The sequence below is a fragment of the Rhodococcus oryzae genome (assembly GCF_005049235.1).
Classification (GTDB): domain Bacteria; phylum Actinomycetota; class Actinomycetes; order Mycobacteriales; family Mycobacteriaceae; genus Rhodococcus_G; species Rhodococcus_G oryzae.
Genome location: NZ_SUMD01000006.1, coordinates 115344 through 227680, shown reverse-complemented (window position 1 = coordinate 227680; position 112337 = coordinate 115344). Strand labels below are relative to the sequence as shown.

The 112337-nt window shown below is 69.3% G+C and carries 108 protein-coding genes and 2 tRNA genes (2 of these 110 cut by a window edge); 53 read left to right on the top strand and 57 right to left on the bottom strand.

Going from position 1 to position 112337, the window contains the following annotated elements; translation table 11 throughout:
* Positions 1–251 carry the 3' end of a PE-PPE domain-containing protein gene (locus FCG67_RS14695; protein WP_136910481.1) on the top strand. Its footprint begins 622 nt before the window's first position, so the window shows 251 of its 873 coding nt (coding positions 623–873); its start codon lies beyond the left edge, outside the window; it ends in the stop codon at positions 249–251.
* A gap of 35 nt (positions 252–286) precedes the next feature.
* Here FCG67_RS14695 and FCG67_RS14690 read toward each other — a convergent pair whose 3' ends face one another.
* Positions 287–541 carry a hypothetical protein gene (locus FCG67_RS14690; RefSeq protein ID WP_136910480.1) on the bottom strand — a complete coding sequence of 85 codons (255 nt, stop codon included), beginning with the start codon at positions 539–541 and terminating at the stop codon, positions 287–289.
* Positions 542–692: 151 nt separating this feature from the next.
* On the opposite strand from FCG67_RS14690, the gene FCG67_RS14685 reads away from it, so the two are divergent.
* Complete coding sequence (locus FCG67_RS14685) at positions 693–1115, top strand: hypothetical protein (protein ID WP_246045082.1); 423 nt, start codon at positions 693–695, stop codon at positions 1113–1115.
* A gap of 36 nt (positions 1116–1151) precedes the next feature.
* On the opposite strand, the gene FCG67_RS14680 is transcribed toward FCG67_RS14685, so the two are convergent.
* From FCG67_RS14680 to FCG67_RS14670, 3 genes are read right to left on the bottom strand one after another with little or no spacing between them, the layout of a single operon-like run.
* Positions 1152–1586: an SgcJ/EcaC family oxidoreductase gene (locus tag FCG67_RS14680; protein WP_246045081.1), complete on the bottom strand. Its 435-nt coding sequence runs from the start codon at positions 1584–1586 to the stop codon at positions 1152–1154.
* 42 nt (positions 1587–1628) lie between these two features.
* Positions 1629–2351 (bottom strand): SDR family NAD(P)-dependent oxidoreductase, encoded by a 723-nt coding sequence (locus FCG67_RS14675; RefSeq protein ID WP_136910478.1) that lies wholly within the window; start codon positions 2349–2351, stop codon positions 1629–1631.
* Complete coding sequence (locus tag FCG67_RS14670) at positions 2348–2980, bottom strand: SgcJ/EcaC family oxidoreductase (RefSeq protein ID WP_211243211.1); 633 nt, start codon at positions 2978–2980, stop codon at positions 2348–2350. Before FCG67_RS14670 ends, FCG67_RS14675 begins: the two co-directional genes overlap by 4 nt.
* Before the next feature lie 157 nt (positions 2981–3137).
* Between FCG67_RS14670 and FCG67_RS14665 the strand changes: the two genes are divergently transcribed.
* Together FCG67_RS14665 and FCG67_RS25015 are read left to right on the top strand one after the other, a co-directional pair.
* Positions 3138–3542 (top strand): MarR family winged helix-turn-helix transcriptional regulator, encoded by a 405-nt coding sequence (locus FCG67_RS14665; RefSeq protein WP_246045080.1) that lies wholly within the window; start codon positions 3138–3140, stop codon positions 3540–3542.
* Between the two features lie 90 nt (positions 3543–3632).
* Entirely contained in the window at positions 3633–3791 is a 159-nt protein-coding gene (locus tag FCG67_RS25015) for a hypothetical protein (protein WP_169310533.1), read from the top strand.
* Between the two features lie 113 nt (positions 3792–3904).
* On the opposite strand, the gene FCG67_RS14660 is transcribed toward FCG67_RS25015, so the two are convergent.
* The 5 genes from FCG67_RS14660 to FCG67_RS14635 all read right to left on the bottom strand — a co-directional run bounded on the left by FCG67_RS14660 (position 3905) and on the right by FCG67_RS14635 (position 10258).
* Positions 3905–4795: an RNA polymerase sigma-70 factor gene (locus FCG67_RS14660; RefSeq protein ID WP_136910476.1), complete on the bottom strand. Its 891-nt coding sequence runs from the start codon at positions 4793–4795 to the stop codon at positions 3905–3907.
* A gap of 152 nt (positions 4796–4947) precedes the next feature.
* Positions 4948–6246 carry an alpha/beta fold hydrolase gene (locus FCG67_RS25190; RefSeq protein WP_246045078.1) on the bottom strand — a complete coding sequence of 433 codons (1299 nt, stop codon included), beginning with the start codon at positions 6244–6246 and terminating at the stop codon, positions 4948–4950.
* Between the two features lie 189 nt (positions 6247–6435).
* Positions 6436–7611 (bottom strand): NAD(P)/FAD-dependent oxidoreductase, encoded by a 1176-nt coding sequence (locus tag FCG67_RS14645; RefSeq protein WP_136910475.1) that lies wholly within the window; start codon positions 7609–7611, stop codon positions 6436–6438.
* 192 nt (positions 7612–7803) lie between these two features.
* Positions 7804–9501, bottom strand: coding sequence for an alkaline phosphatase D family protein (locus tag FCG67_RS14640; protein WP_136910474.1), 1698 nt, complete (start codon positions 9499–9501; stop codon positions 7804–7806).
* A 232-nt stretch (positions 9502–9733) separates the two neighbouring features.
* Positions 9734–10258, bottom strand: coding sequence for a hypothetical protein (locus tag FCG67_RS14635; protein ID WP_136910473.1), 525 nt, complete (start codon positions 10256–10258; stop codon positions 9734–9736).
* A 274-nt stretch (positions 10259–10532) separates the two neighbouring features.
* On the opposite strand from FCG67_RS14635, the gene FCG67_RS14630 reads away from it, so the two are divergent.
* A complete protein-coding gene (locus tag FCG67_RS14630) occupies positions 10533–11510 on the top strand; it encodes a pseudouridine synthase (RefSeq protein ID WP_136910472.1) in 978 nt (325 codons plus the stop codon).
* Positions 11511–11518: 8 nt separating this feature from the next.
* On the opposite strand, the gene FCG67_RS14625 is transcribed toward FCG67_RS14630, so the two are convergent.
* From FCG67_RS14625 to FCG67_RS14615, 4 genes are all read right to left on the bottom strand, one after another.
* The gene (locus FCG67_RS14625) at positions 11519–12451 is read right to left on the bottom strand and encodes a glycoside hydrolase family protein (protein ID WP_136910471.1); all 933 of its coding nucleotides are present in this window, start codon (positions 12449–12451) and stop codon (positions 11519–11521) included.
* Positions 12452–13299: 848 nt separating this feature from the next.
* Entirely contained in the window at positions 13300–13452 is a 153-nt protein-coding gene (locus FCG67_RS25010; protein WP_169310532.1) for a hypothetical protein, read from the bottom strand.
* Positions 13453–13510: 58 nt separating this feature from the next.
* Complete coding sequence (locus tag FCG67_RS14620) at positions 13511–14104, bottom strand: SDR family NAD(P)-dependent oxidoreductase (protein WP_136910470.1); 594 nt, start codon at positions 14102–14104, stop codon at positions 13511–13513.
* A gap of 63 nt (positions 14105–14167) precedes the next feature.
* Positions 14168–15001: an alpha/beta fold hydrolase gene (locus FCG67_RS14615; protein ID WP_136910469.1), complete on the bottom strand. Its 834-nt coding sequence runs from the start codon at positions 14999–15001 to the stop codon at positions 14168–14170.
* Positions 15002–15277: 276 nt separating this feature from the next.
* Here FCG67_RS14615 and FCG67_RS14610 point away from each other — a divergent pair, with 276 nt between their 5' ends.
* From FCG67_RS14610 to FCG67_RS14600, 3 genes are read left to right on the top strand one after another with little or no spacing between them, the layout of a single operon-like run.
* Positions 15278–15871 (top strand): TetR/AcrR family transcriptional regulator, encoded by a 594-nt coding sequence (locus FCG67_RS14610; RefSeq protein WP_136910468.1) that lies wholly within the window; start codon positions 15278–15280, stop codon positions 15869–15871.
* A 16-nt stretch (positions 15872–15887) separates the two neighbouring features.
* Positions 15888–16880 carry an NADP-dependent oxidoreductase gene (locus FCG67_RS14605; RefSeq protein ID WP_136910467.1) on the top strand — a complete coding sequence of 331 codons (993 nt, stop codon included), beginning with the start codon at positions 15888–15890 and terminating at the stop codon, positions 16878–16880.
* Positions 16877–17737, top strand: a complete 861-nt coding sequence (locus FCG67_RS14600; protein WP_136910466.1) for an alpha/beta fold hydrolase — start codon at positions 16877–16879, stop codon at positions 17735–17737. The genes FCG67_RS14605 and FCG67_RS14600 overlap by 4 nt, the downstream gene beginning before the upstream one ends.
* Positions 17738–18232: 495 nt before the next feature.
* On the opposite strand, the gene ychF is transcribed toward FCG67_RS14600, so the two are convergent.
* The 3 genes from ychF to FCG67_RS14580 all read right to left on the bottom strand — a co-directional run bounded on the left by ychF (position 18233) and on the right by FCG67_RS14580 (position 20897).
* On the bottom strand, positions 18233–19312 hold the full coding sequence (gene ychF / locus FCG67_RS14590) for a redox-regulated ATPase YchF (RefSeq protein ID WP_136910465.1): 1080 nt from the start codon (positions 19310–19312) through the stop codon (positions 18233–18235).
* A gap of 62 nt (positions 19313–19374) precedes the next feature.
* A complete protein-coding gene (locus FCG67_RS14585) occupies positions 19375–19800 on the bottom strand; it encodes a CD225/dispanin family protein (protein WP_136910464.1) in 426 nt (141 codons plus the stop codon).
* Between the two features lie 470 nt (positions 19801–20270).
* The gene (locus FCG67_RS14580) at positions 20271–20897 is read right to left on the bottom strand and encodes a class I SAM-dependent methyltransferase (protein ID WP_136910463.1); all 627 of its coding nucleotides are present in this window, start codon (positions 20895–20897) and stop codon (positions 20271–20273) included.
* A 108-nt stretch (positions 20898–21005) separates the two neighbouring features.
* On the opposite strand from FCG67_RS14580, the gene FCG67_RS14575 reads away from it, so the two are divergent.
* On the top strand, positions 21006–21572 hold the full coding sequence (locus tag FCG67_RS14575) for a LysM peptidoglycan-binding domain-containing protein (protein WP_077042527.1): 567 nt from the start codon (positions 21006–21008) through the stop codon (positions 21570–21572).
* A 136-nt stretch (positions 21573–21708) separates the two neighbouring features.
* A complete protein-coding gene (locus tag FCG67_RS14570; RefSeq protein WP_136910462.1) occupies positions 21709–23298 on the top strand; it encodes an FMN-binding glutamate synthase family protein in 1590 nt (529 codons plus the stop codon).
* A gap of 22 nt (positions 23299–23320) precedes the next feature.
* On the opposite strand, the gene FCG67_RS14565 is transcribed toward FCG67_RS14570, so the two are convergent.
* The 4 genes from FCG67_RS14565 to FCG67_RS14550 form a co-directional block, all read right to left on the bottom strand.
* Entirely contained in the window at positions 23321–24706 is a 1386-nt protein-coding gene (locus FCG67_RS14565; RefSeq protein ID WP_136910461.1) for a lipase family protein, read from the bottom strand.
* Positions 24706–25992, bottom strand: a complete 1287-nt coding sequence (locus tag FCG67_RS14560) for a hypothetical protein (protein WP_211243209.1) — start codon at positions 25990–25992, stop codon at positions 24706–24708. The genes FCG67_RS14565 and FCG67_RS14560 overlap by 1 nt, the downstream gene beginning before the upstream one ends.
* A 102-nt stretch (positions 25993–26094) precedes the next feature.
* The gene (locus tag FCG67_RS14555; protein WP_136910460.1) at positions 26095–26382 is read right to left on the bottom strand and encodes a transcriptional regulator; all 288 of its coding nucleotides are present in this window, start codon (positions 26380–26382) and stop codon (positions 26095–26097) included.
* Positions 26382–26939 carry a hypothetical protein gene (locus FCG67_RS14550; RefSeq protein WP_136910459.1) on the bottom strand — a complete coding sequence of 186 codons (558 nt, stop codon included), beginning with the start codon at positions 26937–26939 and terminating at the stop codon, positions 26382–26384. The genes FCG67_RS14555 and FCG67_RS14550 overlap by 1 nt, the downstream gene beginning before the upstream one ends.
* Positions 26940–27077: 138 nt before the next feature.
* On the opposite strand from FCG67_RS14550, the gene FCG67_RS14545 reads away from it, so the two are divergent.
* The 4 genes from FCG67_RS14545 to FCG67_RS14530 all read left to right on the top strand — a co-directional run bounded on the left by FCG67_RS14545 (position 27078) and on the right by FCG67_RS14530 (position 32808).
* Positions 27078–29468 (top strand): cellulase family glycosylhydrolase, encoded by a 2391-nt coding sequence (locus FCG67_RS14545; protein WP_136910458.1) that lies wholly within the window; start codon positions 27078–27080, stop codon positions 29466–29468.
* A gap of 126 nt (positions 29469–29594) precedes the next feature.
* A complete protein-coding gene (locus FCG67_RS14540) occupies positions 29595–31082 on the top strand; it encodes a DNA-3-methyladenine glycosylase 2 family protein (protein ID WP_246045077.1) in 1488 nt (495 codons plus the stop codon).
* Positions 31079–31582 (top strand): methylated-DNA--[protein]-cysteine S-methyltransferase, encoded by a 504-nt coding sequence (locus tag FCG67_RS14535; RefSeq protein WP_136910456.1) that lies wholly within the window; start codon positions 31079–31081, stop codon positions 31580–31582. Before FCG67_RS14540 ends, FCG67_RS14535 begins: the two co-directional genes overlap by 4 nt.
* Positions 31583–31689: 107 nt before the next feature.
* Positions 31690–32808, top strand: a complete 1119-nt coding sequence (locus FCG67_RS14530) for an AI-2E family transporter (protein ID WP_211243217.1) — start codon at positions 31690–31692, stop codon at positions 32806–32808.
* A gap of 20 nt (positions 32809–32828) precedes the next feature.
* Here the strand turns inward: FCG67_RS14530 and FCG67_RS14525 are convergent, their stop codons facing one another.
* Both FCG67_RS14525 and FCG67_RS14520 read right to left on the bottom strand, forming a co-directional pair.
* On the bottom strand, positions 32829–35810 hold the full coding sequence (locus tag FCG67_RS14525; RefSeq protein WP_136910454.1) for an AAA family ATPase: 2982 nt from the start codon (positions 35808–35810) through the stop codon (positions 32829–32831).
* The gene (locus FCG67_RS14520; protein WP_136910453.1) at positions 35807–36988 is read right to left on the bottom strand and encodes an exonuclease SbcCD subunit D; all 1182 of its coding nucleotides are present in this window, start codon (positions 36986–36988) and stop codon (positions 35807–35809) included. Before FCG67_RS14520 ends, FCG67_RS14525 begins: the two co-directional genes overlap by 4 nt.
* Positions 36989–37107: 119 nt before the next feature.
* Between FCG67_RS14520 and FCG67_RS14515 the strand changes: the two genes are divergently transcribed.
* Entirely contained in the window at positions 37108–38277 is a 1170-nt protein-coding gene (locus FCG67_RS14515) for a DNA recombination protein RmuC (protein ID WP_136910452.1), read from the top strand.
* 89 nt (positions 38278–38366) lie between these two features.
* Positions 38367–39137 carry a DUF6542 domain-containing protein gene (locus FCG67_RS14510; RefSeq protein ID WP_246045076.1) on the top strand — a complete coding sequence of 257 codons (771 nt, stop codon included), beginning with the start codon at positions 38367–38369 and terminating at the stop codon, positions 39135–39137.
* A gap of 51 nt (positions 39138–39188) precedes the next feature.
* Here FCG67_RS14510 and FCG67_RS14505 read toward each other — a convergent pair whose 3' ends face one another.
* Positions 39189–40220: a 4-hydroxy-3-methylbut-2-enyl diphosphate reductase gene (locus tag FCG67_RS14505; protein WP_136910451.1), complete on the bottom strand. Its 1032-nt coding sequence runs from the start codon at positions 40218–40220 to the stop codon at positions 39189–39191.
* Positions 40221–40315: 95 nt separating this feature from the next.
* On the opposite strand from FCG67_RS14505, the gene FCG67_RS14500 reads away from it, so the two are divergent.
* The 3 genes from FCG67_RS14500 to FCG67_RS14490 are packed head-to-tail and all read left to right on the top strand — an operon-like array spanning position 40316 to position 42431.
* On the top strand, positions 40316–40942 hold the full coding sequence (locus tag FCG67_RS14500; protein WP_136910450.1) for a lipid droplet-associated protein: 627 nt from the start codon (positions 40316–40318) through the stop codon (positions 40940–40942).
* Entirely contained in the window at positions 40939–42213 is a 1275-nt protein-coding gene (gene xseA / locus FCG67_RS14495; RefSeq protein ID WP_136910449.1) for an exodeoxyribonuclease VII large subunit, read from the top strand. Before FCG67_RS14500 ends, xseA begins: the two co-directional genes overlap by 4 nt.
* The gene (locus FCG67_RS14490; RefSeq protein ID WP_037176321.1) at positions 42210–42431 is read left to right on the top strand and encodes an exodeoxyribonuclease VII small subunit; all 222 of its coding nucleotides are present in this window, start codon (positions 42210–42212) and stop codon (positions 42429–42431) included. Before xseA ends, FCG67_RS14490 begins: the two co-directional genes overlap by 4 nt.
* Positions 42432–42444: 13 nt before the next feature.
* Here the strand turns inward: FCG67_RS14490 and FCG67_RS14485 are convergent, their stop codons facing one another.
* Entirely contained in the window at positions 42445–44064 is a 1620-nt protein-coding gene (locus FCG67_RS14485; RefSeq protein WP_136910448.1) for an amidohydrolase, read from the bottom strand.
* A gap of 198 nt (positions 44065–44262) precedes the next feature.
* Between FCG67_RS14485 and FCG67_RS14480 the strand changes: the two genes are divergently transcribed.
* Positions 44263–44610, top strand: coding sequence for a hypothetical protein (locus FCG67_RS14480; protein WP_136910447.1), 348 nt, complete (start codon positions 44263–44265; stop codon positions 44608–44610).
* Positions 44603–45244 carry a Dabb family protein gene (locus FCG67_RS14475; protein ID WP_136910446.1) on the top strand — a complete coding sequence of 214 codons (642 nt, stop codon included), beginning with the start codon at positions 44603–44605 and terminating at the stop codon, positions 45242–45244. Before FCG67_RS14480 ends, FCG67_RS14475 begins: the two co-directional genes overlap by 8 nt.
* A gap of 22 nt (positions 45245–45266) precedes the next feature.
* Here the strand turns inward: FCG67_RS14475 and FCG67_RS14470 are convergent, their stop codons facing one another.
* Positions 45267–45836: a DUF4245 domain-containing protein gene (locus tag FCG67_RS14470; protein ID WP_136910445.1), complete on the bottom strand. Its 570-nt coding sequence runs from the start codon at positions 45834–45836 to the stop codon at positions 45267–45269.
* A 100-nt stretch (positions 45837–45936) separates the two neighbouring features.
* On the opposite strand from FCG67_RS14470, the gene FCG67_RS14465 reads away from it, so the two are divergent.
* The 3 genes from FCG67_RS14465 (at position 45937) to FCG67_RS14455 (ending at position 49865) form a co-directional block, all read left to right on the top strand.
* Entirely contained in the window at positions 45937–47214 is a 1278-nt protein-coding gene (locus FCG67_RS14465) for a hypothetical protein (RefSeq protein ID WP_211243207.1), read from the top strand.
* Between the two features lie 116 nt (positions 47215–47330).
* Positions 47331–48371, top strand: a complete 1041-nt coding sequence (glpX, locus tag FCG67_RS14460) for a class II fructose-bisphosphatase (RefSeq protein WP_097212364.1) — start codon at positions 47331–47333, stop codon at positions 48369–48371.
* Between the two features lie 90 nt (positions 48372–48461).
* A complete protein-coding gene (locus tag FCG67_RS14455; protein WP_136910444.1) occupies positions 48462–49865 on the top strand; it encodes a class II fumarate hydratase in 1404 nt (467 codons plus the stop codon).
* A gap of 3 nt (positions 49866–49868) precedes the next feature.
* On the opposite strand, the gene FCG67_RS14450 is transcribed toward FCG67_RS14455, so the two are convergent.
* The gene (locus tag FCG67_RS14450; RefSeq protein WP_136910443.1) at positions 49869–50405 is read right to left on the bottom strand and encodes an ester cyclase; all 537 of its coding nucleotides are present in this window, start codon (positions 50403–50405) and stop codon (positions 49869–49871) included.
* 30 nt (positions 50406–50435) lie between these two features.
* Positions 50436–51089 (bottom strand): L,D-transpeptidase family protein, encoded by a 654-nt coding sequence (locus FCG67_RS14445; RefSeq protein WP_169310531.1) that lies wholly within the window; start codon positions 51087–51089, stop codon positions 50436–50438.
* A 94-nt stretch (positions 51090–51183) separates the two neighbouring features.
* Between FCG67_RS14445 and FCG67_RS14440 the strand changes: the two genes are divergently transcribed.
* Entirely contained in the window at positions 51184–51669 is a 486-nt protein-coding gene (locus FCG67_RS14440) for a limonene-1,2-epoxide hydrolase family protein (protein WP_136910442.1), read from the top strand.
* 41 nt (positions 51670–51710) lie between these two features.
* Here the strand turns inward: FCG67_RS14440 and FCG67_RS14435 are convergent, their stop codons facing one another.
* Complete coding sequence (locus FCG67_RS14435) at positions 51711–52289, bottom strand: hypothetical protein (protein ID WP_136910441.1); 579 nt, start codon at positions 52287–52289, stop codon at positions 51711–51713.
* On the bottom strand, positions 52286–54175 hold the full coding sequence (locus tag FCG67_RS14430; protein ID WP_246045075.1) for a DEAD/DEAH box helicase: 1890 nt from the start codon (positions 54173–54175) through the stop codon (positions 52286–52288). The genes FCG67_RS14435 and FCG67_RS14430 overlap by 4 nt, the downstream gene beginning before the upstream one ends.
* A gap of 168 nt (positions 54176–54343) precedes the next feature.
* Between FCG67_RS14430 and FCG67_RS25575 the strand changes: the two genes are divergently transcribed.
* On the top strand, positions 54344–54466 hold the full coding sequence (locus tag FCG67_RS25575; protein ID WP_269589428.1) for a hypothetical protein: 123 nt from the start codon (positions 54344–54346) through the stop codon (positions 54464–54466).
* Positions 54467–54510: 44 nt separating this feature from the next.
* On the opposite strand, the gene phoH2 is transcribed toward FCG67_RS25575, so the two are convergent.
* The 3 genes from phoH2 to FCG67_RS14415 all read right to left on the bottom strand — a co-directional run bounded on the left by phoH2 (position 54511) and on the right by FCG67_RS14415 (position 58738).
* Positions 54511–55890, bottom strand: coding sequence for an RNA 5'-3' helicase PhoH2 (gene phoH2, locus FCG67_RS14425; RefSeq protein WP_136910440.1), 1380 nt, complete (start codon positions 55888–55890; stop codon positions 54511–54513).
* Between the two features lie 250 nt (positions 55891–56140).
* On the bottom strand, positions 56141–57454 hold the full coding sequence (glyA, locus tag FCG67_RS14420; RefSeq protein WP_097212358.1) for a serine hydroxymethyltransferase: 1314 nt from the start codon (positions 57452–57454) through the stop codon (positions 56141–56143).
* Positions 57455–57511: 57 nt separating this feature from the next.
* Positions 57512–58738 carry a DUF885 domain-containing protein gene (locus tag FCG67_RS14415; RefSeq protein WP_136910439.1) on the bottom strand — a complete coding sequence of 409 codons (1227 nt, stop codon included), beginning with the start codon at positions 58736–58738 and terminating at the stop codon, positions 57512–57514.
* A gap of 102 nt (positions 58739–58840) precedes the next feature.
* Between FCG67_RS14415 and coaA the strand changes: the two genes are divergently transcribed.
* Positions 58841–59773 carry a type I pantothenate kinase gene (gene coaA, locus FCG67_RS14410; RefSeq protein ID WP_072749537.1) on the top strand — a complete coding sequence of 311 codons (933 nt, stop codon included), beginning with the start codon at positions 58841–58843 and terminating at the stop codon, positions 59771–59773.
* A 69-nt stretch (positions 59774–59842) separates the two neighbouring features.
* On the opposite strand, the gene FCG67_RS14405 is transcribed toward coaA, so the two are convergent.
* Positions 59843–60610 (bottom strand): isoprenyl transferase, encoded by a 768-nt coding sequence (locus FCG67_RS14405; RefSeq protein WP_136910438.1) that lies wholly within the window; start codon positions 60608–60610, stop codon positions 59843–59845.
* A gap of 166 nt (positions 60611–60776) precedes the next feature.
* Between FCG67_RS14405 and trhA the strand changes: the two genes are divergently transcribed.
* From trhA to FCG67_RS14385, 5 genes are all read left to right on the top strand, one after another.
* On the top strand, positions 60777–61442 hold the full coding sequence (gene trhA / locus FCG67_RS14400; protein WP_136910437.1) for a PAQR family membrane homeostasis protein TrhA: 666 nt from the start codon (positions 60777–60779) through the stop codon (positions 61440–61442).
* 150 nt (positions 61443–61592) lie between these two features.
* A complete protein-coding gene (locus FCG67_RS14395; RefSeq protein ID WP_136910436.1) occupies positions 61593–63068 on the top strand; it encodes a wax ester/triacylglycerol synthase domain-containing protein in 1476 nt (491 codons plus the stop codon).
* Positions 63069–63254: 186 nt separating this feature from the next.
* Positions 63255–63380: a hypothetical protein gene (locus FCG67_RS25570; RefSeq protein ID WP_281282338.1), complete on the top strand. Its 126-nt coding sequence runs from the start codon at positions 63255–63257 to the stop codon at positions 63378–63380.
* 336 nt (positions 63381–63716) lie between these two features.
* Entirely contained in the window at positions 63717–64766 is a 1050-nt protein-coding gene (locus FCG67_RS14390) for an alpha/beta hydrolase (RefSeq protein WP_246045074.1), read from the top strand.
* A 24-nt stretch (positions 64767–64790) separates the two neighbouring features.
* Entirely contained in the window at positions 64791–65771 is a 981-nt protein-coding gene (locus FCG67_RS14385) for an alpha/beta hydrolase (protein ID WP_246045073.1), read from the top strand.
* A 30-nt stretch (positions 65772–65801) separates the two neighbouring features.
* Here the strand turns inward: FCG67_RS14385 and FCG67_RS14380 are convergent, their stop codons facing one another.
* From FCG67_RS14380 to mca, 3 genes are read right to left on the bottom strand one after another with little or no spacing between them, the layout of a single operon-like run.
* Entirely contained in the window at positions 65802–67829 is a 2028-nt protein-coding gene (locus FCG67_RS14380; protein ID WP_136910434.1) for a thioredoxin domain-containing protein, read from the bottom strand.
* Between the two features lie 10 nt (positions 67830–67839).
* On the bottom strand, positions 67840–68130 hold the full coding sequence (locus FCG67_RS14375) for a hypothetical protein (RefSeq protein WP_136910433.1): 291 nt from the start codon (positions 68128–68130) through the stop codon (positions 67840–67842).
* Complete coding sequence (gene mca, locus FCG67_RS14370; protein WP_136910432.1) at positions 68127–69023, bottom strand: mycothiol conjugate amidase Mca; 897 nt, start codon at positions 69021–69023, stop codon at positions 68127–68129. The genes FCG67_RS14375 and mca overlap by 4 nt, the downstream gene beginning before the upstream one ends.
* 196 nt (positions 69024–69219) lie before the next feature.
* On the opposite strand from mca, the gene FCG67_RS14365 reads away from it, so the two are divergent.
* Positions 69220–69645 carry a DUF4307 domain-containing protein gene (locus FCG67_RS14365; protein WP_077042556.1) on the top strand — a complete coding sequence of 142 codons (426 nt, stop codon included), beginning with the start codon at positions 69220–69222 and terminating at the stop codon, positions 69643–69645.
* Positions 69646–69921: 276 nt separating this feature from the next.
* Entirely contained in the window at positions 69922–70416 is a 495-nt protein-coding gene (gene greA / locus FCG67_RS14360; protein ID WP_077042557.1) for a transcription elongation factor GreA, read from the top strand.
* A gap of 78 nt (positions 70417–70494) precedes the next feature.
* Here the strand turns inward: greA and FCG67_RS14355 are convergent, their stop codons facing one another.
* Positions 70495–71817, bottom strand: a complete 1323-nt coding sequence (locus tag FCG67_RS14355; RefSeq protein WP_136910431.1) for a C40 family peptidase — start codon at positions 71815–71817, stop codon at positions 70495–70497.
* A gap of 306 nt (positions 71818–72123) precedes the next feature.
* On the opposite strand from FCG67_RS14355, the gene FCG67_RS14350 reads away from it, so the two are divergent.
* The 3 genes from FCG67_RS14350 to FCG67_RS14340 all read left to right on the top strand — a co-directional run bounded on the left by FCG67_RS14350 (position 72124) and on the right by FCG67_RS14340 (position 73925).
* Entirely contained in the window at positions 72124–72366 is a 243-nt protein-coding gene (locus FCG67_RS14350; protein WP_136910430.1) for a hypothetical protein, read from the top strand.
* Positions 72363–73151, top strand: a complete 789-nt coding sequence (locus FCG67_RS14345; RefSeq protein WP_246045072.1) for an FAD:protein FMN transferase — start codon at positions 72363–72365, stop codon at positions 73149–73151. The genes FCG67_RS14350 and FCG67_RS14345 overlap by 4 nt, the downstream gene beginning before the upstream one ends.
* A gap of 66 nt (positions 73152–73217) precedes the next feature.
* Positions 73218–73925 (top strand): DM13 domain-containing protein, encoded by a 708-nt coding sequence (locus FCG67_RS14340; protein WP_136910429.1) that lies wholly within the window; start codon positions 73218–73220, stop codon positions 73923–73925.
* Between the two features lie 68 nt (positions 73926–73993).
* On the opposite strand, the gene ilvA is transcribed toward FCG67_RS14340, so the two are convergent.
* The 4 genes from ilvA to FCG67_RS14320 all read right to left on the bottom strand — a co-directional run bounded on the left by ilvA (position 73994) and on the right by FCG67_RS14320 (position 78445).
* The gene (ilvA, locus tag FCG67_RS14335; RefSeq protein ID WP_246045096.1) at positions 73994–75157 is read right to left on the bottom strand and encodes a threonine ammonia-lyase; all 1164 of its coding nucleotides are present in this window, start codon (positions 75155–75157) and stop codon (positions 73994–73996) included.
* Between the two features lie 141 nt (positions 75158–75298).
* Positions 75299–76456 carry a cystathionine gamma-synthase gene (locus FCG67_RS14330; RefSeq protein ID WP_136910428.1) on the bottom strand — a complete coding sequence of 386 codons (1158 nt, stop codon included), beginning with the start codon at positions 76454–76456 and terminating at the stop codon, positions 75299–75301.
* Between the two features lie 21 nt (positions 76457–76477).
* Positions 76478–77020 carry a hypothetical protein gene (locus tag FCG67_RS14325; protein WP_136910427.1) on the bottom strand — a complete coding sequence of 181 codons (543 nt, stop codon included), beginning with the start codon at positions 77018–77020 and terminating at the stop codon, positions 76478–76480.
* Positions 77021–77062: 42 nt separating this feature from the next.
* Complete coding sequence (locus FCG67_RS14320) at positions 77063–78445, bottom strand: cystathionine beta-synthase (RefSeq protein WP_097212340.1); 1383 nt, start codon at positions 78443–78445, stop codon at positions 77063–77065.
* A 171-nt stretch (positions 78446–78616) separates the two neighbouring features.
* Here FCG67_RS14320 and FCG67_RS14315 point away from each other — a divergent pair, with 171 nt between their 5' ends.
* Positions 78617–79675, top strand: coding sequence for an SGNH/GDSL hydrolase family protein (locus tag FCG67_RS14315; protein WP_136910426.1), 1059 nt, complete (start codon positions 78617–78619; stop codon positions 79673–79675).
* 64 nt (positions 79676–79739) lie between these two features.
* Entirely contained in the window at positions 79740–80957 is a 1218-nt protein-coding gene (locus FCG67_RS14310; protein ID WP_136910425.1) for an acetyl-CoA C-acetyltransferase, read from the top strand.
* A 76-nt stretch (positions 80958–81033) separates the two neighbouring features.
* On the opposite strand, the gene FCG67_RS14305 is transcribed toward FCG67_RS14310, so the two are convergent.
* Positions 81034–81903 carry a DUF559 domain-containing protein gene (locus tag FCG67_RS14305; RefSeq protein WP_136910424.1) on the bottom strand — a complete coding sequence of 290 codons (870 nt, stop codon included), beginning with the start codon at positions 81901–81903 and terminating at the stop codon, positions 81034–81036.
* A gap of 157 nt (positions 81904–82060) precedes the next feature.
* Positions 82061–82912, bottom strand: coding sequence for a Bax inhibitor-1/YccA family protein (locus FCG67_RS14300; RefSeq protein ID WP_136910423.1), 852 nt, complete (start codon positions 82910–82912; stop codon positions 82061–82063).
* Positions 82913–83159: 247 nt separating this feature from the next.
* Here FCG67_RS14300 and FCG67_RS14295 point away from each other — a divergent pair, with 247 nt between their 5' ends.
* A complete protein-coding gene (locus FCG67_RS14295; protein ID WP_136910422.1) occupies positions 83160–83501 on the top strand; it encodes a hypothetical protein in 342 nt (113 codons plus the stop codon).
* Positions 83502–83513: 12 nt separating this feature from the next.
* Here FCG67_RS14295 and FCG67_RS14290 read toward each other — a convergent pair whose 3' ends face one another.
* Positions 83514–84650 (bottom strand): class I SAM-dependent methyltransferase, encoded by a 1137-nt coding sequence (locus tag FCG67_RS14290; protein WP_136910421.1) that lies wholly within the window; start codon positions 84648–84650, stop codon positions 83514–83516.
* A gap of 173 nt (positions 84651–84823) precedes the next feature.
* Here FCG67_RS14290 and FCG67_RS14285 point away from each other — a divergent pair, with 173 nt between their 5' ends.
* Positions 84824–86236 carry a WS/DGAT/MGAT family O-acyltransferase gene (locus FCG67_RS14285; protein WP_136910420.1) on the top strand — a complete coding sequence of 471 codons (1413 nt, stop codon included), beginning with the start codon at positions 84824–84826 and terminating at the stop codon, positions 86234–86236.
* An 88-nt stretch (positions 86237–86324) separates the two neighbouring features.
* On the opposite strand, the gene FCG67_RS14280 is transcribed toward FCG67_RS14285, so the two are convergent.
* Positions 86325–87038: a M23 family metallopeptidase gene (locus tag FCG67_RS14280; RefSeq protein WP_246045071.1), complete on the bottom strand. Its 714-nt coding sequence runs from the start codon at positions 87036–87038 to the stop codon at positions 86325–86327.
* Positions 87039–87564: 526 nt separating this feature from the next.
* Here FCG67_RS14280 and FCG67_RS14275 point away from each other — a divergent pair.
* From FCG67_RS14275 to FCG67_RS14265, 3 genes are all read left to right on the top strand, one after another.
* On the top strand, positions 87565–88953 hold the full coding sequence (locus tag FCG67_RS14275; RefSeq protein WP_211243205.1) for a wax ester/triacylglycerol synthase domain-containing protein: 1389 nt from the start codon (positions 87565–87567) through the stop codon (positions 88951–88953).
* 113 nt (positions 88954–89066) lie between these two features.
* Positions 89067–89333: a hypothetical protein gene (locus FCG67_RS14270; RefSeq protein WP_136910418.1), complete on the top strand. Its 267-nt coding sequence runs from the start codon at positions 89067–89069 to the stop codon at positions 89331–89333.
* A gap of 348 nt (positions 89334–89681) precedes the next feature.
* Complete coding sequence (locus tag FCG67_RS14265; protein ID WP_136910417.1) at positions 89682–90053, top strand: hypothetical protein; 372 nt, start codon at positions 89682–89684, stop codon at positions 90051–90053.
* Between the two features lie 10 nt (positions 90054–90063).
* On the opposite strand, the gene FCG67_RS14260 is transcribed toward FCG67_RS14265, so the two are convergent.
* A complete protein-coding gene (locus tag FCG67_RS14260) occupies positions 90064–91485 on the bottom strand; it encodes a DUF1254 domain-containing protein (RefSeq protein WP_211243204.1) in 1422 nt (473 codons plus the stop codon).
* A 300-nt stretch (positions 91486–91785) separates the two neighbouring features.
* On the opposite strand from FCG67_RS14260, the gene FCG67_RS14255 reads away from it, so the two are divergent.
* The gene (locus FCG67_RS14255; protein ID WP_136910416.1) at positions 91786–91974 is read left to right on the top strand and encodes a hypothetical protein; all 189 of its coding nucleotides are present in this window, start codon (positions 91786–91788) and stop codon (positions 91972–91974) included.
* A gap of 414 nt (positions 91975–92388) precedes the next feature.
* Here the strand turns inward: FCG67_RS14255 and FCG67_RS14250 are convergent, their stop codons facing one another.
* The 8 genes from FCG67_RS14250 to FCG67_RS14210 all read right to left on the bottom strand — a co-directional run bounded on the left by FCG67_RS14250 (position 92389) and on the right by FCG67_RS14210 (position 99683).
* Positions 92389–93495: a chymotrypsin family serine protease gene (locus tag FCG67_RS14250; protein WP_136910415.1), complete on the bottom strand. Its 1107-nt coding sequence runs from the start codon at positions 93493–93495 to the stop codon at positions 92389–92391.
* A gap of 438 nt (positions 93496–93933) precedes the next feature.
* Positions 93934–94007, bottom strand: a tRNA-Leu gene (locus FCG67_RS14240).
* 147 nt (positions 94008–94154) lie between these two features.
* Positions 94155–94958: a M23 family metallopeptidase gene (locus FCG67_RS14235; protein ID WP_425467843.1), complete on the bottom strand. Its 804-nt coding sequence runs from the start codon at positions 94956–94958 to the stop codon at positions 94155–94157.
* 382 nt (positions 94959–95340) lie between these two features.
* Entirely contained in the window at positions 95341–96285 is a 945-nt protein-coding gene (locus FCG67_RS14230; protein WP_097212330.1) for a Ppx/GppA phosphatase family protein, read from the bottom strand.
* Positions 96282–96839: a DUF501 domain-containing protein gene (locus FCG67_RS14225; protein WP_136910414.1), complete on the bottom strand. Its 558-nt coding sequence runs from the start codon at positions 96837–96839 to the stop codon at positions 96282–96284. The genes FCG67_RS14230 and FCG67_RS14225 overlap by 4 nt, the downstream gene beginning before the upstream one ends.
* Positions 96836–97573: a septum formation initiator family protein gene (locus FCG67_RS14220; RefSeq protein WP_136910413.1), complete on the bottom strand. Its 738-nt coding sequence runs from the start codon at positions 97571–97573 to the stop codon at positions 96836–96838. Before FCG67_RS14220 ends, FCG67_RS14225 begins: the two co-directional genes overlap by 4 nt.
* 22 nt (positions 97574–97595) lie before the next feature.
* On the bottom strand, positions 97596–98891 hold the full coding sequence (gene eno, locus FCG67_RS14215; protein WP_136910412.1) for a phosphopyruvate hydratase: 1296 nt from the start codon (positions 98889–98891) through the stop codon (positions 97596–97598).
* A 102-nt stretch (positions 98892–98993) separates the two neighbouring features.
* Positions 98994–99683 carry a lytic transglycosylase domain-containing protein gene (locus FCG67_RS14210; RefSeq protein WP_425467842.1) on the bottom strand — a complete coding sequence of 230 codons (690 nt, stop codon included), beginning with the start codon at positions 99681–99683 and terminating at the stop codon, positions 98994–98996.
* Positions 99684–99896: 213 nt separating this feature from the next.
* Between FCG67_RS14210 and efeU the strand changes: the two genes are divergently transcribed.
* From efeU to efeB, 3 genes are read left to right on the top strand one after another with little or no spacing between them, the layout of a single operon-like run.
* Positions 99897–100799, top strand: coding sequence for an iron uptake transporter permease EfeU (efeU, locus tag FCG67_RS25375; protein WP_246045069.1), 903 nt, complete (start codon positions 99897–99899; stop codon positions 100797–100799).
* Between the two features lie 11 nt (positions 100800–100810).
* Complete coding sequence (gene efeO, locus FCG67_RS25370) at positions 100811–101944, top strand: iron uptake system protein EfeO (RefSeq protein ID WP_246045068.1); 1134 nt, start codon at positions 100811–100813, stop codon at positions 101942–101944.
* Positions 101925–103232 carry an iron uptake transporter deferrochelatase/peroxidase subunit gene (gene efeB, locus FCG67_RS14200; protein WP_136910409.1) on the top strand — a complete coding sequence of 436 codons (1308 nt, stop codon included), beginning with the start codon at positions 101925–101927 and terminating at the stop codon, positions 103230–103232. The genes efeO and efeB overlap by 20 nt, the downstream gene beginning before the upstream one ends.
* A gap of 19 nt (positions 103233–103251) precedes the next feature.
* Here the strand turns inward: efeB and FCG67_RS14195 are convergent, their stop codons facing one another.
* From FCG67_RS14195 to FCG67_RS14185, 3 genes are all read right to left on the bottom strand, one after another.
* Positions 103252–103920, bottom strand: coding sequence for a nucleoside triphosphate pyrophosphohydrolase (locus FCG67_RS14195; protein WP_246045067.1), 669 nt, complete (start codon positions 103918–103920; stop codon positions 103252–103254).
* A 4-nt stretch (positions 103921–103924) separates the two neighbouring features.
* Entirely contained in the window at positions 103925–107590 is a 3666-nt protein-coding gene (gene mfd, locus FCG67_RS14190) for a transcription-repair coupling factor (protein ID WP_136910597.1), read from the bottom strand.
* 147 nt (positions 107591–107737) lie between these two features.
* The gene (locus tag FCG67_RS14185; RefSeq protein WP_136910408.1) at positions 107738–108379 is read right to left on the bottom strand and encodes a TetR/AcrR family transcriptional regulator; all 642 of its coding nucleotides are present in this window, start codon (positions 108377–108379) and stop codon (positions 107738–107740) included.
* Between the two features lie 139 nt (positions 108380–108518).
* Here FCG67_RS14185 and FCG67_RS14180 point away from each other — a divergent pair.
* The 5 genes from FCG67_RS14180 to FCG67_RS14160 all read left to right on the top strand — a co-directional run.
* A tRNA-Gln gene (locus tag FCG67_RS14180) sits at positions 108519–108589 on the top strand.
* A 58-nt stretch (positions 108590–108647) separates the two neighbouring features.
* Entirely contained in the window at positions 108648–110123 is a 1476-nt protein-coding gene (gene glmU / locus FCG67_RS14175; protein ID WP_136910407.1) for a bifunctional UDP-N-acetylglucosamine diphosphorylase/glucosamine-1-phosphate N-acetyltransferase GlmU, read from the top strand.
* Positions 110120–111103, top strand: coding sequence for a ribose-phosphate diphosphokinase (locus FCG67_RS14170; RefSeq protein WP_077042583.1), 984 nt, complete (start codon positions 110120–110122; stop codon positions 111101–111103). Before glmU ends, FCG67_RS14170 begins: the two co-directional genes overlap by 4 nt.
* A gap of 71 nt (positions 111104–111174) precedes the next feature.
* Positions 111175–111816: a DUF2461 domain-containing protein gene (locus FCG67_RS14165; RefSeq protein ID WP_136910406.1), complete on the top strand. Its 642-nt coding sequence runs from the start codon at positions 111175–111177 to the stop codon at positions 111814–111816.
* A gap of 41 nt (positions 111817–111857) precedes the next feature.
* Positions 111858–112337 carry the beginning of a serine hydrolase domain-containing protein gene (locus tag FCG67_RS14160; RefSeq protein WP_136910405.1) on the top strand. Its footprint extends 750 nt past the window's final position, so the window shows 480 of its 1230 coding nt (coding positions 1–480); it begins with the start codon at positions 111858–111860; the stop codon falls past the right edge of the window.

Sequence of the window (112337 nt, the reverse complement as noted above, 5' to 3'; positions counted from 1 at the left end):
TCCGGCAGTGGCGCACGGACCTGCGGCGACTGCGCACCGCCGCGGTGGAGGTGCTCGGCTACCTGCCCGCACGCCTGACCTGGGGCCGCGTGCGGATGAGCAATCCGCGAGGCGGTCGGCACGTCGCATACGCCACCGAACCACTCGACGCGGGTGGGCTGACCGGGTGCCAGGTGTTGGCGCAGTGGATCCAGGTGCAGGCGACGTTCGGGGCTCGACATACGCCTCGGACGCTGACCCGGGCCGCCTGACCACGACGAGCGCTCGCCGCGGTCGAGGATCCGGCTCAGGCGGGCTCGGGCGCGAGATCGTCGGCGTCGGGGAACCGCATCTGCAGCCTGGCGATCATTCGGTGTACCTCGTACATGCGCCGATCCAGCGCCCCTGCCCTGACGAGTAGTTCGGCATGACGGGTGAGGTTGCCGTCGCTTCGGGCGTGGACCGCGTCCGCCTCGGCCGATTCGATGCCTGACGCCAGGTCGTCGACCTCCCGACGGAGCATGGCCAGGAACATCCGAGCCTGCGCTTGTTGCATCGGCATCGATCGGGACCTCCCTCGTGCTGGCGGCCCACTCCGGCCTTACGGCAGTGTCTCCGGACACTCCGGCCCCGTCAACATGCGGACCGTCCAGTACGCGCGCGTTACGGTGGGTGTTCAGGGTCGGGTCCTCTAGCGTTGCAGGAGTTCTGTTGTGAAGCTCGCTCGCAAGCTCGGAATGTGTGCCATCTCCGTCGCCGCGTTGGGGTTGTCGACCGCGGGGACTGCCGTGGCCGCTCCGGTGACCGTTCCGTTTCAGGTGAACCCGGCCCCATACGGGAATCCCAACGGGAGTTTCGACGCTCCCGCGCCTCGGTGCGCGGCGGTGGTCGGCGCTCAGCCCGGAGCTGTGGTGATCACCGGCGGGAATCCCGGAGGCTGGGGCTGCCCGCTCACCTCGCAGGTGCAGTGGATGAACCTGTCGACTGGCGCGACCGGCACCACCCACCTGTCGGACGGGTTGAACGGGATCCCGGCAGCGGCAACGGTGAACACCGGGATCGGGCAGGTCGTCGCCGTCGTCAATCCGGTGGCCGGGATCGTCACTCCGGGCTTCGCCACGTTCTACGTGCCGTGACGGTCGCCGGTGCAGATCCCGCTGCGATTCCGGCCGTCAGTACGCGGCCGGCCGGGTGGCGGGCTGGAACTTGAAAGACACCGCCTCCATCAGCGGCTTGTGCTGGGTCTTCTGCACGGCCGCGATACGCCACTGGCCATCGACGTCACGGATGACGGTGTAGGTCGCGAGCTTTCCCAGCTTCTTCGGTTCGCCCTTCGAGGCTTCGCCGCGGGTCACGACGACAGCTGTATCGTTGCCGTAGCAGCGGATTTCCAGGATATCGACGATGAGACGGGTGCCCTTCAGGAAGCTGTCGAACAGCGCCTGATGGGCCCGGCCGATCTCTTCGCCGCCGTGGTAGACGGTGCCGACATAGGTCACATCGGTGGCATCGGCGGTGAAGCAGGCGCCATAAGCGGCCCCGTCGCCACGGTTCCAGACTTCCTGGCTGAGCTCGATCAGCGCACGGATGGCGGTGGCATCAGTCATGTTCATCGTGTGGCCCTTTCAATCGTTGGCGCGGAGTAGATTTCAGGTCGAGGCAAGGAACGACAACGCAGTGCGCCGAGGCAGCAGCCGCAGCGCGGCGGTGAACAGGCGGTTGGCACGACTGGTGAGCACGACCGGACCGGCGCTGTCGGACAGGGCTTTCCGGGCACTCTGCACCACCTGCTGCGGCGACTGGATCAGCCAGGACGGCACGTCAGCGGCCGCCTGCGAGGAGGTGGCGGTGACGCCCGGACACACGGCCAGAACCTGGACGCCACGTGGCTTCTGTTCGTGCCACAGCGCTTCGGAGAACGTGGTGACGAAGGCCTTCGAGGCACTGTAGACGCTCATGCCAGGTTTCGGTGTGAGCCCGAGCGTGGAGGACACGTTCACCAGCGCACTGCCGGGAACGGCTGCGGCGAGGAAAGCATGCGCCAGCACCACCACGGCCCGGCAGTTGAGATCCAGTGCGGTGAGCGCGGATTCGAGCGGAAGGTCGGCGAAGTCGCCATGCGCGGCAGCACCGGCATTGTTCACCAGCAGTGAGTATCCGCCGCCGCGAATCATCTCCGCCGTGACACGGAGACCGTCCTCGGTCGCGAGGTCCGCGACGAGGTATTGGTGCCCGTCACCGAGTTCGACGATCAGCGCTTCGAGCGTCTCGCCGCCCCGCGCCACGGCCGTCACCGAGTAACCCGCTGCCGCGAGAGATTTCGCGAAGGCTCGGCCGATGCCCGCGCTCGCGCCGGTCACCAGCGCCTTCATCGCTCCGCCTGCGGCTTGGTCTCCGAGTCGAGGAGGTAGGAGATCCGTTCCATCGCCCGCTGTCGCTGAGTGTTGTGGAAGCTGGCAATCCGCCACTGTCCGTCCTGTTCGCGAACCAGCGTGTAGGTCTGGGTCTTGGACAGCTCGGCCGGACGGTCGTTCTCATAGCGGTCGCCACGGCTGGTGACGATGGCCACGTTGCCGCCATAGAAGCGGGCGCCGAGATAGGAGTCCGCAAGCTTGGTGTCCTTCAGGAATCCGGTGAACAGAGCGCGATGCGCCGCGGTCAGATCGCTGCGCCCCTGGTAGTGGGTGCCGATGAAGGTGGTGTAGCTCGCGTTCTCGGTGAATACCGCGCCGTAGGCGTCGGCATCATTGCGGCCCCATGCCTCGGTCATCGCACTCAAGGTCGCGCACACCCCCCGCAGGTCGGCGTCTGAACCGCCGTCGGGGGTGACCGTCGTGCACTCGGCGACGCCGGTGTTTCGGACCTCGGAGGTCTGGTTCAGCCACAGGTAGCCGCCGGCGGCGGTCATTCCGAGCGCGAGGGTGGTCGCGCCGAGCACCCGAACAATGGTGCGGCGGCGCGACTTGCCCGATGTGGTCGGTTTCGTATCGACAACAGTCATAGCAGGAGCCCTCCGTGTTATTCTCTGCTTAGAAGATTTCTCTTCCCTGGCGATGTTTCTTCGTTGAGGAAGAGATTACGAGAGAGGGTCACCCTTGTCAACACCTCGGCACGCAAGCGATCCGAGCGCCATCTTCCGTCGGTACCTGAGTTCTGTTGTGCTGCACGCCCAAGCGGGCGCGAAGGCCGTCGACCTGGGCGCGACCGACCTGTACGCGCTGAACATCCTCGAACTGAACGGCGCCATGACGCCCGGCGAACTCGGCGCGCGCACAGGCCTGACCACCGGACCCACAACCCGGCTCATCGACCGCCTCGAACAGGCGGGCTACGTGCGCCGGGCCGCCGACCCCGGCGACCGACGCAAGGTCATCGTCGAACCGATCGACTCACCCGCCGACCTCGACAAGGTGCTGACCCCGGCCCGGCGCAGGATCGGCGACATCATCGCGAGTTACACCCCGCAACAGCGCGAACTACTCTTCGACTACTTCGCCCGCGCGTCCGAGGCATTCCAGCAATCGGTCGACGAAATCGCCGAACACGACCGGAGCGCCGATTGACCCCATCGCCCACTACGGCCGCGACGCACCTGGCATGGATCCGCTCCGACAGGGCCACACCGGGTCAAATCAGGCCAATGCCCCATCACCATGGACACCGACGACAACCCCATCGACGTCGGACGCACCACTCGCCTCATCCCCCGCAAACTCCGCCGCGCCCTCAATGCCCGCGACTGCGGCTGGCACTTCCCCGGCTGCGGACGACCCGCCGCCTGGACCGAAGGCCAACTCCCCTTCGCCACCTAAAGCACTAACACCGGGCACCGCCCGACACCACCCGAAAACGGTAGGCGTCGGCGCGGTGCCCTGCGCCGTGACCGAGATGACCCACGCCCGATCGGCCCCGCGGGACGGGACCGTCATCCGAGAGTGTCGGTCCCGATATACAACCCCTTGAGCTTGTTCGGATTGATCTGGAAGCGAAGGTTCTGGATGCGGCCATCGACGATGTCGTAGGTGAAGGCAGCACCCGGGTTGCCACCTATGCCGGCGAGCGCGCCGAGTTCACCATTGATATGGGCGGATTCGAGCGTGAAGCCCGCCGAGACGGGTTTGGCAAGCACGCCGAGGATCCAACGGGCCACATGGTCAGGGCCGTGCAACGGACGGCGCGCCGCAGTCACCACGCCGCCACCGTCGGACCACGCGGTGACATCGGGCGCGAGCAGGTCCATCAACGCTTTGAGATCACCACCCGAGCAGGCGGCCATGAACTGCTCGGTGACGTGCGCCCGCTCGGCCTTGTCGGTATCGAAGCGCGGGCGGCGGGACTGCACGTGCCCCTTGGCTCGGTGCGCGATCTGACGGACCGTGGCCTCGGGCCTGTCGAGGGTGTCGGCGATCTCGGCGTGCGAGTAGCCGAAGACCTCGCGCAGGAGGAACACTGCGCGTTCGACGGGGCTCAGGGTTTCCAGCACAACCAACATCGCGGTGGAGACGGTGTCGGCCAATTCGGTGCCCTCTGCGACGTTCGGCGAGGTCAGCAGTGGCTCGGGAAGCCAAGGGCCGATGTAGGTTTCGCGAGTAGCCTTGGCGGAGGTGAGTCGGTTCAAGGACAGGTTGGTGACCGTGCGGACCAGATAGGACTTGGGGTGGATGACCGTCGACTGATCGGTGTCGTTCCACTTCAACCAGGTGTCCTGCAGGACGTCCTCCGCATCTGTGACGGTGCCGAGCATCCGGTAGGCAGTCGAGAACAGCAGCCGCCGGTGCTCGATGAAGGGATCTCGAACAGCCACAGTGTCATCCATCAACTCTTGGACCTTCCCGAAGACTCAGGCCGTACAAGTCAGGTGCCACACACGGCGCGGCAAGGTCGTGCGTCGGGTGCCCGGCCTGGATCTGAGCAGCCCGGCAAGAACCTACCGGCCCGCCTCGATGGCGCGGCAGGCACGGTAGCCCTTCAGTCTGTGGCGGCGGCGGTGAACCGTTCGCGGACAAAGGCTCCGGTTTCGAGGGTGTCGACGATTGCGGAGGCATAGTCACCGATGGTGATTCGGCTTTCGCCGTTCTCGTTGGCCAGAGGTGTGTCGCGGGCCTCGACCAGGTAGGCGCCGGTCTTGTCGCCGGGGACCAGGTAGACCGGGGGCGGGCTGGCGTAGGACCACTCGACCGGGGTTTCGGAGGAACGGAAGATCCGCAGGGCCTCGGACTGGTCGAGCGCGGTTTCCAGGTATTGCGCAGGAAAGTCTGGGGATTCAACGAAGGGCCGGCCCGACTCCGATTGGAGGCTTCCTCCACCGCCCAGGAAGATCACGCGGTTCACACCGGCAGATGGCAGCGCCTCGAGCAGGGCCTCGGCCGCGCGCGGCACCAGACGGTCAGAGCCCTTGACCGACACAACTACTGCGTCGTGGCCGGTGACAGCGGCTTTGATCGAGTCCGGGTCGGTGACGTCGATGTTGCCGCTGCCCAGCGGGGTGATGTCATGGCCGCGTGCAGCGGCCTCACGTGCCACAGCGCCGCCGAGGTTGCCGGTGGCCCCGATGATCGCGACCTTCATGCGGGTATACCTTTCGAGGAATTCGGCGATGAGTGGTGCGATCTCTGGGAGGTTCTCCTCCAGCGCGAAATGCCCGGTGTCGAAGATGTGCAGTTGTGCGTGTGGCAGATCGCGCAGGTAGGCACGGGCACCCGTCTCCGTGAAGAAGGCGTCACCTCGGCCCCAGATGATCAGCGTCGGCGGCTGGTATTCCCGCAGCCACGCCTGCCACTCCGGGTAGAGAGTGACGTTGTTCTTGTAGTCCAACGCCAGAGCGCGCTGGGCGTCCTTGCGCCCGGGGAGATCGAGGAAATGCTGGTCGAGGGTCCATCCGTCGGGGGCGATCAGTTCGGGCCTGGTGGTGCCGCCCTCGTACTGGCTGCGGGTGACCGGCAGGGTGAACAGGCCGTCGAACGCCTCGGCGGGCGCGGCGATGGTGTCCAGTGCCAGCGGGGACAGTCCTTCTTCATACGCGTTGGCATTCTGCACGATCAGTCCGGCAATCGCCCCCGGGTTGCGCGTTGCCAAGCGCAACCCGATCGGGCCGCCGAAGTCGAAGGTGTACAAGACGAACCGGTGCAACCCCAGCTTCGCGACAAACCCCTCGACCAGCTCGGCGAGGTGCTCGAAGGAATAGACGAAATCGGCGGGCGCTTCGGTGTGGCCGAATCCCGGGTAGTCGGGTGCGATCAGCCGGTAGCGCGAGCCGAGCGCGTCCATGAGCCGACTGAATTGATGTGAGGCTGTGGGGAAGCCGTGCAGCAACAGCAGCGGAAGCCCGTCACTGGGACCGGGTTTCGCGGTAGAAGATCCGAACGTCATCGACGTCGACATATCCGTGAGTGATCCGGGGGATCTCCATGTCCGATGCCTCTTTCATTGCTTCGATATCGATTGGGAGTGGTGGCGTCATGCGGTCGCGCGAGTGGCTTTGCCGCCCTTGGACAGCTGGACCGACATCGTCATCTTCGTGCTCATCCTGAAGGTCGGCACCGGGCTGCTGCTGACCGCCTCCTTGTACATCACCGCGGCACGACCCGCCAGGTGGAACCGTCCCGCGGTGTCATTGGCCTTGGTGAACTGGATGACCGCATCCTTGCGTCCGAGGCTGACCGGCTGATGGACATAGCCGAACCGGAACGGCTTCGCCTTCTTGCCGCGCAGTTCCCGCGCGATGGTGTCGGCGGTGTGGGCGGCGGTCGGCAGGCCGGACTGGCAGGTGCCGTGGATCTGGCCCCAGGCCTGGCGCACCGCGGCGGCATCGCCGATGGCGTGGATGTTCGGGTGCGACACCGAATGCAGGGTCGAGTCGACGACGATCAGCCCGCGTGCGTCGGTTTCGATGCCCGCCTGGGCGGCTAGAGGAGAGACCCGGACACCGGTGGTCCACAGGATCAGGTCCGTGGGAACCACGTCACCGTTGGCCAGCTCGACCGCGTCCGGAAGCACCTTGGTGACGGCCTGACCAATCTCGCGCGCCACACCGAGCCGGTCCAGTGTCCTGTTCAGGTAGGCCCGCGCCTTGTCGCCCATCATCGCGCCAGGCTCGCTGCCGCTGACCAGGGTGACCGTCAATCCCGGGTGGTTCTCGGCGATCTCGGCCGCGGCCTCGATGCCGGTCAGGCCGCCGCCGCAGACCGCGACGTTGCCGCCATCGGCTTCGACCACCGCGAGCCGCTCGGAGAAACGGTGCGCGGCGCGCGGATCGTTCAAGGTCCAGGCGTGGTCGGCGGCGCCGGGCACAGTGTCGGTGTCGGTGCTGCTGCCGAGCGCATAGACGAGGGTGTCGTAGTGCATGGCCGTGGTGCAGTCGACGAGGACCTGCCTGCCGGCCGTGTCGATGGACGTGGCCCAGCCCTGGACGAATTCGACGCCGGTGCCTGCCAACAGTTCGGGAATCCGATGGTCGGCCAGTTCCTGGCCCGCCGCGATCTGGTGCATCCGCAGCCGCTCGGTGAACCGGGCGGATGGGTTAACCAGGGTGATGGCGACATCGAGCTTGCGAGTCCGCCTCGCCAACCGCACTGCGGCCAGCATGCCGGTGTAGCCGGCGCCGAGGACGACGATCCGATGCGGGTTGTTCATGGCGTTGCTCCCATAGTCGGCGTCACCGGTACGGGGTTCGTTGGTTGGTGACGTCCATGGGACAAGCAACGACAGCGAAACGTGACACCCCGCCGATGTGATCCATACCACATCAGCGGTCACATCGGCTCGACCCGGTCGGCTACGGGGTCGCCTGCGAGTGAACAGCCGGCCGGGCACCGCCGAGGGATATCACACGGTCTCGATCACCGACTGCCCGGCCGGGGTGCGCAGCGCCTTCGTCGTCTCCACGCCCGAGTTCGGGTTCAGCTTGTCCACCGTCCGGAACTGGAAGCGCGCCTCGCTCGCGTCGACCTCGAGGACGCCGTACCCGTGACTGACCATGTCGGCGTGCTTGACGTGCGGGTTCTTGTCCCGCCGGTTGACCTCCTCAGCGCGCGCCCCGCCGGTGTTGTCGCTGCTGCTGGTGTAGCCGCCGTCCGCTGTGTTGGCGGAGGTGACGGACGGGACGACGAACTCGACACCCGCGCGCCGGGTGCCAGGCGCGTTGGCCTGGGCACCGCTCGGCGTGCCAGGCGCGAACCCGGTGTCCCACAGCTCGCCTGCCCAGCCGTCGTGGTCGTCGCCGGTGACCAGGACCAGGTTGTCCACCGACTGGGCCGCGGTCGACAGGATCTCCGCTCGCTCGGCGCCGTAGCCGTCCCAGGTGTCCATGTAGGCCCGGGTGCCGTTGTCCGCCACCACCATGCCCATCATCATGTTGGCGTTCGCCACCACCTTCCAGTGGGCGTCCGACCTGGTCATGCCGTCGAGCAGCCATTGCTTCTGCGCCGCGCCCAGCATGGTCCGGCCCGCCGCGTCGGCCTCGGCGCACACGATGTGGTCAAGGGAGTCGCCGCAGGCCTGCCGGTCCCGGTACTGCCGGGTATCGGGCGCGAACAGTTCCACCGTCTTGCCCACCCGCAACGAGCGGTACGTGCGCGTCGGGTCGTTGGCGAAACGGGGAACCGGCATGTGCTCGAACCACGACTGCCACGCCCACTGCTTCTTCTGCTGGAACCCGACCGCGCCCTCGATGGGTGAGATCACCGGGAACGTCCAGCCGTCCTTGCTGTAGTTGTTGCGGAACTCGTGGTCGTCCCAGATCGGGATGAACGCGTGCTGGCTGTGCATCTGCCGCAGGTTCGCGTCGGTGCGGTACTGGCGGTACTTGTCCCGCATGGCGTCGATGGTCTGCGGGAACGGGTTGGTCGTGACGCCCCGGACGCCCGGCTTGGTGAACTCGTACACGTAGTCACCGAGGCACACGACGAAGTCGAGGTCCTCCTCGGCGAGATGCCGGTGCGCCGCGTAGTAGCCCTCCTCGAAGCCCTGGCAGGTGAACCAGCCGATGCGGACCGGCTCGTTGGAATCGGCTGGCCGCAGCGTCCGGAACCGACCGACCGGCGACTCGCCCCCGTTACCCCGGAACTGGTAGTAGTAGGTCTCCCCCGGAGCCAGTCCGTTTATATCGAAATGCACTGTGCCGTCGGCATCTTCACGTACCTGAACCCGTTCGGCGAGTACCGGGCTCGACAGGTCCTCCCGCCTCGAGACGACCAACGCCAATTCACCGCCCGCGCCGCTGCTACCGGCACTGCCGCTGGCACTGCCACCGACGCTGCCGCCGCCGAGACTGCCGGTCTCGAGGCTGCCCGTACCCCCCGCCGCGCCGACGCGCGTCCACAACGTCGCGCCGTCGGTGCGCGGCACCCCGGCCATGACCCCGTTGCCGAACTCGGGGTTGCGTATCAGTCCAGCTCCGGCATCGGGGGCCTGGCGGAGGACGGGAGTGGCGTTCGCCGCGGCGGGCAGCAGGGTCGCGCCGCCGAGCACGGACAGGCCGGCCAGGAAGGCGCGGCGGGAAACGTTGGTGGGCGGAAAAGCCACAAGCCACCTCAGGTGCGGTAGGGACAAAGTTCGTGACGACCCTAGACGTGAACGATCTGTTCTGCGGTTGTTTCCCTTCTATTCACCAACCGGCCAGGTCCAATCCGTCGGAGAGGGGTACGGGTAACCACCCACGAACGACAGAACCCGCAGGTCTCTCGGAACGTATCGTTCCGAGAGACCTGCGGGTTCTAGGCCGAAAAGGCCGTCGAGATGGCGGTATGACGTCGCGCTACGACCCGAACAGATTGTCGAGCGAACCGGTCGCGCCCGTACCAGGCAAGTCGGGACCGTCCGGCCCCGCCGCGGGCACGGATACAGCGATCGGCTGCGCCGGGTACTCGGCGACGGGAATCGTTCCCCACTCGCCACTCGCGGGAGGCGTTCCCGACGGCAGACCGATGTCGCGGGCGTCCTGGCAGCGCCACTGAATGTCGTACGCGCCATCAGCGAGGCGGGTTCCGACAACCTTCACACCGCCCTGGACCTCGGCGTACTCGTACAGGCGAAAGGTCTTGGTCCCACCCGGCTCCACATAGTCGAATCCGCTGTAGCTGCCCGTTCCATGACGTGGATAGGCGCTGCACCCCAAGGTGATCGGAAGTCGGTTGTCGATGGTGACATACACCGTGTGCCCGCTCACGGCCACCGTCGCGGTGACGTCATCGGGGGCGGCAGCACTGGCGGGAGGAGCCGTAAGCAATGCGACAGGGATCAGAGCGGTGGCGAGCAGGGATCGCGAGACGATCGGCTTCATGGTGACCTTCCTGTTTCAGCGAATCCCGACCTTGCATCACAAAACCAACCGGTCGGGTTCTGGGTCGGGCCGATGCTACACAGTTGATCTACATCTGACCGAGGATTCTCTTCCTTCCTTCCACTGCGACGACGAACGGGCGGTTTCCGGGATACGTACTCGACGTTTGTCCCGGAAACCGCCCGTTCTGCAGTGGCTTTTCTGTCATGCGCCTGTTCGCGCGCGCCTGACCTCGCGAAACCCCCGCGGCACGTCCGCGTCAACAGTCGGTGGGATGATGATGCTCGTGCCGATGCCCTCCCCGCTACCCGTCAAGAACGGGGTCGGACCGACGCGGCTGCGCGTCCCGACGTCCGGGCCGTGGGCGACGGTCGCCGAGTACGTCATCGCGAGGTTCGACCACCTGGACGCGGACGACCTGCACCGACGGTTCGACGCCGGCGAGATCGTGGGCACCGACGGCAGTCCGATCGGTCGCGGCACGGCGCTGGGCGCGCACCCGTTCGTCTGGTACTACCGCGACCTGCCGGCGGAGAACCCGGTGCCGTTCCACGAGGAGATCCTGCACGTCGACGACCACCTCGTCGTGATCGACAAGCCGCACTTCCTCCCGACCACCCCGAGCGGGCGCTACCTGCGCGAGTCGGCGCTCGTCCGATTGCGCGTCCGCCTCGACAACCCGGATCTGGCGCCGATCCATCGACTCGACCGCGGGACCGCAGGCCTGGTGATGTTCTCGGCCCGTCCCGCGACGCGCGGCGCATACCAGTCGCTGTTCGAGAAGCGGCTGGTCACGAAGGTCTACGAGGCGGTGTCGGCGCGACCGCACGGGTGGGACCCGCACGCACCGACGCTTGCCGGTCGCGCCGTTCCCGTCACCTACCGCAACCACATCGAGGCTCGGCGCGGCGAGTTGCGGGCCGTCGTCGACGACTCACGCGAGCCCAACGCCGAGACGGCGGTCGAGGTCCGTGACACCGGCGTCAGCTCCTCCGGACGTGCTGTGCTGCACACGGTCCTGCGTCCGCACACCGGGCGGATGCACCAGTTGCGGATCCATCTGGCAGCGCTCGGCGTCGGGATCCTGGGCGACCGCTTGTACCCCGACCTGCTGCCCGAGGCGCCGGACGATCATTGCCTCCCACTCCAATTGCTCGCGCGGGAACTGGAATTCACCGATCCGCTGTCGGGGATGCCGCGGCGGTTCGTCACCCGCCGGACGTTGGGCGAGGCGCCCATGTCGGAGCACTGAGCGGGCCGTTACGCAGGCTCTCTCATCACGCCGACATGGCGCACCGCCCCGGAAAGGCCTGGAAGCTCTTGCACGGGCGACCAGGTGTTCAGCCCATCCGTACTGTCGGAATAGAGATACTTTCCTTCGGTATAGGCGTCGAGATATATCCGCCAGTTGCCGTTCGGCAACTGAACCACGGCCGGACCCTCCACCAGCGAGCCCCAATTTCCAGGCGGGACAAATGAATAGGGCCCCGTCACCGACGGCGCGACCGCATGCTCGACGACCTTCTTCGTCTCGTTCTTGGTGAACGCGTGGTACGTCGAACCCACCTTGACCACGGTGGTGTCGATGTGGTCCGCGCCGATCCCGTCGAGCGGAGTGGGCGGGCCCCAGATTCGGAGCGACGGATCCAGCGCGGTCATCAGATACGGCACGAATCCGCCGCCGGTCGACATCGACAGGATGACGCTGACGCGGTCGCCGTCCACGAACCATTCGGGTGCCCAGGCCTTCGTGGTGAACGGCGACAGCGACGGTCCGTCGCTGAACCCGGCCGACCCCGAGGAGCCCGGCGGGCTCGCCGAGCCCGTTCCGTCTCCCGTGCCCGGCAGGAACGCGCAGCAGAACGGGACCGGCCAGGCCCCCAGGAACGTCCAGTTGATGCGGTCGCTGCTGCGCGCGAAGCCGATGTTCGCCCCGTCGACCGTCGTGTAGGTGAGGTAGTACAACCCGTCCGTGTGCCGGAAGATGCTCGGGTCACGCACCACCCCTGACGGAGGCCGATACGCCGACAGTCGGAGGGGCTGGAATTGAGTGGCGTCCCCCGACTCGTAGACATCCAGGTCGCGGTCGCTGGTGTTGCTGAACGCCACCATCGTGTATCGCCAGGCGGGCGGTGCGGCGCCACTGCTCCCCGGGGCCGCGACCAGCAAGCCCGCGACTGCGAGCAGCACCATCGATATGGCGGAAAAGCCGTTTCGTTTGGTCGGCATCACCGGTGCAGTATCTCTGGCAGCAGGCGCACAATGCGTAGCTTTGGCCGCAGGCGCAGCTGATCGTTACCGACTTCGGTGTGGTGACGCTATACGCGCCTCGACAACCCGGATCTGACGCCGATCCGCCGACTCGACCGCACAACCGCCGGCCTGGTGATGTCTCGGCGCTCACTACCTGTCGGACGTTGGCCGAGGGGCCCGCGTCGGGGCACTGACAGAGGATCGTCGCGACGGCGAGAAGCGCCGAGTCCCGTGGCATTGCTCGGCGCCCACAAGATATGTGTAGCGTCATACGAATCATCAAGTGCCACAGATGAACCCGAATCCGCCTCCGCGTTCGCGCCACCACGCTACGGTGTCCGCAGAAATCGCCCTCCCGGCAGACGAATCGGAAGCGTCGCCGGGCGTCACAGAATTGAGAGGGATCAACCGTGCCTCGTGTCTCGAATCGTCGTATCGCATCCACCATCGCGGCCACTGCCCCGGTGGCCGCAGGCCTTGTCACCGGGGCCGGTACCGCCTCCGCAGCCGACACGTCCTCTGACGGGTCGCTCGCTGATGGGTTCGTCTGCGGCAGGGTCATGGTGGACCCGCGACCGCCCATGACCTGCGACGTGTTCGGTCATACATTCGAACTCCCGCTGTGGCTGTCGTAGGACGAGTGGGAGCGGGACCGACGACGAACGGGCGGTCACCAGGACACGCACTCGGCGTTAGTCCCGGTAACCGCCCGTTCGGGGCGTCTAGACGTTGAAGCGGAATTCGATCCTGGGCGTTTGCAAGAGTTGACACCAGTGGAGAAGACGCCTCTACCTGCATATATGACCGTTGGAAACGTTGGCCAGACCAAGCCTCGACGGGTTCTGCTGCGGACGGACGCGGGACTCGGCGCGACTGCCGCCCGTCAGCACGTCCGTCAGGATCGCCTCGTACGCCTTCGTCGGGCCGACGTGAAGCTCCACGGCGGTCTTCTCGGTGATGCCAATCCGCGAGAAGGGGCATCGCGGATCACGGCCGGCTTCACCGTGTCGGGGACATCGGGGTCATCAATCGCGATACGCAGCAGCTCCTTTGCAGCTTGTCGCAGGCCATCTCCAAACGGATGCGAGCCTTCTCTTTGACCTGCGGGGCGCGGTCGACAGCCGCCACGACCTTCTCGGGATCGCCCGCGAGTCTCTGCATGCGACCCAGCAGTTTGCGGTTGCCCGCCAGGTGCGATGCGTACAGCTCACGATGCGCCGGGCTCAGCTGCTCGGTCATGCGGTCGTAGTCCTCGAGAACGTCACCCCACATGTCGGTGCGCGTGGGTCCGGGCTCGATGAGTGACACCGGGATCCGCCACGGGCGCAGCTCCATCCGGAGGGCATCAGCCAGTGACTCGAGGGCGTACTTCGATGCGCTGTAGGCACCGGTGCCCGGCAGGGTGATCAAGCCGCTGACCGAGGAAATGAACACCACCCGGCCGCGAGCCTCCCGCAACTGGGGAAGCACGGCCTGGACCACCGCGATCTGGGACGTGACGTTGACGTCCAACTGCCGAGTCAGGTCATCGAGCGACGTCGCCTCGACGGGGCCCTGCACGATGATTCGCCAGGCCGATCCCTCGGCTGGCACCGGTCACCAGTACAGCTGGCATGTGATTGCTCCAAGCTCGCGTGATGGGTTGGTCATGAAAGGTCAGCCGGCCAGGAAGGCAAGGACCTCAGGAACGAACTCCTGGTGGTGCTGGAAGACGCCGCCGTGGCCTGAGTTGGGGTAGACGATCAGCCTGGCGTCAGGGAGGCGTCGGGCCATGTCGGCGGAGTGCTCGCTGGCGACCATCAGGTCGTGATCGCCGTTGGCGACCAGGACGGGGACCTTGATGGTCGCCAAGTCGTCGGGGGCGTGCAGCCCGCCGGACGTGATCGCACGCAGTTGAGCGAGGCCCGCTTGTCGCGAGATGGGCCGGTCGAGGTCCTGAGTACGTTCGGCGAGGCGAGCGAAGTACTCCTTCGCTGCCCTCTTTCCCTCGGCATTGCGCGGGAAGAAGAGGAAGTGACGCGGGTCCTTCCGGGTCGCGAGGGCCTTGGCGTACGCACCGCCCACGATGAACGGCATCTTCCAGATGCCGCCGCCACCCCGTGGCCCGGTGCCGGCGAGCACCATCCGGCGTACCAGGTCGGGCGCTTGCAGCGCGATCATCTGCGCGACTGCTCCACCGAGCGAGAAGCCGAAGAGGTCGACTTGCTCGTAGCCGAGCGCACTGATGAACGCGATCGCATCGGCGCCCATGTGTTCCAGGTTGTTGGGGACGCTGGAGCCGGTCGCACCCACGCCGCGGTTGTCGAAGGCGATCACGTGATGCTGCGCCGCGATGCCGTCGATGACCCGTGGGTCCCAGTCGTCCAGGACGGCGGTGAAGTGATGGAGGAAGACCACTGGCACACCGGAGGTGTCTCCGAGCTCGCGGTACGCGAACGGAGTGCCGTCGATCGCGATGGTCTTGGTCGGGGTGTCTCGCCAGGTCGTCATGGCAGCTTCTTTCGTTGGTGGTGGATCAGGAATTGGGGATCGGGCGTGCGTCGAGGCGTGCGAGGACGTCGAGGATCGCTGGCGAATCTGGCGTCCAGACTCGGTCCGAGGAGGCCCCGCAACGCCGAGACAGGGCGCCACACCCTGGGGCGGATGACGCGTGCGGGTCGCTGAGTGAGGGCATCGAGGCTCCTGGGTCAGAGATTGAAGTATGGTCATACTAGTATGACCATACTGCTATGCTGGCACAAGTACGACGACGAAAGGGATCTGTCGATGGCCAGATACGCACCGGAGCACAAGGACGCGACGCGACGCCGAATGATCGAAACCTCCGGGGTTCGATTCAAGCGCGACGGCTTCGACGGGGCCGGCATCTCCGCGCTGGTAGCTGACGCGGGGCTGACCAATGGCGCCTTCTACGGACACTTCGCGTCGAAGGATGACCTGATCGCCACCGTCGTCTCCGAGCAGCTCGCCGTCCAGGTCGCGCGGGTCGATGCCCTGCCCCCCGGCCTCGCCTCGGTGGAGACCTTCGTCCGCGAATACCTCTCCCCAGGGCACCGCGACGACCCAGGAAACGGCTGCCCCTCGGCAGCTTTGCTCGACGAGATCACCCGCCAAGACCATTCGACCCGGCAGGCCTACACCGACGGTGCACGGGCGCTCATCGACGCGATCGCGCGACACCTCGCTGTCGGCGATTCCGGGGGCGCCCGGGACCGCGCGATCGGGCTCTTCACGCTCCTGGTCTCGTCGCTCCAGCTCGCCCGTGCCGTCACCGATCCGGAGCTGTCCGATCAGATCCTCACTTCCGCATACCAGAACGCGATGCGGATCGCCGACAACTCCACCCCAAGTCCTTCATGAGCACGCAGGAGACCGAATGAAAGCCTTCACTGTCAGCCGCTACGGTCCCGACGCACTTCAGCTGAGCGACGTACCGGTCCCCTCCGTCGGCGCACACGACGTGCTCGTCGACGTCCGAGCGGCCAGCATCAACCCATTGGACAAGATGGTCCGCAACGGAGAGTTCAAGCAGCTCCTGAAGTACAAGCGACCGTTCGTCTTGGGTCACGACGTCTCCGGCGTCATCACCCAGGTCGGTGCCGACGTACGCAACTTCAAGGTGGGTGACGAGGTGTACTCCCGGCCGCGTGACCTGCGGATCGGGACCTTCGCCGAGTTCATCGCCATCGATACCGACGACGTGGCTCTGAAGCCACGTTCCCTGTCGTTCGAGGAAGCCGGCGCCGTCCCCCTCGTGGCGCTGGCCGCCTGGCAATCCCTCGTTGACGTCGCTCAGCTGAAACCCGGCCAGAAGGTCCTCGTCCACGCTGGTGCGGGCGGGCTCGGGTCAACCGTCATCCAGGTGGCCAAGCACCTCGGCGCCTACGTCGCCACCACCGCACGCACCAACGACGAGGACAAGGTGCGCGAGCTCGGCGCCGACGAAGTCATCGACTTCACGAAGCAGGACTTCGCCGACGTCCTGAGCGGCTACGATGTCGTACTCGACTCCCTCGGCGGCCCCAACCTGGAGAAGTCGCTGACCGTACTCAAGCCCGGCGGACTGGCCATCAGCGTCGTCGGCCCACCCGACCCAGCCTTCGCCAAGCAACTCGGTCAACCGATGCTGGCACCTGTCATGGCGTTCCTCGGCCGCAAGGTCCGCAAGCAAGCCAAGAAGCTCGGGGTCCACTACGAGTTCTTCTTCATGCGCGCCAGCGGCGCACAACTCAAGACCCTCGCCGCCCTGTACGACGACGGCACCCTGCGTCCTGTGCTGGATCGGACCTTCGACTTCACCCAGACCCTGGAAGCGATGACGTATGTCGAACAGGGCAAGGCCAACGGAAAGATCGTGGTGACGCGATGAGCACCACCAGCAACGAACCTGTCATCACGTCGTACGCCGAGGCGCCGACTCGCGCCATCACGGCCGGCGGCGCGACGTACGCCTACCGTGAACTCGGACCGAAGGGCGATATCCCCGTCGTCTTCTTCGTGCACCTCGCCGCGACCTTGGACAACTGGGACCCCCGCATCGTCGACCCCATCGCCCAGAACCGGCACGTCATCACCTTCGACCAGCGCGGCGTCGGCGCCTCGACAGGAAAGGTGCCCGCCACCCTCGAGGAAGCGGCCGATCACGCCTACGAATTCATCACCGCGCTGGGGTTCGAGAAGATCGACATCTTCTCCTTCTCGATGGGCGGCTTCATCGCCCAGGACCTGATCGTCAAGCACCCCGACCTGGTCCGCAAGCTCGTGCTGACCGGGACCGGACCGCGTGGCGGCACGGACATCGACAAGGTCGTCGCCCTCACCTACTGGGACATCCTCCGCGCGACCCTGACCCGGTCTGACCCGAAGGAGTTCCTGTTCTTCAAACGCGACGCGATCGGCAAGCGCGCCGCGAAGGCGTTCGTGAAGCGGCTCGAGGAGCGCATCGTCGACCGTGACAAGCCGATCAGCATCATGGCACTCCGAACCCAGCTGAAAGCGATCCAGAAGTTCGGCCGCTCCGCCCCTTCGGACCTCTCGACGTTCACCCAGCCGACCCTGATCGCCAACGGCGACAACGACCGCATGGTGCCCTCAGTCCTCTCCGAGGACCTGCACCGCCGCATCAAGGGCAGCGAACTGATCATCTACCCCGACTCCGGCCACGGCGGGATCTTCCAATTCCACGAGAATTTCGCCCCGATCGCCGCCGAGTTCCTCGCCGGCTGAGCCAGCCCTGCCTACCAGCCGATCGGTGCCGACACATCAAAAAAGGCACCGACAGTCCCGTGGGATCGACGAGAGCGGCATTGGCGGTGATAGGACGTGGTCATCGGCTTGGCGACTGCCGGACGCAATTCCCGACGCACGTCACTTGCCGGAAGGGCGATCAGGCGTCGCATCCACCCCTTCAACCTTCCCCGCCGAAACCCCTTCTCTACCAATCGATCACTGCCAACATGCTGACATGTCGGGGATCAAGCTCCACGACCTGCGGCCCTTCTGCGCGTCCGGGCTCATCGCGGCCGGCTGCGATGTTGTGACAGGGCAGCGGGCGCTTGGGCACAGCTCCCCCAGCGCCACGCTGAACACCTACTCGCATTTGTGGCCGGACGCGAACGACAAAACCCGCAGCGCTGCGGACGAACTGTTCCGAGCCTCTGCGGGTTCTGTTGCGTACTCTCTGCGTACTCTCGACCAGAAATAGGCCGATGAACAGCAGTTTTAGACGTTGAAGCGGAACTCCACCACGTCACCGTCAGCCATCACGTACTCCTTGCCCTCCATGCGCACCTTGCCTGCGGCCTTGGCCGCGGCCATCGAACCCGCCTCGTCCAGGTCCGCGAAGGACACGATCTCGGCCTTGATGAAGCCACGCTCGAAGTCGGTGTGGATGACGCCTGCCGCCTGCGGGGCGGTGTCGCCCTTGTGGATGGTCCAGGCGCGCGACTCCTTGGGACCCGCGGTCAGGTAGGTCTGCAGCCCGAGGGTGTGGAAGCCCGTCCGGGCGAGCGCGTGCAGGCCGGGCTCGGACTGACCGATCGAGTCGAGCATCTCCTGGCGGTCCTCCTCGTCCAGCTCGAGCAGCTCCTGCTCGACCTTCGCGTCGAGGAACACCGCGTCCGCGGGGGCGACCGACGCCCGCAGCTCGGCAACCTTCGCCTCGTCGGTGAGCACCGCCTCATCCGCGTTGAAGACGTACAGGAACGGCTTGGTGGTGAGCAGGCTCAGCTCACGCAGCAGCCCGAAGTCCAGCTTGTCCTTGATGCTGAAGAGGGTCTTGCCCTCGTCGAGGAACGCCTGGGCCTTGACCGCCTCGTCGTGCAGCGGCTTGAGCTCCTTGTTCTTGCGCGCTTCCTTGTCCAGCCGCGGAAGCGCCTTCTCGAGGGTCTGCATGTCGGCGATGACCAGCTCGGTCTCGATCACCTCGATGTCCGATGCGGGGTCGACGCGGCCGTCGACGTGCACCACGTCGTCGTCGGCGAACACGCGAACCACCTGGCAGATGGCGTCGGCCTCGCGAATGTTGGCCAGGAACTTGTTGCCAAGGCCGGCGCCCTCGGACGCGCCCTTGACGATCCCGGCGATGTCGACGAACGAGACCGTCGCGGGCAGGATCCGCTCGGAGCCGAAGATCTCGGCGAGCCTGACCAGCCGCGGATCGGGCAGCTCGACCATGCCGACGTTCGGCTCGATGGTCGCGAACGGGTAGTTCGCGGCAAGCACGTCGTTGTTGGTCAGCGCGTTGAAGAGGGTGGACTTGCCGACGTTGGGCAGTCCGACGATTCCGAGGGTAAGGCTCACGGTCTCCAGAGTCTACGGACCGGTGTGGGCGCCCTGCACACACCGGTCCGTAGACCTGCGGATCAGTACCCGCTGGTGCTGTCCTCGATGCCGCTGATCGCGGCGGCGATGATCACCCCGTAGAGGATGAAGAACAGCACCCCGAGGCCGATCGCCAGCCCCAGCGAGATCTTGCCGAGCTGCTTGGCGCGGTCGGAGGCGTACTGGGCGCCCTGGTAGTCACCGAGCGCCCACCTCGGGTACACCGAGGACGAGTGATTGAACGCGGCGAATGCCAGCGGCCAGAAGAAGACGACCGCGGCCACCGCCCAGCCGGCGTTCGACGGCGGCGGCGCGGGCACCGCGCCCGGAACCGGAGGCCCGTACTGGACAGGGGCCTGCATCGGCTGCGGGGCCTGCGCGGGCTGCGGATAGGACGGGTACGCGGGCTGCGGATAAGACGGCACAGCCGAGGTCGTGGGCGCGCTCGTGAGGTCGGTCTCGGACATGGTCCCCCCAGAAAGTCATTCGGATACAGCGCAAGCACCCTATCCGAGCAAGTCGTCGCCGGGTCGTCGGAGCAGGCCAGGACTGCGGGCGTGCACCGACGGCTCGGCGAAGGCGGACAAAACGAGTAGCCCACGGCCGTGACATGCGGTGTCCCGGCGCTCACAATGAGAAGAGCGCAACCCGAGGGCACCCCGGAACCGCGCGGTGCGCCACGCCGCGCCACCAGGAGGAACACCATGACCAGAAGATCACTCCGTGCAGCGATAGTGGCCGCGGCTACGGTTCCGATGATCGCGTTCGGCCCGGCGATCACCACCGCGACACCGGCATCACCGGTCCCCACACCCGTCTCGCCCGCAACCCTCAATCCACAGCAGGGCCCATTGGGTGCCGCACTGACCTGCTCGCCCTTGGCCTTCATTCCGTTCGCCGGGCCACTCGCCATAGCCTGTTGGGTCTGAGGCGGCCGCTACCCGCGCTTGCGCGCGACCGTCACCGCCCACGTCGCGTCCGGCCGCCAGGGCCGCAGGTCCCATGTCGCGAAACGCTGCTCGAACACCAGCCCGGCCGCCTCCAGGTCCGCGTCGAAGTCCCTGACCGTGTACCGGTAGTCGGTGGCGAACCCCGTCACCAACACCCCGCCATCGGCTAGGTGCGCGGCAAACCGTTGCAGCACAGTCCGTTCCGTGCCGGGCTCGAGGAAGATCAGCACATTCCCGGCCGCGATGATCGCATCGAACGTCTCGCCGGGCAGGTCCAGCTCGGCGAGGTCCGCCTGGTGGACGGTCAGCTCCGGGTGCGCCCGCGCGGCCTCCACCAGCACCGGATCCAGGTCGACCGCCGTCACATGGTGCCCCCGCCTGGACAATTCGACACCGACACGCCCGGTGCCGCATCCGGCATCGAGCACCCGCGAACCCGGAGCGATGACGGCATCGAGCATCCGGGCCTCGCCGTGCAGATCTACGCCCTGCGCCGCCAACTCCTCGAAACGCCGGATATAGGCGCGTGATTGCTCTTCGTCACGTTCGTTTTCCCATCGCGTCACATTGTTCAGACTATGTTCAGATGGCCCGTCGGCCCCAGCGAAACTCATTCGCGCCGCGTACGCTCTGTGAGCACGCCGAGGGCCGGATCATGTGGTCCCCGTGTGGATCAGCACTACAAGCGCTTCACCGACGATCACCTCTGAAAGGGGAACAACGTGGCGGACACCTTGCAGGCCGGTTCGAGCCTCACGGCCGGACAGTCGATCACCTCCAACAACGGCGCGTACGCGCTGACGCTGCAGGACGACGGCAACCTCGTGCTCAGCGAGGGCGGCAACGCTGTGTGGGCCAGCAAGACCAACGGCAAGAGCGCGGTCAAGGCCGACCTGCAGGACGACGGCAACTTCGTGCTGTACACCGAGGGCAACGACGCCGTGTGGGCCTCCGAGACCTCGGGCAACTCCGACGTCAAGCTGGTCGTCCAGGACGACCGCAATGTGGTGCTGTACGCGGGCGACAAGGCCGTCTGGGCCTCGGACACCGCCGTCGAGGTCGTGGCCGAGCCGGAGCCCGAGCCCGCCCCCGTCGCCCCGGCCGCCGCCGAGGCCCCGCCGGCGCCCCCGGCCCCGCGCACCCACACCGTCGCCCCCGGCGACACCCTCTGGGACCTCGCCACCCACTTCTACGGCGACGGCAACCAGTACCAGCGCATCGCCGATGCCAACGGCATCCCGAACCCGGACGCCATCAACGTCGGCCAGGTTCTGACCATCCCGGCGTAGTACACCCGCTCCACCCGACACGGCGGTCCCGGATCTCATTTCCGGGGCCGCCGTGTCGTTTTCGGAGCCCCGCACGGCCGGGTGCGACACTCGGTCGACCCGACCGGCGATGGACGTGACACGAAAAGGATGCACCGTGGTGAGATGGCTGATCGTTGCCGGAGTGTGGCTGGCCGGATTGGCGGCACTGGCACTCGCTCTCGGCATGGAGTCCGGATGGCGGGTCGTCATCGCGATTCTCGCCGCAGTCCTCGTGGCGCTCGCGGGCCTGGGCACCTGGGATCTCCTCCAGCGCCGACACAGCATCCTGCGCAACTACCCCATCCTCGGGCACGCCCGATTCCTGCTCGAGAAGATCCGCCCCGAGATCCAGCAGTACTTCATCGAATCATCCACCGACGGAACGCCGTTCGACCGTGAGACCCGCGATCTCGTGTACGAGCGCGCCAAGGGCACCAAGGACGACGAGCCCTTCGGCACCGAACGCGACGTGCACGCGCCCGGGTACGAGTTCATGGCGCACTCGCTGCGGGCACGGCATGCCCCGGAGGCGACCCCGACGGTCCGGCTCGGCGGGCCCGACTGCACCCGGCCCTACGACATCGCGCTGCTCAACGTCTCCGCGATGAGCTTCGGCTCGCTGTCCGCCAACGCGGTCGAGGCGATGAACGCGGGCGCTGCGCGCGGCGGATTCGCCCACGACACCGGTGAGGGCGGCATCAGCCCCTACCACCGCAAGCACGGCGGTGACCTGATCTGGGAGATCGGCTCCGGCTACTTCGGATGTCGCACCCCGGACGGGCGGTTCGATCCGGAGGTCTTCGCCGCGAAGGCCGTCGACCCCCAGGTCAAGGCGATCTCGATCAAGCTGTCCCAGGGCGCCAAGCCCGGACTGGGCGGCGTACTGCCGGGTGCGAAGGTGAGCCAGGAGATCGCCGACACCCGCGGCGTCCCGGTCGGGGTCACCGTGATCTCGCCGCCCGCGCACAACGCCTTCGACACCCCCGCCGGGCTGATCGATTTCATCACGACGCTGCGCGCGCTCTCCGGAGGCAAGCCCGTCGGGTTCAAGCTCTGCGTGGGCTCGCGCGCGGAGTTCCTCGGCATCTGCAAGGCCATGCTGGAGGCCGGGACCGCGCCGGACTTCATCATCGTGGACGGCTCGGAGGGCGGAACCGGCGCCGCCCCCGTCGAATTCGAGGATCACATGGGCATGCCCCTGACCGAGGGCCTGATGCTCGTGCACAACGCACTGGTCGGCTCGGGCCTACGGGACCGGATCAAGATCGGCGCCTCCGGCAAGGTCGCGAGCGGCAGCGACATCGTCAAGCGCATCATCCAGGGCGCCGATTTCACCATGGCGGCCCGAGCGATGATGTTCGCGGTCGGCTGCATCCAGGCCCAGGCCTGCCACACCAACCACTGCCCGGTCGGGGTCGCGACGCAGGATCGCTCCCGCTCGAAGTCGATCGATGTGCCGGACAAGTCGGCCCGGGTCTACCGGTTCCAGAAGTCGACGGTGGCCAGTGCGAAGCAGTTGATCGCCTCGATGGGCCTGGACGGCTTCGACGAGTTGCGGCCGTCGATGCTCAATCGGCGCGTCGACGCGTACACCACGAAAACCTATGCGGATCTTTATGAGTGGCTGCAGTCGGACGAGTTGCTCGAGGACCCGCCCGCGGGCTGGCTCAACGACTGGATCGACGCGGACGCCGCCCGGTTCTGACCGCCCGGCAGGTGCCGCGCCGTCATTCCGCGAAGTTCCGGTCGATCCAGTCGATGGTCTGCATGCCGAACAGGTCGGTCCCCCACCCGTACGGGTCGGCGAACAACCGGTTCAGGTTGCAGTCGCTGGGGGCGTAGGTGACGTCGGTGCCACCGGCCCGGTAGCGGGCCGCGAGGTCACGGGAATCCTGTGCGGGCACAAGGGACATGGGCGAGTCGTCCTTGCCGCAGGAGGAGATGAGCACCTTGGACCTCGGCGCCTGGCCGCCGAGCCTGTTGTCGTCGTAGACGTGCTGGAACTCGGGGATGTCGGCCGGACTCCGACCGCTGGAGAACAACAGCCGGAGCGGCACGAAGGGCGCCGTGAAGTAGGACGGCATCTGACACTGCACGCGGTACTCGTCCGCCAGCGCCCGGCCGACCGGGTTGAGCTTGTCGTTGATCCGCATCTCCGGGTACCAGGGCTCGAGCCCGAGCAGGGTCGCGAAGGCGAACCCCGAGCCCACCGAGCCGTCCGCTGTCCGCATGAAGTTCCGCTGATCGATGACCATGCCCTCGAGGACAGTGGATTTGATGTTCAGCTCGGGCGCGTAGCCGGCCTGCATCTCCGCCGCGGAGGCCGCGCCGACGCCGCCGCCTGCGACACCGAACAGCGCGATGGGGGCCTGCGGGCTCAGCCCCGTCCCGCCGCCCGAGGTGGCCGCGCGCAACGCGTCGAGCTGGGCATGGCCTGCGAACTTCGCCGCGAAGACGCCGTGTGGATCGGGGTCGGCATCGTTGCCGACATCGGAGATCACGACGGCGTACCCCTTGCCGAACATCAACGCCAGCGGTCCGAGCGCGGACCACGAAGCGCCGTCGAGGGGGTCCCCGCCCGTCCACTGCGTGCTGGGGTGACAGTAGGCGCCGACGCTGTCGTTGGCCTCCTGATACCCGATGACCTTCTTCTCCGAAGCGGGCACGCCGTCGACCGGGATCATCACGAACCCGGTGCTGATCGTCGGGGTCACCCCGTCGTTCCCCGTCGTGACGTACATGATCTTGTACGCCTCGAGGTTTGCCGGCTTGAAGCCGGTGAACATCACGTCGACCCGCTTGGCCTTGAGGAGGGTGCCCGGCTTCTCGGCGCCGGTGAGCGGCGGCTCGGCATAGAACGGATCGTTCGGCCGCAGCGCGCCGAGGATCTCGTCGCGGGTGCCGAACTCCCCGCCCTCGAACGCGCCCTCGACGAACTCGTTGAACACCTCGCCCTGCAGCGCGGGCGTGTCGACCGCGACGGGCGGCGGCGGGGGTGCCTGCGCCGCACCGACACCCGGCGACAGGATCGCGAGGACGACGGCCGCGGCGGCTGCCGAGAGCGAGCGCACCCCGCCGATGCGGGGACGATGGTCGCGCGGATCGGTCGACATCAGGACACCGTCACTTTCGTGTTCTGGAGAGCCGATTGCAGAATCTGCGGAATGTTCATCAACGGCCGGTGGCTTTCGATCTGGATCTCGTACGGGGTGCGGAGCTCCGCCTCGAGCCGCGGCCAGTCGCTTTCGACCGTCGCCTTGTACCTCGGCAGCAACTGGGTGGTGATGTAGTCCCACCGCTCCTCGTAGACCGACCAGTTCCAGCTCGGCAGCGGCGTCGTCAGGGTGGCGGTCCGGCCGTCGGGCAGGGTGGTGGCGATCTCGATGGGACGGAACGAGCGCGGCGGCAGCACGCCTGCGACCGAGGGTGACCCGGCGACCGTGGACAGATAACTGACGGCCTCACCGACGTCGCCCTTGTAGGCCCGCACGGCGTCCCATTGTTCCCGGATGATCACGCCCTGTTCGCGACGCAGCAGGGTCACGTTGCCACGGGCGATCCGGTCCGCATCCGTCGAGGCGATGTCGCGCCACGCGTCCATCACGTCCCGCCCGAACAGCCCCGCAGCGCGCATCTCCTCGAGGGCGGGCAGGCCCTCGGTGACGTAGGCGCGGTGCATCGGCATCAGATCCGAGAAGATGTTCTTCTGCATCACCAGGATCATGCCCAGGATGTGGTGCAGGTCGTCCCCGGTGACCGTGGCGCCCGCACCGGCCAACGCGCGCAACCCCTTCGGGAGCCGGTCGACGATCTGCGGTCCTGCGACCTCGGTCGCCGACGCGACGATGGCGCGCGTGGTCTGCTGCAGCTGCGGAAGGTCGTAGATGTTCGTGATCAGCTCGAAATCGATGAGCCCGCCGCCGAAATCGGCGCCGACCTGCCCGGCCATGCCCGCCCACTGCAACTCGCGGTGCTGCAACTGCAGGTGCTCGTAGTACCGGTACGACCGGATCAGGTTCTCCCGGTTCGCCTCCACCCCGGTGCGGGGGTCCCACCGCGCCAGGTCGATGCCGGCCTCGGCGGTGACATCGACGAGCCAGTACTGATAGAGCAACGCCGCATATGAGCTCGGCGCCACACCGGACGCCCTGGCCTGGTCTAGCAGTCGCGCGAGCGCGCCGCGATCGGTCGGCAGCGCCGGGTTCACCCCGCCCGGACCGTGCGCGGCGTCCCGGTTGACCAGCGGCAGGTTCAGGTAGGTGTCCGCCTCGGACGCGGCGGCGGGCGCAGGCGTGCTCGGTCCCGCCACCGCCAGCCCCAGCACGACGGCGGCCAGCGCGGGCAGGCACCTCCGGAGAACGGAGGACCGCGACGGCGCGCGGGCGATGCGAGCACTCATGGCTCTCCCGGTGTCGGAACATACCGCGAAGTAGGTTTTCCGAGACTAGTTCACGTTCCGCGAGGCTCTGGGCATTTTGGGCAGACCAGGCCCTCGGCCGTCTTACTCCACGCCTGCGATGATCTCGCGCAGTGCAGCAACATGCGCCTGCAGCGACTTGCGGCCCTTCGCGGACAGCGAGAGCCAGGTGGTCCGGCGGCCGAGGTGCACGCCCTTGCGGCTGCGGACATACCCGGCGGCGGCGAGCGCCGACACGTGCTTGGAGAGCACCGAGTCGCTGACCTCGAGCCGATCCCGCACCGTCGCGAACTCCGCCTCCGTGACCGCCGTCAGCATCGACATCAGCCGTAGCCGGGCCGGCTGCTGGAGGTGTGCGTCGAGCTCCGGCATCAGTGGCCGATCACCAACAGCACCAGACCGCCGAGGGCGAGGACCCCGAGCACGACCAGCCACACGACGCTCTCGGCGGTGGCCAGACGCGCAGGCTCTCGCCGGTACGAGGCGACCCAGTGCCGACCGCTCACGGCATAGGCGACTCCCCCGGCGGCCGCCGCCGGTGCGGCCAGCCACCACCAGCCGTGCGTCATCGCGGCGTACGCCGCCACCAGTCCGGCCAGGTAACCGACTGTGGCCATCGCCGCCGCGCCGAACACGACGCGACTGGCGAAGCCCTCGAGCCGGACGCCGTTGGCGCGCCGGAACCGGCGCAACTGCCACCAGGCCACGGCGCCGTAGACCACGACGCCGGCCGCGATCCACCACGGCGCCGACCCCTGCCCCCACGTCAGGCCGACAGCTGCTGTCGCGATCTGCACCGCGACCGCCGCACCCAGCCAGACATGCGTCCACGGCGGAATGACCACGCCCCTGGCAAGCCCGGATCGCGACGCCTCGGCGGCCTCGAGGGCGTCGGCGGCCTCGCTCGGCCCTACTCCCGGAGTTTCCATAATGGAAAGCGTGCCTCATACTTTCCAGGTTGGCAAGCTGCACGGTCCCGCGATTCGGACAATCGTCCAGTTCCGGGCGCGAGCAGAAGCGCAGGCACTTAGGATTCCGGGAACTCCTGAGTGAACGGAATGTGTCGGATGTCTTCGAATCGCCTTGCCTGGATCGCGATCCTCGCCCTGGGTCTGCTGGTGATCGTCCAGGCCGCCGCAGATCCGAGCGGCCTGCTGAGCCTGCTCGGCTGGACCGGCGCGGATCTGTGGCCGATCCGGGCGCCCTGGCAGATCGCGCCGTTCGTCGTCTACCTGCCGGTGCTGCTCGGCGTCACGTGGTGGGCGGTGCGGTCGATCGCCGGGTCCCGCTGGCTGTTCGCGGCCACCACCGGAAGCGTCGTGCTCGCCGTGCTCCTGGCGAAGTTCGCGATGTCCTTGGTGGCGGCGGGTGACCTCGGGACCGCGGCGTGGGGCAGCGGATTCGCCCTCGCCAAGGCGATTCCGGCCGGACTGATCGTCGCGGGCGTCGTCGCGATCGCGGGCCGCCGCCGCAGCGTGGCCGATGCACCGGACGACGCGCCGTCGGTGTGGGCCGGAGCGCTGATCTTCGGCGCCATCGCCCCGCTCCTGGCGGGACAGTGGTGGGCAGGCGCTCCCTACGACCGGTGGATGCCTGCGCCCAACGTCCTCAACGGCGTGCTCGCGACCGTCGGCGGGATCGCCGTGCTCGTCCTCGGCGCCATCGGCTGCCAGCGGGTGCTCGGCCGCCGGGTGGCAGGCGGGACCGCGACCACCTTCCTCGCCGGATGGTTCGCGGCGATGGGTGCGGGCGCGCTGCTCGCCCTCGCCGCATCGATCGTCGGGATGGTCTCCGACGACGGTTTCGCGGGAGACCTCTGGCCGCTGATGAGCGGGTACATCCGGCTCGCGGACGGCGTCGCCTACGGCGCCTGCACGGGATGGATCGTCGGATTCGCGGCGGTCTGGTCGCGGCGGCAGTCGACCCAGCCGTCGCCGATCCCCCGCCCGGCCCTGCGGGCGGGCGCGGTGACCTTGGCCGCCGTCGCGGTGGCCGTCCCGTTCCTGGCCCGCCCCGATGCGCAGCCCGCGTCGCCCGCACCCCTCGACTCCGCCGAGTCGGGAACCCTGCTGCCCCTGCGTGTCTCGGGCGAGGTCATCGCCGACGCGGCCGGCCGCGAGGTCCTGCTTCGCGGCGTCAACGTCAACCAGCTCGTCGACTTCTATGCGCCGCGGCCCGAGGTCCCCTCGACCCTGCCGCTGACCGACGCGGATTTCGCCGGTATCGCCGATCACGGATTCAACGTGGTCCGGCTCGCGTTGTCCTGGTCGGCCCTCGAGCCGGAACGCGGCCGCTACGACGAGGCCTATGTCGACCAGATCCGGGTCGCCGTCGCGCAGGCCAAGGCGCACGGCCTCTACACCGTGCTCGACATGCATCAGGACGGCTGGTCGAACGCCCCGTCGCCCGATGACGTCAGCTGCCGGCCGGGCACCTCGCCCATGTGGGGCTACGACGGCGCGCCCGAGTGGGCCACGATCACCGACGGCGCACCGCGCTGCCAGTTCACCGGGCGCGACATCTCGCCCGCGGGCGGCCGCGCCTTCAACAACTTCTACTACGACACCGACGGCGTGCAGGAGCAACTCGTCCAGGCCTGGGCGATGCTCGCGGGCGAGTTCAAGGACGAGGATGCCGTCGCCGGGTACGACCTGCTGAACGAGCCGAACTTCGGCGAGTCCGCGCCGCTGACCTCGTCGCTGCTGCTCGGCCGCTTCTACGACCGGACCATCGACGCCATCCGCGAGGCGGGCGCCGAGCAGATCGTCTACTTCGAGCCGAGCATCCTGTGGTCCGGCCTCGGGTTCGACAGCGGCCCCCCGGCCGGCTTCACCGACGACACCAACATCGTCTTCTCCCCGCACCTCTACGCCGAGTCCATCACGATGGATGCCTCGCTCGGCCTGCCCACGATCGTCAGCATCGAACGGGGCTTCACTCTCGCCGACCGGGTGGCACAGAAGTACGGCGGCATCCCGGTCTGGACCGGCGAGTACGGCTACTGGGGCGACGGGCGCGTCGACAAGGCCGCCCGCTTCGCAAACGAGCAGGACGCGCGCATCCAGGGCGGCGCCTTCTGGGTGTGGAAGCAGGCCTGCGGGGACCCGCAGAACGGCATCCAGGAACTGGGCGACGGGCTGATGCCGGTGCTGTGCAGCACCGGGGAGGACGCCCCGCGGAACACCGCGCTGATCGACGAGCTCACCCGCGCCTACCCGCGATTCGCGCCGGGGCGGATCACCCACCTCGCGGCCGAGGGTGACCGGCTGGAGCTGACCGGTACCGCGGGCGACGGCGGCTGCCGGCTCGAGGTCTGGTTCCCGAGCCGGGTCGACGCCGGCGCCTCGGCCGTCGACACGGTCGGGGTCGAGGACATCGCGTTCACCCCGCTCGGTGAGGGCTCGCTGATGACCGGGTGCGCCGCCGGCGACTACGAGGTCCGTACCGGCGGCGCCTGAGCCGTCGAGTGTGCACCTGCGGTCGCTCGCTCTCGGGCGATGCAACCGCAGGTGCACACTCGACGCCAGACGGTGATGTCCGATTTCCGCTAGCGCGGCCGCGGGCGCGCTGCCACAGTGGTGACTGTGACCGCACCGCATCTCGACTTCGACCGCTGCTACCGCGCCGTGTCCTCCCGCGACGCCCGCTTCGACGGGCAGTTCATCACCGCCGTGCGGACCACGGGCATCTACTGCAGGCCCTCGTGCCCGGCGATCACGCCGAAGCCGGGGAACGTCAGCTTCCTCCCGACCGCGGCCGCCGCCCAGCAGGCCGGGTACCGCGCCTGCCGCCGGTGCCTGCCCGACGCCGCGCCCGGCTCGCCGCTGTGGAACGTGCGCTCGGATCTCGCCGCTCGTGCCATGCGGCTGATCTCCGACGGCGCCGTCGAGCGCGGCGGGGTGGAATCGCTGTCCGCCTCGCTCGGGTACTCGTCGCGGCACCTCACCAGGGCGTTGACCGCGGAACTCGGCGCCGGACCGCTCGCCCTCGCCCGGGCACATCGCGCGCACACCGCCCGGTTGCTGATCCAGACCACGGCGATGTCGATGTCGGACATCGCCTTCGCCGCGGGATTCTCGAGCATCCGGCAGTTCAACGACACGGTCCGCGAGGTGTTCGCGGTGGCCCCCACGACGATGCGCACCGAGGCCGCCAAGCGTGCCGACGCCCCACCCGCCAAGGGCACGGTGTCATTGCGGCTGCCCTACCGCAAACCCCTCGACGCCCACTGGCTGGCCTGGTTCCTGTCCGGGCACGCCGTCGCGGGCATGGAGCGCTGGTCCGACGGCGAGTACCGCCGAACGCTCCGACTCCCCCGCGGCTGCGGGGTGGTCGCGCTGCGCGTCCTGCCCGAGTACGTGCGGGCCGAGCTCACCCTGCGGGACATGCGCGACCTCGCGCCCGCCGTCGCCCGGCTGCGACATCTCCTGGACCTGGACGCGGACCCCGAGGCGGTGGACGGCGCCCTCGCCGCCGATCCCGCGCTGGCGACGAGCGTCCGGGCGGCCCCCGGCATCCGGGTGCCGGGCAGCATCGACGCGGACGAACTCCTGCTGCGCACGATGATCGGGCAACAGATCTCACTGGCCGCGGCGTCCACCCAGACCGCCCGACTGGTGGCCGCGCTCGGCGCCCGGGTCGACGACCCACACCTGACCCACAGCTTCCCCGGCGCCGAGGTCATCGCCGCACGCGGCCGCGAGGTGCTCACCGGTCCCGCCCGCCGGATCGACGCCGTCATCGGGGTTGCGGAGGCGCTCGCCACGGGCACCCTGACCCTGCACGCAGGCCGCACCGCCGAGGACCTGCGCGCGGATCTGTTGTCGTACAAGGGCATCGGACCATGGACGGCCGACTACGTGGTGATGCGCACCCTCGCCGACCCCGACGTGCTGCTCGACACGGACCTCGTCGTCCGCCAGGGGGCGCAGGCGATGGGCGCCGACCTGACCGACTCCTCGCGCTGGACACCCTGGCGCTCGTACGCATCAATGCACCTGTGGCGCAGCGCACTTGCCGCGCGCGGTGCGCTCGATTCCACACCGACCCCCGATACGGAGGACCAGAAATGATCGCCAAGTACGCCACCACCACGACCCCGATCGGCCCGTTCACCGCCCTCGTCGACGACGACGGCGCGGTCCTGGCGTCGGGATGGACGGAGGACCCCGAGGAGCTGCGGGCGCTGATCCACCCGAGCCTGCGTCCCACCGCACTCACCCGGCTCTGCGATCTCGGCGCCGTCACCCGCGCCGTCGCCGATTACCACCGCGGCGATCTGACCAGCATCGATTCGATCACCGTCCGGCAGCAGTCGGGCGAATTCCTGGTGCACGCCTGGGATGTGCTGCGCACCGTGCCCGCCGGGGACCCGATCACCTACACCGAGTTTGCCGGCCGCTCGGGACGTCCCGCCGCGGTGCGCGGTGCGGCGTCGGCCTGCGCACGCAACGCCGCCGCGCTGTTCGTGCCCTGTCACCGGGTGCTGCGCACCGACGGCACGCTCGGCGGGTTCCGCTGGGGGCTGCCCGCCAAGCGCTGGCTGATCTCGCACGAGGAGCATGCACGGTAGATTCGGTCCATCACCGCCAGGAAGGACCGACCGTGAGCGATCAGCCCACCGCGCCGCCGACCGAGCTGCGTCAGCACCACCCCCGCGACCGCGGCGAGATACTCGGCATGGGCGGCATGTGGCTCGCCAAGTGGTCGCTGTGCCTGGTGCTCATCGCCGCGGGCGGTTGGGTGGTGTGGACCCTGCTCGGCGTCCTGTGGGTCGCGGTCCTGCCGGTTCTGCTGGCGATCGTGGTCTCGACGGTGTTGTGGCCGCCCACCCGCGCGATGACCTCTCGCGGCGTGCCCCCTGGGGCGGCCGCCGGCATCACCCTGATCGCGTTCCTCGGCTTCTTCGGTGGGATCATCGCGCTGATCGTGCCCTCGGTGGTCGACCAGGCGCCGGAGCTCGCGAACAAGGCCAGCCAGGGCATCACTCAGGTGCAGGAGTGGATCAAGGGCCCGCCGATCAACCTGCAGGACGATCAGATCGACTCCGCGGTCCAGGCGATCATCCACAAATTGCAGACCAGTGCTCAGGCCATCGCGACCGGAGTGTTCAGCGGCGTCAGCGCGGCCGGCTCCATGCTCGTGACGCTCACGCTGGTGCTGGTACTCGCGTTCTTCTTCATCAAGGACGGCCCGCGCTTCCTGCCGTGGCTGCACAGCGTCACCGGGGGTCGCGCCGGACGGCACTTCGAGGCGGTGTCTGTCCGGATCTGGGACACGCTCGGCGGCTTCATCCGCACCCAGGCGCTGGTCAGCTTCGTCGACGCCTTCTTCATCGGCCTCGGCCTGATCATCCTGGGTGTGCCGCTGGCCCCGATGCTCGCCCTGCTCACCTTCATCGCCGGCTTCATCCCGATCGTCGGTGCTTTCGTGGCGGGTGCCCTCGCCGTCCTGGTCGCGCTCGTCGCGAAGGGCTGGACGACCGCGCTCATCGTCCTGGTCATCGTGATCGCGGTGCAGCAGCTCGAGGGCAACGTGCTCCAGCCGGTGCTGCAGAGCCGCACCATGAAGCTGCACGCGGTGATCGTGCTGCTCGCGGTGACCGCGGGCGGCTCCATGTTCGGAATCGTCGGCGCTTTCCTCGCCGTCCCGGTCGCGGCCGTGGTGGCCGTGGTGATCCGCTACATCGGCGAGCAGGTGGACCTGAAGCTGGACGATCGGGACCGCGACGCCGGGACCGAGGCCGACGCCGGGGCGGAGCCCGCCACCGAGCCCGGCGATCTCGCAACCGCGGACTGACGCGGCGCGCCCGGCCCGCACTATCCCGCGACGACCTCCACGCTCGACCCGGCCCGCCCGCGGATCACGTGCAGCCGGCTCGGGATCCGCTGCCGCATCTCGTCGACATGGCTGACGATGCCGACCACCCGTCCGCCCGCACGCAGCTCGTCGAGGACTCCCATCACCGACTCGAGCGCGTCCGAGTCGAGGGTGCCGAATCCCTCGTCGATGAACATGGTGTCGAGCACCAGGCCGCCCGACTCCGCGGCGACGACGTCGGCCAGACCCAGCGCCAGCGACAGCGACGCCAGGAACGATTCGCCGCCCGAGAGGGTCTTCGCGGAGCGCACCACCCCGGTGTAGTCGTCGCGGATGTCCAGGCCGAGTCCGCCCCGCTTGCCGCGCGGCCCGGCCCCGTCCGCGTGCACGAATTCGTAACGGCCACCGGACATCCGGCGCAGCCTGGTCGAGGCCGCAATCGCGACCTCCTCGAGCCTGGCGGCGAGGACATAGGACCGCAGCGACATCTTGCGGGCATTCTGTCCCCGCCCGGCGATCACCTCCGCCAGGCCCGCCAGTTCCGCGTGCCGCTCCTGCATCGGGGCCAGCGCGCCGACCTCCTTCGCCAGCTGCGCGACCAGCCGCTCGAGATCCGCCAGCCTGCGGTCGGCCTCCGACGCGACGGCGATCGCCGAGTTCACCACCGCGTTCGCGCCCTCGACCTCGGACTCGGCGACCGACGGGTCGACGGGATCCATCCCGGCGACGGCGGCCACCTCCGCCTCCGCGAGGACCGATTCGGCCCGCACCCTCTGATCCCGCGCCTGCGCGAGCGCGGCCTCGATGGCCGCCACCCGACGCTCGTCCCTGGTGGCCGCGACCGCCTCGTCCACCGACTCGAACCCGGCCTCGGTCGCCGCCCGGACGGCCTTCGCGGACAACGCCTCCGCGCTCTCCTGCGCGGCGGTGACCTGGGCGCGCAGGTCTCGCAGTCGCGACACCGCCGCCGCGAGCGCGTCGAGCCGGTCGCGGCGCGCCTTGGGGCTCTCGTCCACGCCCGAGGCCTCCGCGATCCGCTTCCTGATGGTCTCCAGCTGTTGCACCGCCCCCGCGATCCGCTCGTCGAGGGTCGCGAGCTCGGCGCCGGCTACGCGTGAGCGTTCCTGCAGGCCTTCCTGTTCGGCACGCAGCCCGGACAGGCGATCGAAGAGCGCCCGCTCACCCGCCGCCGACGCGTGCGCGGCCGCGTGCGCCTGGGTGGCCGCCGACAGCTCTGCCCCGACCTGATCCCGGTCGCGGTCGCCGCCCCGCTCGAGCAGGACCTCGATGGCCTGATCGATCTTCGCGAGGCGATCGGCCGCGATATCGACCTCCTGGGCCAACCGATGCTCCGCCACTCGGGCGGCGTCCTCGTCGGACCTGGTCACGATCGTCTCCGACGGCTCGGCCGGGTTCGGGTGCTCCGCCGAACCGCACACCACACACGGCTGACCGTCGGAGAGTCCGGCCGCGAGCTCGGCCGCCATTCCGGCGAGTCGGCGTTCGCGAAGGTCGAGCAGCTCGCCGCGCGCATCCTGGTGCCGGCCACGCGCCGCCGACAGCTGGTCCGCGGCGTCCGCACGGAGCTGTCGCTGTTCCGCGAGGGCGACGGCGGCGCCCTGCACGTCGGCCGCCCTGACCCGCGCCTCGTCGAGGGCGGGCAACGCCGCGACCGCCTGCCGCGCCGCGGCGAGATCGTCCTCGGCTGCGCGCAGCTGTTCGGGCAGCGCGGTCCGACGGAGCTCGAGTTCCGCTGCGGCGGAGGCGAGCTCGCGGCGCAGCTCGCCGTGCCGGTCCGCGGTCTCCTGCAGGGCGTCGGCGACCAGCGATTCGGCGATGAGGTCGTCGAGCCGCGCGACCTCATCGGTCCAGCCGCGGACCGTCGAGTCGATGACGCCACGGTCCTCGGCGGCCTCGGGCCAGGACAGCCGCTCCAGCAGCGCCCTGCCCTCGGCGACCGCGCCGACACCTCCGGCCAGGGTGTCCATCAGCTTCAGTTCCCGCGCAGCGGTTTCCGCCGCCGCGGTGGCGTCCATGCGGATCCCGGCGATCGGTGCGGCCCGCACCGCCCTGGCGAGTTCCTCGGTCTGCGCCGCCCGCTCGTCCGCGCCCTCGGCGTGGGTGCGCAGCTCCGCCGCGGCCTTGGCGGCGCGCTGCTGCAGACCCCGGATCCGGGTCACCTCGGCGAGCGTGGCGGTGGCCCGCGCCGCGGTCGCCCTTGCCGCGACGAGTTCCGCGGTGGCGGTGTCCCTGGCCTCCTCCGCGTCGGCCCGCAACTTGTGCGCCCACGTCAGTGGATCGGCGTCGGCGCCCGCCTCGATGCCCGCCGCCGTGGAGACACGCGCGAGCATCAGGTCAACGGACTTGCGTCCGGATTCCAGCGTCGCCGCGCTCTCGCGCCTGCGCTCGGCGAACCAGTCCTCGACCGTGCCGAACCGAGTGGTGTCGAACAGCCGCTCCAGCAGGTCGCCCCGCTCGTCGGTGTCCGCGCGCAGGAATCGCGCGAACTCCCCCTGCGGGAGCAGCACCACCTGGAAGAACTGGTCGGCGCTCATGCCGAGCAGCCGGCCGATCTCCTCGCCGATCTCGTCGAGACGGGTCAGGTTCTGACCGTGACCGTCCAGCCAGGTGAGCGTCGCCTTCGCGTTCTCCCTGGTGGTGCCGGTGCCACGAAGTTTGGCCCGTTCGTATTCGGGGCTACGGGTCAGGCGGAGCCTGCGGCCGCCGATCGTCGCCTCCAGCACCACCTTCGGCACCGAACCCGCGGCGGCGTGATCGGAGAGCAGTCGCTTGCCCTGCTGCCGGGCACCCGGGACCGTGCCGTACAGCGCGAAGGCCACCGCGTCGAGGATGGTGGTCTTGCCCGCGCCGGTCTGGCCGTGCAGCAGGAACAGACCGTCCGAGCCGAGGGCGTCGAAGTCCACCGTCGCGGTGTCGCCGAACGGCCCGAACGCCGAGACCTCCAGACTGTGCAGCCTCACGCGATCTCTTCCATGGCCGCCGGTTCGCCGAGCTCGTTCTCGCGGACCGCGGCGCTCAGCGCACGCTCGACCAGGCGCAGTTCGCTCACCGTCGGCTCGCCGCGCATGTCGGTGAGGAAGCTGGTGGCGATCTGCAGGTCGCTGCGCCCGCGAACGCGCTCCCCGTAGTGCAGGTCCGCGCTGCCCTCGGGTCGCTGCCATTCGAGGTGCACCATGTGCGGGAACCGGGTCTGCAGGGTGCGCATCGGGTCCTGTGGCCGGACCGGATCGGTGAGGATCGCCGAGACGTAGTTGTCCTCGTCCGCGGTGAACCGCTCGTCGTCGAGCAGCTCGTCCACGGTGCCGGTCAGCTGGCTCAGCCCGCGCACAACCGGCAGGTCGACGCGGCGCACGTCCGCGAGGCCCGTGGCGTCCAGATCGGCTATCCACACCGCCTTGCGGTGGGTCCGCTCGCCGAACGAGTACGGCAGCGGCGACCCGGAATAGCGCACCCGATCGGTCAGGGTCTGCGGCGAGTGCAGGTGCCCGAGCGCCACATAGTCGACGCCGTCGAACGCGGAGGCCGAGACCGTCTCGACCCCGCCGACCGAGATGGATCGTTCCGAGCCGGTCGCCTCGGCCCCGACGACGAAGGCGTGCGCGAGCAGGACCGCGCGCGGCCGGCTGCCGTCGACGGCGCGGCCCCCGAGATCCGCACGGACGCGCGCCATCGCCGCGTCCAGGATCTCGGCGTGCGAGCGCGCGGTCGGCACGCCGAGCTCCGCCCTCGTGGTCTCGGGCTCGAGGTACGGCAGGCCGTAGAAGGCGACCTCGCCGTGCTCGTCCTCGAGCAGCACCGGGCGGTCCACCTCGGAGACCCGCGTCATCAGGTGCAGTCCGCCCGCGGCCGAGAACGCCGAGCCCGCACCGAGCCGCGCCGGGGAGTCGTGATTGCCGGAGGTCGCGACGATCACCGCCCCCGCGGCACGGATCGCCTCGAAACCCTTGTTGCACACCGTCACAGCGTCCGCACTGGGGATCGCGCGGTCGTACACGTCGCCGGGGACGACGACCACGTCCACCTCGTTCTCCGCGACAAGGGCGGCGATGGCCTCGAGCGCGCTCGCCTGATCGGCGAGCAGGTCCACGCCGTGGAAGGTGCGCCCGATGTGCCAATCGGAGGTGTGCAGGATTCGCATGCGCCGACCGTAGATCACGGCGCCGACACGATCGGTGACGCGCGCCGGGCACGGGCACGAGGGGCGCCCGAGGTCACTCCCGCCGGAGCTTGTCGGTGCCCTCGTGCACCATCTGCCCCATGGACCCCGTCACCGCCTTCGGACTGCTCGTCGCGCTCGGCCTCGGCATCGCCGTCGGCTGGCTCTGGCACTCCTCCCGGTCCGGCCAGCACGCGGCACGGGCCCAGGCCCAGCTCGCGGCGCTGCGCGAGAACGAGAAGACGCTGCGACAGTCCCTCGCCGCGGTGAACGAGGACTCGGCCCGCCGCACGTCGGGCGCGGTCGGCGAACAGGTCTCCCACCTGGTCGGCCCGCTGCACGACGCGGTCGACGCCCTCGCAAACCAGGTCCAGCAGGTCGAACGCAGCCGGGTGCACGCGTACGCCGGGCTGTCCGAGCAGGTCGCGGGCATGCATCGCGCCTCCCAGCTGCTCACCACCCAGACCGGCCAGCTCGTCACCGCGCTGCGCGCCCCGCAGATCCGTGGCCGGTGGGGTGAGATCCAGCTCGAGCGGGTGGTCGAACTGGCGGGCATGGTCAAGCACTGCGACTTCGACACCCAGGTCAGTGGCGAGGGTGTGCGGCCGGACCTGCTGGTCCGGCTGGCAGGCGGCAAGCAGATCGTGGTCGACGCCAAGGTTCCCCTCGCCGCGTACCTGGACGCCGCGCAGGAAGAGGATCCCCGTCTCAGGGACGGCCACCTCACCCGGCACGCCCGACAGCTGCGCACACACGTCGACCAGCTCTCCGCCAAGGCCTACTGGGCCTCGTTCGATCCGAGCCCGGAGTTCGTGGTGCTGTTCGTCCCTGGCGACCCGTTCCTCGACGCCGCGCTCACCGCCGACGCCGAGCTGCTCGAGCACGCATTTGCGAAGAACGTGATCCTGGCCACCCCGACCACCCTCGTCGCACTGCTGCGCACCATCGCGCACACCTGGCGGCAGGAGACGCTCTCCCGTGAGGCCGCGACCATCCACCGCCTCGGCCGCGAGCTGTACACGCGGATCGGGGTGGTCGGCAGCCACCTGGACCGGCTCGGATCCCAACTGGGCAAGGCCGTCGACTCGTTCAATCTGACGGCGGCCTCCATGGAGTCGCGGGTCATCGTGACCGCCCGCAAGCTCCACGAACTGGAGGTCGGGGACGGGGAGGTCGCCGAGATCGGGCGGATCGACTCGTGGCCGAGGGCCGTCGGCCTCGGCGAGAACTTGCCCACTAACGGTCGCGCCAACGAGGCGATCGGATCGTGAACGGCTAGTGTCTAAGGGTGTCTGCAACCCAACGTGCTCGCTCTGGGGTGCCGCTCGAGATGCGGTCTGTTCTCCCCACTGTGCCCGGCGTGCCCGCAGCGGCCGCCGTTCTCATCGCGGTGGCGACGACCTTCGTTGGATTCGCCATTGACGCGGTCCGTGGCAACGAACTGACGTCCGCGTTCTCCGTCTTCTACTTCCTCGGCTGTGTCGGCGCGGTCCTCGCGGTCCGCAGCCGCGGCCTGTTCGCCGCGATGGTCCAGCCGCCGCTGATCCTGTTCGCGGCCGTGCCGCTGGCCTACCAGTTCCTGACCACCGGATCCAAGGGCGGACTCAAGGATCTGATGTTCAACGTGGCGATCCCGCTGGTCAACCGCTTTCCGCTGATGTTGACCACCACCCTCGCCGTGCTCATCATCGGCGGGGTCCGGCTCTACCTCGGCCAGCAGGCGGTCCGCACCCCTGCCCGCACGAAGAGCAGGTCCGCGGAGGCAGGTGCCGCCCGCGGCACCGATCGTCCCGCGACCCGGCCGCAACAGGCGGCACGACGGACCGACCAGCCGCGCACGGCGGCCCAGCGCACCGCATCGGCGCCGCGCCCGCACGGGGCTCCGCAGACCCAGCCCGGACGCGCGGTGTACCGGGACCCGGCGCCGACCCAGGTCCAGCGTCGTCCGGTCCCCCCACCGCCCGCGCCGGGGAACGGCCGTAGGCCGGAACGCACGCCGACTGCCGCGACCGCCCGGGTGCAGCCCCCGCGCGGCGCCGCCGACCCGTACACCCCCGTGCACCCGATCCCGCAGGTCCGATACCGGGACCGGGAAGACTCGGCTCACGATCAGCCGCGCGGCAGGTACTGACGCCCGCGGACCGGCTCCGTATGGGCCGGGACCGGGGCGTCACCGCCCGTGCTAGGAACCGGTGTTGCTCGGCGAACCGGTGTTGCTCGGCTTGCGCAGCTCGCGCGGTAGCGAGAAGACGAGGGTCTCGTTCGCGGTGGTCACCGGCTGCACATCGTGGAATCCGTGCTCGGCGAGCAGCTCGATCACGCCGCTGACCAGGATCTCCGGTACCGAGGCACCCGAGGTGAGACCGACGGTGGTGACACCGTCGAGCCACGCGGTGTCGATCTCGCGCGCGTAGTCGACCAGGTAGCTCGCCCGCGCGCCTGCGCCGAGGGCCACCTCGACCAGCCGCACCGAGTTCGACGAGTTCCGCGACCCGACAACGATCACCAGATCGCACTCCGGGGCCATCGCCTTCACCGCGACCTGCCGGTTCTGGGTGGCGTAGCAGATGTCGTCGCTCGGCGGGTCCTGCAGCAGCGGGAACTTCTCGCGGAGCCGGGCCACCGTCGCCATCGTCTCGTCCACGCTGAGCGTGGTCTGCGACAGCCAGATCACCTTCGACTCGTCGCGCACGGTGACGGCGTCGACCGACTCGGGTCCGTCCACCAACTGGACGTGGTCAGGGGCCTCGCCCGCGGTGCCCTCGACTTCCTCGTGGCCCTCGTGTCCGATCAGCAGGATGTCGTAGTCGTCCCGCGCGAACCGCTTGGCCTCCTGGTGCACCTTCGTCACCAGCGGGCAGGTCGCGTCGATGGTCTTGAGGTTGCGCTCGGCCGCCGACTCGTGCACGGCGGGCGACACCCCGTGGGCGGAGAACACCAACAGCGAGCCCTCCGGCACCTCGTCGGTCTCGTCGACGAAGACGACGCCGCGGTCAGACAGCGTCTCGACCACGTGCCGGTTGTGCACGATCTCCTTGCGCACGTAGATCGGCGCGCCGTGCTTCTCGAGGGCCCGCTCGACCGTCTCGACCGCACGGTCGACACCCGCACAGTATCCACGTGGTTCGGCGAGCAGGACGCGCTTGCCGGAGCCGCCCGGAGCAGGGGCGCTGGAACGGGCGATGCCCAGGTTCAGGGGGACAGCGGAAGACATGACACCAGGGTACGGGCAGCCATGACGGGGTGCCCGATCAGGCACACCGCGCGCCCAGCTACCAAAAGGGGCATTCGTCAGGCAGTCTTAGGGCCATGATTCGTCCCCCTTTCGCTGCGCGGGTCGCTGCCGGGATCGCCGTCACGGTTGTCGAAGAGGTGCAGAAGCTGCCGAACACCGCGGTCGCGCTCCCCATGACCACCATCAGCCACATGCTGCAGACGACCATGCGCGTCCAGCAGTCGATGACTGCGCTGGCGATCAAGGGCGATCAGGCGTTCTCGATGCTCTTCCACCAGGACGAGGAGCAGCCGGAGTGGGCGGTCTTCGACGAGGACGCCGCGCCCGCGCCGTCAAGCGGCGACGGCGCGGCGGCCAAGCCCGCGAACCAGGGCCGGTTCGCGCTGTACTCGATGCAGCCGGAGTCCGAGCCTGACGCGCCTGCGGCGGCGCCCGCGACGGGCGCACCCGAAATGGCGGCCGCGAACAAGTCCGCCAACGGCACGCCCGCGTCGACGAAGGCAAAGCCGGCGGCAGCGCGGCCCGAGATCGCCGAGTACCTGGACTACGACAACCTCACGCTCGCCCAGCTCCGGGCGCGGCTGCGGACGTTGTCGGTCGAGGAGCTCGATGCCCTGCTGGCCTACGAGAACGCCGCCCGCGCCCGCGCCCCGTTCCAGACAATGCTCGGTAACCGGATCACCAGCGCCAAGGCCAAGTGAGCTCCGTCCAGCCGAGCCAGACGGGCGCGCCGACCTCGAACTCGCCCGAGCACCCGTGGCCGGTCCGATCCGTCGCGACCAAGGTCTCGCAGTGGATCGATCGCCTCGGCAGCATCTGGGTCGAGGGCCAGATCACCCAGATCAACATCCGTCCCGGCACCCGCACCGCGTTCCTGGTGCTGCGTGACGCCTCCGTGGACATGTCGCTGTCGGTGACCTGCTCCCCCGCGCTGATCCGCGACTCCCCGGTCCCGCTGACCGAGGGCAGCCGGGTCGTGATGTTCGGCAAGCTGTCCTTCTACACGGGCCGCGGCACCGTGTCCCTGCGCGTCACCGAGATCCGGGCCGTCGGGATCGGCGAACTGCTCGCCCGGATCGAGCGGCTGCGCGCGCTGCTCGCGGCTGAGGGCCTGTTCGATCCGCGGCTCAAGCGGCCGCTGCCGTTCCTCCCGCACACCGTCGGCCTGATCACCGGCCGGGCCAGTGCCGCCGAGCGTGACGTGCTCAGCGTCGCCGGAAAACGTTGGCCCGCCGTCCAGTTCGAGATCCGCAACACCGCGGTGCAGGGTCCGACGGCAACCGCGCAGATCGTCGCGGCGCTGGCCGAGCTGGACTCGAACCCGGCGGTGGAGGTGATCGTCCTGGCGCGCGGCGGCGGCAGCGTCGAGGACCTGCTGCCGTTCTCCGACGAGACCCTGTGCCGCGCGATCGCCGCGTGCACCACCCCGGTGGTCAGCGCGATCGGCCACGAACCGGACAACCCGCTGTGCGATCACGTCGCGGACGTGCGCGCCGCGACGCCGACCGACGCCGCCAAGCGGGTGGTCCCCGACGCACTCGCCGAACAGGCCCTGGTCGCCGAGTTCCGGGCTCGCGGCGCGGCCGCACTGCGGAACTGGGTGGCACGCGAGGCGCGGTCGTTGGCCGATCTTCGCAGCAGGCCGGTGCTCGCCGACCCGCTCGCCGCCGTCGAGCGGCGGGCCGAGGAGATCGCGCGGCTGCGCGAGGCCGGCAGGCGCGACGTCAACCGACTGGTCGCCGGTCAGGCCACCGTCGTCGAGCACCTCGTGGCCCGGCTGACCACCCTCGGGCCTGCGGCGACGCTCGCCCGCGGGTACTCGGTGGTGCAGAAGGTGGTGCCCGGGTCGGATCCGGAGGTGCTGCGCTCGGTGGAAGACGCCCCGCCCGGCACCCAGTTGCGGGTGCGGGTCGCCGACGGCGCGGTCATCGCCGCCGTCATGGGCAAGGACAAGTCAGGAGAAGCACAGTGAGCCAACCGGTATCGGAGCTCGGCTACGAGGCCGCGCGCGACGAGCTGGCCGACGTGGTCAAAATGCTCGAGCAGGGCGGCCTCGACCTCGACCACTCCCTCGCGCTGTGGGAGCGCGGCGAGGCGCTGGCCAAGCGCTGCGAGGAGCACCTCGCGGGGGCGCGGGCACGGGTCGAGAAGGCGCTCTCGCACGCCGACGACGAAGGCGACCCGCGGTAGCGCGGAGCCGGTCTCAGCTGCTCGCCGAGTAGGTCGCGCGGCCGGCCAGGTAGGTCGCCTCCACCGTGAGATCGGCTATCGCGGCGGGATCCACGGCGCGGGGGTCGGCGGACAGCACGACCAGGTCGGCGTATTTGCCGGCGGCCAGCGTCCCGATGATCTCGTCGGCGAAGAGTTGGTGCGCGGGCCAGATCGTCTGGGCGCGCAGTGCCTCCTCGACGGTGATGCGCTCCTCCGGCGCGAGGACCCGTCCGGTGCGGCTGGTCCTGGTGACCGCGACGGAGATGTTGCGCAGCGGCTCGACCGGTGTGACCGGCGAATCGTTGTGCAGGGAGATCCTGATGCCCGCGTCGAGGGCTGAGCGCGCGCGCATCCAGTGCGAGCCGACCTCCTCGCCGAACAGCCCGTCGACGAGCACATCGCCCCAGTAGTAGAGGTGGTCGATGAGCAGGCTGCAGGTCACGCCCAGCCGGGCGGCCCGCCGAAACTGGGCCGCGGTCATCGCCCCGCAGTGTTCCAAGCGCAACCGGTGATCGGCTCGGGGATGCTCGGTCAGCGCGGCCTCGTACACGTCCAGGATCGTGTCCACGCCGCGGTCGCCGAGGACGTGGCAGGCCATCTGCCACCCCAGCGGGAAGTACGCGCCGACGATCGCCGCGAGCTGTTCGCCCGTGTAGTTCGCCTGGCCTCGGTGGTCGTGCCCGAGGCCGATCACGTTGAGCGTCGCGTCGGTGTTGAGGTACGGGAACGAGGTGTCGATGTTGCCCACCCATGGCGACCCGTCGACCCACAGCTTGATGCCGATCTGCCGGAACGCGTCGTCACCGTCGTCAGGTGACGACTCGGAACGCATTTCGGCGGTGGACATCTCGTACGTCCGCAACCGGACGAGGGGGTGATCGCCCGCGTAGTGGGTGCGCATCAGCGGCAGTTGGTGCGGCGAGAACGCGAGGTCCGCGATCGTGGTGATGCCACGCGCGGCCAGCCCCTGCAACTCGGCACGCCACAGGGCCGCCGGGTCGACGTCCCGGCTCTGCATGGGGCCCGCGAGGGCGAAGATCGCCGGGACCTCGTACGCCTTGCCTGTCAGTTTCCCGTCGGCGTCACGCTCGAAATGCGCGCCGGTCGGATCCGGTGCGTCCGCAGGCAGACCCGACAGCCTCAGCGCCGCCGTGTTCGCCCAGGCGAGGTGACCCGAGTTGTGCATCACCAGAACCGGCCGCTCCCCGGCGAGTTCGTCGAGCCAGGGCCTGGTCGGTTCGGGGAACCCCGATTGGAGCAACGGATCGAGCCCGCTGAAGATGAGCGGCACGGTCGCGGGCGCGCTCGCCAGGGTGTCCCGCATGAGGGCGATCACCGCGTCCGCGTCCGGAACGATGACGGGACGGATGTCGACGACGGTGTCCGCGTAACGGGTCATGTCCATGGAGGGGTGGCCGTGTGCCTCCACGAAACCGGGAAGCAGGGCCCGTCCGCCGAGATCGACGACCTCCGTGTCGGCGGTCCGCAGCGCGAGGATCTCCTCCGCCGCCCCCACCGCGGCGATCCGCCCATCGCGCACCGCGAGCGCTTCCGCAACGGGCAGAGACTCATCCATCGTGACAACGATTCCGTTGGTGAAGATCAGGTCCATGTCGCCTCCGAGAAATTGACACTTCCGGATACCTCTCACAGTCTGCGGCGTCGATGCGCGAAACCTGTCGAATTGCGCGAAGAGTGTGGGCACTGTTCCCCGACAACCCGGTCCTCGTACCGGTCGTCCGCTGAGCGGACTCCCGATGAGCGGGATCGCCCGCTGCCCCTGTCACCGGCGACTCCCTAGCCTCGGCGCATGGCAGGCGAAAAGGTGTACGTCATCGACCGGGTCGTCACCAGGCCAGGGCGCGCACGAGAATTCGTCGACGCGTACCTGGCCGAGTACGCCCCCGGAGCCCGCGGACGGGGGATGACTCTCGAGCACGTGCTGGTGAGTCCGCCGGTCTGGTTCGACGACGAGTCGAACACGATCACCGTCACCTGGACGCTCGACGGCGCGGAGGGCTGGTGGCGGATGACGTGGCAGGGACGCCCGGACCCCAGCCTCGGTCAATGGTGGACACGGATGGACGAGCTGGTGCTCGAGCGCACCCGCACGATGGCCTCCGCCTCACAGGACGTGGACGGGTTGACCGATGTTTAAGATCACCAAGCTCATTCACCAGCGCCCCGACGTCGATGACGGCGTCCGAGCCCGGCTGGCCGACGACCTGCGCCGCACCGCGATCGAGTCGGGCGCGCACCGCGCGCTGATCCAGCCGACGCTGCCCGGTGTCCGCAACGGCGGTGACCTGCTCGCACATCTCCAGTTCGATGCCGAGGATCGATGGCGCGCGGCCGAACCTGCCGTCGATGCGCTCCTCGATCCCGCGGTCGTCGACCGCGTCGACGGCGTCGAGTACCGCGGCGAGCCACGCGGACGGCTCGGGGTCGGGGCCGAGGGCGGGGTCTACCGGACGCTGCTGCTACGGGTGGATCCCGGCGCGGCGGACACCGTGGTGGAGCAATTCGAGGACGAGCTGCTCCGGATGCCCCGCCACGTCCCCGCGATCCGGTCCTGGCAGCTCAGCCGGGTGTCGCGGGCGGAGGGCGCGTCGCCGTGGACGCACGTGTGGGAACAGGAGTTCACGGACCTGCAGGGACTGATGGGCCCCTACCTCGCGCACCCCGTGCACTGGGCGTACATCGACCGGTGGTTCGACCCGGAGTGCCCGGACGTGATCGTCCGCGACCGGGTCTGCCACAGCTTCTGCGCGCTCGACGGTTCGGCCGTCTAGCGGACCGGGCTGAGGGACCGGATCAGGGCGTCAGCGGCTGGGCCGCGTCGACGGCCGTGGCGAGCTCGGTGAACTCCTCGGTCGTGCCGCTGCCCTTGATCAGGACCCGGACGTCGCCGAGATCGGTCACCCAGATCGGCTCGCTGCCCTCCTCGGCGTACTCCACCCACCGATCACCCGCGACCGGGGCGACACCCGTCGGGCTGCGCAGGTCGCCCGCGACCCAGGGCACCAGCGCCTCCTCGGTCGCCGCGCTCTGGCTCAGCTGCAGGTAGCGACCCTTCGAGGTGATGTAGCCGACGGTGGTGACGTCGCCGCCACTGTCACCGCCCACCACTCCGCGGCTGCCGGAGTTGGGCTGCCAGTCCTCGGGCACGGCGGGGTCGCGAACCGGGAACCCGAGCACACCCGCGTCGTACTTGAGCGACGCGTCGACGTCGAACTGCGGCACCGGCCCGGAGGTGGGACCGCCCGGGCTGAACGAGCAGCGACTCGCGACCCCGGCGACGATCAGGCACAACAGGACCAGCGGGATGATCGACCACATCATGTCTTTGTTGTTCTGCAGAATCCGGGGTTTCTTCTCGGCCACGCAGCTAGTATCCCAGCCGCGCATCCGCCGAGGTCCGGCGGTTCCCACCGGCGGGCGCAATCACCGCCGGAAATCAAATATATGTTGTTAGATGTCCGGCATGCGTTCGAGGATCTTCATCCGCCTGCCTGCCCTTCGTACCGCCGCGATCCGCGGGGTGCTCCTCGCGCTCGGCCTCGCCGCGGTGGCCACGGCCGCGCCTGCAGCGGCAGTCGCCCAGCCCGCCGGCTACGCCGCACTGCTCGACATCACGCCTGCCAACGCGAAGGCCGAGCAGGCGGGCGGCCTCGACCCCCTGCTGCCGACCGACCCCGCCGTCCTCGGCGACTCGCTCGACGCCGCTCGGGCGGCAGGCGTGCCTGCCGGCCGCTATTCCGCACTGCTGCACCAGTACTGGCTCGCCCGCGGCGCAAGGGCGGCGGGCATCGACCTGGCCACCTGGGACCCGAACACCGGCCTCGCCGCCAACGCCACGCTGGTGGACCGGGTGTACGAGAACTACGGCCGGTACCAGCGCGCCCGCACCGAGCTGTACTGGGCCGGGATGGCGGGGATGGCGGGCGCCTCCTTCACCGGCGGCTTCTGGGACCTCGACATGGGCCGCGCGGCGCTCGGTGTCGACGCCGTCCGCGGCATCGGCGGCGCGGTGGCCGCGGCCACCGGCGCGTTGCCCGGGGCGGCGACGGCGCTGCTGCCGCCGGACGCCCGGGTGCTCGCGACCGTCGGCCCGACCGTGACGGCGCAGGATCTGGACTGGTACCAGAAGCGCCTGCTGATCATGCAGAAGCACATCTTCTTCGACATGGTCCCGATGCACGAGGCGTACCTCACGGGCGGCCCGGCCGCCGTCGACGAACTCGACGCGGCGGGCCTGCTCGACGACAACGCGAGGGCCGCGTGGGCGGGCATCTACTCCGGCACCCCGGCCGGCTACGCCGATGCCATGGTCCGGATGGCGGACCGGGAACAGAACCAGGTCGTCGCCGACCAGTGGGATGCCACGTCGGCGGCACGCGGCGGCGTCGGGCGGGCCCTGACCTATGTGACGACCATCGCCGCGAAGCCCTCGGTCCCCGGCTCACAGGCCCCGGGGGTGTTCGCCCCGGTATCGGTCACCGGCGAGGCCGCAGGCGCCACCTACCGGCTGCGGGCGCCGCTGCCCGACTTCAACTGGGCGGATCGCGGACCGCGCTGGACGTACATCGCCGGAGACATCGCGGTCGCCTATCGGCGCCTCGCCGAGGATCGACCGGGAGTGGCCGCCGCGCTGCTCACCCAGCCGTTCCGTCAGTTCGCCGATCAGCAGCGAGCGGTGCACCGCGCCCCCGACCTGCTCCGCGATCTGAGCACGGGATGGTCGCTCGAGCGGCTGCCGTAGCCCAGCCTCATCAGCGGGCCACCGGTGATGAGACAATCACGCTCGAGTCGAACCCTGACTTCCCCGACGGAAACTATGGCGGCGCCGCATGCGCCTGCCACTAGGAGGCACCGCACATGACGGCCAGCACCCCATCGAGTCGCCGCGAGGCGCCGGACCGCAACCTGGCGATGGAGCTGGTCCGCGTCACCGAGGCGGGCGCGCTGGCCGCGGGCCGCTGGGTCGGCAAGGGCGACAAGGAGGGCGGTGACGGTGCCGCCGTCGACGCCATGCGTCAGCTCGTGAGCAGCGTGTCCATGCGCGGCGTCGTGGTCATCGGCGAGGGCGAGAAGGACGAGGCGCCCATGCTCTACAACGGCGAAGAGGTCGGCAACGGCGACGGCCCGGACTGCGACTTCGCGGTCGACCCCGTCGACGGCACCACGCTGATGTCCAAGGGCATGCCGAACGCGATCTCCGTCCTCGCGGTCGCCGAGCGGGGCGCCATGTTCGACCCGTCGGCCGTGTTCTACATGGAGAAGATCGCCGTCGGCCCCGACGCCGCCGATGTCATCGACATCACGGCCCCGGTCGCGGAGAACATCAAGCGCATCGCGAAGGTCCGCAAGTCCTCGGTTTCCGACGTCACCGTCTGCATCCTGGACCGGCCCCGGCACGCCCAGTTGATCGCCGACGTCCGCACGACCGGCGCCCGGATCCGGCTGATCTCCGACGGCGACGTCGCAGGAGCCATCGCCGCGGCCCGCCCCGACTCCGGCACCGACATGCTGATCGGCATCGGCGGCACCCCCGAGGGCATCATCGCCGCCGCCGCCATGCGCTGCATGGGCGGCGCGCTGCAGGGCCGGCTCGCCCCGACCGACGACGCCGAGCGCCAGAAGGCCATCGACGCGGGCCACGACCTGGATCGGGTGCTGCTCACCGAGGACCTGGTCTCCGGCGAGAACGTCTTCTTCACCGCGACCGGCGTCACCGACGGTGACCTGCTGCGCGGCGTCCGCTACAGCGGCGGCGGCGCGCACACCCAGTCGATCGTGATGCGCAGCAAGTCCGGCACCGTCCGGATGATCGACGCCTACCACCGCCTGTCGAAGCTGCGCGAGTACTCCTCGGTCGACTTCGACGGCGACCCGGACGCCCAGTTCCCCATGCCGTAAGGCGCTACGCGCCTGTGAGTCCTTTTGGCCCGTATAGGGGCCAAAAGGACTCACAGGCGGCGCAGCCGCTTGAGTGGCAAGCTGCTAGGTATGACTGAGAACGCCGAATCCCAGTTCCGCATCGAGCACGACACCATGGGCGAGGTCAGAGTCCCGATCGACGCGCTGTGGCGGGCCCAGACCCAGCGCGCGGTGGAGAACTTCCCGATCAGCGGCCGCGGCCTCGAGCGCGCGCAGATCCGGGCGATGGGCCTGCTCAAGGCCGCCTGCGCGCAGGTCAACAAGGACCTCGGCCTGCTCGACGCCGTCAAGGCCGACGCGATCATCGCGGCCGCCGAGGAGATCGCCGAGGGCAGGCACGACGACCAGTTCCCGATCGATGTGTTCCAGACGGGTTCGGGCACCAGCTCCAACATGAACGCCAACGAGGTCATCGCGTCGATCGCGAAGGCGAACGGCGTCGAGGTGCACCCCAACGATCACGTCAACATGTCGCAGTCCTCGAACGACACCTTCCCGACGGCGACCCACCTCGCCGCGACGGAGTCCGCGGTGAAGGCGCTGATCCCCGCGCTCGACCATCTGCGGCTGGCGCTGTTCGACAAGGCCGCCGAGTGGAAGTCCGTCGTCAAGTCCGGGCGGACCCACCTCATGGATGCCGTGCCGGTCACCCTCGGACAGGAATTCGGCGGCTACGCCCGGCAGGTCGAGGCAGGCATCGAGCGGATCATGTCTGCCCTCCCCCGGCTCGGCGAGCTACCGATCGGTGGCACCGCGGTCGGCACCGGACTCAACGCCCCCGACGGCTTTGGGCCCTTGGTGGTCGCCGAACTCGTCCGGACCACCGGGATCGACGCACTCTCCCCGGCGCGCAACAGCTTTGAGGCTCAGGCCGCCCGCGACGGATTGGTCGAGGCATCGGGCGCACTGCGGACGATCGCGGTCTCGCTCACCAAGATCGCGAACGACATCCGCTGGATGGGGTCGGGCCCGCTGACCGGACTCGGCGAGATCCGGCTCCCCGACCTGCAGCCCGGCTCGTCGATCATGCCCGGCAAAGTGAATCCCGTTCTGCCGGAAGCGGTCACGCAGGTCGCCGCGCAGGTCGTGGGCAACGATGCGGCCGTCGCCTGGGGTGGCGCGGCAGGCGCCTTCGAGCTCAACGTGTACATCCCGATGATGGCCAGGAACCTGCTCGAGTCATTTCGCTTGCTCGCCAACGTCTCCCGACTGTTCGCGGACAAGTGCGTCTCGGGCCTTGTCGCCAATACCGATCACCTCAAGACGCTCGCGGAGTCGTCGCCGTCGATCGTGACGCCACTGAACTCCGCGATCGGCTACGAGGAGGCCGCCGCCGTCGCGAAGGAGGCGCTCAAGGAGCGCAAGACGATCCGCCAGACGGTGATCGACCGCGGGCTGGTTCCCGAGAAGCTGACCGAGGCGGAGCTCGACCGCCGTCTCGACGTCCTCGCGATGGCGAAGGTCCAGGAGTAGCGGTCAGGCAGGCGGCGACTTGCGCGCGCGCCGCTTGGCCCACAGCATCCGCGCCAGGTAGGCCGGGCTCGGCTGCAACCAGCCGAGCTGCTCGGCCATGCCCAGATCGTCGCGGTTGGCCCAGTGTTCGATCACCAGGCCGTCCTCGAGTCGAACCCAATGTGATTGGGTGACAGCGAAACTCCGGCCCGTCGGCGGGAAGGCCCCGGCGACGGCGCCGGCATCGTCGAAGTTCAGGAACAGCCCAACGTGGCGACCGCTCATGGTCACCTCGACGGCGACGAGGTCTCCGTCCGCCACCACGTTCCGGATCTCGAAGTGCAGGTCCGCGAACGGCCGGCGCAGCCACAGCGCGGTCGCATGCCAGGATCCCGGTCCGCGGACCCGGGTGTGCGGCGGCTCGGTCTTGGTCTCGTGGTTGACGGCATCCGGATGGATGATGGCGTCGAAGTCCTCGCGGCTGCCCGCGGCGACCAACTCGATGCTGCGCACGGCGATCGACTTCGCGTCCGCCGAGGGGGTGGATCGATCGCTGTTCACTCCGGCCTCCCGGCAGTCGACGAACGTTGCTCAGTCCGCGATGGCGATGACCGCACCCGGCTGCAGCCACCGGATCAGCCAGACCAGTGCGCCCTCGCTCACCGCGACGCAGCCCAACGTGGGCTCACCGTTGGAGACGTGCAGGAAGAAGGCGCCGCCGCCGCCGGGCACCCGCTCCTTGTTGACGCCCATCACCACCGCGTAGCGATAGGCGGGGATCTCCAGCTCCTCGCTGGCCGACTCGTCGAAGGCGCATGACCCCGGCGCGCAGACCTGATGCGTGTTGTAGGTCGCGCTGTCCGGGTCGCCGTCCCACCAGTCGTTCGGACCCACCTTCCGGTACGGCAGGCCGCCGCCGGGGTTCCCGGCCGTACCGAACGCCGCGTCCAGGCTGAACACGCCCTCCGGGGTCGCGGGGACCCCGTCCGCGGCCGCATCCGTGAACCCGTCCGCCCCGACCTGCGCGGGCAGGCTCGGGGAGATCCGGTGCCAACCGAGTGGGGAGCGCTGCCAGGCCTCCAGGGTGGCATTCGAGCCGCCCGACCCGCGAACGCTGATGACCTGGGTGGCCCCTCCGACGGCCCCGTCGAACCAGGGCCCCTGAGCCAGAGCGTGCGGCGCACACAGCAGCGCCAGCACCGTTGCGATGACGGTCGATAGGATCGCGCTCGCCAGTTTGCGCACACCACATGGTGTCCCGCGAGGCCCGCGCGGTCAAGCACCTGGCCGGTACGGTCGGGATACCGTCACCCCCGACCACACGAGCGATCGGATCGACATGAGCCCTGCAACCATCGAACCGAGTTCCGTCGACACACCCGCCGATGTCCGGGTGGTGCGCGCGTTCCTGGCCGCCCTGGCCAGGGCCGATGTCGACACCGCGGCTGCATACCTGCACCCCGAGATCGCCTGGCACAACGTCTCGCTGCCGATCCTGCGCGGCTACCCCCTGGTGACCCGGGTGCTGCGGCAGCTCGCCCGCCCCGGCCTGCGGTTCGACGTGATCGTGCATCACGCGGCGGGCGAGAACGGCGTGGTCCTCACCGAGCGCACCGACCTGCTCGGCGCGGGACCGATCAACGCCGAGTTCTGGGTGTGCGGCACGTTCGAGCTGCGCGACGGCAAGATCGTGGTGTGGCGGGACTACTTCAGCGTCCGCGATGTCATCCGCGGCATCGCGGTCGGCGTCGCCAGGGCCCTGACCGGCAGGCGCGGCGGACGCGACACGGGCTACCTCAGCGAGGCCGCCGCGCTGGACGCGTGAGAAGCGAACGCCTGCTGAGCGAACGGACGAGCTGCGTCCCGTCAGCCGTAGAACGACGCCGGGTCCACCTCGGACAGGGCGATCCAGTCCAACTGCTCCAGCGAGCCGGGGCCCGCTGAGCCGAACACGACCGAGTCGTCGGACCGTAGCCGGACGGCCAGCGCCGGTTCCTCGTCGATCAGCTGGACGAGGGCGTACACGGTCGCCAGGTGGTGCAGGCACGGCGTCCGGCGGCTCGTACAGGCACACGTCGACCCGCACTCCGCCGGTGTCGCCGCCACCGCGATGCCCGCGCCCTGCAGCTCCGCCACCAGTGCATCCGGGAGATCACCGGATGCACCGGCGTCGCCGTGCCCGGCCGCGCCGAGCATTTCGCGCACCCGTGCCAGTGCGGCATCGTCCCAGCGCGGCACCTCGATGGTGACCGCGTGGGACTTCTGCCTCGCCGCCACCTCCGCGCACACCCGGCCCGCCGACATGCCCGTCACACTCACCGCGCCGCCCTTGGCGAGGCTCCGGGCCTGGGGCAGCTGCGCATTCGGCGCCGAGGCTGCCATCGACTCGATCGTGCGGAGCCAGGCCCGCCCCCACGCCGTCGCCCCGAACTCCGCCGCCGTCATCGAGCACCCACCGTGTCGAGGTCGAGCAGCGAGCGCAGCTCGCCGTCGGCCAGCTCGGCAAGCGCGACCTCCGAGTTCCCCGAAATCGATTCCGCCAGAGCACGCTTCGATTCGTGCATCGAGGCGATGTGGTCCTCGATGGTGCCGCCGGTGACGAGGGTGTACACGTTCACGGTTCGGCGTTGGCCGATCCGATGCGCCCGGTCCGTGGCCTGGTCCTCGACCGCAGGATTCCACCATCGGTCGTAGTGCAGGACATGGCTGGCTCGGGTCAGGTTCAGTCCGAATCCCGCCGCGCGCAGACTCAGAACGAGGACCGGTGCCGCATCCGGGCCGTCCTGGAATTCCTCGACCATCCGATCGCGCGATCGCGCGCTCAGACCACCGTGCAGGAAGGGGATCTCGCCGACCCCGAGCTCGGCGGTCAGGTGCGTCGACAGCAACTCCCCCATCGTGCGGTACTGGGTGAACACCAGGGCCCGGTCGCCGTCTTCGACTATCTCCGAGAGCATCTCGGTGGTCCGATCGAACTTGCCCGACCTGCCGCGCAGCGTGCCGCCGTCGCCGAGGAGCTGTTCGGGATGGTTGCAGACCTGCTTGAGGGTGGTCAGCAAAGCGAGCACGTTGCCGCGCCGGGCGATTCCGCTACCGAGCCCCGCGTCGAACGCGCGCTCCACCGCCTGGCGGTACAGCCGGGTCTGCTCCTCGGACAGCGTGCACGCGACCGTCGAGTACTGCTTGTCCGGCAGCTCGGTGGCCACCTCGGCCTTGGTGCGCCGCAGCACGTGTGGCGCGATGAGGGCGCCGAGCCGGGCCGCGGCCGTCGCCGATCGTCGGGACTCGATCGGAACGACGAACCGCTGACGGAAGCGCGCCCTGGTGCCCAGCAGAGCCGGATTGGCCGCGCGGAAGATCGACCACAGCTCGTCGAGCCGGTTCTCGACCGGGGTACCTGTCATGGCGACCCGAATCCGCGCGGACAGCCGTGCCGCCGCCTTGGCCGCGAGGGAATCGGGATTCTTGATCTGCTGGGCCTCGTCGAATATGACTACGTCCCAGGCCGCTTCGCACAGTCGGTCGACGTCCGAGCGGAGCAGTCCGTAGCTGGTCAGGACCACGGTCCCGGGATCCACCGTCGCAGGCAGCGCCCTGCCCGCGCCGTGATGGACGATCACCGGAACGTCGGGGGCGAACCGTGCGAGCTCGCGACGCCAGTTCCCGACCACCGAGGTCGGGCACACCACGAGGTGGGGACCCAGCTCGTTTCGGGTGGCGAGCACGCAGATGGCCTGCAATGTCTTGCCGAGCCCCATCTCGTCGGCGAGGATGCCGCCGCCCACCTCCTCGAGAGCCAAGAGCCAGGCGACACCCTGGACCTGGTACGGCCGCAGCGTGGCGCGAATGTGCGCCGTCGCCAGGTCCTCGGTGGTCCGCGCCGCCGAGATGAAACTGCTCAGCAGGGCGGTCGCGGTGTGGATCGCCGACTCGTCCCCGTTCAACAGGGCGTGGGCCGCGGCGGGCATCTGCGCGGCGAGCTCGTCGCTCGCCGCCCGGTCCCCGCTCGCGAGATGCGCGGCCGCGCACCACGACCGGACGGATCCCCCGGCGCCGCCGTCCGGGTCCATCGCCCGCAACGCGGGCAGCACGTCCACCAGATCGATCAGTCGCGCATCGACCGTGCGGGCCGCGACGGCGCCGCCGACGGGAACCGCGAACCGGCAGCTCGCCGCCCGCCCCTGCGGCAGACCGAACCGAGCCAGTTCGGCGGCAATATCGTCTGTGCCCCACCACGCCATCGCCCCGAGAACCGGGATGAAGGTCGCCTGCAGCAGGCCAGGGCGAACCCAGTCCGAATACGCGTCGATCACTTCGCTCTCACCGTGCACGCCCGCCGATGGTACGGACGCCCCGGCGGTACGCGCCATTGACAGGTGCCTCGAAAAGCCCTGGTGAGGTGTGTTCATCCCGACATTGACGGGTGTCGATCCGGCGTGTCTGTCGCCCCATAGAATTCACCGGATCGACTTACCGATCCGGTACCGAAGGGACCCATGATGGAAAAGCTCCGCAACTACGGCCTGCTCATCAAGTACGTCGCCACCACCCAGTGGCGCAAGCTCCGCGGCACGGACAAGACGGCCCAGACGCCTGCCCAGGACCAGGCTCCGCAGCAGTAGCAGAATGGGGAGGCCCGAGAGACCGGGCCTCCCCACCCCGCATGTCAGGCGGTCGGGCCGAACTCCTCGAGCATCTCGGTCACCAGGGCCGCGATCGGCGACCGCTCGCTGCGGGTGAGCGTGATGTGGGCGAAGAGCGGGTGCCCCTTGAGCTTCTCGATCACCGCGGCGACGCCGTCGTGCCTGCCGACCCTCAGGTTGTCGCGCTGGGCGACGTCATGGGTGAGCACCACCCGCGACCCGGTGCCCAGCCGGGACAACACCGTGAGCAGCACATTGCGCTCGAGGGACTGGGCCTCGTCCACGATCACGAACGAGTCGTGCAGCGACCGGCCGCGAATGTGGGTGAGCGGCAACACTTCCAGCATCCCGCGGTTGATCACCTCGTCCATCACCTCGGGGCTCGCCAGGCCGTCGAGGGTGTCGAACACCGCCTGCGCCCACGGCCCCATCTTCTCGCTCTCGCTGCCGGGGAGGTAGCCGAGCTCCTGTCCGCCGACCGCGTACAGCGGCCGGAACACGACCACCTTCCGATGGGTGCGACGCTCGAGCACCGCCTCCAGCCCGGCGGTCAGGGCGAGTGCCGACTTGCCGGTACCGGCCTTGCCGCCGAGCGAGATGATGCCGATGCTCTCGTCGAGCAACAGGTCGAGGGCGATCCGCTGTTCGGCCGAGCGGCCGTGCAGGCCGAAGGCCTCCCGTTCGCCGCGCACCAGCTGCACCCGCTTGTCCGGGGTCACCCGGCCCAGCGCGCTGGAGCTGCCACCCATCAGCCGGATTCCGGTGTGACAGGGCAGTTCTCGTGCCTCATCGAGGTCGACGACCCCCTCGGAGAACATCTCGTCGATCCGGGAAGAGGCGACGTCGAGTTCGGCCATCCCCGTCCATCCCGACGGCACCACATCGTGCGCGTGGTACTCGTCGGCGGGCAGACCCACCGCGCCCGCCTTGACCCGCAGGGGGATGTCCTTGCTGACCAGGACCACTTCCTTGCCCTCGGCGGCGAGGTTGAGAGCGCAGGCCAGAATCCTGGAATCGTTTGAGTCGGTGCGGAATCCGATCGGGAGGACCGAGGGGTCCGTGTGATTGAGCTCCACCTGGAGCGTGCCGTCGTCGGAGCCGATCGGAACCGGCTGATCCAGCCGTCCGTGCTCGATCCGCAGGTCGTCGAGCATCCGAAGCGCCTCGCGGGCAAACCATCCCAGCTCGTGGTGGTGGCGTTTGCCCTCCAGCTCCCCGATGACCACGAGGGGCAGCACCACCTCGTGCTCCGCGAAACGCGTGACGGCCCACGGATCCGAGAGCAGAACCGAGGTGTCGAGTACGTAGGTGCGAACTGACCGTTCGGGAGACTTCGTGGATGCGGACCTCGGGGAGTTCCCGGCATGTCCGGAATGGGCAGATACGGAGCGAGTTGCGGTCACGTGAGGCTCCTACGTCTGCGCGGCACCCGCGCAAACTTCAGTTCGCTGGGCCGGTCCGTCCCTGGTGCGTCAATCCGCACGAGGGCCGGGCGCCGGCCCCCTCGCACTGAATATTTCAGCCACGATCAGAACCTCCCGGACAGGCAACTCGTCCGCTGCCTGTTACCGGGGACGCTACTGCGATCGGCGCCCTGCTGCACTCGCAACACGCAGGGCGCCGATGAACGCGTCGTTAACTCCAGCTCAGGGGCTAGACCGTCTTGGAGAGCAGGCCCCAGTCCTCGAGGCCCTCGTACAGCGGCAGGTCGAGGGCAAGCTTCGAGACCCGGGCGCGCAGCGCGGCGAAATCGGTGTCCGAGCCCTGCGCCAGCGCGGTCGCGATGATGTCCGCGACCTCGGTGAACTCCGCGTCGCCGAACCCGCGGGTCGCCAGCGCGGCGGTGCCGATGCGCAGGCCGGAGGTGACCATCGGCGGACGCGGGTCGAAGGGCACCGCGTTGCGGTTGACGGTGATGCCGACCTCGTGCAGCAGATCCTCGCCCTGCTGGCCGTCCAGCGCCGAGTTGCGCAGGTCCACCAGGACCAGGTGCACGTCGGTGCCGCCGGTGAGCACGGAGATGCCCTTGTCCGCGACGTCGGCGCCGGTGAGGCGCTCGGCCAGGATCCGGGCGCCGGACAGGGTGCGGGCCTGACGGTCCTTGAACTCCTCGGTGCCCGCGATCTTGAGCGAGACGGCCTTCGCGGCGATGGCGTGCATGAGCGGCCCGCCCTGCTGGCCGGGGAACACCGCGGAGTTGATCTTCTTGGCCCACTCCTGCTTGGCCAGGATCAGGCCGGAGCGGGGGCCGCCGAGGGTCTTGTGCACGGTGGTGGACACGACGTCCGCGTAGGGAACGGGCGACGGGTGCAGGCCCGCGGCGACGAGCCCGGCGAAGTGCGCCATGTCGACCCACAGGTAGGCGCCGACCTCGTCCGCGATGGACCGGAACGCGGCGAAGTCCTGCTGCCGCGGGTACGCGGACCAGCCGGCGACGATCACCTTCGGCTTCTCGGCGACCGCGATCTTGCGGACCTCGTCCATGTCGATACGGTGGTCTTCCTTGCTGACCCCGTAGGACGCGACGTCGTAGAGCTTGCCGGAGAAGTTGAGCTTCATCCCGTGCGTCAGGTGGCCGCCGTGCGCCAGGTCGAGGCCGAGCAGCTTCTCGCCCGGGTTCATCAGCGCCATCAGCACCGCGGCGTTCGCCTGCGCGCCGGAGTGCGGCTGGACGTTCGCGAACTCGGCACCGAAGAGCTCCTTGGCGCGGTTGCGCGCCAGGTCCTCGATCACGTCGACGTGCTCGCAGCCGCCGTAGTAGCGACGGCCCGGGTAGCCCTCGGCGTACTTGTTGGTCAGCACGCTGCCCTGGGCCTGGAGCACCGCGCGCGGCACGAAGTTCTCGGACGCGATCATCTCGAGGGTGTCGCGCTGACGGGCCAGCTCGCCGTTCATCGCGGCCGCGACCTCGGGATCGAGTTCGGCGAGCGAGGCATTGTTGACGTCGGTGCTGGGCACAGCGGTCATCGAGGAATCTCCAAGCGGGAGCTACGGCAGGGGCACGCTCAGTCTAGGCAATGGCTGTCAGCGCAGAGCAGACGGGATCAGCGGCTCGTCCAGCAACCGCCGGAACAACTCGGATCGGCCGGCCGCGTCGGCGCCGCGGTCGAGCCAGCTCCCGAGCAGCCGGTAGCCCTCGACGTAGGTGCTGATGTAGGCGCGCCACAGCGGGTCGGACAGGAACCGCAGCGTCTGCCTGGCCCGCTCCGGCGTGGACAGAGTCCACCGCTGCAGGAACGCCGCGACGTCGTCCTGGCTGCGGCCGCGGTCGTGCAGCAGCAGGGCCGCGTCCTGCCGGACCCCGAGCAGCGAGGCCGACGCGTTCGCCAGTCGCTCCGCGCGTTCGCCGTCGAAGCGCAGCCCCAGGTCCGCGTAGATTTCCTGGGCCCACGGCCCCCAGCCTGCGCCCATGGGAGTTCCGCCGGCTCCACTCCACCCCACGATCGAGCCGAGCGCGTGGTCCGCCAGACCCTCCGCCATCAGGCACTGCGGCGTGTTGACCAGGAACAGGGTCTGCTCGGCCTGCCCCGCCCCGACCAGTCCAGCCTCCTTGCGGCAGTGCTCGGTGTGGTGGCCGGGATACGACTCGTGGGCGATCAAGTGCGGCAGGTTCGCCATGTGCTGCTTGAGGTCGGAGTTGATCGCCACCTTCGACCGGTAGTCACCGAGGTAGTAGTTGAACCCGGACCAGGGCTTGTCCCCGACCACCTCGTACTCGACCCGCTCGGTCTCGGGCAGCGCGTACTCCGCCCGCACCCGGTCGCGCAGCGCGCTGGAGAAGGCCTCGACGCACTCCGGCAGCCTTTCCGGCGGGATCTCGTCGGCGGCGCGGTGCGCCTGCAGCCGCTCGGCGAGCGGGCGTGCGGTGTCGCCCGCCAGCACCTCGTCCATCGCCCGGTGCGCCGCCCGGTACTCGTCCTCGGAGCCCGGCTCGATGCGCACGTCGAAGTAGGCCTGCACCTCGTCGACGAAGCCGATCTGCTCGCCTGCGAACTTCCGCGCGGAGCACTCGAGCGCGCGCAGGTGCACGTCGAGGAACGCGGCCCGTTCGGCCGGCAACCCGGAACCGGCCACCTCGTCACGCAATTCGGCGGCGCGGCGCGCGAGCAGGCGCGGATCGGGCGGCGGCGCATTCTCCACCTGCCTGCGCAGCGCCTGGTCGCCGGTGAAGGCGTCGACGAAGCCCTCCTCCAGCCGGTCGAAACCGAGTCCGAGCAGCAGGTATTCGCGGACGAGTGCGACGGGGTCCATGGTCGTCCACCCTAACCATCGGCGAGTTGTCCGACCCGCCGCCGCCGCGCACAGTGGTGTCGAGCACAATCCGACTATGCAGAGCGAGATCCAGGTGCGCGCATGGCACGAGTGAGCGAGAGCAGCCCCTACGTCGAGTTCGACCGCAAGCAATGGCGAACCCTGCGTAAGTCGACACCGCTCGTGCTCACCGAGGAAGAACTCCTCGGCCTGCGCGGACTCGGCGAGCAGATCGACCTCGACGAGGTCGCCGAGGTCTACCTGCCGCTCTCCCGACTCATCCACCTCCAGGTGGCCGCGCGGCAGCGCCTGTTCGCCGCCACCGCGACGTTCCTCGGCGAGAAGCACCCGGATCGGCAGGTGCCCTTCGTGATCGGCGTGGCGGGCAGTGTCGCGGTGGGCAAGTCCACCACCGCCCGCGTGCTGCAGGCCCTGCTCGCGCGCTGGGATCACCACCCGCGCGTCGATCTGGTCACCACCGACGGCTTCCTGTACTCGACGGCCGAGCTGACGCGCCGGGGCCTCATGCACCGCAAGGGTTTTCCCGAGAGTTATGACCGCCGCAAGCTGCTGCGTTTCGTCACCGAGGTCAAGTCCGGCGCGGAAGAGGTCGCGGCGCCGGTGTACTCACACGTCTCGTACGACGTCCTGCCCGGCCAATACCACCTGGTGCGCCAGCCCGACATCCTGATCATCGAGGGCCTCAACGTCCTGCAGACCGGACCGCGGCTGATGGTCTCGGACCTGTTCGACTTCTCCATCTACGTCGACGCGCGGATCGAGGACATCGAGCGTTGGTACATCAAGCGATTCCTGGCGCTGCGCAAGACGTCGTTCGCGGACCCGACGTCGCACTTCCACCACTACTCCGGGCTGTCCGACGAGCACGCCACGCTGGCCGCGGACGACATCTGGAACTCGATCAACCGGCCGAACCTGGTCGAGAACATCCTGCCGACCCGCCCGCGCGCCACGCTGGTGCTACGCAAGGACGCCGACCACTCCATCAACCGGCTGCGGCTCCGCAAGCTGTAGGGCGGCTACGCCGCCCGTGCGTGGTTGACGAGTCCTGAGACTCGTCAACCACGCACAGGTGCGAAGCGCCTATGCGCCGAATCGGCGGTGCCGGGCCGCGTAGTCACGCAGCGCGCGCAGGAAGTCGACGTGCCGGAACTCCGGCCAGTACGCCTCGGTGAACCAGATCTCGGAGTACGCGCTCTGCCACAGCAGGAAGCCTGACAGTCGCTGCTCCCCCGAGGTGCGGATCACCAGATCCGGATCAGGCTGCCCCGAGGTGTAGAGGTGGCCGTCGATGCCCTTCACGGACATCGCCCGGACCAGCGCGTCCCCGGACAGCCCCTCGTCGAGCTTCTCGCGCAGCAGCGACTGCACGGCGTCGGCGATCTCCTGCCGACCGCCGTAGCCGACGGCGACGTTGACGTGCGTGCCCGTGCGACCCGCGGTGCGCTCGGCGGCCTCCCGCAAACGCCGCGCCTGCTCCTCCGGGAGCAGGTCGAGGGTGCCGACTATCTTGACGCTCCAGTTCTGCCCGGGACCCGAGATCTCCTCCACCACATCGGTGATGATCTCGAGGAGGGTGTCGAGCTCCTCCGGTTCGCGCCGCAGGTTCTCGGTGGAGAGCAGGTAGATGGTGGCCATCTCGATGCCGGCCTGATCGCACCAGCCGAGCATCTCGGCGATCTTCAGCGCACCCATCCGGTGACCGTGGCTGACGTCGGTGAAGCCGTTCTCCCTGGCCCATCGACGGTTGCCATCGCACATCACCGCGACGTGTCGCGGGTGCTGGAGCCCCTCGAGCTGACGGCGCAGGCGTCGCTCGTAGATGCTGTACAGCAGGTTCGGGACCTTCACCTGGACATCACCACGAGAGCCCACATTACGCGGCCCGGGTGCGGCCCCGACGGCCGCCGCTGTAATCGTCGTCTCACCCCGTTTCCGGCAGTTCCGGTGGCCGCTACAGTGGCCACCGACACCCGAACCTACGCAACCGTAGGTTCACGACCGTCCGGGAGCAGCAATGTCCGAACTCGACCTCGCAGCGCCGCCGGTGAAGCCGCGGATGCGGGGCTGGATCCACCTGTGGGCATTCGTGGTCGCGGTGATCGCGTGCGCCGTGCTCGTCGCCGTCGCCGCCCAGGAATCCGGGAGGGCCGCCGTCGCGACCGCGATCTACTCCGTGACCGTGTGCGGGGTGTTCGGCGTGAGTGCCACGTACCACCGGGTGCACTGGGCGACCGCACGCGGCCGGATCTGGATGAAGCGCGCCGACCACTCGATGATCTTCCTGTTCATCGCCGGCAGCTACACGCCGTTTGCGCTGCTCGCGCTGCCGCCCGCGACCGGCCGGACGTTGCTGGCCGTGGTGTGGGCAGGCGCACTTGCCGGGGTGGCGCTGAAGATGCTGTGGCCCACCGCGCCGCGCTGGGTCGGCGTCCCGCTCTACCTGATCCTCGGATGGGCGATCGTGCCGGTCGCGGGACAGCTCGTCGACGAGGTCGGCTGGCTGCCGCTGATCCTGCTCGCGGTCGGCGGGGTGCTCTACAGCGTCGGCGCCATCCTCTACGCCACGAAGTGGCCGAACCCCTGGCCCGACACCTTCGGCCACCACGAGTTCTTCCACGCCGGCACCGTGATCGCGGCACTGTGCCACTACATCGCGGTATGGCTCGTCGTCCTCGGCTGAGCACGCCCGACGGCGCCCCCGGGCCGGATCGGGCACCGGCCGATTTTGGCGCATTGTGGCCCCAGGACGGCGCGATGTGCTTAGCCTGGGACACGAACCGCGGCGGGCCCTGCACCGGTCCGCCGCTCCGCGCGCACGGGAGGGAGAGCGGTGAGGGCGTCGGGGGCCGGGGTCACGCAGTTGGCGCCGCAGGATGCCGAGTTCGTGTACAGCGAGTCGTCACGTCACCGCTCGAACATCGTCGTCGTGTACCTGTTCGACACGTCCGCCGAGGCAGCGCCACTGACCGAACCCGAGGCAATCGCCTGGATGCGGGAGCGCCTCGGCCACGCCGGGATGTTCACGCGCCGGCTTCGACGGGTGCCGCTCGACCTCGACCTGCCGTACTGGGCGCCCGACCCCCGGATGAACCTGCGCGACCACGTCCACGTGTCGCCGGTCGAGGCCCCGGGCTGGGATCCCTTGCGGCGACAGATCTCCCGTATCGCAGACGCCCCGATCGACCTGGCGCGCCCCCCGTGGGAGTTGCACTTCGTCACCGGCGTCACCACGCGGGAACGGAGCCTGCGCTGCGACCGGACGGCTCCAGGGGACCCCGACCGCATGACGGCGGCCGTGCTGAAGTTTCATCACAGCGCCGGTGACGGGATCGCCACACGCGACCTCGGGCGACGACTGTTCGGGCCGGACACCGCGCACCCACCCGTCCCCATCCGGCCGCGCGACTGGTCGACCACGACCGCGGTGGCGCGCGCGATCGCCTCACTCCCGGTGCAGTGCTGGCGCTTTCGCCGCGGACTCGCGGCGGCCGGGGCCGCCGACGAGCGCGTCCGGGCGGAGGTGGCCGACGGGACCATCGTCGAACCCACGCGGTCGCGCCCGTCCTGCCGCTTCAACCGACCGATCTCAGCCGGGCTGACCTTCGATCTGGTGATCCTTCCCGGCGACCAGATCAGGGCGGCACAGGCGGCGGCCGACGGCGCGACGGTCAACGACGTGATGCTGGCGACGATCTCGGGCGCGCTCCGCACCTACCTGTCCGAGCACGACGAGTCACCGGACAGTTCGCTGGCCGCCATGGTCCCGATGTCCTTGCGCGGCACCGGAAAGGGGGTCGCGGACGGCCCCGAGGGCCCCCGCGCGACCCACCTCGCGTTGATGGCGGTGGATCTGCACACCGACATCGGCGACCCGCTCGACCGGCTGCGGGCGATCGGCGCCGCCGTGCGCATGGAGAAGCAGCGCAGCCGCAACGAACACGTGCGACGCGCGGCGCGGCGGATCGAGTCCTCGCCGGCACTCTTGCTGCGGCTCGCCGGCCGAGCCAAGGCCCTCATGAACCACTCCGGCCCCACCGTCGAGCGCTACAACACCATGATCAGCAACGTCCCGTGGGCAGGGGACGACCTGCTGCTGCGCTCGGCTCCGCTGGTCCGGACGTTCGGCATCCTCGAGATCCTCGACGGCTCGGGCCTTCGGCACCTGATCGTGTCCTCCCGCGGCGACGAGGTCGCGGTGTCCTTCAGCACGGACGCCGCGATGATGCCCGACACGGACCGTTACCGGGACCTCCTGCGCGACTCGCTCCGCGACCTCGCGGAGCGAGCCCGCAAGGTCTGCATCTGAACCGTCGCGACCCGACCGTTACCAAAGGTCACAAAACTTTGCGATTTCACAACACAACCATTAACTCGTTGTTACCGTTTTGACGTCACGAACCAACCGGTCGTGACGATCCGAACGGTGCATGAGCCCGCGGAATCACTGGCGAGATCACGCACCGCATCCGAGGTATGACTTGAGGAGGCACACGTGGGGTCTTTGGGAGACATCATCGGGGCGATCATCCCCGGGCTGGGGTCGATGATGGCCGCTGACGGGTTGTTCGAGGTCTTCATGGGATCGATGGAGGGCAGCGTAGGGACGCCGCCCGCCTAGGACACGGGGCGGTCTCCGCGACCGCGCGAATTCGTTGTAACACCAACTGCGACACCACTTTCGACCACGCGAGGGCGGATGTGACGACCCTCGTCCTACCTTGAGGAGAGAAATGGGATCGATCGGTGAAGTGCTCGGACCCATCGTGACGAGCATGAACGACAACGGCCAAAAGGTGATCAACGCGCTGATCGCGCTCAGCGGCGGCACGCCGGGAGCCGGTAAGTAGCCTCGTTCGACATCGAGTGTGACCTCGGGCCCGCGCGGGTTCTCCCCACGCGGGCCCGAGCCGGGCACGACCCCCGCCGCCTTCCCTGCGTGATCAGGAGGAGCCAGATGGACAGCCACAGCGACCAGATGCCCGCGCGGCGCCGACGCGGAGTTGCCACGACCCTGATCCTCGGGGTGTGCACGGCGATCGCCGTCACCACTGCGCCGACCGCCGCCGCCCAGCCCACCGGGGCCGCGATCGTCAGCGAGCAACAGGGCCCCGACCGGCGCATCGACATCGAGGTCTATTCGCCCTCGATGGATCGGAACATCCCGCTTCAGGTGCTGCGTCCGATGGACTCGGACCGCCCGGCGCCGACGCTGTACCTGCTCAACGGGGCGGGCGGCGGCGAGGACGGTGCGTCCTGGCAGGGGCAGACCGACGTCGCCCAGTTCTTCGCGGACAAGCACGTCACCGTGGTGACCCCGATGGAGGGCGCGTTCAGCTACTACACCGACTGGCGTAACACGGATCCCGGTCTGGCGAAGACCAACGACAACAACGGCAGGAACATGTGGACCACGTTCCTGACGCGGGAGCTCCCGCCGGTGATCGATTCCGCCTTCGCCACCACCGGCGAGAACTCGCTGGCGGGCCTGTCCATGACGGGCACCGCCGTGCTCGACCTCGCCATCCAGGCTCCGACGCTCTATCGCAGCGTCGCCTCCTACAGCGGCTGCGCGATGTCAAGCGAGATGCCGGGGCGCCAGTTCGTGACGATGGTGGTCGGGGCGGGCAGCGGGAAGGCGGAGAACATGTGGGGCCCGCCAGGCGATCCCGAGTGGACCGCCCGCGACCCCTATGTGAACGCGGCCAGGCTGCCGCGCATCCCCATCTATGTCTCCAACGGCAGCGGGTTGCCCGGCCCGCACGACACGCTGGGCAACCCGAGACTGAAGGGCTACTGGCTCACCCTGGGCAGTCAGATCGTGGTCGGCGGCGTGATCGAGTCCGCCACCAACTACTGCACCCACAGGCTCGCCGACCGCACGCGCGAACTCGGCATGGACAACGTGGTCTTCGACTTCCGGCCCGCCGGAACCCATTCGTGGGGCTACTGGCAGGACGACCTGCACGCGTCGTGGCCGATGATCGCCCGTTCGCTCGGGATCTGAGGCGGCATGCGAGGCGCATCGACAATGTTCGCGGCGATCGCGGCGGCGGTCCTGGGCGCGCCGGGGGCCGCGGCGCAGACCGTGGTCCCGGACTACGTCCCGGTGGCCGCGGACGCCACGCCCGCCGTCACCAGCGCCACCGAGCTGAGCGGCGGGGTGATGTTGCTGCAGGTCGCCTCCCCCGCGATGCGACGCGAGGTGCCGGTGAAGGTGCTCCCCGCCGCCGACCGCAGCCGACCCCACGGCGTCTATTACCTGCTCGACGGCAACTCCGGACAGGTCGACGACAACAACTGGCTCGACCCCGCCCGGGGCGATGCGGCGGCGTTCTTCGCCGGCAAGGACGTCAACGTTGTTTTCCCGATCGGCGGCACCGGCAGCATGTACACCGACTGGGTGCAGGACCACCCGAAATTCGGTCGTACCCAATGGGAGTCGTTCCTTTCCCGGGAACTGCCGCCGCTGATCGACGCCCGGTTCGGCACCAACGGCCGCAACGCGATCGGCGGGATCTCGATGGGTGCCACCGCGGCGATGATGCTCGCCGAGCGGGCGCCCGAGGTCTACGACGGCGCCGTCGGATACAGCGGCTGCTATCTCACCGAGGGACCGGCAGGCAAGGCACTGACCGATCTCGTGGTCATCAACGGCAACGGGACCTCCGACCAGATGTGGGGGCCACCGGGCAGCGAGGCGTGGCGCTCGCACGACGTGTTTCTCGGAGCCCCGCGGCTGGCAGGCAAACCCGTGTACCTGTCCTCCGGCTCCGGTCTGCCTGGACCGCACGAGAACCCGAACGCCCCCGGCTTCGCACAGTCGCTCGTGGTCGGCGGCGTGATGGAATTCGCCGTCTCGCTCTGCACCGATCAACTCGCTCAGACCTTGCGCGGGGCCGGCGCCCACGTCACAAGGGGTGCCGCCCCGGTGGGGCTGCACGCATGGCCCTACTGGCGGGACGAACTCGGCAGGTCGTGGCCCACGATTCGCGCGGCGACCGGCGGCTGACCGAGCCGAGGCCACCGTCAGCAGCGTCGGCTACGGCGCGGGGACCGCCAGTAGTCCACGCAACTCCTCGGCGCCGGTCACCGGCCGGTCGCAGACGAACACTCGACACACGTAGGCGGCCGGTTCGCCGTCGACCAGCGGGCGGTCGACGAGCAGCGGCGACGTGTCCGGCGCACCGCCGATCACCACCGCGCCACCCGGCGCCTCGCGGCGGGCCGCGTCCAGCAGGTCGGCGCCCGCGCCGGTCATCGACACCGCGACCTGTATCGGTCCGCGCACCGAGGCCTCGGCCACGGCCAGCCAGTGCCCCGCGGACCTGGCCGCCCGCGCGAGCAACAGCGCCCCGCGGTCCAGGGTGTCGGCGGCCGCGGCCGCGTACCGGGCGGAACGCTCGGGACCGGCCAGCGCCGCGGCGGCCAGCAACGCCTCCGCCATCGTGGACGCCCCCGACGGAGTCGCCCCGTCGAAGGGGTCGCGCGGCCGGGTGATCAGGGCCTCGGCGTCGTCGGCGGTGTCGAACCAGCTGCCCGGCTCCTCGGGATCGGCAAAGTGTGCGATCGCCAGGTCGATGAGTTCCTCTGCGCGGGTGAGCCATTCGAGGTCGCCGGTCGCCTGGTGCAGGGCGAGCAGCCCGACCGCAAGCGCGCCGTGATCATCGAGCACCGCTGCCGCGTCGCCGACCACACCGCCGAGCGAGGCCCGGCGCAGTCGACCGTCGACCAGGTGCTCGTCGAGGAGCGTCCGGGCGCAGTGCGCCGCGGCCTCCACCCAGTCGGGGCGGCCGAGCCCGGCGCCCGCCTCGGCAAGGGCCGTGACCACGAGACCGTTCCAGGCGGTGACGACCTTGTCGTCACGCCCCGGCTGCGGGCGACCCGACCGCGCCTCGAACAGCCTCGACCGCACCGAGTCCCAGCGCGCGGGGTCCTCGGGATCCGCGGGCAGCTGCAGCACCGAGGTGCCCGCCTCGAAGGTGCCCGCGGAGCTCACGGCGAGCAGCCCCGCGGCCCACACACCGTCCTCGAAGCCCAGGACAGAGAGCAGCTCGTCCGGGGTCCACGCGTAGGTCAGGCCCTCGATGCCGTCGGTGTCGGCGTCCAGCGCCGAGGCGTAACAGCCGGACTCGGTGCGCAGGTCCCGCAGCAGGAACTCGACCGTCTCCTCGGCCACCCGGATCGCCAGCGCAGACCCCGTCCGCCGCCCCAGGTGGGCGTACGCCCGCAACAGCTGGGCGTTGTCGTAGAGCATCTTCTCGAAATGCGGGACCACCCAGTCGGCATCCACCGAGTAGCGCGCGAACCCGCCGCCCAGCTGGTCGTAGATCCCGCCGCGCGCCATCGCCTCCGCGGTACGTTCCACCGCGGCAAGCACTTTCGCGTCCCCGCTGCGCTCGTAACCGCGCAGCAGCCCCTCCATCAGCGCGGACGGCGGGAACTTGGGTGCCGCCCCGAAACCGCCCCTGTCCTGGTCCTCGTCGCGCAGTGCGGCGACGATCGCGGCGTCCAGCAGGTTCGCGTCGAGGACCACCTGTCCCCCCGGAACCCCTGCGGCATTGGCGGTCAGCTGTGCCGTGATCGCCGCGGACGCCTCCTCCACCTCCCCGCGCCTGCCCCGCCAGGTGTCCGCGATGGCCTCGAGCAGCTGGGTGAAGGACGGCATCCCGCCGCGCGGCACCGTCGGGTAGTAGGTGCCGCAGTAGAACGGCTCGGCCGAGGGGGTCAGGAAGCAGGTCATCGGCCAGCCGCCCTGGCCGGTCATCGCGACGGTCGCGTTCATGTAGACCGCATCGAGATCCGGCCGCTCCTCGCGGTCCACCTTGATGCAGACGAAGTTCTCGTTCATCAGCGCCGCGGTCGCCTCGTCCTCGAAGGACTCGTGGGCCATCACGTGACACCAATGGCAGGCGGAGTAGCCGACGGAGAGCAGGATCGGCACGTCTCGCTCGCGCGCCCACTCCAGCGCCTCCGGGCCCCACTGCTGCCAGTGCACGGGGTTGTCGGCGTGCTGACGCAGGTAGGGGCTCGTCGCCCCACCGAGAGTGTTTCGGGCCAGGGCCGACATGGCGCGCTGCCTAGCTCGCCGAGCCGGTCGGCGGTTCGGCGTTCTTCTCGTCGGTGGGCGTCTCGCCGGCCGCGCCCCGATCGGTGCCCTCGTCCGCGGCCTGGTCGAGCTCAGGATGCTCCGGCTCGAAGGTGTCGGGCAGCTTGCGGAGCTGCTTGTTCATCGAGCGGACCAGCAGCACCGTGCCGACGAGCAGGGCGACGATGATGACGAAGCCGATCGGTGATGCCTTGCCGAACTCCGGGCCGACCGGGTTGCTGGGGGTCTGTGCCAGCCAGCCGGCCGCACTTGCCAAGATCACTTCTTCTCCTCAGGGTGGCCGTAGCCGACGTGGTCGATGCCTGCGAACAGGTCGGACTCCGGGATCGCGGTGCGCACCCTCGTCTTCGCGAGCTCGAACTCCTCGGTCGGCCAGATCTTCTGCTGAATGTCCAGCGGCACCGCGAAGAACGACCCGTTGGGGTCGATCTGGGTGGCGTGCGCACGCAGGGCGTCGTCGCGCTGCGGGAAGTAGTCACCGCAGACGATCTGGGTGGTCACCCGCGCCATCAGGTCGCCCTGCTCGGTCCGCCACTTCTTGAGCCACTCCGCCATCGGGAACTCCTCGCCGCGGCGGTCGTACTCGTCCTGGAACAGCAGCAGGCGCTTACGGATGAAGCCGTGCGAGTAGTAGAGCTTCAGCGGCTCCCACGGCTCCCCCACCCCCGGAAAACGCTCGGGGTCGCCCGCGGCCTCGAACGCGGCCACCGACACCTCGTGGCAGCGGATGTGATCGGGGTGCGGGTATCCGCCGTTCTCGTCGTAGGTGGTGATGACGTGCGGACGGAACTCGCGGATCACCTTGACCAGCGCCTCGGTGGACTCCTCCAGCGGCACCAACGCGAAGCAGCCGTCGGGCAGCGGCGGCAGTGGGTCGCCCTCGGGCAGCCCGGAGTCGACGAAGCCGAGCCAGAGCTGCTGGACGCCGAGGATGCGGGCGGCCTCGGCCATCTCCTCCTTGCGCACCTCGCTGATCCGGTCGCGTACGCCGGGCACATCCATCGCGGGGTTGAGGATGTCGCCGCGCTCGCCGCCGGTCAGCGTCACCACCAGAACCTCGTTGCCCTCGGCCGAGTACCTGGCCGTGGTGGCGGCACCCTTGCTCGACTCGTCGTCGGGATGGGCGTGCACGGCCATGAGACGCAATCCGCTCACAGTGCTCCTTCACCTCAGCTTCGCCTGTAGCGACGTGGTGGTCCGACGCCGACGTCCGCCGACAACGCACCGTTGTCCTTCCCCTATAGTTCCACCCGGTACTTCCGACGTCAGCCGTGGCCCCGCCCCAGCAGCGTGCGAGGTACGCCGACCGGGCCGTCGCAGGCCCGGTGCCGCTGTACGAGAGCTGAGCGATATGACCGAGACGCCTCCCGCCGACCGTTACCCGACGCCAACGCGCGATCTGCGCGGATCCCGGGTGGTGGCGATCATCCTGAGCATCGGCGTGGTGCTCCTTGGGCTCGCTCTGGCCTTCTTCGCGTACAACAAGTTCGCCGGCGACGACGTCGAGGGCCAGTCGATCGCGTACAACCTGGTGGACGAGTCGACGATCAGCATCCGGTTCACGGTGACCCGCGAGGACCCGTCCGAGCCCGCCGTCTGCATCGTCCGGGCCCGATCGAGGGACGGCTCCGAGACCGGTCGCCGCGAGGTGTACCTGGGACCGTCGGACAGCGGCACCGTCGACGTGACCACGCTGATCAGAACGTCTCAGCGCCCCGCCATCGCCGACATCTACGGCTGCGGGACGACCGTGCCGGAGTACCTGACCACCGGCTGATCCGGCCGGGCCGCCCCGGGCCCGCACCAGCGCGATTTTCATGGAGAAATCCCTGCTCGTGCTAGAATCCTCGGGTACACGGTTCCGGCTCTGGAACCGTGTATTGCTGCATTTGCGTATAGATGCATAGCGGCAGGGTGCACCGCTCACATGACTGAGCGAACCGGGGGGATCCAACCACCGGGGGTAGGCGCGCTCTCGTCGCCGAAGGCCACTGGAGTTCAGTGGCCCGCCCAGGGGACCCGGATGGGTTCCGACTACGAGGAGTGATCGAGCATGACCGAGACCCAGGTGACCTGGCTTACCCAGGAGTCACACGACCGGCTCAAGAGCGAACTCGACCAGCTCATTGCCAACCGCCCGGTCATCGCGGCCGAGATCAACGAGCGACGCGAGGAAGGCGACCTCAAGGAGAACGGCGGCTACCACGCGGCACGCGAGGAGCAGGGCCAGCAGGAGGCCCGCATCCGCCAGCTCCAGGAGCTGCTCAACAGCGCGAAGGTCGGCGAGGCGCCGACCCAGTCCGGTGTGGCACTGCCCGGTTCCGTGGTCAAGGTCTACTACGACGGCGACAAGTCCGACACCGAGACCTTCCTGATCGCCACCCGCGAAGAGGGTGCCCGCGACAACAAGCTCGAGGTCTACTCCCCCAACTCCCCGCTGGGCAGCGCCCTGCTCGAGGCGAAGGTCGGCGAGACCCGCAAATACACGCTCCCCAACGGCAACACCATGCAGGTGACGCTCGTCAGCGCGGAGCCGTACCACAGCTGATCCGCGGTATCACCCGCACAGACGAACCCCGGTCCGAGCAACTCGGACCGGGGTTCGTTCGTCTGTGGCGGAGCCGCGTCACACCATCCGGCGGACCTTCATCCCGTCGAACACCGGCCCGACCCGGACCACGTCGCCGGTCTGCGGGGCGTGCACCATCTGCCCGTTACCGATGTAGATCGCGACGTGCCCCGGCCCACCCGACTGCCAGTTACCGAACAGCAGGTCGCCCGGCCTGGCCTCGGCCAGCGGGATCTCCTCGCCGACGTTCCACTGGGTCTCCGAGGTCCGCGGCAGCTTCAGGAGGTCGCCGGTCGCGGAGTACACCGCGTAGGACGTCAGCCCGGAGCAGTCGAAGCCGCCCCCGGAGGGTCCGTTGATGTTGCCGCCGCCCCAGACGTAGGGCAGGCCCAGGTACCGCAGCGCGGCCTCGACGATCTTGCCGCCGATCCCGTCGCCGAAGTTGCCACCGACGAACGGGGTGAGGATCCCCGCGAATCGGGCCTCGCTGGCCCGGATCTTCTTCACGTACGGCTTGGTCTGGTTCTCGTAGTCGGGCAGCCCGGACGGCATCCCGCCGGACCGCCGCACGGCCCCGACCCCCGCGTTGTATCCGGCGATGGCCAGATCAAGGGTGTCGCCCTTGACCAGGCCCTGCTTCTGCCATCCCTCGATCTCGGTGTACATGTCGCAGAGCAGGTGCCCCGAGGCCATCACCGAGTCCGCGACGCCGAGGATGTCCGCCTTGCCGTCGCCGTCGGCATCCTTGCCGTACTTGGCCCAGGTGCCCGGCATGAACTGACCCGGACCGCGCGCTCCGTCCCTGGACACCGGCGCCGTCGGGCCGTACCGGAAACCGTTCTCCGCCGAATAGAGCGCGGCGAGGACCGGCGGCTTGATGCCCTCGCAGATCTCGCCCGCCTTCTTCAGCCACGGCACGAAGACCGCGATCGCGCCGATCGGGGCCATCACCATCTCGGGGAGGTCGGTCAACGCGTCGGGCAGCATCCGGCTGGGGTCGCCGCCGATCGGGGTCGCCTGCAGCGCCGGCGGCGCCGTGTAGCGGGGCGCCTCCGGCACCGGTGGCGCGACCACCGCGGGCGGCGGCACGGCCGGCGCCCCCGGGGCGGCCTGCGGGGCGGGTGGGAGGTACGGCTGGATTGAATCCTCCACTGCGGCAGCAGCATCCGCGACGGCCTGCTGTGCCTGACCCTGCATCTGCTCGGGCAACATCCCGATGACGTCGTTGATCTGCTGCGACGCCGCGGGTGCCGACGCCTCGAAAGACTGAATCGCTTGTGCTGCTTGATCCTTCACCGGTAATGGGATGTCGGCCCCTTGAACGAGGCCGCCGAGGGCAGTGGCAACTGCCACGATCACCGCCGTTGGATCAACCGGCATTCGCAACTCCAAACTTCGAGCGGGCTATCAGGTGCAACGCTAGGTCCCCCGACCCGGCCGCGGGGCGATTTCGATCACATCGATCGAACCGTGTTTCCCGAACCCACACGACGCCTGTATCGCGGCGTGCCGGTCCGGCGTTAGCCGCCGCCGACTGTGCATCTGCCGGCGGATCGGCCCACTTCGGGCGGGGAAAACTGCGCACTCACGGAGCGTATGCCCGCACGCCGCGACATTTCAGGCCAAGAACCAGAATTTCAGCAGACCCTCAGGTCTCTCTCAGGCTCGCGGTGGATCCTGGTCGTCATGAGCGAGCGACCCGCAGAGCAGCCCCACCGGACGTCCCGATTCCGCCGTGCCGTCGCGGCGTCCGGCATCGTCGGTGCGCTCAGCGTCGGATCCCTCGCTGGCACGTCGTTCGCGCTCGGAGACGCCCCCTCCGCGGATGCGGGGACGGTCATCGCCGCTGATTCGAACCGTTCGAACGGCGCAGGCCCGATCGTCACCCGGGGCGCCGGGCAGTTCGACGTGATCTCGGGCGGGTCGTGACGCTCGCGGCGGACAAGGCCGCAAAGAGCTGGTCGATGTGGGGCGTGCGCGCGACGGTGGTCGTAGCCGACCCCGACATGCTGGAATCCGCCTGGAACATGGTCCGCGGACACCTGGCCGCCGCCGACGTCGCGACCAGTGCCACCCGAGAAGACTCCGAGATCGCGGCACTCAACCGGTCCGCAGGCAGCACGACCCGGGTGAGCGTCCTGCTCGCCGAGCAGGTCAGCAGGGCCCTCCTGGCCGCCGAGCTGACGGCGGGCGTCCTCGACCCCACGGTCGGCGGCACGCAACCAGACCGTTGGCGCTCCGTGACCGTTCGCGGCCACGACGTCACCCTCCCCGCCGGGCTGACCCTCGACGTGTCCGCGACCGCCCGCTCCGTCACGGCCGACCGGTGCGCCACCGCCGTCGCCGAGCTGCTCGGCTGCGGGGTGCTGGTCAGCCTCGGTGGCGACGTGGCGACCGCGGGTCCGGAGCCGCTCAGCGGCTGGCAGATCAAGGTCGAGGACCTGCCAGGCGACCCGTCGTGTCAGGTCTCGATCCCGTCCGGCTCCGGCCTCGCGACCGCCAGCACGGTCAGCCCGCTGCACCCGGATCCCGCCGAGGCGCCGCATTGGCGCACCGTGTCCGTGGTCGCCGGCTCCGCCCTGGCCGCCGCCGCGGCCAGCAGGGCGGCGGTCCGTGGGGGCAAGGAGACGCTCGCCTGGCTCGAGGAGCTCGGGATGCCCGCCCGGCTGGTGGACCAGGACTTCCGGGTCACCCGGCTCTGCGGCTGGCCGTGATCGACCGCGTTGTCGCGCAAGAGAACAACGCCACCGCGGCGAGCACGCGGGCCTACGCTTGACGACATGGCGATTCGATCCGGGCCCGAGATCGGCCCCTTCCGCCGTCGACGGCGGCTGACCGGATCGCTGCTCGTCCTGATCGCCGCGGGTCTGGCCGTTGGCGCCCTCGCCCTGATCTACGAGATCCCGCCGAACCTCGTCTCGAACACCTCCACCCATCCCCGGACGCTCGCCATCGCCGCGGCCGCGCTTGCGCTGTTCCTGCTGCTCGGATGGGCGCTGTACCGGCTGACCCGCCGCGTCTGGATCGGCGCGCTCGCGCAGACCCTGCTCGCCGCGGCGGTCATCGCGCTCGTCATCGTGCCGACGTTCCGCGGCACCGAGGTTCGAGAACCCGATCCGCTCGTCGGGGTGGCCGTGCTCGAACCGAATGGGGACCACCCCGTCGGCGCGCACGAGATCGGCGCCGCGGAGTTCGTCGGAATCGACCACGACGCAACGGGTTCCGCACGACTGCTGGACCTGGGCGACGGACGTCGCGTGCTGCGTTTCGAGAACTTCGAGGTCGAGGCGGGACCCGACTACTTCGTGCACCTCATCGACGGGGCCGATGTCCGGAGCCCCGAGCCGGTCCGGCTGGGGGCGTTGAAGGGCAGCCGCGGCGACCAGAACTACGAGCTGCCCGCCGAGGTCGAGATCGGGCCGGCCACCACGGTGCTCATCTGGTGCCGGGTGTTCGAAGTCCCGGTCGCGAACGCGACCATCGCCTAGGCGGCTGCGCGCCTGTGCGCGGTTGCCGAGTGTGGAGACTCGTCAACCACGCACGGGCGCCGCTGCGCCTACTCCTGCACCCCCACGGCGAAGCCGGCGGCGTCGAGGGCGCCCAGCACCTCGTCGCGGTGGTCGGGCCCCCTGGTCTCCAGGGTCAACAGCACCTCCACCTCGTCCAGGCCGAGGTCCCGTGCGGTCCGCGAGTGCACCACGTCCACCACGCTGGCGCCGCGCTCGCTGACCACGCCCAGCAGCCGCACCAGCCCGCCGGGCCGGTCCGGGATGGTGACCCGCACGACCAGGTAGCGCCCGGCGGCCCGCAGACCGTGGGTGATCACGTGGGTGAGCAGCAACGGGTCGATGTTGCCGCCGGACAGCACCGCGCACACGGGCCCCTCCAGCCGCAGCTGCTCCGCCGTGCAGGTCATCAGGGCGGCCACCGCCGCCGCTCCAGCCGGCTCGACGATCAGCTTGGCCCGCTCGCTGCACAGCAACAGGGCCCGGGACAGCGCGTCCTCGCTGACCGTGACCACCTCGTCCACCAGGGCGTTGACGTGCGCGAACGGCACCGCGCCCGGGAGTCCGATGGCGATCCCGTCGGCCATGGTGGACAGGGCCTCCGCCTCGACGGGTGCGCCCTCGGCGAGCGACCTCGGCCAGGCCGCCGCCTGCTCGGCCTGCACGCCGACGAGGCGCACCCGGCGGCCCGAGTCCCGGACCGCCGCCGCGATCCCGGCGAGCAGCCCGCCGCCGCCGGTCGGCACCACGATGGTCCCGACCTCCGGCAGCTGCTCGAGGATCTCCAGTCCGACGGTGGCCTGGCCCGCGACCACGTCGACGTGATCGAACGGGTGGATGAGCACGGCCCCTGTCGCTGCGGCGAACTCTTTGGCGGCCACGAGTGCCTCGTCGACGGTGTGCCCGCGCAGGTGGACCGTCGCGCCGTACGCCTTGGTCGCGACGAGCTTCGGCAGCGCCGCCCCGACCGGCATGAAGACCGTCGACTCGATGCCGAGCCGGCTTGCGGCCCAAGCGACGCCCTGGGCATGGTTGCCCGCGCTGGCCGCGACCACGCCGCCCTCCCGCTGCTCGGGGGTCAGGTTCGCGATCCGGTTGTAGGCGCCACGGGGTTTGAAAGAGCCTGTGCGCTGAAGGTTTTCACACTTGAGCCACACGTCGTGGGCGCAGCGCTCCGAGAGCACTCGCGACGCGAGCATCGGCGTCTTGCGCATCACCGGGGCGAGCCGATCGGCCGCCGCCGCGATCTGGTCCCTCGTCACGAGTTCCACAGCGCCAGCGTAAGGCGCCTGCGGCGCCCGTGCGCGGTTGACGAGTCTCAGGACTCGTCAACCGCGCACGGGCAGCGGAGCTGCCTACTTCAGTGCCTGCTCCACATCGGCGATGAGGTCGACAGCGTCCTCGATGCCGACCGAGAGCCGGACCAGGTCGTCCGGCACCTCGAGCGCGGAGCCCGCGGTCGAGGCGTGGGTCATCGCGCCGGGGTGCTCGATCAGCGACTCGACACCGCCGAGGGACTCGGCGAGCGTGAAGATCTCGGTCCGCGAGCAGAAGTCGAGCGCGGCCTGCTTGCCGCCCTTGAGGCGCACCGAGATCATGCCACCGAAGCGGCGCATCTGCTTGGCCGCCACCTGGTGGCCCGGGTGCGACTCGAGGCCCGGGTAGATGACCTGCGACACCGCGGCGTGGCCGGTGAGCAGGTCGACGATCTGCTCGGCGTTCTCGCTGTGCCGCTCCATCCGCAGCGCGAGGGTCTTGATGCCGCGCATGGTCAGGTACGCGTCGAACGGGCCAGGCACCGCGCCCGCGCCGTTCTGCAGGAACGCGAAGGCGGTGTCGAGTTCCTCGTCGTCGGTGACGAGCGCGCCGCCGACGACGTCGGAGTGCCCGCCGATGTACTTGGTGGTCGAGTGGAGCGCGATGTCGGCACCGAGGCCGAGCGGCTGCTGCAGGTACGGCGACGCGAAGGTGTTGTCCACCACCAGCTTTGCCCCGGCCTCGTGCGCGACCCCGGCGAGTGCCTCGATGTCGCCGATATTGAGCAGCGGGTTGGTCGGGGTCTCCACCCACACCAGCTTGGTGTTCGGGCGGATCGCGGCGCGGACCGCGTCCACATCGGACACCGGGGCCGGAGTGTGCTCGATGCCCCACTGGGTGAACACCTTGTCGATCAGCCGGAAGGTGCCGCCGTAGGCGTCGTTCGGGATCACCAAGTGATCACCGGGACGCAGGACCGAGCGCAGGAGGCAGTCCGTGGCCGCCATGCCGGACGCGAACGCACGACCATAGGTGCCCGACTCGAGAGCGGCCAGGTTGGCCTCGAGCGGACGCCGGGTCGGGTTCCCGGTGCGCGCGTACTCGAACCCGCTCCGCATGCCGCCGACGCCGTCCTGGGCGAAGGTCGAGCTGGCGTAGATCGGCACGTTCACCGCGCCGGTCAGCGGATCCGGCTCGTACCCGGCGTGAACGGCCCTGGTGGAGAATCCCTGCTCTGCGTTGCTGTGCTCGCTCATGCCGGTAAGCCTAGCGAGCCGCTATTCGGTGAGTAATCGGGCAACCGAGACCAGCGCGTCGATGTACTCCGATTCCGTGTATCCCTGGCTGCCGTGGCTGCCTGCATCGACACTGCGACCGGCCATCGTCAGCGTGTACACGGTGTCGTTGACCTTGATCACCAGCCCACCCAGCGCGTCGGCGCGCGGCTCGTCGACCACGCCGAGGCTCGTCTTCCCCCTGGAGGCCTCCAGCATCGCCTCGGTGAACCCGTTGGCCTTGACGCTGACGAAGAGATTGCGCTGGGTGCCGGTGAAGTCCCCGTCCGACCACAGGCAGAGCGGGTCCGTGGAGCCCGGCAGCGTGGTCTGGTTCGCCAGCGGCATGCCTGCCACCAGGCCACCCAACGCCCCGGCCATCGTGGCGCAGTCCGGCGCCTCGCCCGCGGACAGCGCCACCGCGGCACCGCCGTCCGAACCCTCCGACTCCGCGACCGGTGTCCCGCTGGTCACCGTCGAACATCCGGAAACCAGCACCGCGGTCGCCGCGGCGACCATCCCCACCCGAAATCTCATCTCCCCCATGCGGGGATCCTAACGGCACCGGGCGGGCAGGGGCCGGTCGAGCTATCCCCCGGCGCTGAGGAATCCGAGCAGGTCGTGCCGGGTGATGACACCGACGGGCTTGCCGTCGTCGACCACCATCAGCGCGTCCGAGTCCCCGAGCGCCTTGGTCGCGGCGGTCACCGGCTCGCCCGAGCCGATCAGCGGGAACGGCGGGCTCATGTGCTTGGCGACCGGATCGGCCAGCTGCGCCCGGCCCTCGAACACCGCCGAGAGCAGGTCCCGCTCAGTGACGCTGCCCGCGACCTCGCCCGCCATCACCGGCGGCTCGGCACCGACGACCGGCATCTGCGAGACGCCGTACTCGCGCAGGATCTCGATCGCGTCGCGCAGCGTCTCCGACGGATGCGTGTGCACCAGGTCGGGCAGCTCGCCCGACTTGCCCCGCAGCACGTCGCCGACGGTCGGCTCGTGGACCTTGCCGTCCAGCGGGGTGCGCAGGAAGCCGTACGAGGCCATCCACTTGTCGTTGAAGATCTTCGACAGGTAGCCGCGGCCGCCGTCGGGCAGCAGCACCACGATCACCGCGTCGGGCTCGCGCTCGGCGACCCGCAGCGCGGCCACCACGGCCATACCGCAGGAGCCGCCGACCAGCAGGCCCTCCTCGCGGGCCAGGCGCCGCGTCATGTCGAAGGAGTCGGCATCGGAGACCGCGATGATCTCGTCGGGAACCGAGGGGTCGTAGGCAGTGGGCCAGAAATCCTCGCCGACGCCCTCGACCAGGTACGGCCGACCGGTGCCGCCCGAGTACACCGAGCCCTCCGGGTCCGCGCCGATGACCTTGACCTTGCCGCCGGAGACCTCCTTGAGGTAGCGACCGGTGCCGGTGATCGTGCCGCCGGTGCCGACGCCGGCCACGAAGTGGGTGATCTTGCCCTCGGTGTCCCGCCAGATCTCGGGGCCCGTGGTCTCGTAGTGGCTCGCCGGCCCGCCCGGGTTGGAGTACTGGTTGGGCTTCCAGCCGCCGGGCAGCTCCCGCGCCAGCCGGTCGGAGACGTTGTAGTAGCTGTCCGGGTGCTCAGGGGCCACCGCAGTCGGGCACACCACGACCTCGGCGCCGTACGCCTTGAGGACGTTGCGCTTGTCCTCGCTGACCTTGTCCGGGCAGACGAAGACGCACTTGTAGCCGCGCTGCTGCGCGACCAGTGCCAGCCCGATGCCGGTGTTGCCCGACGTCGGCTCGACGATGGTCCCGCCGGGCTTCAGCTCGCCCGACGCCTCGGCGGCGTCGATCATCTTGACCGCGATGCGGTCCTTGGAGCTGCCGCCCGGGTTGAGGTACTCGATCTTGGCGGCCACCAGCCCCGAGCCGGGCTCGACCACCGAGTTCAGCTTGACCAGCGGAGTATTTCCGATGAGGTCGGTGACATGATCCGCGATGCGCATGCCTACATGGTCCCAGAGCGCGCGACGGGGGCAACACCAGGTCCCTTCTCGGGCGTCGCTCCGCCCGCTCCGATCTTGATGTCGGGTCCCCGAGCGCAGACCCCACGCGGCGCGGGCTTTCGCACTAGATTTGTGGCCGGTAGCACTCGCGACGAGCGGAGGGTGGATCCGGTGCCCACCAGCGGATGGAAAACGGCCGCGAAAGCAAGCGCGGCCGCGGTCGTCGCGGGGTCCTCGGCAGGCACCGCGTCGTGGGCGCTCTACAACTACCTGATGGGCCAGGCCACCGCCGCGCGCGGCGTGATCGGCCGCAACGTCGCGAAACCACCCGAGGCCGACGGCATCTACACCGCCGGGTGCGACGCCCCCGAGCGCTGGCGCCTCGGCGCGGAATTCGACATCCACCTGATGATCTTCGGCGACTCGACCGCGGCCGGGGTCGGCTGCGCGGTCCCCGACGAGGTGCCGGGGGTGCGGATCGCGCGTGGCCTCGCCGAGGAGACGGGCAAGCGGATCTGGTTGTCCACCAAGGCGATCGGCGGCGCCACCTCGAAGGGGCTCAAGGGTCAGGTCGATGCCATGTTCATCGCGGGCCCCCCACCGGACGCCGCGGTGATCCTGGTGGGCGCCAACGACGTCACCGCCAAGAACTCGATCCACTCGTCCGCCCGCAGGCTCGGCGATGCGGTGGCGCGGCTCCGCCAGGCCGGCGCGGTTGTGGTCGTCGGCACCTGTCCGGACCTGGGGGTGGTCACCGCGATCCCACAGCCGCTGCGGTCGGTGGTGCGGGAGTGGGGACACCGGCTGGCCCGGGCGCAGGCGGCGGCGGTGCTGCGGGCGGGCGGCCACCCCGTCGCGCTCGCCGACCTGCTCGCGCCGGAGTTCCTGGCCGCCCCGGACACCATGTTCTCCGCCGACCACTTCCATCCCTCCGCGGCCGGGTACGAGCTCGCGGCGCAGCAGTTGCTGCCCGTGCTCGCCACCGCGCTCGGGGAATGGGAAGGCGGTCCGCTGCCCGAGCTGCCCGAGGTCTCCGAGGCCGCGGAGTCGCGCCGGATCTCCGCCCGGATCACCGAGGCCGCGAACCGGTTCCTGTGGCGCCGGGACACCGAGCGCCGGGCCAGCAGGGGCGAGCCGGGGGCCGATCAGGTGGCCCCGGAACCGACCTCCGGAGTGCTCAAGATCGTCGATGACCGACGGCGCCGTCAGCGCGCCGCGAGCGCCACGTAACGTCTGGGTCAAATCCACAGTGTGTGGCACCCACCATGCACCCCGATTACTGCAAGGAGTTCTCATGCCTGAGGCCGTCATTGTCTCCGCTGTACGTTCGCCCATCGGCCGGGCCGGCAAGGGTTCGCTCAAGGACATCCGTCCCGACGACCTGGCCGCCCAGATGGTCGCCGCGGCCCTCGCGAAGATCCCGGAGCTCGACCCCGCCGACATCGACGACCTGATGATGGGCTGTGGCCAGCCCGGCGGCCAGTCGGGCTACAACATCGCCAAGGTCGTCGCGACCGCGATCGGCTACGACTTCCTGCCCGGCGTCACCGTCAACCGCTACTGCTCCTCCTCGCTGCAGACCACCCGGATGGCGATGCACGCAATCCGCGCGGGCGAGGGCGACGTGTTCATCTCGGCGGGCGTCGAGTCCGTCTCGTCCTTCACCACCGGCACCGCCGACGGCTGGCCGAACACCAAGAACGCCCTGTACGCCGACGCTCAGGCCCGCACCGAGCTGGCCGCGCAGGGTGGCGTCGCGTGGAAGGACCCCCGCGAGGACGGCCTGACCCCCGACATCTACATCTCCATGGGCCAGACCGCGGAGAACGTCGCCTCGCTGACCGGCATCAGCCGTGAGGACCAGGACCGCTGGGGCGTCCGCAGCCAGAACCGCGCGGAGGAGGCCATCAACCGCGGCTTCTTCGCCAACGAGATCACCCCGGTGACCCTCGCCGACGGCACCGTCGTGTCCACCGACGACGGCCCGCGTGCAGGCACCAGCTACGACAAGATCAGCCAGCTCAAGCCGGTCTTCCGTCCCGACGGCACCGTCACCGCCGGTAACGCCTGCCCGCTCAACGACGGCGCGGCCGCGCTCGTCATCATGAGCGACACCAAGGCGAAGGCCCTCGGCCTGACCCCGCTGGCGCGCGTCGTCGCCACCGCCGCGAGCGGCCTGTCCCCCGAGATCATGGGCCTTGGCCCGATCGAGGCCGTCAAGAAGGCCCTCGGCTACGCGAAGATGGCCACCTCGGACATCGACCTGTACGAGATCAACGAGGCGTTCGCGGTGCAGGTGCTCGGCTCCGCCCGCGCGCTGAACCTCGACGAGGACAAGATCAACATCTCCGGTGGCGCGATCGCCCTCGGCCACCCGTTCGGTATGACCGGTGCCCGCATTACCAACACCCTGCTCAACAACCTGCGTGAGCAGGACAAGACCTTCGGCGTCGAGACCATGTGCGTCGGCGGCGGCCAGGGCATGGCGATGGTGCTCGAGCGCCTCAGCTAGTCCTTCTGCACCACCGCGAACGGGCGGTTTCCTGAGCATCGGCCGAGAGGCCCGCCAGGAAACCGCCCGTTCGTCGTCATACGGGAGCGCCAGCCGCGTGGAGTTTGGCCCTCACCCGGCGGATCAGTTCGTCCGGCCGGGTGTAGAGCAGTTCCGCACCGACCCTGATCACCTTCCAGCCGAGCGCCTCGATCCGCGCCGAGCGCTCGATGTCCCAGGCTCGCTGGCGGCGATCGGTCCAGTGGTGTTCGCCGTCGTATTCCACGAGGACCGACCACTCCCGCCAACCCAGGTCGGACCGCGCGAACTCCCAGCCGTCGTTCCCGACGATCGGGATCTGTGTCTCAGGCCGCGGCAGACCCGCGTCGACGATCACCAGACGGGTGTGGGTCTCGGGAGGCGACTCCGCGCCACCGTCGACGTCGACCAGATTTGACCGAAGCCGTGCCACCCCGCGGGCTCCGGGATGCCGCTCGGCAACCATCACCACGTCCCGTGGCTTGAGCCCGGTTGCGTTGCAGAGCGAATCCAGCGCAACGATCGCCTCGGGCCGGGGTAACCGACGGCCGAGATCGAAGGCAGCCCGCGCCGGGGTCGCCACTCGCATTCCGCCGATGACGATGGCCTCGTCCGGTTCGAGCCGGTAGTCGTGCGTGAGGAGTCCCTTGACCGGCATGCGATGGCCCGGGCGGATCACCTCCGCCGGCTCGCTGACGTCGATCCACTTGGAGCCGTGCAGAGCAACCGCCGAGAAGCCGGTCAGGACCGCGTCGGGTCCGGCGAAGAGCCATGCCGCGCGTGCGCGCACGGCGGCAGTGACCGGAGTGCGCTTGCTCACGTATACGCCCTGGTAGAGGCGTGCGAAATCGTGGTACAGCTGGTGTTCGGTGAGGACCCCCGCCACGATGGCACTCGATCCCCGAAACGGTGCGTCGCCTGCCCCCATCGCCTCACCATGCCGCGTCGGCGAGGCACCGATCCCGGCGAACCGTCGACCTGTGGACTACTCGCGAGCTTCTCCACAACGCCGAACGGGCGGTTTCCTGAACATCCGTCGAGTGACGGAGCAGGAAACCGCCCGTTCGTGGTCAGGCGTGCGGTGACTAGTCGCTGTTGAAGTAGCTCAGCAGTCGCAGGATCTCGACGTACAGCCACACCAGGGTGACGGTGAGTCCGAACGCGACGCCCCAGGCCGCCTTCTCCGGCGCCTGCGCGCGGATCAGCTGGTCGGCGGCGTCGAAGTCCAGCAGGAAGCTGAACGCGGCGATGCCGATGCAGACGAGGCTGAAGATGATCGCGAGTCCGCCGCCGTCGCGGAGGCCGAGGCCACCGGGTGTGAAGAAGCTGGCGATCAGGTTGCCGAGCGAGAGCACCACGACGCCGATCAGTGCGCCGATGATCATCCGGGTCAGCCGCGGGGTGACGCGGATGGCGCCGGTCTTGTAGACCACGAGCATGCCGAAGAACACGCCGAAGGTGCCGAGCACCGCCTGGGCGATGAGGGTGGAGCCGCCGGTGCCGCCGAACGTGATGTCGGTGAACATGAACGACAGCGCGCCGAGGAAGAAGCCCTCCGCCACGGCGTAGGCCAGCACGATCGCCGGGTTGTCCATCTTGCGGCCGAAGGTGGCGACCAGGACCAGAACCAGACCGATGAGTCCGCCGCCGATCACGAACGGCGCCGCGAGGTCGACGTTCGAATTGACGAGCACGTAGGAGATGATCGCCGAGACCGTCAGCACGCCGAGCGTGATGCCCGTCTTGGTGACGACGTCGTCGATGGTCATGGCCCGCTGAGCAGGACCTGTCGTGTACGGCTCAGCCTGCGTGTACTGGGGCTGACCAAACTGCTGTGTCATCTGCCCCGCGCCTGCCGCGGCAGAACCGAACGAGGCGTATCCGCTGCCCTCCTGCTTGGGGAGGTTGCGGAACACCGGGTTGCTGGTGGTGCGCACCGTGCGTGTCCCTTCTATAGGTGGATCCCTGGGGATCCTGCCGTGCCGCTGTGGCCCGACCGCGACGGGAAATCCCGTTCTGTTGGTAAAACGTCTCACATGTGACCGTAAGTTCCCAGCGCTTCGAACTTAAACGAGTCGCCAACAGGAACAGAGGGGACTCTACCGGGCCGCGATCGCGCCCGCCTCGCATGAAAACGAGGTTCACCTGGCACGACATTGCACCCAACGGTGGCATTATTGACTCATGAGCACCGAGGACGGCCCGGGCCAGACCCTCAACGCCAGCGAGTCGCTCGACTCGGACGAGGTTCGCAACGACGACGGCGACGATGTCGTCGACGCCCCCGATCACTGGAGCGAGGCCGATCGCTTCGGGACCACCGCGGCCGAGGCCGCCGCGGGCGAGACCCTCGATGAGCGGCTCGCCGAGGAAGAGCCCGACACCCCGCTCGACGACGACGGTCAGCAGCCGGACGATCCCGAGTCCGTCGAGGCGGAGGTGGTCGACGGCGTCATCATCGAGGACCTCGGCATCACCCGCGACCAGTTCGACGGCGACCCGATCGGCGGCGGGCCCGTCAAGTAGCGGGCCGAGACGTCACGCCCCTTTGACCGACCGGGCGACCGTGAACTTCGGGTTCCGTCCGACCAGTTCGGTGAGGCCGACCGACTTCCTGAGCGCACCGCGGTATCCCAGGTGTGAGTTGTAGACGGTCCACAGCTCACCTCCCTCGCGCAGGACCCGGCCCGCACCACGGAACATCGACAGCGCCGCCCCGGTGTGGACGGCCGCCCCCACATGAAAGGGCGGGTTGCAGACGATCAGGTCGGCGGTGGCATCGCCGAGGGTGGACATCACGTCGTCCCGCAGCGCGGTCACCCGGTCGCCTACACCGTTCGCGTGCGCGGTCGCCGCCGTCGACGCGACAGCCGCGGCGGACTGATCGGTCGCGATCACCCGCAGGTCGGCGCGGGAACGAGCCAGTGCCACGGCGAGGATCCCTGTGCCGCAACCGAGGTCGACCGCCGTTCGCGCTTCCGGGTTCATCCGGGGCAGGTAGTCGAGCAGGAACCGGGTTCCGATGTCGAGCTTGGTGCCGGCGAAGGCGGCCCCGTGCGCGACCACCTCCATGTCGAGCTCGCCCAGGTGCTCGCGCAGCGGGTAGGTCGGCTCGGCGGGCGGGTCGAGCGGGCCGCGGGCGACGAGCACCCGGGACTTCTGCCTGCCCCTGGTGGCATGCACGTCGCCGAAGCTGCGGGCGAGCACCTCGTTCATCGAGGGGCTGATGTGCTTGTCGCGGCCGCCCGCGTAGATCACCACCTCCGGATCGGCGTACCGGGCGACGGCCTCGGCGATCTCGGCGAGTGCGGCCAGGCTGCGCGGCAGCTGGACCAGCACCACCCGCGCTCCCGCGAGCAGGGACTCGTCCAGACCGCAGGACCGGTAGGCCTCGCCCAGTCCGGCTCGCGCCGCGTTGTGCGACAGTGCGAGCTCGCCGGTGATCGGGTCCTGGTGAACCCGGACGTCGGTGACGCCGAAGCCCGCGATCGCCCCCAGGGTGAGGGCGCCGTAGTGGTCGCCGATCACCGCGACCGTCGCGTCCGCCGCGACCTCCAGCGACGAGCCTGCCTCGTCGAGGATCAGCCGATCCGCGGCGTCGACGGCGAACAGGTTCGGCGCCTCCACGTCGGGGAACCGACGCAGTCGGGACAGGACTTCTTCGGGGACCGGCACCGCTCGATTGTTCCAGGTCCCGGCCGCGACATGGACGAGCGACCACCTCGGCCGTCCGTCCCATGACTGGACAAGTGACAAGTAGCGGGGCGATACACGAACGGGTACAAACAAATTCGACAGAATCCAACAATCCGACCGGGGCAGCGGTCGAGAACCCAGGAGGGCCGCCCATGCCGCTGTCTATGTCTCCCGCCGACTCGATGTGGCTGCTGGCAGAATCGCGCGAACACCCCATGCACGTCGGCGGGCTGCAGCTTTTCGAGCCGCCGGAGGGCGCCACCGCCTCCGACGTCCGCGCGGCATTCGATGCCACTCTAGCGAATGATACTGCGGCACAAAGGTTCCGCCAGCGGCCGACGCGCTCGTGGTCCTCACTCGGACAGTGGGCCTGGGAGGAGGACAGCGGGTTCGACCTCGGGTATCACGTGCGCCACGACGCCCTGCCGCAACCCGGCGGCATGCGTGAACTACTCGACCTGTGCTCACAACTGCACTCGGCGCCCCTGGACCGTCACCGTCCGCTGTGGGAAATGCACCTGATCGAGGGCCTGAACGACGGCCGATTCGCGGTGTACACGAAGTTTCACCACGCGTTCGCCGACGGGGTCTCGGCGATGCGACTGCTGGCGCAGTCACTGAGCGAGGACCCGACGGACCGGGCGATGCCCGCCGTCTGGGACATGAAGGACCCGGAGCCGGCGTGCCCCGCATCGGAGGAACCGGCCGTCGAGACCGGCGACAGTGGCGGCGTCCTCGGACTGCCCGCCGCCGCGGTCCGCGGGGCCGCGTCACTGCTGGGAGGGGCGGCCGACCTCGGCTCGGCGCTGGCGGGCACCGTGGTCCGCGCGCTCCGCGAACAGGGCGGCTCCCTGTCCTTTGCGGCCCCGAACACCATCCTCAACGTGCCCATCGCCGGGGCACGGCGCTACGCCGCGCAGTCCTGGCCGATCGAGCGACTCCGCCTGATCGCCAAGGCGTCCGACGCCACAGTCAACGACGTGGTGCTCGCGATGTGCTCCGGCGGCCTGCGCACGTACCTGCAGTCGCAGGAGGCCCTGCCCGAGGTCCCGCTGATCGCCGCCGTGCCGGTGTCGCTGCGCGGAGGCCCCGACGAAAGCCAGGCGGGCAACTCGTTCGGCGTGCTGATGTGCAACCTCGCGACCCACTCCGCCGACCCGGCGCAGCGGCTCGAGACCGTGCGAACGTCGATGCTCGAGGGCAAGGAGTCGATGACCGGTATGAGTTCGTCGCAGATCCTCGCGGTGAGCGCGGCCGGAATGGTGCCTGCGGCGCTGCACGTGGTCGCGGGCAGCAGCGGGGCGGTCCGCCCGCCGTTCAACGTCGTGATCTCCAACGTTCCTGGCCCCCGCACACCGCTGTACTGGAACGGAGCCCGGCTCGACGGGCTGTATCCGATCGCGTTCCCGCAGGAGGGACAGGCCCTGAACATCACCTGCACCAGTTCCGACGACGCGATCGCGTTCGGGCTGACCGGCTGCAGGCGGGCGTTGCCGGACCTCGAGGCGATCCTGGGCTACCTCGACACCGAGCTCAAGGCACTCGAGACGGCCGTCGGCATCTGAGACGCCGAACGCGCGGGGCGTGAGCATCGCCGTCTTCCGACAGCGTGCCAACGCCCCGCGCGTGGTGGTCCTCAGCCGCGACGAGTGTCTAGGCGCTGCCCCAGGTCACCGCGACACCGTTGGCCGCCAGCCACTCGCTCGGGTCCTGCTGGACACCGTTCGCGTCCCACACCTCGAAGTGCAGGTGCGGTCCGGTGGACTGGCCACGGTTGCCGACGGTCGCGATCTGCTGACCGGCCTCGACACGCTGGCCGACGTTGACGGTGTACTCGTTGACGTGTCCGTAGACGGTGACGGTGCCGTCGTCGTGACGCACGCGGACCCACAGCCCGAAGCCGGAGGCCGGGCCCGCGGAGATGATCTCACCGTTGGCAGCGGACATGATCGGGGTGCCGAGGTTGGCGCCGATGTCGATGCCGCCGTGATGCGAGCCCCAGCGAGCGCCGTAGCCTGAGGTCATGTGGCCGCTGACGGGCTGAACGGTGCGCGCCTTGAGCGGTGCGACCGACCCGCCGGGGTTGAGCGCGCGGAGCTGGTCGTTGACCCACTGCTGCGCGCCGGTGATCTCGGGCAGCGGCGCCGGTGCGGCGGGGGCTCCCTGGGGCAGCAGTTCCTGCGGAAGCTGGAAGGGCACGGCGGCGAAGGCCTGGTGATCGATCGGCGCAGCGGTCGCGGTGGCGGATCCGAGCTGCATGCCTCCGACCAGGATCGCGCCGGTCGCGACGGCGACCGTTGCGCCCTTCAGGCGGCGCGCGGTGGTGATCGAGCTGGAACGATTGAACGTCCTGCGGAGAGTTCCCACAGTCTTTACCTCATCTTCGTTGGCTTCTTGGTCGCACCTTTTGGGCCGTGCAACCTCGGACCCCCGGAACGAAGGTAACGAAACGATATCGATACGTCCACCGTGATCGAATCTTTATCTAAATACGATCTTGGTCGGCCGAAGCCCGGTCGGGACACCGCGCCGGGCGCCCTGTCCGCCCGGTACGACGTGACGCCCCACCTGCGACAAGTCCCTGCCGCGATCCAGCGGAGCCTCAAAAATGTGTGGTCAGGCGCGGAAACCCGGGCGAGAAAGATTGAGTAACGACGAGATAACAAACCGGCCGGTTTTGCGTCGATCACGGAACCGATCCGCTCGAAACCCGACGGTTTCGAGCTCCCACAGGCGCCGAAGAATTAGTGGCCGACGTCACGCACCCAAGTCGGCCGATTCGGGTTGCGGGGGTGCTAACGACACGCATCGAAGGCGAGGATCGTCCCCGCCAACCGCAAAGCTGGACGGTACGTTCACCTGGGAATGGCGCTTCGGCCCTCGGGGGACATTGATGATGCAGGTCGATCCGCGCGACGCCGTGTTCGTGTACGTCGAGACACCGTCGGCCAATCAGACCTCCGTCTCGACATTTGCCTTCGACTCGGGTGAGCACCCCGAACCGAGCCGGGACGAGCTGCTGCGGTGGATCACGGAACGAGCCGGCCGGATCGGCATCCTGCGCCAGCGCATGATCCGGGTTCCCTTCGACCTCGACCACCCGTACTGGGCCGAGGACCCCGCATTCGCGGCCGAGGACCACGTCGTCTTCCACGACGGGCGAGGCTGGGAGGAGCTGCGGACGCTGCTGGCGGACATCCAGCGGCGGCCCCTGAACCCGTCGCGACCCCTGTGGGAGATCCACGTCGTCACCGGGGTCGCCGGGGTCGCCGAGATCCCGGGGGCCGCCACCGTGGTGGCCATCAAGATGCACCATTCGATGGCGGACGGCGGCCTCGGCGCCAAGATCTCCCGGCAGCTGTTCACCGAGAACCTGCCGACCGATGAGCGCCCGGCCGCGGTCGCTGCGATTCCTTCCCGACTCTCGATGGCCGCCGCCGCGGTTTCCTCTCTACCCCGAAACCTCTGCCTGCTCGCAGGCTTCGTGCCCCGGGCGCGACGGGTCCAGCGACTGATGCGGGCGGAGCGCGCGCAGGGGATGTACGAGGCTCCCGCCGCGCTGCGCCCGCGCACCGTGCTGAATCAACCCCTCGGCCCGGAGCGCGTATTCGACGCCGTGTTCTTCTCGGTCCCCGAGCTGCGGGCGATGCGGAGCGCGATCGGCGGCGTGACGGTCAACGATCTGATGCTCACGATCGTCGGCTCGACCATGCACAGATATCTGTGCGAGGTCGACGCCGTGCCGGACGGATCGCTGGCTGCAGGGGTCCCGCTCTCGACCCGCGACGCCGCCGAGGCGACCTCCCGGAACCGGTTCGTCACCCTGGCCGTGGACCTGCACACCGACCTCCCCGACCTCGTCGAGCGCGCCCGGGCGATCCACGCCACGGTGCTGATGGACACGGTGCGCAAGACCGGCCCAGGCGAGACGCAGTTCGACGCGCTCGCCAATTCGATCCCGGGATTCGTGGTGCGGAACGGTCTCCGCGTCCTCGGCGCGCTCCCCGCCCGGCAGTCGTCGACCATCCGGCTCGCCAACACCCTGGTCACCAACGTGCCCAAGGGCCCGGCCGACATGGTGCTCTGCGGATCCACCGTCGCCGCGAACTTCGGGGTGGCCCCGCTCGTCGGTCTCGGTGGCGTGGTGCACTCGGTGAGCTCGGTGGGCGATTCGCTGGCGGTCAACATCACCGCGGACCCGAGGCAGCTGCGCGACGACCGCCGCTACGCCGAACTGCTGCGCGAATCCTTCGAGGATCTGAAGGCCGCCGTCTACCCGTGACCCGGCCGCCCGGCGGAGTACTTCCGGACACGTCGAACCCGCGTAGGCCGCCCGGGCATCGCTCTGTAGTGCGACGCTTGCCAGCTTCCTCTCGCGTCGCCACAATGGCCGCGGTGCGCGTAAGAATCGCTGACCCCGCCTATCAGTGGGCGGCCCTCGAGCCCTGGATCCTCGACTGGGAGGTATCGGCGGACCCCGATGCGGTCGTGCTCGGGAAGTGGGAGGTCGGCCTCGCCGAGTCCGCGACCCGTATCGACACGGGCGTGGTGTGGTGCCCTCGCAGGGGCGTCGTGATCACGCCCACCGGGTACTCGGATAAACGGGTCACCGATCTGCTGCGCCAGTCCACTGCCGCCTTCGCCGGCATCGACCAGCCCTGAGCCGACACCCTTCGGACGGCGGGCCTTTTTGTGCCAACTGATGTAGCGCGAGAACGTGTTTCACCTCGGTGGAAACCAAGCGTTCCATTGGTGGCCAACACGTGTGACGTGGAATACCTTTGGCTCCGCCGCCTCAACCGGAGGCACGCCAACGAGGGAGAACCGTCGCAAATGGCATCGCACGCAGCACCCCGCATCAGGTCGGCCGCAATTCGAGCCGTGGCAGCAGCCGCCCTCGCGACAGGCTTGGTGGCCGCCGCCCTCAGAAGATACGGCCTCCCCGCCATGCGCTGATTTCCACAGCGGTTGTCCACAGCCAGCCCCGGGCGACGCCGATACGATCGAACCGTGCTCGGGATACCCATGGCGGTGGCCCGATTCAACTACCGGTTCGCGCGTCTTCCGTTTCAGCTGATCGAGGACCTCGGCGCAACAAGGCTCAACGAAGGCGCGGCGGTGAGACTGGGGTACGAGCGAATGCTCATCTATTGCGACCGTGCCGCCGCGTATCTACTGCATGACGAGTCCGCCGGCATGCGGGCCCGCGATCTGCGCGAACAAACGAACCCCGCCCGGGTCGCCCTGGAGCTCGAGAAACGTCAGGCCGAGCGGCGGGAGCAGGGCGAGGACGTGGACGAGGTGCAACTCCTCCGCGGGCACCGCGCCAAGTTCCTGCACCGCCACCAGGCCTACCGAGGCGAGACGCCACCGAGCCCCTGACGGGCGATCCTCAGCGTGCTTCTTCGATCTCGCCGGGCTGCCAGGCCTTGTCGAACCACGGCTGTAGGGGGCCGTATAGGCGAAGGATCGGCCACCAGCTCTTGCCGGGGACGGTCCGGATCCAGTTCGCTTCCTTGCCCGCAGGCGCGGTCGGCCCGAACCACAGCACGATCGACCCGTCGCTCTCCTCCTGCACGGTGCCGCTGAGGCTCATCACGCTCGGGTGGGGGTTGTCCGTCTGGAGGAGCGACCGCGTCTGGGTGTCATAAACGTCGACCGACCAGAAGTTCTTTGCCGGCGGGTTCGGTGGCAACACGAGGCGGTAGGTCTTGGCGCCGTCGAGCAGGCGCCCCTGCGAGTCCTCGGCGGTGTAGGTGTACGCGGAACCGGCGCCGACCTGCGCGTGGGCCATCGCCGGCGTGATGACGGTGGCGACGTAATGAAACAGGGTGCGGGCGTCGAGCAGGCGCGCATGCTCGTGCAGGAATTCGTAACTGCCGCCGACGAACCCGTCCTTCCAGGACGCGTCTTCGAAGGTGAAGTTCTCCGTGCCGCGCGGGAAGTACGCGAGCGCCCGGCTGATGCCCGCGGCGGTCTTCGCTGCCGAGTCGAGGATCTTCTTCAGCCGGTCGTCCGGTTCAAATGGTCGTCCGTGCTTGATGCCGATCCCGGCGAGCTGCCCCGCCCGCTCGGGGTCGAGCGAGCCGGGCGGCTCCTCCTGGATCAGTTCGTCGACCTCGCCGAAGAAGGAGATGTCGTTCGAATGGACGGTGTTGAACTTCTCCTCCGCAATGTTGACGAACGTCATCTCGGGCGGATTGGCCGACTCGGAGAGCCGGTAGACGCGTGACTGCTTGACAGCCTCGATCCCGTCGAGGGCACGGAAGACCACCCAGTTGGTGAAAGTAGGTGTACGACAGATGAAGTAGCCGTCTGGCTCGTCGCCGGTGTAGCCGGGCGGGAGGAACAGATACTTTCCGCCCTGCCCCTTGTCCGGTCCGGCGATGCCCATGTCCGTCACGTATCGGAACCAGAAGTCGTCGACGACGCACAGGGAGTTCGTCGGCGGCTCTATGACCACCGGCCCGTCGTGCAGGTCGATGAACATCGTCCCGTACGCGGTCGAGGTGTTCGGGGTCAGGAAGTAGCTTCCCGAGTTGGCCCTGGGATCGGTGACGCCGAGGACGCTGAGCCCGTCGACGCCGACACTGCGAAGGCCGCGCCTCATCGCCACCAGAGACGCTCCGGGCACGGCATTGAGAAAGGCGTCGATGCCTCGGACGAAATCCAGGCCGTCGTACAACTTGCTGGTCGACTCGGGTAGCGGTACGCCGTCGAAGAACTCGAATGCGCCGAGCGGTGTCTCCACGCGATCCGGGACACCGATCCCCGTCAGCGCTGCGGTCAGATCAACGGTGCCGGAACCATCCATGCCGTTTCTCTCCTCTATTCGAGTGATCGAGGAGTTCAGATTTTCTCGGATGTGCCGACGACACCTCATCCGGCATGGGTGAAACCCGAACGGGAGGCCTATCGGCCGAATCTGAAGAACCGTCCAGTTTTGTACGCGCGAGTAACGACTTGCTCCATCTACGGTGGGCTCGCGCCACCATCCCCTCCGATGACTGGCGTAGGCCCCGTCGACAAAGCCCCCTGCGTCGGCGGGGCCGCCTTGGTCATCCCGCCAGAACTCGCATCACTGGCGGGCGCACGCAGTTCTGGGGAGAGGCGCATGAAGATTCCGGTGTGGATCGGCACACCCCTGGTGCTGGCATTGGCGACGACCGACGCGGTCTTGGACCTCCAGACTCGCGCCGTTGGTGCGTTGACGCGAGCCGTGATCCGCCGAATGTTCATCGGCATCCCCATCCACGCGCCCCGCCCGACGGGCGAGAAGGACGACATCCTCCGGTCGGCGTAGCGCCGCCACGCTTGATCAATCCGCCCACCGGTCACGCTGCGGCCGCTGCCCAGAGCACGGCGGGATCCTTATCGTGACGCCGCACTGGCGGCAGAAATGCGTTCGGTGGCCGCCCCGGCGAGCACCAGCGCACGCGCACTGTTCCCAGCCGACGAGGCAGCGGCGTGGCCCGAGACGGTGCCCGTTCGGGCAGTGGGTCGGCGCGGGCTCGCCGTGCACAGCCATGCCTTCAGCGTAGAACTATTCGCACAGCCGTTCGATTGTCGCTAGGGTTGGGATCGCGGGCCGGTGGAGCGGACAGCTCGGGAAGCACCGGCCCGGACCACGCTGGACAGTCGACCTCAGCCTCCCGCTACGGCGAAGAGCCCCGCAGGTCAGCATTCGGTCCTGCGGGGCTCTTGGCGACGCCTGTGGTCAGTTGTTGGTGATGGTGAAGCCCTTACCGGCGGTACCAGCGGGAACAGCGTGGCCGTTCAGGTTCTCGAGGATATTCTTGGCGGAAGTGGTGTAGTACGGAAACACGATCCCGGTCTCCGAACCGGCGGTGATTCCGACCCACTTGCTGGTGCCCTTCATGACGACGGGCCCACCGGAGTCGCCCCCCTGGCTGCCAGCAAAGGTACGGAGCATGCCGTTTGTGACCAGGCCGATGGCCCCGGGATTAACCGCTGCCGACAGTAAGGTGGGGGTGCGGTCAGAGCGTGCGCCGTAGTTTTCGATCCAGGTGGAAGAAATGAACGTGTTGGAAAGCGGTGGCAGAGCAGGAGCCCCGCCGGCATCACTGTAGATCGAATTGACCTTGAAGAGACCTCCGCCTCCTTGGTGAACGTTCTGGCCGTCCTTGTCCCTCACCTGGCTCGACAACTGGACCTCGGGGGCGAACTCGATGACCATGTAGTCGGTGGTGCTGTTCAGGTTGAGTGTGCCGTCGCTCTTGAAGGTGTCCTTGTTCACCCAACGGATCCATCCGATGGGCTTCACCGGGGCCAGGTTGTGATCTTGGGCCCACTTGACCGCGTTCACGTCGAAGACGGGATGACCGTTGGTCGTGACAGGTTCGCCGAGAGGGGCGCCCGGATACTTGGGGTAGTCCGGGTAACTGATGCAGGTGGTCGACTCTACGGTACAAACATCCCCCGACGTGGTGAGCTTCTGTCCGGGCGGCTTCAGCTCGCCGGGACGGTCCGGGTCGGGCACCCACTGGGGTGCTTGGTTGCAGTGGCCAGCGGTGATTCCGATCTTTCGACCTGCGGCGTCGGTTCCTACGGCGCCGAGCGTGCAAAAGAACCCCATGTACTTGTACGTGTTGGCGGCGGTGGGGTGAGGGGTCATGTCGCCGGTGAAATCGATGAACTGGCCCGGGTAGGCGGAGGGGACGGCGTCCGGTGAGTACGCGGGATACCCGCGCGGGCTTTGGTTCGTTCCGATGGCTGCGGCGGTGCCGGCGGTGGTGGCGGTGAGCCCGACGGTAAGGGCGAGGGTGGCGAACACTCCCGCGAGCAATCTGGTGGCGCGCTTCATACAAGGTCCTGTCTGTGGAGAAACAATTCTCCGGGACCGTACCGTGCGGTCTTGTTTCGGGTGGCCGATTCGCGGTCATCGCTGTCGGGACAGAACCCACGATCTCGAGCGCAAGCGGCAAGGTGACGTACTGGGGTCAATAGTGGGCCACGCGCGCCCGAATTAGAGTTCCCCACTGGACGGGATGCGTTGGGACACAACAAATAGCCCCTCGAAATGAGAGATACCTGCGAAACGTTCGTGCACCTGCGCAGCGTTCCGATCGCGGTATTCGCTGCATGGCTCGGCCGTTCGAACGCAGCGTTCACGCTGTCGACCTGCGCCCACTCGCAGGACCCCGCGTTGCTCGCGGCCGCGAGTTCCACGCTGGTGGTGACAATCCGTGACAAGAAGGGGCGTTCGGCGCCCGGATCCTAACGGGAAAACGCCTCCGAACAGTGCCCCCAGTCGGACTCGAACCGACACTCGGCGGATTTTAAGTCCGCTGCCTCTGCCAATTGGGCTATGGGGGCCGCGGCGCCGACACCGCGACAGCCGCTACCGGTCCGACCGCGGGAAACGGTCGAACTGGACACGTGATGCTAGCGTGTCCGCCGCACCGATCGGCGCAAACCGCGTACACCAGTCAGGCCGGCAGCTCAGCCCGGGAAAGATCGAGGCTAATCGCCGTTCCAGGTCGGCGAAACGCCACGCTCCTGGAGCCACTGGGCTGGGTCGATCTTCTGCCCGTCGGGATTCGAAACCTCGAAGTGCAGGTGCGGTCCGGTCGACTGACCACGATTTCCGACGGTTGCAATCTGCTCACCGGCCGCCACCTGCTGGCCAAGGTCGACCAGGAACTCGTTGATGTGGCCGTACACCGTGGTCGTTCCATCGTCATCTTGCACGCGAACCCACAGCCCGAAGCCTGACGCCGGACCCGCGGAAATGACAGTGCCGTTGGTGGCTGCCTGAATCGGGGTACCGATCGGCGCCGCGATGTCGATACCACCGTGCAACGTCCCCCAGCGCTGCCCGAATGGGGACGTCAGCGTGCCCGATACCGGCTGCACGGTTCGGGTCGCAATCGGATTGTTCGACGGGAGTGCACCAAGCTGCTCTTGCGCCCATTGCGCAGCGCCCGCCGCGCCGGGCACCTCGACCGGCGGCGCCGGGACTACCTGCGGCACCACATCAACTGGCGGCACCTGGAAGGCCGGGGGTACCGGGACGACGGCGGGCGCCTGGTTGACCGGGGGAAGCTGAACGCCCGCAGGCAAGACCGCATCCGGAATCTCGATCGGGGGCAGTCCGGGGATCTGAATCGGAACTGCCGACGCGGTAGCACCGAGCTGCGTGCCTCCGACCAGGATCGCGCCCGTCGCGGCGGCAACCGCGACTGCCTTGATCGGACCCGGACCGGCCGGCGCGCGGTGGCGGCCGTGCGCAGCAGCCTTGGCTTGCGCGGCATCCTTGCCCCGCACGGCAACCCTGGCCTGGGTGGTGACTTCGACGAAACCCGCGACGGTCGGCAAGCAGTGGCGGCCGTACGGGGCGCCCGCAACCGGACCGCTGTCAACCGGCGAGCTGTGCCGGCCATGGTCAACCGGCAAGCTGTGCCGGCCATGCCCGGGGAGTGGATCAATGATGTAGTTCGAATTGCCCGTCCCGTGGTGATTTCCCACAGCACTACCTTCTTTTCGTTGGCTGGGCCGCTCCTGTTCGCGAACCCTCGAGCCCCCGTGACGAAGATAACAAAACAGCATCAATCTCGGATACTGTTACGAAATCTTTATCAAGATCTTCTTCCCCCGAAACTCACACTGGGGTAGCCGCTGCCGGGGGGCGCCGACGAATCAAGAAGCACTACAGGATCGAGAGTGCGATCCCGTCGAGGATGTCGTGCTCGCTGACCACCAGTTCGGTGATCCCCGCCCGGCGCGCGAGCTCCTCGGCCAGGACGTCGGAGACGATCGCTCCCCCACCGATCACGTCGACCCGACCCGGGTGCATCGGCCCGAGGGCTGCGCGCTGGTCGTGGGTCATGTGCACGAGCGAATCGTTCACCTCGTGCAGCCGCGGCAGCGTCATCCGCGACAGGTGCACCTTCTCGGCGTCGTAGTGCGGCAGCTCCAGCGAGACCGCGGCGATGGTCGTCATCGTGCCCGCCACGCCGACCCAGGTGTGCGCCTGCTCCACCGGCACCACATCGAAGGCCTCGGTGAGCTTCGCCAACGCGAACTCGCGCGCCTGCGCGATCTGCTCCGCCGTCGGCGGGTCGTCGTGCAGGCAGCGCTCGGTGATCCGCACGCAGCCGATGTCGGTCGAGTGCGCCGCGTGCACCCCGCCGCCGTCACCGAGGACCACCTCGGTGGATCCGCCGCCGAGGTCGACGACAACGAAAGGTCCTGCGGCGGGGTCGAGTTCGCCGACGGCGCCCGCGAAGGACAGCCGTGCCTCCTCGTCTCCGGAGATCACCTCGGCCTCCGCTCCCTCGATCACGGCGCCGAGGACCTCCCTGGTCATCGCGAAGAAGTCCTCACGATTGGACGCGTCCCTGGTCGCCGACGTCGCGACCATCCGGACCGCGGTGGCGCCGGTCTCGCGGATCATGTCCGCGTACTCCTGCAGCGCGACCCTGGTGCGTTCGATGGCCTCGGGCGCGAATGCGCCGGTCGCGTCGACACCCTGCCCGAGGCGCACGACCCGCATCTCACGCCGGACGTCGTGCAGGTGTCCCTCCGCGTCGGCGTCCGCGATCAGCAGGCGGATCGAGTTGGTGCCACAGTCGACGGCAGCGACCCTGGTCATTCGTCGTTCCCGGTCTCGCCGGGTCCCTGGTAGACGGGCCAGTCCGCCGGGATGGCGGTGCCGCGCAGCTTGCCCTGCGCGGCCAGCGCGACCGACTCGTCGCCGAGCGGGTTGAGCCCCGGCCCCTTCGCCAGCGAATGCGCCATCAGCACGTGCAGGCACTTGACCCGGTCGGGCATGCCACCGCCGGTGAAATCGGTTCCGAGCGAATCGATCTCGTTCCGCTCGGCGAGGTAGGACTCGTGCGCACGGAGGTAGGCCTGCGCCAGCTCCGGATCGTGCTCGAGGCGTTCGGTCATCTCGCGCATCACCCCGGCCGACTCCTGCCTGCTCGCCTCGGCGGTGAGACGCGGATCGGTCAGGTAGTACAGCGTGGGGAACGGCGTGCCGTCCGGCAGCCGGGGCGCGGTCTTGACGACGCCGGGTGTGCCGTCCGGCGCCCGGTAGGCGATGGCGAGCACGCCGCGCGGATCGCGGCCGAGCTGCGCGGCCACGGCGGCCAGGTCGTCCTGGGATACCGCGGGGCGGGAAGTGCTGTCAGCCGGATCGGTCACCCGACGGGCCCTCCTTGATCGTGAGGAATGGTCATCGAACCCGCGCCGGTCGAATCCGGTGCGGGCGGTGGCGGTTCCTGGACTGGCGGCGCGGGCGTCGCGCTCGGTTCCGGCTGCGGCTCCACGATGGGCCGCCACAGGTCGGTGTACCAGGGATCCCCGGTGCGCTTGCGCTCGCTGAGCTGCTCGGGCCTGGTCGCCACCTCGCCCGGCAGCTGTACCTGAAACGGCGTCTCACCGGGCTTGACGTACTGCAGCCGCTCCCGCGCCTCGGCGGAGATGTACGCGGGGTCGTCGTTCTGCTGCTTCTGCCGGGTCAGCTGTTTGAGGTCTTCCTCGAGTTCCTTCTGCTGCGCGGCAACCCGATCCGCCTCGCTGCGCTGGGTGAGGTAATTGCGCAGCGGGACGGCCAGGGTGAGCGCGAGGGCGCAGACCACCACCGCCAGCATCACCGCCTTGCCGGTGGAGAGCCCGAGGATGGTGCGTTCGGGCTTGTCCTCACCCGAGGAGCCGGCCCGCGAACCCCGTGCGCGGATGGGCTTCTCGCTGGAGGACTCGGGCTCGAACTCCGGTGCGGGCTTTCCGCCCGCAGCGGGGCCGGAGCCTGGAGCCGACGCGGTAGGTCCGGTCGTACGGCCGCGCGACGGACGCCGCGCAGCCGACTCGTCGCGGGTGCGACGGGGGTCTCGACCGGCCGGGCTGCCGCCCGGACGTGACCTACCGCGTTGGCTCATAGGCTCAGTACCGCTTCCGTTCTCAGCTCGCCGAGCCGTCGAAGGAGAAGCGCGGGAACGCGAGCTCGCCTGCGTAGCGGGCCGCGTCGCCGAGGGCCTCCTCGATGCGGAGGAGCTGGTTGTACTTCGCGACGCGCTCGCTGCGGGCGGGGGCGCCGGTCTTGATCTGGCCACTGCCGACGGCGACGGCGAGGTCGGCGATGGTGGTGTCCTCGGTCTCGCCCGAGCGGTGGCTCATCATCGTCTTGTAGCCGTTGCGGTGCGCCAGGTCGACGGCGTCCAGGGTCTCGGTCAGCGTGCCGATCTGGTTGACCTTGACCAGCAGCGCGTTCGCGGCGCCCTTGACGATGCCCTCTTCGAGGCGATCCGGGTTGGTGACGAACAGGTCGTCGCCGACGAGCTGGACCTTGTCACCGATCTGCTCGGTGAGCGCGACCCAGCCCTCCCAGTCGTCCTCGTCCAGCGGGTCCTCGATGGAGACCAGCGGGTACGCGGCGATCAGATCGGCGTAGAAGGCCGACATCTCGGCGGCGGTGCGGATCTTGCCCTCGAACTTGTAGCCCGTGCCCTTGGTGTAGAACTCGGTCGCCGCGACGTCGAGCGCCAGCGCGACGTCGGTGCCCAGGTTCAGGCCCGTCTTGGCGATGGCCTCGATGATCAGGTCGAGTGCTTCCTTGGTGCCCGCGACATCGGGGGCGAAGCCGCCCTCGTCACCGAGGCCGGTGGACAGGCCCTTGGCCTTGAGAACCGACTTGAGCGAGTGGTACACCTCGGTGCCCCAGCGCAGCGACTCCTTGAAGGTGGCGGCGCCGATCGGCGCGACCATGAACTCCTGGACGTCGACGCCGGTGTCCGCGTGCGCGCCACCGTTGAGGATGTTCATCATCGGGACGGGCAGGACGTGCGCGTTCGGGCCGCCGACGTAGCGGAAGAGCTCCAGGCCGGAGGACTCGGCGCCCGCGCGGGCGACGGCCAGCGACGCGCCGAGCAGGGCGTTGGCGCCGAGGCGGGACTTGTCCGGGGTGCCGTCGAGGTCCAGCAGGGCCTGGTCGACCACGCGCTGCTCGGTGGCGTCGATGCCGATGATGGCCGGGGCGATCTCGCCGAGCACGGCCTCGACGGCCTTCTCGACGCCCTTGCCGCCGTAGCGGTCGCCGCCGTCACGCAGCTCCACGGCCTCGTGCTCGCCCGTGGAGGCACCCGAGGGCACCGCGGCGCGCGCGAAGCTGCCGTCGTCGAGCAGCACCTCGACCTCCACCGTGGGGTTTCCCCGGGAATCGAGGATCTCGCGAGCTCCGACCTGCTCAATGATGGCCACGGATGGTTCTCCTTTTGGCGGCGTTTCCAGTAGACGATTTCGCTACATAGTGCCAGGTCTGAGCCTAACGGCAGCAACCGGCCGTGTCGTCGCGCCGCGCGGTCACGGCCGGGTCCCCACCGAATACGCGGCCGCGCGGTCGCGAACGTCGTCCAGGTACTCGCCGGACAGGTTGTATGCCATCAACGACCGGCGCCAGCCCTCCTCGGAGGTCAGATCGCCGCCCCTGGCGCAGAGATACCGGGCCGCCGTCAGCGCCGCGTCGTCGATGTTGTCCGGATTCGCCACCCCGTCGCCGTTGGCGTCGACGCCCCACCGCTTCCAGGTCTCGGGGATGAACTGCAGCGGGCCCATCGCGCGGTCGTGCACGGGGTCGCCGTCCATCGCGCCGCCGTCGGTGTCCGGGATCTCGGCGACCCCCGGTCCCCCGTCGAGCGGTATCCCCCGGATCTGCGGGCTGACGTCGCCGGTCGGCGCGACGGATGAACCGCGGTAGGTGCCGTGCCTGCTCTCGACGCTCGCGATACCCGCCAACGTCGTCCATCCGATGCCGCACTCGGGCCGGGACTGCGCCATCACCGCGGCCGCGTAGCCGTAGGCCTCGAGCGCGGTGACCGAGATGCCGAGGGCATCGGTCTGGTCGGCGGCCCAGTCCCGCAACTGATCGGCGGTCCGACCGGGCGCGTCGATGTCGATCGGGGGCACGGGCGCACCGGGGCCCGGCGGAATGCCCTGTGGGATGGCGATCTTCGGCTCACCCGCACATCCGGCGAGGACCGCGGCGCCGAGCACGGTCCCGACAACGCACCCGAGCAGTCGTCGATGTCGTGTGGTCACCGCGTCCATAATCCACGTGAAACACGGGCGGGCGGCAATCCGGGCAATTCGGACGGGCCGCCGCCGCGGCGGGGACGCGCGTCTGGTAAGTGCTACCTTAGTTCGGTTCAAGAGAAGGTTCGCCTTGCCTATGTATGGGCTGCGGACGTGCACAGATGAGGAGCCGCCGTGCTCACACTCGCCGCAGGCGCGAGCGCGCCGAGCGTTGCGACGCAACTGGTCGGCAGCGGACTCATCGGGCTCCGCGAGGGACTCGAGACCGGCATCGTCGTGATGATCCTGGTCGCGTTCCTGGTCAAGTCCGACCGGCGCGACGCCCTCAAATGGGTGTGGCTCGGCGTCGCCGCCGCCGTCGCCATGGTCGCGATCATCTTCGTCGCAATCCATTTCGGCACCTCGACGGTCACCGGACTGGCTGCCGAGCTCATCAGCGGACTCGCGTCCCTGGTCGCCGTGGTCATCGTGACCGCGATGATCCTGTGGATGCGCAAGGCCGCCGCCTCGATCTCCGGGCACCTGCGCGCGGGACTGTCCAAGGCGCTGGCCGTCGGACCGTTCGCGGTCGCGTCGATGGCGTTCTTCGCCGTCGGCCGCGAGGGAGTGGAGACCGCGCTGCTGCTGGTCGGCTACGCGGAGAACACCGCGGGCAGCATCTGGCCGCTCGTCGGACTGCTCCTCGGGATCGCCGTCGCCGCGGCCCTGACCGTCGCGCTGTACTTCGGTGCGGTCCGGATCAACTTCGCGGCCTTCTTCCGCTACACCGGCGTGTTCCTGGTCGTCGTCGCGGCCGGGATCCTGGCGTACGGCGTCCGCGCCCTGCAGATCGCCGGCTGGCTCCCTGGCGGATCGAACCTGGCGTTCGATGTCTCGGCGCACTTCGACACCTCGACCTGGTACGGCACCGTCCTGCAGGGCATCTTCAACTTCCGGCCGGACCCGACGGTCCTCCAGGTGGTCGCCTGGGCGGTGTACCTGGTCGTCGTGCTCACCCTGTTCCTGCGCCCGCTGCCCGCCAAGCCCGGGCCCGAGCGGGCTCCGCTCCCCGAGCCCTCCAACATCCCCGCATCCTGAAAGGCTCCATCGTGCGTCGCACCGTTCCCGCCATTGCACTGCTGGCCCTCGCGCCGGTGGCGCTGGCCGCCTGCACCTCCAAGTCCGAGAGCGCCGAGGGCGCGATCGCGGTGACCGCGACCGACACCGGCTGCGAGGTCGCGCGCGACACCGGGGAGACCGGCAACAACACCTTCGAGATCACCAACAACGGTTCGAAGGTCACCGAGTTCTACGTATACGGCGAGGGTGACCGCGTCATGGGCGAGGTCGAGAACGTCGGCCCGGGCCTGACCCGCACCCTGATCGTGAACTTCGCCGAGGCAGGCACTTACCACACCGCCTGCAAGCCCGGCATGGTCGGCGACGGCATCCGCTCCGAGTTCACGGTGACCGGCGACTCCTCCAAGGCCGCCGACGAGAGCGGCCAGCTGGCCGACGCCGCGGCCGAGTACAAGCGCTACGTCACGAGCCAGGTCACCGCACTCCAGGAGACGGCGGCGGTGTTCGTCGCCGCAGTCAAGTCCGGAGACATCGAGGCCGCCAAGGCGAAGTTCCCGACCACCCGCACCTACTACGAGCGCATCGAGCCGATCGCCGAGTCGTTCCCCGACGACCTCGACCCGCGACTGGACCTGCGCGAGGTCGACCTCGAGCCGGGCCAGAAGTGGACCGGTTTCCACCGGCTCGAGAAGGACCTGTGGGCGCAGGGCCTGCAGCCCGACACGAACGCCATCGCCGACCAGCTCCTCGCCGACCTCCAGGAACTGTCCGACGGCATCAACTCCCCCGACTTCACCGTCGACCCGATCCAGGTCGCCGGCGGCGCCCAGACGCTGCTCGACGAGGTCTCCCGCACCAAGATCACCGGCGAAGAGGACATCTTCAGCGGCACCGACCTGTGGGACTTCCAGGCCAATGTCGACGGCTCCCAGGCCGCGATCGCGACGCTCCGCCCGATCGTCGACGAGAAGAACCCCGCGCTGGGCACCCGGATCGATCAGCGATTCGCCGAGCTCGACGCGGAGCTGGCTCTCTACCGCAGCGGCGACGGCTTCGTGCTGTACAGCACGGTGACCGAGCCGCAGCGCCAGGCGCTTTCGCAGAAGATCGACGCGCTGTCCGCCGAGGTGAGCCAGGTGCAGGGTGTCGTCGCCGGGCAGTGACGGCGCCAGCCGTCCCGGGCTCTCGCGGCGCCGGCTCTTCGGCGCCGTTGGCGCCGGGGCGCTCGCGGTCGGCGCTGGCGCAGCGGTCGGTCGCCTGACCGCCCCCGAGCCCGCATCGGTGGACACCCAGGTGGTCGCCTTCCGCGGCGCCCACCAGGCCGGGATCGTCACCCCGGCGCAGGACCGCATGCACTTCGTCGCGTTCGACGTCACCACCGACTCCCGGGACGACCTGGTTGCCCTGCTGAAGAAGTGGACCGAGATGGCGGAGCGGATGACGGCGGGCGAGCAGGCCGTGCCCGACGGCGCGATCGGCGCGGGCGACTACTCCCCGCCGACCGACACCGGCGAGGCACTCGACCTGCACGCGAGCCGGCTGACGCTGACCATCGGGTTCGGGCCGTCGCTGTTCGAGCGGTTCGGGCTGGCGGGCAGGCGGCCCGCGGCGCTCGCCGAGTTGCCCAAGTTCACCGGCGACTCCCTCGACCCGGCCCGCAGCGGCGGGGACATCTGCATCCAGGCCTGCGCGGACGACCCCCAGGTGGCCGTGCACGCCATCCGTAACCTCGCCCGGGTCGGCTTCGGCACCGTCGCGGTGAAGTGGTCGCAGCTCGGGTTCGGCCGGACCTCCTCGACCTCGACGACCCAGTCGACGCCGCGAAACCTGTTCGGGTTCAAGGACGGAACGCGCAACATCAAGGCCGAGGACCAGGGCGCCGTGGACGAACAGGTCTGGGTGGCCGGGGCCGACGACCAGGAGTGGATGGCGGGCGGCTCGTACCTGGTGGCCCGGCGCATCCGGATGCTGATCGAATCATGGGACCGCACCGCGCTCCACGAACAGGAGCGGGTGATCGGGCGTAGCAAGGGCACCGGTGCTCCGCTCGGCGAGAAGAACGAGTTCGATCCGCTGAACCTCGATGCGAAGGGAGCGGGCGGGCAGCCCGTCATCGACACCGACGCGCACGTCCGGCTCGCCTCCGACGAGGAGCTCGGCGGCATCAAGATCCTGCGCCGCGGCTACAACTTCACCGATGGGTCCGACGGATTCGGACACCTCGACGCCGGACTGTTCTTCATCGCCTACTGCCGCGATCCACAGAAGCAGTTCGTGCCGATGCAGTTGTCGCTCTCACGCAACGACGCCCTGAACGAGTACATCAAGCACGTCGGGTCCGCGGTGTTCGCCGTGCCGCCCGGCGTCCAGGACGACGGCGGGTACTGGGGTTCGACGCTGTTCGAGGGGCAGGCGTCCCCGGCGGAACCGGTCGCGGAGCCGGGGCACTGACCGCGGCGGACCGGATCCGCTAGGCCCAGTGCGCCTTCCAGTCCTCGGGGGCCAGTCCCCCGGGGGCGACCCCGGCCACCGCGGCGGCGCGCTCGGCGGCCCGGATCCGGTCCGCGAAGGCCAGCACGGCCCGCCGCAGCGTCACCTCCGCGTTGCCGTTCTCCCCGATCCGGACCGTCGTGAGGTCCTCGGGCACCAGCTCGGCGGGCAACCCGGCCTTGCGGGCCCGGCCGATCACCTTCTCCGCCAACGCCAGGGCGGGCAGGCTGGTGGCGATGCCGTCGATGCACGAGGCGCGCGACTTCTCCGCGAGCTTGCGGCGCTCCCACGCCGCCTCCTGCTCGGCGATGTCGATCGGGCCGACGGCATCCTCGGCCAGGTGCGGGCTGCGGTGCGCCAGCTTGGCGACCAGCGTGGCCGCCACGTCGTCGACGTCGAAGTGCCCGGCAGCCTGTGCGATCCGGGACTGGAAGAGCACCTGCAGCAACAGATCCCCGAGCTCCTCACGGATCTCGGCCTGGTCGCCCGCGGCGATCGCGTCGAGCAGCTCGTAGGTCTCCTCGACGAGGTAGACCGTCAGCGAGTCATGGGTCTGGGTGACCTCCCAGCCGCCGTAGCCCCACAACTTGTCCATCACGTCGATGGCCTCGACCACACTGTCGCCCGGCCGTGGCGGCTCGCTCGTCACCGCCTCACACCCTCGCCGGCAGGCTGACGTCGACGGCGCCCGCCGCGCGGCCGTCCAACGCGAGCAGGAAGTCCGCGATGTACTGCAGCAGCGCGACGTCGCGCACCCGGTCCGCGCCGACCCCGCCGGAACCGGTGCGCGGCAACGGAAGCTGCACCAGCCCGGTCGTCGCTCGGTACTGCGCGCTCGGGTACAGGCGCTTGAGGCGCAGCTGCTTCGAGTCCGGGAGGTGCATCGGCGCGATCTTGAGCTGGGTGCCCGCGACAGAGACCTCCTCGAGGCCGAACTCGCGGCAGAGCAGGCGCAGCTTGGCGACCGAGACCAGCCGGCCCACCTCCTCCGGCACCGGGCCGTACCGGTCGACCAGTTCCTCGATCACCGCGGCGATGGCCTCGGGGTCCGTGGCGGCGGCCAGCTTCCGGTACGCCTCGAGCCGGAGCCGGTCGCTGGTCACGTAGTCGGGCGGGATGTGCGCGTCCACCGGCAGGTCGATGCGGACCTCTTTCGGTGCCTCGTCGGTGGTGACCGGCCTGCCGTCGGCGACCGCGCGGAACGCCTCAACGGCCTCGCCGACCAACCGCACGTACAGGTCGAAACCGACACCCGCGACGTGACCGGACTGCTCCGCACCCAACACATTTCCCGCGCCGCGGATCTCGAGGTCCTTCATGGCGACGGCCATGCCCGCGCCCAGATCGGAGTTCTGCGAGATGGTGGCGAGGCGATCGTAGGCGGTCTCGGTGAGCGGCTTCTCCGGCGGGTACAGGAAGTAGGCGTACCCGCGCTCCCGGCTGCGGCCGACGCGCCCACGCAGCTGGTGCAGCTGGGACAGGCCGAGCGAATCGGCCCGCTCCACGAGCAGGGTGTTGGCGTTCGAGATGTCCAGCCCGGTCTCGATGATCGTGGTGCACACCAGCACGTCGAACTCGCGCTCCCAGAAGCCCTGCACGGTCTTCTCGAGGGTCTCCTCGTTCATCTGGCCGTGCGCGACCACCACCCTCGCCTCGGGCACCAGGTCGCGAAGTCGCTTGGCGGCCTTGTCGATCGAGCTGACCCGGTTGTGCACGTAGAACACCTGGCCATCCCGCAGCAGCTCGCGCCGGATCGCGGCGGCCACCTGCTTGTCGGCGTACGCGCCGACATAGGTGAGCACCGGGTGCCGCTCCTCGGGCGGGGTGAGGATGGTCGACATCTCGCGGATGCCCGCCATGCTCATCTCGAGGGTTCGCGGAATCGGGGTGGCGGACATGGTGAGCACGTCGACGTGGGTGCGCAGCGCCTTGATGTGTTCCTTGTGCTCGACGCCGAAGCGCTGTTCCTCGTCGACGATCACCAGCCCGAGGTCCTTCCAGCGGACCGCGGTCTGCAAGAGCCGGTGGGTGCCGACGACGACGTCGACCTCGCCGTCCGCCATACCGGCGATGATCTCCTTCGACTCCCCCGCATCGGTGAACCGGGACAGGCCCCGGACCTTGACCGGGAAGGCGGCCATCCGCTCTGTGAAGGTCTGCAGATGCTGTTGCGCGAGAAGGGTGGTCGGCACCAGCACCGCCACCTGCTTGCCGTCCTGGACTGCCTTGAAGGCGGCCCGGACCGCGACCTCGGTCTTGCCGTAGCCGACGTCGCCGATCACCACGCGGTCCATCGGGACCGGCTTCTCCATGTCACCCTTGACCTCGTCGATCACCGTCAACTGGTCGTGGGTCTCGGTGAACGCGAACGCGTCCTCCATCTCCTTCTGCCACGGGGTGTCCGGGCCGAAGGCGTGGCCCGGCGCGGCCTGCCTGGCGGCGTACAGCTGCACCAGCTCGCCGGCGATCTCACGAACCGCCTTGCGGGCCTTGCGCTTGGTGTTGGTCCAGTCTGAGCCGCCGAGCTTCGAGAGCGCGGGCAGCTCGCCGCCGACGTAGCGGGAGAGCTGGTCGAGGGACTCCATCGGCACGAACAGCCGGTCGCCGGGGTGCCCCCGCTTGCTGGCCGCGTACTCGATCACCAGGTACTCGCGGCGCGCGCCGCCCACGGTCCGCTCGACCATCTCGACGAAGCGGCCGATGCCGTGCTGGTCGTGCACCACCATGTCGCCCGCGGTCAGCGCGAGTGGGTCGACCTGATTGCGCCGCTTGGCGGGCAGCCGCTTGCCGTCCCCGACTGCCGCGACGCGGTTGCCGGTGAGGTCGGACTCGGTGATCAGGACGAGGCCGGCATCTGCGTCGGTGGCCTCGCCGCCAGGGAACATCAGTCCGTCGTGCAGGCTGCCGCAGAGCACCCCGACCACGCCCGGCCCTGGCGCCGCGCCCGGCGCGAGCTGGGTCGCCGGGACCTCCGCCTCGGCGAGGCGTTCCAGCACCCGGTGCGCGGTGCCGGAGCCGGCCACCACGATCGCGGCCCGACCGCCCGCGCTCACGTGCGCCCGCAGCGTCACGAACAGTTCGGCCAGCAGCTCGTCGGAACCGCGGACCTCCGGTACCGCCCGCAGTTCGAGGGCCAGTTCCTCGCCGCTGCCCGAGGCGAGCGGACTGACCGTCCACCAGGGCCTGCCGGACGCCTCGACACTCTCGCGCACCTGCCGCAGCGACCGGTAGGCGGAGGCCGCGAGGTCGAGGCCCTTGCCGCCGACGCTCGAGGTGTCGATCGCGGACGCGTCCAGCGGCGCCGCCCCGCCCAGCGAGGCCGCCGTCCAGGACGCCTCGAGGAACTCCTGGCCGGTGCGCACCAGGTCGGTCGCGCGGGTGCGGATCTTCTCCGGGTCGCAGAGCAGCACGTGCGTTTTCGCGGGCAGCGCGTCGGTGAGCAGCGCCAGCTCGCCGTTCTGCAGCACGGGCAGCAGCGCCTCCATGCCCTCGACCGGGATGCCGGCGGACAGCTTGTCGAGCATCTCCACCAGCGCCGCATCGGCCTGGTTGTCGGCGGCCAGTGCGGCCGCGCGATCGCGCACCGCCGCGGTGAGCAGCAGCTCGCGACAGGGCGGCGCGATCAGGGTGGCGACCTCCAGCTCGGGCAGCGATCGCTGATCGGCCACCGAGAATGCGCGCAGCTCGGTGACCTCATCGCCCCAGAACTCCACCCGCACCGGGTGGTCGGCGGTCGGCGAGAAGATGTCGAGGATGCCGCCCCTGACCGCGAACTCGCCGCGCTTGCCGACCATGTCGACGCGCTCGTAGGCCAGTTCGACAAGGCGGTGCGTCAGCGCGTCGAAGTCGTGTTCGGATCCGACCCGCAGCGTGATCGGTTCGATCTCGCCGAGCCCGGGGGCCATCGGCTGCACCAGCGAGCGGACGGTGGTGACGATGACCCGCAGCGGCGGGCCGTAGTCGGCGTCGTCCGGGCGGGCCAGCCTGCGCAGCACCTCGAGCCTGCGGCCGACCGTGTCCGCGCCGGGCGAGAGCCGCTCGTGCGGCAGCGTCTCCCAGGACGGGAACTGCGCGACAGCGTCACCGAGCACCTCGCGCAGCTCGGCGGTCAGGTCGTCGGCTTCGCGGCCGGTCGCGGTGACGAGCAGCAGCTGCGTCTCCCCCGCGATGGCCGAGGCGATGAAGGGCCTGGCCGGCGTGGGCGCGACGATGTCGATCGAGGCCGAGCCGACGGCCTCGCGCACGCCGCCGAAGGCGGGGTCGGCGAGGGCCACCGAGAACACTCCGGCAAGGGGAAACGCAGCGGAGTCGACGGCCACCGGGTTCGAAGAACGGGAAGACAACGTCGATGCTCCTGGGCTCGCCGAACGGGTGAAGCCGCCGCTGGGGACGACCACAGAAGAGTCTAGGCGCGGCCACCGACGTTTTCCGATGGGCCCGCCGCGGTGGCGCGACCCCGGCCGCCGCTACTCGCCGCCGAGCTTCGGATCGGCCTCCAGGTTGGTCAGGCCGTTCCAGCACAGGTTCACCACGTGCGCGGCCACCACTTCCTTGGGCGGGGTGCGTTCGTCGAGCCACCACTGCGCGGTCATCGACACCATCCCGACCAACGCCTGCGCATAGAGCGGGGCGAGCTCCGGGTCGAAGCCACGCTTGGAGAAGTCCGAGGCCAGGATGTGCCCGACCTGGCCGACCGCGTCGTTGAGCAGAGACGAATAGGTGCCGTCGGCGGCCGTCACCGAGGAGTCGCGCACCAGGATGCGGAAGCCGTCGGTGCGCTCCTCGACGTAGGTGAGCAGGGCCAACGCCACCCGCTCCACCCGGACGCGGGACCGGTTCTGCGAGAGCGAGGCGGTGATCATGTTGAGCAGGGTCGACATCTCGCGGTCCACGACCACGGCGTAGAGGCCCTCCTTGCCGCCGAAGTGCTCGTAGACCACGGGCTTGGAAACGCTCGCGCGGGCGGAGATCTCCTCGATGGAGGTGGCCTCGTACCCGCGTTCGGCGAACAGGGCACGGGCGATCTCGATCAGCTGCTCGCGACGCTGGGTGCCGGTCATCCGCGTCCGCGGAGGTCGTTCGCCGGAGGCCTGCGGTGGTCGGGACATGCCGCCAGCCTATCCGGCGCGCGAATCGATTCAGTCGAGGCGGTTCGACCAAATCCGCGCCAGCATGCGAGGATCGTGGGCGCACAGGCGGGGCCGGGTGGAGCCTCCGGTTTCTGACGCGTTTCCGCAGGTGCGGCAATCCGCCGTAGTGTAATGGCAGCACCTCTGATTTTGGTTCAGATAGTTCAGGTTCGAGTCCTGGCGGCGGAGCGCGAAGTGCTGGGTCAGCCAGCAGCTGTAGAGACCGGTTCGAGTTCGAGGGAGCGTCATGCCAGCCGAGACCGCCGTGGTCGTCCTCGCCGCAGGGGCAGGGACTCGGATGCGGTCCAAGACCCCCAAAGTGCTGCACGCGATCGCCGGTCGGACGATGCTCGCGCATTCCCTGCACGCGGCCTCCGAGCTCGATCCCGCGCACCTGGTCACCGTCGTCGGCCACGAGCGCGAGGCCGTCGGCGCCGCGACCGCACAGGTCGCCGGGGACCTGGGCCGCAAGATCCTCACCGCGGTGCAGGACGAGCAGAAGGGCACCGGACACGCGGTGGCGTGCGGCCTGAGCGCGCTGCCCGACGACTTCGACGGCACCGTCCTTGTCACCTCCGCCGATGTCCCCTTGCTCGACGGGGAGGCGCTGCGCGCGCTGCTCGCCACCCACACCGCAGCCCCCGCGGCCGCCGTGACCGTTCTCACCTCCACCGCCGCCGACCCCACCGGCTACGGACGCATCCTGCGCACCACCGACGGCGAGGTGAACGCGATCGTCGAGCAGGCCGACGCCACCGATTCGCAGCGCGCCATCACCGAGGTCAACTCCGGTGTCTACGCCTTCGACGTCGCCACCCTGCGCTCCGCTCTCGCCTCGCTCAGCGCGAACAACGCGCAGGGCGAGCTCTACCTGACGGACGTCATCGCCATCGCCCGCCGCGCGGGCAAGACGGTGCGCGCCAAGCACCTCGCCGACTCGCTGCTCGTCGCCGGGGCCAACGACCGGGTCCAGCTCGCGACCCTCGCGCACGAGCTCAACCGCCGGATCCTGGTGCGGCACATGCGCGCCGGGGTCACCGTCATCGACCCCTCGAGCACGTGGATCGACGTCGACGTGGAGCTCGGGCCCGACGTGACCATCGAGCCAGGCGTGCAGCTGCGCGGCCGCACCACCGTGGGCGAGGACGCCGTCATCGGCCCGGACTCGACCCTCAGCGACGTCACCGTCGGCGAGGGCGCCACCGTGATCCGCACCCACGCCGACCGCTCGACGATCGGCGCGGGCGCCACCGTCGGGCCGTTCACCTACCTGCGCCCCGGCACCGTGCTCGGCGAGGCGGGCAAGCTGGGCGCCTTCGTCGAGGTGAAGAACTCCGACATCGGGGCGCACTCGAAGGTGCCGCACCTGACCTATGTCGGCGACGCCACCGTCGGTGAGCACAGCAACATCGGGGCGTCGAGCGTCTTCGTCAACTACGACGGCGTCAGCAAGAGCCGTACGGTGGTGGGGTCGCACGTCCGCACCGGGTCCGACACGATGTTCGTCGCCCCGGTGCAGGTGGGCGACGGTGCGTACACCGGTGCGGGTACGGTGCTGCGGTTCGACGTTCCGCCCGGCGCGCTCGCCGTGTCCGGGGGTAAGCAGCGCAACATCGAAGGTTGGGTCGAGCGGAACCGACCCGGCACCGCGGCGGCCGAAGCGGCGGCGCGGGCACAACAGCAACAAGCCGAAAACACGAACAAGGATGGCGAAGATCAGTGACTAGCGCGAATTGGATCGACAACCAGAAGAACCTGATGCTCTTCTCTGGTCGCGCCCATCCCGAGTTGGCCGAGCAGGTCGCGAAAGAGCTGGACATCCAGGTCACCCCGCAGACCGCCCGCGACTTCGCCAACGGCGAGATCTTCGTCCGGTTCGAGGAGTCGGTGCGTGGATCCGATGCGTTCGTGCTGCAGAGCCACCCGGCCCCGCTGAACCAGTGGGTCATGGAGCAGCTGATCATGATCGACGCGCTCAAGCGTGGGTCCGCCAAGCGCATCACCGCGGTGCTGCCGTTCTACCCGTACGCCCGCCAGGACAAGAAGCACCGCGGCCGCGAGCCCATCTCGGCCCGCCTGATCGCGGACCTGCTCAAGACCGCGGGCGCCGACCGGATCATCACGGTCGACCTGCACACCGATCAGATCCAGGGCTTCTTCGACGGCCCCGTCGATCACATGCACGCGCAGGGCCAGCTCGCCGAGTACGTGCGGGAGAACTACGGCACCGACAACATCTGCGTCGTCTCCCCGGACGCCGGCCGCGTCAAGGTCGCCGAGAAGTGGGCGGATGCCCTCGACGGCGCGCCGCTGGCGTTCGTGCACAAGACGCGCGATCCGCTGGTCCCGAACCAGGTCAAGTCCAACCGCGTCGTCGGTGACGTCAACGGCCGCACCTGCGTGCTGATCGACGACATGATCGACACCGGCGGCACCATCGCCGGCGCCGTCAAGGTGCTCAAGGACGCCGGTGCCGGCGACGTCATCATCGCCACCACGCACGGGATCTTCTCGCACCCGGCAGCCGAGCGACTCGCGGCCTGCGGCGCCAAGGAGGTCATCGCGACCAACACGCTGCCGATCCCCGAGGAGAAGCGTTTCCCGACGCTGACCGTGCTCTCGATCGCGCCGCTGCTCGCGCGCACCATCAAGGAGGTCTTCGAGAACGGCTCGGTGACCTCCCTCTTCAACGGCAGCGCCTAGGCACTTCGCGCCTGTGCGCGGTTGACGAGTCCCTTGACCCGTCAACCGCGCACAGGCGCTAGCCTTTTCACATGACCGCGTTCTCCGGGTTCCCCGTCGCCGCCCTGGACTTCTACGAGGACCTCGAGGCGGACAACAGCAAGAGTTGGTGGACGGCGCACAAGGCCGTCTACGACGAGAGCGTGCACGCGCCGATGGCCGCGTTGCTCGCCGAACTGGAGCCCGATTTCGGGCAGGCCAAGCTGTTCCGCCCGTACCGCGATGTCCGGTTCTCCAAGGACAAGTCGCCGTACAAGACGCATCAGGGCGGCTTCTGCGCGGTGGGACCCGCCCTCGGCTACTACGTGCAGCTCGACGCCCGCGGGCTCTTCGTGGCGGGCGGCTTCTATCAGGCCGACCCGGATCGGGTCGCGCGCTTCCGTGCCGCGGTCGACAGCGACCTCCGCGGCGGCCAGCTCGAGACGATCACCCGGGACCTCGAGGCAGCGAAGTTCGAGATCGGCGGCGACCGGCTCAAGACGACGCCGCGCGGCTACACCGTCGAGCATCCGCGGATCGAGCTGCTTCGCCACAAGTCGCTGACGGCCAGTCACCTGTACGCCTCCCCGAAGTGGCTCGACACCAGGCGCACCGCGACCGAGGTCCGCGAGGCGTGGGAATCGTTGCGGCCCCTGGTCGAATGGGCCACCGATGTGATCGGGGCCCCGGCCTAGAAAACCACCAGCCCGGCCCGCCCGATCTGCGATGATCAACTATGGCGATGATTCGGCGCGTTCTCGTGCTCGTGAGCCTGGTCGGCCTCGTGGCCGCGTGCACCTCGACGGACACCGCGTCGCCACCCCCGTCACCCGCCGATCCGGCGCAGACCGATGCCGTCAAGACGATCGTCCGCGAGGCCATGGCCGAGGGCCACCTGAAGTCGGTGATCGTGCGCGCCACCGTCGACGGCAGGGAGATCCTCACCGAGGCCGTCGGGGAGTCGATGACGGGCGTGCCCGCCACCACCGACATGCACTTCCGCAACGGCGCGGTGGCCATCTCCTACGTCTCCACCCTGCTGCTCCAGCTCGTCGACGAGGGGAAGGTGAGCCTCGACGACAAGGTGTCGACCTGGCTGCCCTACATCCCCCACAGCGACCTCGTGACGCTCGGCCAGCTGGCCCAGATGACCTCGGGCTATCCCGACTACGTCCTGGGCGCCACCGAGTTCGACGCGGCCATCTACGCCGACCCC

Coding starts and splice junctions, on each gene's coding strand:
- FCG67_RS14690 (WP_136910480.1), bottom strand. CDS start 541: ATGCCGATGCAACAAGCGCAGGCTCGGATGTTCCTGGCCATGCTCCGT.
- FCG67_RS14680 (WP_246045081.1), bottom strand. CDS start 1,586: ATGACTGATGCCACCGCCATCCGTGCGCTGATCGAGCTCAGCCAGGAA.
- FCG67_RS14675 (WP_136910478.1), bottom strand. CDS start 2,351: ATGAAGGCGCTGGTGACCGGCGCGAGCGCGGGCATCGGCCGAGCCTTC.
- FCG67_RS14670 (WP_211243211.1), bottom strand. CDS start 2,980: ATGACTGTTGTCGATACGAAACCGACCACATCGGGCAAGTCGCGCCGC.
- FCG67_RS25015 (WP_169310533.1), top strand. CDS start 3,633: ATGGACACCGACGACAACCCCATCGACGTCGGACGCACCACTCGCCTC.
- FCG67_RS14660 (WP_136910476.1), bottom strand. CDS start 4,795: ATGGATGACACTGTGGCTGTTCGAGATCCCTTCATCGAGCACCGGCGG.
- FCG67_RS25190 (WP_246045078.1), bottom strand. CDS start 6,246: ATGGACGCGCTCGGCTCGCGCTACCGGCTGATCGCACCCGACTACCCG.
- FCG67_RS14645 (WP_136910475.1), bottom strand. CDS start 7,611: ATGAACAACCCGCATCGGATCGTCGTCCTCGGCGCCGGCTACACCGGC.
- FCG67_RS14635 (WP_136910473.1), bottom strand. CDS start 10,258: ATGAAGCCGATCGTCTCGCGATCCCTGCTCGCCACCGCTCTGATCCCT.
- FCG67_RS14630 (WP_136910472.1), top strand. CDS start 10,533: ATGATGATGCTCGTGCCGATGCCCTCCCCGCTACCCGTCAAGAACGGG.
- FCG67_RS14625 (WP_136910471.1), bottom strand. CDS start 12,451: ATGGTGCTGCTCGCAGTCGCGGGCTTGCTGGTCGCGGCCCCGGGGAGC.
- FCG67_RS14615 (WP_136910469.1), bottom strand. CDS start 15,001: ATGACGACCTGGCGAGACACCCCGACCAAGACCATCGCGATCGACGGC.
- FCG67_RS14610 (WP_136910468.1), top strand. CDS start 15,278: ATGGCCAGATACGCACCGGAGCACAAGGACGCGACGCGACGCCGAATG.
- FCG67_RS14605 (WP_136910467.1), top strand. CDS start 15,888: ATGAAAGCCTTCACTGTCAGCCGCTACGGTCCCGACGCACTTCAGCTG.
- FCG67_RS14600 (WP_136910466.1), top strand. CDS start 16,877: ATGAGCACCACCAGCAACGAACCTGTCATCACGTCGTACGCCGAGGCG.
- FCG67_RS14585 (WP_136910464.1), bottom strand. CDS start 19,800: ATGTCCGAGACCGACCTCACGAGCGCGCCCACGACCTCGGCTGTGCCG.
- FCG67_RS14580 (WP_136910463.1), bottom strand. CDS start 20,897: ATGAGTTTCGCTGGGGCCGACGGGCCATCTGAACATAGTCTGAACAAT.
- FCG67_RS14565 (WP_136910461.1), bottom strand. CDS start 24,706: ATGTCGACCGATCCGCGCGACCATCGTCCCCGCATCGGCGGGGTGCGC.
- FCG67_RS14560 (WP_211243209.1), bottom strand. CDS start 25,992: ATGAGTGCTCGCATCGCCCGCGCGCCGTCGCGGTCCTCCGTTCTCCGG.
- FCG67_RS14555 (WP_136910460.1), bottom strand. CDS start 26,382: ATGCCGGAGCTCGACGCACACCTCCAGCAGCCGGCCCGGCTACGGCTG.
- FCG67_RS14550 (WP_136910459.1), bottom strand. CDS start 26,939: ATGGAAACTCCGGGAGTAGGGCCGAGCGAGGCCGCCGACGCCCTCGAG.
- FCG67_RS14545 (WP_136910458.1), top strand. CDS start 27,078: ATGTCTTCGAATCGCCTTGCCTGGATCGCGATCCTCGCCCTGGGTCTG.
- FCG67_RS14535 (WP_136910456.1), top strand. CDS start 31,079: ATGATCGCCAAGTACGCCACCACCACGACCCCGATCGGCCCGTTCACC.
- FCG67_RS14530 (WP_211243217.1), top strand. CDS start 31,690: ATGGGCGGCATGTGGCTCGCCAAGTGGTCGCTGTGCCTGGTGCTCATC.
- FCG67_RS14520 (WP_136910453.1), bottom strand. CDS start 36,988: ATGCGAATCCTGCACACCTCCGATTGGCACATCGGGCGCACCTTCCAC.
- FCG67_RS14515 (WP_136910452.1), top strand. CDS start 37,108: ATGGACCCCGTCACCGCCTTCGGACTGCTCGTCGCGCTCGGCCTCGGC.
- FCG67_RS14505 (WP_136910451.1), bottom strand. CDS start 40,220: ATGTCTTCCGCTGTCCCCCTGAACCTGGGCATCGCCCGTTCCAGCGCC.
- FCG67_RS14500 (WP_136910450.1), top strand. CDS start 40,316: ATGATTCGTCCCCCTTTCGCTGCGCGGGTCGCTGCCGGGATCGCCGTC.
- FCG67_RS14485 (WP_136910448.1), bottom strand. CDS start 44,064: ATGGACCTGATCTTCACCAACGGAATCGTTGTCACGATGGATGAGTCT.
- FCG67_RS14480 (WP_136910447.1), top strand. CDS start 44,263: ATGGCAGGCGAAAAGGTGTACGTCATCGACCGGGTCGTCACCAGGCCA.
- FCG67_RS14475 (WP_136910446.1), top strand. CDS start 44,603: ATGTTTAAGATCACCAAGCTCATTCACCAGCGCCCCGACGTCGATGAC.
- FCG67_RS14465 (WP_211243207.1), top strand. CDS start 45,937: ATGCGTTCGAGGATCTTCATCCGCCTGCCTGCCCTTCGTACCGCCGCG.
- glpX (WP_097212364.1), top strand. CDS start 47,331: ATGACGGCCAGCACCCCATCGAGTCGCCGCGAGGCGCCGGACCGCAAC.
- FCG67_RS14455 (WP_136910444.1), top strand. CDS start 48,462: ATGACTGAGAACGCCGAATCCCAGTTCCGCATCGAGCACGACACCATG.
- FCG67_RS14440 (WP_136910442.1), top strand. CDS start 51,184: ATGAGCCCTGCAACCATCGAACCGAGTTCCGTCGACACACCCGCCGAT.
- FCG67_RS14435 (WP_136910441.1), bottom strand. CDS start 52,289: ATGACGGCGGCGGAGTTCGGGGCGACGGCGTGGGGGCGGGCCTGGCTC.
- FCG67_RS25575 (WP_269589428.1), top strand. CDS start 54,344: ATGGAAAAGCTCCGCAACTACGGCCTGCTCATCAAGTACGTCGCCACC.
- glyA (WP_097212358.1), bottom strand. CDS start 57,454: ATGACCGCTGTGCCCAGCACCGACGTCAACAATGCCTCGCTCGCCGAA.
- FCG67_RS14415 (WP_136910439.1), bottom strand. CDS start 58,738: ATGGACCCCGTCGCACTCGTCCGCGAATACCTGCTGCTCGGACTCGGT.
- coaA (WP_072749537.1), top strand. CDS start 58,841: ATGGCACGAGTGAGCGAGAGCAGCCCCTACGTCGAGTTCGACCGCAAG.
- trhA (WP_136910437.1), top strand. CDS start 60,777: ATGTCCGAACTCGACCTCGCAGCGCCGCCGGTGAAGCCGCGGATGCGG.
- FCG67_RS14390 (WP_246045074.1), top strand. CDS start 63,717: ATGGACAGCCACAGCGACCAGATGCCCGCGCGGCGCCGACGCGGAGTT.
- FCG67_RS14385 (WP_246045073.1), top strand. CDS start 64,791: ATGTTCGCGGCGATCGCGGCGGCGGTCCTGGGCGCGCCGGGGGCCGCG.
- FCG67_RS14380 (WP_136910434.1), bottom strand. CDS start 67,829: ATGTCGGCCCTGGCCCGAAACACTCTCGGTGGGGCGACGAGCCCCTAC.
- FCG67_RS14365 (WP_077042556.1), top strand. CDS start 69,220: ATGACCGAGACGCCTCCCGCCGACCGTTACCCGACGCCAACGCGCGAT.
- greA (WP_077042557.1), top strand. CDS start 69,922: ATGACCGAGACCCAGGTGACCTGGCTTACCCAGGAGTCACACGACCGG.
- FCG67_RS14355 (WP_136910431.1), bottom strand. CDS start 71,817: ATGCCGGTTGATCCAACGGCGGTGATCGTGGCAGTTGCCACTGCCCTC.
- FCG67_RS14350 (WP_136910430.1), top strand. CDS start 72,124: ATGAGCGAGCGACCCGCAGAGCAGCCCCACCGGACGTCCCGATTCCGC.
- FCG67_RS14340 (WP_136910429.1), top strand. CDS start 73,218: ATGGCGATTCGATCCGGGCCCGAGATCGGCCCCTTCCGCCGTCGACGG.
- ilvA (WP_246045096.1), bottom strand. CDS start 75,157: ATGCGCAAGACGCCGATGCTCGCGTCGCGAGTGCTCTCGGAGCGCTGC.
- FCG67_RS14330 (WP_136910428.1), bottom strand. CDS start 76,456: ATGAGCGAGCACAGCAACGCAGAGCAGGGATTCTCCACCAGGGCCGTT.
- FCG67_RS14325 (WP_136910427.1), bottom strand. CDS start 77,020: ATGGGGGAGATGAGATTTCGGGTGGGGATGGTCGCCGCGGCGACCGCG.
- FCG67_RS14320 (WP_097212340.1), bottom strand. CDS start 78,445: ATGCGCATCGCGGATCATGTCACCGACCTCATCGGAAATACTCCGCTG.
- FCG67_RS14310 (WP_136910425.1), top strand. CDS start 79,740: ATGCCTGAGGCCGTCATTGTCTCCGCTGTACGTTCGCCCATCGGCCGG.
- FCG67_RS14305 (WP_136910424.1), bottom strand. CDS start 81,903: ATGGGGGCAGGCGACGCACCGTTTCGGGGATCGAGTGCCATCGTGGCG.
- FCG67_RS14295 (WP_136910422.1), top strand. CDS start 83,160: ATGAGCACCGAGGACGGCCCGGGCCAGACCCTCAACGCCAGCGAGTCG.
- FCG67_RS14285 (WP_136910420.1), top strand. CDS start 84,824: ATGCCGCTGTCTATGTCTCCCGCCGACTCGATGTGGCTGCTGGCAGAA.
- FCG67_RS14275 (WP_211243205.1), top strand. CDS start 87,565: ATGATGCAGGTCGATCCGCGCGACGCCGTGTTCGTGTACGTCGAGACA.
- FCG67_RS14260 (WP_211243204.1), bottom strand. CDS start 91,485: ATGGATGGTTCCGGCACCGTTGATCTGACCGCAGCGCTGACGGGGATC.
- FCG67_RS14255 (WP_136910416.1), top strand. CDS start 91,786: ATGAAGATTCCGGTGTGGATCGGCACACCCCTGGTGCTGGCATTGGCG.
- FCG67_RS14250 (WP_136910415.1), bottom strand. CDS start 93,495: ATGAAGCGCGCCACCAGATTGCTCGCGGGAGTGTTCGCCACCCTCGCC.
- FCG67_RS14230 (WP_097212330.1), bottom strand. CDS start 96,285: ATGACCAGGGTCGCTGCCGTCGACTGTGGCACCAACTCGATCCGCCTG.
- FCG67_RS14220 (WP_136910413.1), bottom strand. CDS start 97,573: ATGAGCCAACGCGGTAGGTCACGTCCGGGCGGCAGCCCGGCCGGTCGA.
- FCG67_RS14185 (WP_136910408.1), bottom strand. CDS start 108,379: ATGTCCCGACCACCGCAGGCCTCCGGCGAACGACCTCCGCGGACGCGG.
- glmU (WP_136910407.1), top strand. CDS start 108,648: ATGCCAGCCGAGACCGCCGTGGTCGTCCTCGCCGCAGGGGCAGGGACT.
- FCG67_RS14165 (WP_136910406.1), top strand. CDS start 111,175: ATGACCGCGTTCTCCGGGTTCCCCGTCGCCGCCCTGGACTTCTACGAG.